At 71.7% G+C, this 114,581-nt stretch carries 96 protein-coding genes, 3 pseudogenes and 1 riboswitch (2 of these 100 only partly in view); of the genes and pseudogenes, 52 read left to right on the top strand and 47 right to left on the bottom strand.

Features of this window, described 5'->3' with window-relative positions; all coding sequences use genetic code 11:
• Nucleotides 1-758: the 5' portion of a GNAT family N-acetyltransferase gene (locus H293_RS0107485; RefSeq protein ID WP_020117261.1), read on the bottom strand. Its footprint begins 139 nt before the window's first position; only the first 758 of its 897 coding nucleotides appear in the window; it begins with the start codon at nt 756-758; its stop codon lies off the left edge, out of view.
• Between the two features lie 331 nt (nt 759-1,089).
• Here H293_RS0107485 and H293_RS0107480 point away from each other — a divergent pair, with 331 nt between their 5' ends.
• Nucleotides 1,090-2,280 carry a glycoside hydrolase family 64 protein gene (locus tag H293_RS0107480; protein WP_020117260.1) on the top strand — a complete coding sequence of 397 codons (1,191 nt, stop codon included), beginning with the start codon at nt 1,090-1,092 and terminating at the stop codon, nt 2,278-2,280.
• Nucleotides 2,281-2,336: 56 nt separating this feature from the next.
• Nucleotides 2,337-3,416: a PP2C family protein-serine/threonine phosphatase gene (locus H293_RS0107475; RefSeq protein WP_020117259.1), complete on the top strand. Its 1,080-nt coding sequence runs from the start codon at nt 2,337-2,339 to the stop codon at nt 3,414-3,416.
• Here H293_RS0107475 and H293_RS0107470 read toward each other — a convergent pair.
• The gene (locus H293_RS0107470; protein WP_020117258.1) at nt 3,373-5,616 is read right to left on the bottom strand and encodes an MMPL family transporter; all 2,244 of its coding nucleotides are present in this window, start codon (nt 5,614-5,616) and stop codon (nt 3,373-3,375) included. The two genes, H293_RS0107475 and H293_RS0107470, sit on opposite strands and share 44 nt — an antisense overlap.
• 171 nt (nt 5,617-5,787) lie before the next feature.
• Between H293_RS0107470 and H293_RS0107465 the strand changes: the two genes are divergently transcribed.
• Entirely contained in the window at nt 5,788-5,994 is a 207-nt protein-coding gene (locus tag H293_RS0107465; protein WP_020117257.1) for a hypothetical protein, read from the top strand.
• 95 nt (nt 5,995-6,089) lie between these two features.
• On the opposite strand, the gene H293_RS0107460 is transcribed toward H293_RS0107465, so the two are convergent.
• Complete coding sequence (locus H293_RS0107460) at nt 6,090-7,229, bottom strand: sulfite oxidase (RefSeq protein ID WP_020117256.1); 1,140 nt, start codon at nt 7,227-7,229, stop codon at nt 6,090-6,092.
• Between the two features lie 170 nt (nt 7,230-7,399).
• On the opposite strand from H293_RS0107460, the gene sthA reads away from it, so the two are divergent.
• On the top strand, nt 7,400-8,803 hold the full coding sequence (gene sthA / locus H293_RS0107455) for a Si-specific NAD(P)(+) transhydrogenase (RefSeq protein WP_020117255.1): 1,404 nt from the start codon (nt 7,400-7,402) through the stop codon (nt 8,801-8,803).
• A 6-nt stretch (nt 8,804-8,809) separates the two neighbouring features.
• Here sthA and H293_RS0107450 read toward each other — a convergent pair whose 3' ends face one another.
• The gene (locus tag H293_RS0107450; protein WP_020117254.1) at nt 8,810-9,295 is read right to left on the bottom strand and encodes a DUF5709 domain-containing protein; all 486 of its coding nucleotides are present in this window, start codon (nt 9,293-9,295) and stop codon (nt 8,810-8,812) included.
• 354 nt (nt 9,296-9,649) lie between these two features.
• Between H293_RS0107450 and H293_RS0107445 the strand changes: the two genes are divergently transcribed.
• Entirely contained in the window at nt 9,650-11,122 is a 1,473-nt protein-coding gene (locus tag H293_RS0107445) for an APC family permease (protein WP_020117253.1), read from the top strand.
• An 11-nt stretch (nt 11,123-11,133) separates the two neighbouring features.
• On the top strand, nt 11,134-12,093 hold the full coding sequence (locus tag H293_RS0107440; protein WP_020117252.1) for a hypothetical protein: 960 nt from the start codon (nt 11,134-11,136) through the stop codon (nt 12,091-12,093).
• Between the two features lie 55 nt (nt 12,094-12,148).
• Here H293_RS0107440 and nicT read toward each other — a convergent pair whose 3' ends face one another.
• The 5 genes from nicT to H293_RS0107410 form a co-directional block, all read right to left on the bottom strand.
• Nucleotides 12,149-13,321, bottom strand: a complete 1,173-nt coding sequence (gene nicT / locus H293_RS0107435) for a Nickel transporter NicT (RefSeq protein WP_028807638.1) — start codon at nt 13,319-13,321, stop codon at nt 12,149-12,151.
• A gap of 222 nt (nt 13,322-13,543) precedes the next feature.
• Complete coding sequence (locus H293_RS0107425; protein WP_028807637.1) at nt 13,544-15,031, bottom strand: membrane protein; 1,488 nt, start codon at nt 15,029-15,031, stop codon at nt 13,544-13,546.
• Between the two features lie 132 nt (nt 15,032-15,163).
• Nucleotides 15,164-17,518 (bottom strand): glycoside hydrolase family 65 protein, encoded by a 2,355-nt coding sequence (locus H293_RS0107420; RefSeq protein WP_020117248.1) that lies wholly within the window; start codon nt 17,516-17,518, stop codon nt 15,164-15,166.
• Nucleotides 17,515-18,252, bottom strand: coding sequence for a beta-phosphoglucomutase family hydrolase (locus tag H293_RS0107415; RefSeq protein WP_020117247.1), 738 nt, complete (start codon nt 18,250-18,252; stop codon nt 17,515-17,517). The genes H293_RS0107420 and H293_RS0107415 overlap by 4 nt, the downstream gene beginning before the upstream one ends.
• A 43-nt stretch (nt 18,253-18,295) precedes the next feature.
• Nucleotides 18,296-18,700 carry a YybH family protein gene (locus H293_RS0107410; RefSeq protein WP_020117246.1) on the bottom strand — a complete coding sequence of 135 codons (405 nt, stop codon included), beginning with the start codon at nt 18,698-18,700 and terminating at the stop codon, nt 18,296-18,298.
• Between the two features lie 76 nt (nt 18,701-18,776).
• Between H293_RS0107410 and H293_RS0107405 the strand changes: the two genes are divergently transcribed.
• Complete coding sequence (locus tag H293_RS0107405; protein ID WP_020117245.1) at nt 18,777-19,433, top strand: nucleoside/nucleotide kinase family protein; 657 nt, start codon at nt 18,777-18,779, stop codon at nt 19,431-19,433.
• A gap of 39 nt (nt 19,434-19,472) precedes the next feature.
• Here the strand turns inward: H293_RS0107405 and H293_RS0107400 are convergent, their stop codons facing one another.
• From H293_RS0107400 to H293_RS0107375, 6 genes are all read right to left on the bottom strand, one after another.
• A complete protein-coding gene (locus H293_RS0107400; protein ID WP_020117244.1) occupies nt 19,473-21,305 on the bottom strand; it encodes a hypothetical protein in 1,833 nt (610 codons plus the stop codon).
• Nucleotides 21,306-21,318: 13 nt separating this feature from the next.
• Nucleotides 21,319-23,025, bottom strand: coding sequence for a hypothetical protein (locus tag H293_RS0107395; protein ID WP_020117243.1), 1,707 nt, complete (start codon nt 23,023-23,025; stop codon nt 21,319-21,321).
• Nucleotides 23,026-23,027: 2 nt separating this feature from the next.
• Nucleotides 23,028-23,930 carry a carbohydrate ABC transporter permease gene (locus tag H293_RS0107390; protein WP_020117242.1) on the bottom strand — a complete coding sequence of 301 codons (903 nt, stop codon included), beginning with the start codon at nt 23,928-23,930 and terminating at the stop codon, nt 23,028-23,030.
• The gene (locus tag H293_RS0107385) at nt 23,927-24,847 is read right to left on the bottom strand and encodes a carbohydrate ABC transporter permease (protein ID WP_028807636.1); all 921 of its coding nucleotides are present in this window, start codon (nt 24,845-24,847) and stop codon (nt 23,927-23,929) included. Before H293_RS0107385 ends, H293_RS0107390 begins: the two co-directional genes overlap by 4 nt.
• Nucleotides 24,848-24,972: 125 nt before the next feature.
• The gene (locus tag H293_RS0107380; RefSeq protein ID WP_020117240.1) at nt 24,973-26,295 is read right to left on the bottom strand and encodes an ABC transporter substrate-binding protein; all 1,323 of its coding nucleotides are present in this window, start codon (nt 26,293-26,295) and stop codon (nt 24,973-24,975) included.
• A 276-nt stretch (nt 26,296-26,571) separates the two neighbouring features.
• Nucleotides 26,572-27,693 carry an ROK family protein gene (locus H293_RS0107375; protein WP_106968277.1) on the bottom strand — a complete coding sequence of 374 codons (1,122 nt, stop codon included), beginning with the start codon at nt 27,691-27,693 and terminating at the stop codon, nt 26,572-26,574.
• Nucleotides 27,694-28,002: 309 nt separating this feature from the next.
• On the opposite strand from H293_RS0107375, the gene H293_RS0107370 reads away from it, so the two are divergent.
• From H293_RS0107370 to H293_RS0107360, 3 genes are all read left to right on the top strand, one after another.
• Entirely contained in the window at nt 28,003-28,902 is a 900-nt protein-coding gene (locus H293_RS0107370; RefSeq protein ID WP_020117238.1) for an N-acetylglucosamine kinase, read from the top strand.
• A 167-nt stretch (nt 28,903-29,069) separates the two neighbouring features.
• The gene (locus H293_RS0107365; RefSeq protein ID WP_020117237.1) at nt 29,070-31,001 is read left to right on the top strand and encodes a phosphatase PAP2 family protein; all 1,932 of its coding nucleotides are present in this window, start codon (nt 29,070-29,072) and stop codon (nt 30,999-31,001) included.
• A gap of 93 nt (nt 31,002-31,094) precedes the next feature.
• Nucleotides 31,095-32,774 (top strand): phospholipid carrier-dependent glycosyltransferase, encoded by a 1,680-nt coding sequence (locus tag H293_RS0107360; protein ID WP_397895338.1) that lies wholly within the window; start codon nt 31,095-31,097, stop codon nt 32,772-32,774.
• Nucleotides 32,775-32,803: 29 nt separating this feature from the next.
• Here H293_RS0107360 and H293_RS0107355 read toward each other — a convergent pair whose 3' ends face one another.
• Complete coding sequence (locus H293_RS0107355) at nt 32,804-33,205, bottom strand: DUF3662 domain-containing protein (RefSeq protein WP_020117235.1); 402 nt, start codon at nt 33,203-33,205, stop codon at nt 32,804-32,806.
• A 40-nt stretch (nt 33,206-33,245) separates the two neighbouring features.
• Nucleotides 33,246-33,410: a hypothetical protein gene (locus H293_RS59110; RefSeq protein WP_020117234.1), complete on the bottom strand. Its 165-nt coding sequence runs from the start codon at nt 33,408-33,410 to the stop codon at nt 33,246-33,248.
• 168 nt (nt 33,411-33,578) lie between these two features.
• Between H293_RS59110 and H293_RS0107345 the strand changes: the two genes are divergently transcribed.
• The 4 genes from H293_RS0107345 (at nt 33,579) to H293_RS0107330 (ending at nt 38,417) form a co-directional block, all read left to right on the top strand.
• Nucleotides 33,579-34,502: a MurR/RpiR family transcriptional regulator gene (locus H293_RS0107345; RefSeq protein WP_020117233.1), complete on the top strand. Its 924-nt coding sequence runs from the start codon at nt 33,579-33,581 to the stop codon at nt 34,500-34,502.
• Between the two features lie 366 nt (nt 34,503-34,868).
• Nucleotides 34,869-35,249: a hypothetical protein gene (locus tag H293_RS0107340; RefSeq protein ID WP_028807635.1), complete on the top strand. Its 381-nt coding sequence runs from the start codon at nt 34,869-34,871 to the stop codon at nt 35,247-35,249.
• A 48-nt stretch (nt 35,250-35,297) separates the two neighbouring features.
• A complete protein-coding gene (locus tag H293_RS0107335) occupies nt 35,298-35,864 on the top strand; it encodes an antibiotic biosynthesis monooxygenase (RefSeq protein WP_033415301.1) in 567 nt (188 codons plus the stop codon).
• 162 nt (nt 35,865-36,026) lie between these two features.
• Nucleotides 36,027-38,417, top strand: a complete 2,391-nt coding sequence (locus tag H293_RS0107330; protein ID WP_028807634.1) for a SpoIIE family protein phosphatase — start codon at nt 36,027-36,029, stop codon at nt 38,415-38,417.
• A 35-nt stretch (nt 38,418-38,452) separates the two neighbouring features.
• On the opposite strand, the gene H293_RS0107325 is transcribed toward H293_RS0107330, so the two are convergent.
• Nucleotides 38,453-38,944, bottom strand: coding sequence for a flavin reductase family protein (locus H293_RS0107325; protein WP_028807633.1), 492 nt, complete (start codon nt 38,942-38,944; stop codon nt 38,453-38,455).
• Between the two features lie 9 nt (nt 38,945-38,953).
• Complete coding sequence (locus H293_RS0107320; RefSeq protein ID WP_020117228.1) at nt 38,954-39,622, bottom strand: peptidoglycan-binding domain-containing protein; 669 nt, start codon at nt 39,620-39,622, stop codon at nt 38,954-38,956.
• A gap of 159 nt (nt 39,623-39,781) precedes the next feature.
• Here H293_RS0107320 and H293_RS0107315 point away from each other — a divergent pair, with 159 nt between their 5' ends.
• Entirely contained in the window at nt 39,782-40,471 is a 690-nt protein-coding gene (locus tag H293_RS0107315) for a TetR family transcriptional regulator (protein ID WP_020117227.1), read from the top strand.
• A gap of 186 nt (nt 40,472-40,657) precedes the next feature.
• Nucleotides 40,658-41,071 (top strand): Zn-ribbon domain-containing OB-fold protein, encoded by a 414-nt coding sequence (locus H293_RS0107310; protein WP_028807632.1) that lies wholly within the window; start codon nt 40,658-40,660, stop codon nt 41,069-41,071.
• Between the two features lie 41 nt (nt 41,072-41,112).
• Here H293_RS0107310 and H293_RS0107305 read toward each other — a convergent pair whose 3' ends face one another.
• On the bottom strand, nt 41,113-42,465 hold the full coding sequence (locus H293_RS0107305; RefSeq protein ID WP_020117225.1) for a Gfo/Idh/MocA family oxidoreductase: 1,353 nt from the start codon (nt 42,463-42,465) through the stop codon (nt 41,113-41,115).
• Between the two features lie 209 nt (nt 42,466-42,674).
• On the opposite strand from H293_RS0107305, the gene H293_RS0107300 reads away from it, so the two are divergent.
• Nucleotides 42,675-45,419, top strand: a complete 2,745-nt coding sequence (locus H293_RS0107300; RefSeq protein WP_020117224.1) for an alpha/beta hydrolase — start codon at nt 42,675-42,677, stop codon at nt 45,417-45,419.
• 75 nt (nt 45,420-45,494) lie between these two features.
• Here H293_RS0107300 and H293_RS0107295 read toward each other — a convergent pair whose 3' ends face one another.
• Nucleotides 45,495-45,875 carry a PPOX class F420-dependent oxidoreductase gene (locus H293_RS0107295; protein ID WP_020117223.1) on the bottom strand — a complete coding sequence of 127 codons (381 nt, stop codon included), beginning with the start codon at nt 45,873-45,875 and terminating at the stop codon, nt 45,495-45,497.
• A 468-nt stretch (nt 45,876-46,343) separates the two neighbouring features.
• On the opposite strand from H293_RS0107295, the gene H293_RS0107290 reads away from it, so the two are divergent.
• Complete coding sequence (locus H293_RS0107290) at nt 46,344-47,714, top strand: S1 family peptidase (RefSeq protein WP_033415245.1); 1,371 nt, start codon at nt 46,344-46,346, stop codon at nt 47,712-47,714.
• Nucleotides 47,715-47,740: 26 nt separating this feature from the next.
• Here the strand turns inward: H293_RS0107290 and H293_RS0107285 are convergent, their stop codons facing one another.
• The 3 genes from H293_RS0107285 to H293_RS0107275 form a co-directional block, all read right to left on the bottom strand.
• The gene (locus H293_RS0107285; protein WP_020117221.1) at nt 47,741-48,562 is read right to left on the bottom strand and encodes an EamA family transporter; all 822 of its coding nucleotides are present in this window, start codon (nt 48,560-48,562) and stop codon (nt 47,741-47,743) included.
• Between the two features lie 54 nt (nt 48,563-48,616).
• Nucleotides 48,617-48,802, bottom strand: coding sequence for a hypothetical protein (locus H293_RS0107280; protein ID WP_007386663.1), 186 nt, complete (start codon nt 48,800-48,802; stop codon nt 48,617-48,619).
• Nucleotides 48,803-48,916: 114 nt separating this feature from the next.
• A complete protein-coding gene (locus H293_RS0107275) occupies nt 48,917-50,077 on the bottom strand; it encodes an ROK family transcriptional regulator (RefSeq protein ID WP_028807631.1) in 1,161 nt (386 codons plus the stop codon).
• 166 nt (nt 50,078-50,243) lie between these two features.
• On the opposite strand from H293_RS0107275, the gene H293_RS0107270 reads away from it, so the two are divergent.
• Genes H293_RS0107270 through H293_RS0107255 form a run of 4 tightly spaced genes read left to right on the top strand, consistent with a single transcriptional unit; the run spans nt 50,244 to nt 54,741 of the window.
• Nucleotides 50,244-51,209, top strand: coding sequence for a carbohydrate ABC transporter permease (locus tag H293_RS0107270; protein ID WP_020117219.1), 966 nt, complete (start codon nt 50,244-50,246; stop codon nt 51,207-51,209).
• Nucleotides 51,210-51,225: 16 nt separating this feature from the next.
• Nucleotides 51,226-52,158, top strand: coding sequence for a carbohydrate ABC transporter permease (locus H293_RS0107265; RefSeq protein WP_020117218.1), 933 nt, complete (start codon nt 51,226-51,228; stop codon nt 52,156-52,158).
• A 10-nt stretch (nt 52,159-52,168) separates the two neighbouring features.
• Complete coding sequence (locus tag H293_RS0107260; RefSeq protein WP_020117217.1) at nt 52,169-53,509, top strand: ABC transporter substrate-binding protein; 1,341 nt, start codon at nt 52,169-52,171, stop codon at nt 53,507-53,509.
• A 29-nt stretch (nt 53,510-53,538) separates the two neighbouring features.
• Complete coding sequence (locus tag H293_RS0107255) at nt 53,539-54,741, top strand: Gfo/Idh/MocA family protein (RefSeq protein WP_020117216.1); 1,203 nt, start codon at nt 53,539-53,541, stop codon at nt 54,739-54,741.
• Nucleotides 54,742-54,770: 29 nt separating this feature from the next.
• On the opposite strand, the gene H293_RS0107250 is transcribed toward H293_RS0107255, so the two are convergent.
• From H293_RS0107250 to H293_RS0107225, 6 genes are all read right to left on the bottom strand, one after another.
• Nucleotides 54,771-55,466, bottom strand: a complete 696-nt coding sequence (locus tag H293_RS0107250) for a L,D-transpeptidase family protein (RefSeq protein ID WP_020117215.1) — start codon at nt 55,464-55,466, stop codon at nt 54,771-54,773.
• Between the two features lie 103 nt (nt 55,467-55,569).
• Entirely contained in the window at nt 55,570-56,373 is an 804-nt protein-coding gene (locus H293_RS0107245; protein ID WP_020117214.1) for an SDR family NAD(P)-dependent oxidoreductase, read from the bottom strand.
• A 249-nt stretch (nt 56,374-56,622) separates the two neighbouring features.
• On the bottom strand, nt 56,623-57,537 hold the full coding sequence (locus H293_RS0107240) for an SDR family oxidoreductase (protein ID WP_020117213.1): 915 nt from the start codon (nt 57,535-57,537) through the stop codon (nt 56,623-56,625).
• A gap of 79 nt (nt 57,538-57,616) precedes the next feature.
• Nucleotides 57,617-57,991: a DUF4180 domain-containing protein gene (locus H293_RS0107235; protein WP_020117212.1), complete on the bottom strand. Its 375-nt coding sequence runs from the start codon at nt 57,989-57,991 to the stop codon at nt 57,617-57,619.
• Nucleotides 57,981-58,610, bottom strand: coding sequence for an MBL fold metallo-hydrolase (locus tag H293_RS0107230; protein WP_020117211.1), 630 nt, complete (start codon nt 58,608-58,610; stop codon nt 57,981-57,983). Before H293_RS0107230 ends, H293_RS0107235 begins: the two co-directional genes overlap by 11 nt.
• The gene (locus tag H293_RS0107225) at nt 58,610-59,695 is read right to left on the bottom strand and encodes an S-(hydroxymethyl)mycothiol dehydrogenase (protein ID WP_020117210.1); all 1,086 of its coding nucleotides are present in this window, start codon (nt 59,693-59,695) and stop codon (nt 58,610-58,612) included. Before H293_RS0107225 ends, H293_RS0107230 begins: the two co-directional genes overlap by 1 nt.
• 174 nt (nt 59,696-59,869) lie before the next feature.
• Here H293_RS0107225 and H293_RS0107220 point away from each other — a divergent pair, with 174 nt between their 5' ends.
• Both H293_RS0107220 and H293_RS0107215 read left to right on the top strand, forming a co-directional pair.
• Complete coding sequence (locus tag H293_RS0107220) at nt 59,870-61,714, top strand: rhodanese-like domain-containing protein (RefSeq protein WP_020117209.1); 1,845 nt, start codon at nt 59,870-59,872, stop codon at nt 61,712-61,714.
• Nucleotides 61,711-62,460 (top strand): sulfite exporter TauE/SafE family protein, encoded by a 750-nt coding sequence (locus tag H293_RS0107215; protein WP_020117208.1) that lies wholly within the window; start codon nt 61,711-61,713, stop codon nt 62,458-62,460. The genes H293_RS0107220 and H293_RS0107215 overlap by 4 nt, the downstream gene beginning before the upstream one ends.
• Before the next feature lie 28 nt (nt 62,461-62,488).
• On the opposite strand, the gene H293_RS0107210 is transcribed toward H293_RS0107215, so the two are convergent.
• On the bottom strand, nt 62,489-62,776 hold the full coding sequence (locus H293_RS0107210) for a metal-sensitive transcriptional regulator (protein WP_028807630.1): 288 nt from the start codon (nt 62,774-62,776) through the stop codon (nt 62,489-62,491).
• Between the two features lie 90 nt (nt 62,777-62,866).
• Here H293_RS0107210 and H293_RS0107205 point away from each other — a divergent pair, with 90 nt between their 5' ends.
• Nucleotides 62,867-63,439, top strand: coding sequence for a rhodanese-like domain-containing protein (locus H293_RS0107205; RefSeq protein WP_020117206.1), 573 nt, complete (start codon nt 62,867-62,869; stop codon nt 63,437-63,439).
• Between the two features lie 89 nt (nt 63,440-63,528).
• The gene (locus H293_RS0107200) at nt 63,529-65,283 is read left to right on the top strand and encodes an ABC transporter ATP-binding protein (protein WP_020117205.1); all 1,755 of its coding nucleotides are present in this window, start codon (nt 63,529-63,531) and stop codon (nt 65,281-65,283) included.
• Nucleotides 65,284-65,513: 230 nt separating this feature from the next.
• On the opposite strand, the gene H293_RS0107195 is transcribed toward H293_RS0107200, so the two are convergent.
• Entirely contained in the window at nt 65,514-66,347 is an 834-nt protein-coding gene (locus tag H293_RS0107195; RefSeq protein WP_020117204.1) for a (2Fe-2S)-binding protein, read from the bottom strand.
• Between the two features lie 201 nt (nt 66,348-66,548).
• Here H293_RS0107195 and H293_RS0107190 point away from each other — a divergent pair, with 201 nt between their 5' ends.
• From H293_RS0107190 to H293_RS0107150, 9 genes are all read left to right on the top strand, one after another.
• Nucleotides 66,549-67,541 (top strand): FecCD family ABC transporter permease, encoded by a 993-nt coding sequence (locus tag H293_RS0107190; protein ID WP_020117203.1) that lies wholly within the window; start codon nt 66,549-66,551, stop codon nt 67,539-67,541.
• A complete protein-coding gene (locus H293_RS0107185) occupies nt 67,538-68,536 on the top strand; it encodes a FecCD family ABC transporter permease (protein WP_020117202.1) in 999 nt (332 codons plus the stop codon). The genes H293_RS0107190 and H293_RS0107185 overlap by 4 nt, the downstream gene beginning before the upstream one ends.
• The gene (locus H293_RS0107180; RefSeq protein WP_020117201.1) at nt 68,533-69,378 is read left to right on the top strand and encodes an ABC transporter ATP-binding protein; all 846 of its coding nucleotides are present in this window, start codon (nt 68,533-68,535) and stop codon (nt 69,376-69,378) included. Before H293_RS0107185 ends, H293_RS0107180 begins: the two co-directional genes overlap by 4 nt.
• Nucleotides 69,379-69,409: 31 nt before the next feature.
• The gene (locus H293_RS0107175) at nt 69,410-70,438 is read left to right on the top strand and encodes an ABC transporter substrate-binding protein (RefSeq protein ID WP_020117200.1); all 1,029 of its coding nucleotides are present in this window, start codon (nt 69,410-69,412) and stop codon (nt 70,436-70,438) included.
• An 84-nt stretch (nt 70,439-70,522) separates the two neighbouring features.
• Nucleotides 70,523-71,695, top strand: coding sequence for an ATP-grasp domain-containing protein (locus tag H293_RS0107170; RefSeq protein WP_020117199.1), 1,173 nt, complete (start codon nt 70,523-70,525; stop codon nt 71,693-71,695).
• Nucleotides 71,692-73,410 (top strand): IucA/IucC family protein, encoded by a 1,719-nt coding sequence (locus tag H293_RS0107165; protein ID WP_020117198.1) that lies wholly within the window; start codon nt 71,692-71,694, stop codon nt 73,408-73,410. Before H293_RS0107170 ends, H293_RS0107165 begins: the two co-directional genes overlap by 4 nt.
• Nucleotides 73,407-74,615, top strand: coding sequence for an MFS transporter (locus tag H293_RS0107160; protein WP_020117197.1), 1,209 nt, complete (start codon nt 73,407-73,409; stop codon nt 74,613-74,615). The genes H293_RS0107165 and H293_RS0107160 overlap by 4 nt, the downstream gene beginning before the upstream one ends.
• A complete protein-coding gene (locus tag H293_RS0107155) occupies nt 74,603-76,336 on the top strand; it encodes an IucA/IucC family protein (RefSeq protein ID WP_020117196.1) in 1,734 nt (577 codons plus the stop codon). Before H293_RS0107160 ends, H293_RS0107155 begins: the two co-directional genes overlap by 13 nt.
• A complete protein-coding gene (locus tag H293_RS0107150; RefSeq protein ID WP_020117195.1) occupies nt 76,333-77,514 on the top strand; it encodes a type III PLP-dependent enzyme in 1,182 nt (393 codons plus the stop codon). The genes H293_RS0107155 and H293_RS0107150 overlap by 4 nt, the downstream gene beginning before the upstream one ends.
• 61 nt (nt 77,515-77,575) lie before the next feature.
• On the opposite strand, the gene H293_RS0107145 is transcribed toward H293_RS0107150, so the two are convergent.
• Nucleotides 77,576-77,869: a hypothetical protein gene (locus H293_RS0107145; RefSeq protein ID WP_020117194.1), complete on the bottom strand. Its 294-nt coding sequence runs from the start codon at nt 77,867-77,869 to the stop codon at nt 77,576-77,578.
• 172 nt (nt 77,870-78,041) lie between these two features.
• On the opposite strand from H293_RS0107145, the gene H293_RS0107140 reads away from it, so the two are divergent.
• Both H293_RS0107140 and H293_RS0107135 read left to right on the top strand, forming a co-directional pair.
• A complete protein-coding gene (locus tag H293_RS0107140; RefSeq protein ID WP_020117193.1) occupies nt 78,042-78,407 on the top strand; it encodes a nuclear transport factor 2 family protein in 366 nt (121 codons plus the stop codon).
• Between the two features lie 204 nt (nt 78,408-78,611).
• Nucleotides 78,612-78,694, top strand: a riboswitch (ZMP/ZTP riboswitch).
• 22 nt (nt 78,695-78,716) lie between these two features.
• Nucleotides 78,717-79,568, top strand: coding sequence for a bifunctional 5,10-methylenetetrahydrofolate dehydrogenase/5,10-methenyltetrahydrofolate cyclohydrolase (locus H293_RS0107135; protein ID WP_020117192.1), 852 nt, complete (start codon nt 78,717-78,719; stop codon nt 79,566-79,568).
• Nucleotide 79,569: 1 nt separating this feature from the next.
• Here H293_RS0107135 and H293_RS0107130 read toward each other — a convergent pair whose 3' ends face one another.
• Nucleotides 79,570-81,537, bottom strand: a complete 1,968-nt coding sequence (locus H293_RS0107130; RefSeq protein WP_020117191.1) for a ricin-type beta-trefoil lectin domain protein — start codon at nt 81,535-81,537, stop codon at nt 79,570-79,572.
• Between the two features lie 204 nt (nt 81,538-81,741).
• Between H293_RS0107130 and H293_RS0107120 the strand changes: the two genes are divergently transcribed.
• On the top strand, nt 81,742-82,971 hold the full coding sequence (locus H293_RS0107120) for a glycosyltransferase (protein ID WP_020117190.1): 1,230 nt from the start codon (nt 81,742-81,744) through the stop codon (nt 82,969-82,971).
• Between the two features lie 58 nt (nt 82,972-83,029).
• Here H293_RS0107120 and H293_RS0107115 read toward each other — a convergent pair whose 3' ends face one another.
• Nucleotides 83,030-83,692: a TetR family transcriptional regulator gene (locus tag H293_RS0107115; RefSeq protein ID WP_028807628.1), complete on the bottom strand. Its 663-nt coding sequence runs from the start codon at nt 83,690-83,692 to the stop codon at nt 83,030-83,032.
• Nucleotides 83,693-83,876: 184 nt separating this feature from the next.
• Here H293_RS0107115 and H293_RS0107110 point away from each other — a divergent pair, with 184 nt between their 5' ends.
• Nucleotides 83,877-85,121, top strand: coding sequence for a YncE family protein (locus tag H293_RS0107110; RefSeq protein ID WP_028807627.1), 1,245 nt, complete (start codon nt 83,877-83,879; stop codon nt 85,119-85,121).
• Between the two features lie 74 nt (nt 85,122-85,195).
• Here the strand turns inward: H293_RS0107110 and H293_RS49205 are convergent, their stop codons facing one another.
• The 4 genes and pseudogenes from H293_RS49205 to H293_RS0107090 all read right to left on the bottom strand — a co-directional run bounded on the left by H293_RS49205 (nt 85,196) and on the right by H293_RS0107090 (nt 89,353).
• Nucleotides 85,196-85,603 carry a hypothetical protein gene (locus H293_RS49205; protein WP_020117187.1) on the bottom strand — a complete coding sequence of 136 codons (408 nt, stop codon included), beginning with the start codon at nt 85,601-85,603 and terminating at the stop codon, nt 85,196-85,198.
• A 75-nt stretch (nt 85,604-85,678) separates the two neighbouring features.
• The gene (locus H293_RS0107100) at nt 85,679-87,538 is read right to left on the bottom strand and encodes a cellulase family glycosylhydrolase (protein ID WP_020117186.1); all 1,860 of its coding nucleotides are present in this window, start codon (nt 87,536-87,538) and stop codon (nt 85,679-85,681) included.
• A 76-nt stretch (nt 87,539-87,614) separates the two neighbouring features.
• Nucleotides 87,615-88,064: pseudogene (locus H293_RS0107095) on the bottom strand (GTP-binding protein); the annotation flags it as partial.
• A 65-nt stretch (nt 88,065-88,129) separates the two neighbouring features.
• Nucleotides 88,130-89,353 (bottom strand): RNA-guided endonuclease InsQ/TnpB family protein, encoded by a 1,224-nt coding sequence (locus H293_RS0107090; protein ID WP_028807625.1) that lies wholly within the window; start codon nt 89,351-89,353, stop codon nt 88,130-88,132.
• A 599-nt stretch (nt 89,354-89,952) separates the two neighbouring features.
• Here H293_RS0107090 and H293_RS59105 point away from each other — a divergent pair.
• From H293_RS59105 to H293_RS52575, 3 genes and pseudogenes are all read left to right on the top strand, one after another.
• Complete coding sequence (locus H293_RS59105; protein ID WP_020117185.1) at nt 89,953-90,204, top strand: VWA domain-containing protein; 252 nt, start codon at nt 89,953-89,955, stop codon at nt 90,202-90,204.
• On the top strand, nt 90,197-91,297 hold the full coding sequence (locus H293_RS0107075; RefSeq protein ID WP_020117184.1) for an XdhC family protein: 1,101 nt from the start codon (nt 90,197-90,199) through the stop codon (nt 91,295-91,297). Before H293_RS59105 ends, H293_RS0107075 begins: the two co-directional genes overlap by 8 nt.
• 20 nt (nt 91,298-91,317) lie before the next feature.
• A pseudogene (locus tag H293_RS52575) lies at nt 91,318-91,871 on the top strand (SRPBCC family protein); the annotation flags it as partial.
• Between the two features lie 276 nt (nt 91,872-92,147).
• On the opposite strand, the gene H293_RS0107060 reads toward H293_RS52575, so the two are convergent.
• On the bottom strand, nt 92,148-92,663 hold the full coding sequence (locus H293_RS0107060) for a metallophosphoesterase family protein (protein ID WP_020117181.1): 516 nt from the start codon (nt 92,661-92,663) through the stop codon (nt 92,148-92,150).
• Between the two features lie 311 nt (nt 92,664-92,974).
• Here H293_RS0107060 and H293_RS0107055 point away from each other — a divergent pair, with 311 nt between their 5' ends.
• Entirely contained in the window at nt 92,975-94,930 is a 1,956-nt protein-coding gene (locus tag H293_RS0107055) for a glycosyltransferase family A protein (protein WP_020117180.1), read from the top strand.
• 71 nt (nt 94,931-95,001) lie between these two features.
• Here H293_RS0107055 and H293_RS0107050 read toward each other — a convergent pair whose 3' ends face one another.
• The 5 genes from H293_RS0107050 to H293_RS0107030 all read right to left on the bottom strand — a co-directional run bounded on the left by H293_RS0107050 (nt 95,002) and on the right by H293_RS0107030 (nt 99,839).
• Complete coding sequence (locus H293_RS0107050) at nt 95,002-95,805, bottom strand: class I SAM-dependent methyltransferase (RefSeq protein WP_020117179.1); 804 nt, start codon at nt 95,803-95,805, stop codon at nt 95,002-95,004.
• Nucleotides 95,806-96,205: 400 nt separating this feature from the next.
• The gene (locus tag H293_RS0107045; protein ID WP_020117178.1) at nt 96,206-96,517 is read right to left on the bottom strand and encodes a hypothetical protein; all 312 of its coding nucleotides are present in this window, start codon (nt 96,515-96,517) and stop codon (nt 96,206-96,208) included.
• 76 nt (nt 96,518-96,593) lie between these two features.
• Nucleotides 96,594-96,770 carry a hypothetical protein gene (locus H293_RS59100; protein WP_020117177.1) on the bottom strand — a complete coding sequence of 59 codons (177 nt, stop codon included), beginning with the start codon at nt 96,768-96,770 and terminating at the stop codon, nt 96,594-96,596.
• A 154-nt stretch (nt 96,771-96,924) separates the two neighbouring features.
• Nucleotides 96,925-97,344, bottom strand: coding sequence for a CBS domain-containing protein (locus H293_RS0107035; protein ID WP_020117176.1), 420 nt, complete (start codon nt 97,342-97,344; stop codon nt 96,925-96,927).
• Between the two features lie 47 nt (nt 97,345-97,391).
• Entirely contained in the window at nt 97,392-99,839 is a 2,448-nt protein-coding gene (locus H293_RS0107030; protein ID WP_020117175.1) for a SpoIIE family protein phosphatase, read from the bottom strand.
• Nucleotides 99,840-100,035: 196 nt separating this feature from the next.
• On the opposite strand from H293_RS0107030, the gene lanKC reads away from it, so the two are divergent.
• The 4 genes from lanKC (at nt 100,036) to H293_RS61340 (ending at nt 106,772) form a co-directional block, all read left to right on the top strand.
• Complete coding sequence (gene lanKC, locus H293_RS0107025) at nt 100,036-102,663, top strand: class III lanthionine synthetase LanKC (protein WP_020117174.1); 2,628 nt, start codon at nt 100,036-100,038, stop codon at nt 102,661-102,663.
• A 59-nt stretch (nt 102,664-102,722) separates the two neighbouring features.
• On the top strand, nt 102,723-102,839 hold the full coding sequence (locus H293_RS0107020; RefSeq protein ID WP_020117173.1) for a SapB/AmfS family lanthipeptide: 117 nt from the start codon (nt 102,723-102,725) through the stop codon (nt 102,837-102,839).
• A gap of 88 nt (nt 102,840-102,927) precedes the next feature.
• Entirely contained in the window at nt 102,928-104,640 is a 1,713-nt protein-coding gene (locus H293_RS0107015) for an ABC transporter ATP-binding protein (RefSeq protein WP_020117172.1), read from the top strand.
• A 23-nt stretch (nt 104,641-104,663) separates the two neighbouring features.
• Entirely contained in the window at nt 104,664-106,772 is a 2,109-nt protein-coding gene (locus H293_RS61340; protein ID WP_033415297.1) for an ATP-binding cassette domain-containing protein, read from the top strand.
• Here H293_RS61340 and H293_RS61335 read toward each other — a convergent pair.
• A pseudogene (locus H293_RS61335) lies at nt 106,695-106,979 on the bottom strand (LuxR C-terminal-related transcriptional regulator); the annotation flags it as partial. The gene H293_RS61340 and the pseudogene H293_RS61335 sit on opposite strands and share 78 nt — an antisense overlap.
• Before the next feature lie 590 nt (nt 106,980-107,569).
• On the opposite strand from H293_RS61335, the gene H293_RS0107000 reads away from it, so the two are divergent.
• Nucleotides 107,570-109,714: a SpoIIE family protein phosphatase gene (locus H293_RS0107000; RefSeq protein WP_020117170.1), complete on the top strand. Its 2,145-nt coding sequence runs from the start codon at nt 107,570-107,572 to the stop codon at nt 109,712-109,714.
• A gap of 202 nt (nt 109,715-109,916) precedes the next feature.
• On the opposite strand, the gene H293_RS0106995 is transcribed toward H293_RS0107000, so the two are convergent.
• The gene (locus H293_RS0106995) at nt 109,917-111,299 is read right to left on the bottom strand and encodes a S1 family peptidase (RefSeq protein WP_020117169.1); all 1,383 of its coding nucleotides are present in this window, start codon (nt 111,297-111,299) and stop codon (nt 109,917-109,919) included.
• Nucleotides 111,300-111,489: 190 nt separating this feature from the next.
• Between H293_RS0106995 and H293_RS0106990 the strand changes: the two genes are divergently transcribed.
• The 4 genes from H293_RS0106990 to H293_RS0106975 all read left to right on the top strand — a co-directional run.
• The gene (locus tag H293_RS0106990) at nt 111,490-111,903 is read left to right on the top strand and encodes a PaaI family thioesterase (RefSeq protein ID WP_020117168.1); all 414 of its coding nucleotides are present in this window, start codon (nt 111,490-111,492) and stop codon (nt 111,901-111,903) included.
• 449 nt (nt 111,904-112,352) lie between these two features.
• Nucleotides 112,353-112,568, top strand: a complete 216-nt coding sequence (locus H293_RS0106985; protein ID WP_020117167.1) for a hypothetical protein — start codon at nt 112,353-112,355, stop codon at nt 112,566-112,568.
• Between the two features lie 170 nt (nt 112,569-112,738).
• A complete protein-coding gene (locus H293_RS0106980) occupies nt 112,739-113,545 on the top strand; it encodes an HlyD family efflux transporter periplasmic adaptor subunit (protein WP_020117166.1) in 807 nt (268 codons plus the stop codon).
• Nucleotides 113,542-114,581, top strand: the start of a protein-coding gene (locus H293_RS0106975; protein ID WP_020117165.1) for an NHLP family bacteriocin export ABC transporter peptidase/permease/ATPase subunit. Its footprint extends 1,183 nt past the window's final position; 1,040 of the gene's 2,223 nt are visible here — the first part of the coding sequence; its start codon is at nt 113,542-113,544; its stop codon lies off the right edge, out of view. Before H293_RS0106980 ends, H293_RS0106975 begins: the two co-directional genes overlap by 4 nt.

Here is a 114,581-nt window from a genome sequence, read left to right as displayed (position 1 = left end):
TGGGTGCACTCGGCGAGCAGGTCGTAGGCGTAGCCGTGTCCGCGATGTTCCGGCACGACCCCGATGAACCCGACGCAGGGCCCCGACGGGTTGTGCAGCGGAATGTGGACCCCGGCCGGCTCCCCCTGCGGGGTGTACCCGATCTGCCACCACTCGCGGGGCGAGGGGCACCAGTGGAAGAAGTCGAGTTCCTCCTGGGCGGCCCGGTCGAGTCCGCCCTCCTCAATGGCCTTGAGGGAGTGCGCGTCGAGCGTGGCGGAGTGGATGCTGCGCAGCAGGTCGAAGAAGACCGCGTCATCCGGTTCGGGCCGGAACTCCAGGCGTCCGGGCCGCTCGGGCAGCCCGTGTTCCGGCGTCCACCGGTACAGGTACCGCTCGGCCAGAAGTTCGTGTCCGGCCTTCTGGACGGCGGTGAAGCGGGCCTGGGCGGCGGCCCGCAGCCGGGGGGCATCGCGCCAGCCCGCGGGCAGGTTCATCTCCAGCTCGACCTGCCAGGGCGCGGAGCGCAGGAGTTCGGCGCCGGCCTCCTCCTCCCCTTCGGCCACGTCGAACCAGTTGATGTTGAGGGGTGCGGTGTCGTCGGGGCCGCCCCACCAGGCGCCGCGTGCCACGACCTCGCCGTCGCGCAGGGCGACGCGCTTCCAGTCGGGGCGGTGCCGGGTGAGCCGGTGGGACTCGCGGGCGCCGAGAGGGTCGGGAAGGGCGTCGAAGAGATGGGCTGTGCGCTCGTCGAGCGCGCGGATGACCAGATCGGTCATGGGTGGATTCCTCCGGGATGCGTACTGCGGGGAGCGCTCCCGGTCACACGAGGCACGCCGGGACGACGGAGAGGGAGCGCGGGACGGTCGTGAACTGCATGGCACTCGCCTCCTTCCGCTGGTCTCGGGGCGTGGCGGCTCACGCTACGGGATCCCCGGGGCCGCGTCCACCGACTTTCCGCGGCCAACTTCGGTGCCTCTGGCGCCACTTAACCGACCCTTAAGGCCGGATTAAACGCTGTCCGAGGTATGGGCCGCGGCACCCATGATCCGTACCATCAGGCCTCACCCCCACATGAGAGCGCTCTCAAGAATCCGAGGAGACCCCCACATGACCCCTCGTCACCCTCGCCGACTCGGCCGCCGCAAGGTCCTCTTCGCGCTCGGCGGCGCGATGGCGGCCGCCCCCGCCGTCGCCGCGCTGGCCCCCCACGCCCTCGCCGACAGCAACCGCACCACGGCGGCCGGGTCGCTGCCGCTGACGGTCGTCAACGACACCGGCGCCTTCGACAACGCGAACGTCCACGTCTACATCGTGGGCAACCAGGACGGCAGGCAGGTCCGTGTCACCCCGGACGGCACCCTCGCCCCGGTCGCCCTCTCGGACAACGGCGCCGACGGGTACACCGACTACGCGATAGGCCTGGCCGCGAGCGGCGAGACCAGCCTGTCCCTCCCCCACCTGTCCGGCCGGATCTACGTCTCCCTGGGCGCGAAGCTCAAGTTCAAGGTCGTGACCGACGGCAACGGCAACCCCGCCCTCCAGTACCCGGCCGGCTGGGTGGCCTCGGATCCCAACTACCCGGTGCTGCACGACTGCGCCGAGTTCACGTACAACTCGGCGGGCATGTTCTGCAACACGACCATGGTGGACATGTTCAGCGTGCCGCTGAGCATCCGGCTGACCGGTGCCCAGGACCAGACGACGGGCACCCTGCGCGCCGCCGGGCGGGCCGGTGTCTTCGCCGCCGTACGCCAGGTGGAGGAGTTCGCGCCCCTTCTCGTGGACGACACACGGGTCATCGCGCCCGGTCACGGTCTGGACGCGGGCCTCTTCCCGGCGGACTACTACGCGCCGTACATCGACGAGGTGTGGAGCGCGTACACGGGCAAGGACCTGACCGTCACCACGAACGCGGGCGCCTTCACCGGCCGGGTGCGCGGCGGGCAGTTCGTGTTCACCGGGCCCGCGCAGGTCTCCTTCGCGCGGCCCTCGACTCGGGACGTGCTCTTCTGCGACGGCGCGCTGGCCGCCCCCAACGACGGCACGACCGGGCCGGTCGCCGCGGTGCTCGGTGCCGGGTTCAACCGGTCGACGCTGGTGAGCACCTCCGCGCAGCCCACCACCGACCCCGCCTCCTTCTACCGGAACCCGCTCACCAACCACTACGCCAAGGCCGTGCACGCGGCCACGGCCGACGGCAAGGCGTACGGCTTCGCCTTCGACGACGTGGCCGACTTCGCCTCCTACGTCCAGGACACGGCACCGACGGGGATCCGGTTGACGCTCACCCCGTTCTAGCCACGGTTCGGCGTGCGGGGCCGGGCGGGTCGTAGCAGCGTGGTGGTGTGAGCGGAGTGCGCGACCGGGACCGGCGGAGCTGGCTGCGGGGCGCACCGCCGCCGGGCTGGGTACGGGTGCTGCCCGTCGCGCTGCTGGCGGGGGTGTGCGCGGCAGCCCTCGCGAGCCCGGAGCCGCTCGACATCGGGTTCCTGCTGGGAGCCATCCCGCCGCTGGCCGTGCTGTCGTACCGACCGCTGGCGACCGCCGTGCTCGGTGTGCTCGTCCTGGTCGTGCTGCACGTACCGGCGTTCCGGCTGAACGATCCGGGCAGCACCGACGCACTGACCCTCGGTTTCGTCGCGGCGCTCAGTGTGGTCGTGTCGTTCGTCCGGAGCCGGCGGGACGCCCAACTGGTGACCGAACGCGCGATCGCGGAGGCCGTGCAGCGGGCCGTGGTGCCGCCGCTGCCCGAGCGGGTGGCGGGCGTGCGGTGCGCGGGGCTGTACCGGGCCGCGCAGCGCGGGACGCTGGTCGGGGGCGACTTCTTCGATGTGCGGGAGGGGCCCTGCGGAGTGCGGGTGGTGATGGGCGATGTGCAGGGGCACGGGCTGTCGGCCGTCGCCACCGTCGCCTCCCTGCTGGGGGCCTTCCGGGAGGCGGTGCTTGACCTGCTGGATCCCGAGTCGGTGGCCGTGCGGCTGGACCGCCGGCTGGTGGTGGACTCGGCGGCCGTACGGCACTCGGAGCTGTTCGCGACGGCGGTGGTGCTGGAGTTCGGCGCCGACGCGAGGGCCGTACGGATCGTGGCGTGCGGGCAGGCCGGTCCGGTCCTGCTGCGCGACGGGCGGGCCGTGGCACTCGACGTCCCGGTGGGCACCCCGCTCGGCCTGGGCCTGTCCGACGTCTCGCCGCCGACCGGGGTCACGGTCCGGCTGCGGCCAGGCGACCGGCTCTTCCTGGCCTCGGACGGCGTCTGGGAGGCACGCGACGCCTCGGGGGCCTTCTATCCGCTGCTCGACCGGATCACCGGGTTCGCGGGGGACCTCCCGGATCTCGCCGAGCGGGTCTGGGCCGACCTCGTCCGCTACGCCCCGGCACTCCAGGACGACGTCACGATGCTCGTTCTCGAGCCCGCCGCCCCGGAGGTCCGCTGACCGCTCCGTCCTGCTCCCCCTCGGCGTCGATGTGCGGCAGGATCCGGTCGAGCCAGCGCGGTGTCCACCAGGCGCGCGGGCCCAGCAGGGTCATGACGGCCGGGACCATGAGCAGCCGTACGACGGTCGCGTCGATCAGCACGCTCACCGCGAGGCCCAGTCCGAGCATCTTGACCACGATGTTGTCGCTGACGATGAAGGCGGCGAAGACGCTCACCATGATCAGGGCCGCGCAGGTGATGACCCGGGCGGTGATCTCCAGGGCGTGGGCCACGGATGCCTTGGCGTCCCCGGTGCGCAGCCAGGCCTCGTGCACCCGGGAGAGCAGGAAGATCTCGTAGTCCATGCTCAGTCCGAAGATGATCGCGAACATCATCATCGGCACATAGCTCTCGATGGGCACCTTGCCGGAGACGCCGAGCGCGGGACCGCCCCAGCCCCACTGGAAGACGGCGACGACGACGCCGTAGGAGGCGGCGATCGACAGGACGTTGAGGACGGCCGCCTTCACGGCGACGAGCAGTCCGCGGAAGACCGCGAGGATGATCAGGAAGGCCAGGGCGACGACCACACCGATGATCAGGGGCAGCCGGCTGGCGACGATGTCGCGGAAGTCGACCTGGGCGGCGGTGGTGCCGGTGACGTACCCCTTGGCGTCGGTGCCCTTGACCGCGGTCGGCAGGGTGGTGTCGACCAGGCGGTTGGTGAGGTCCGTGGTGTCGGCGCTCTGCGGGGACTGCTTGGAGTAGACGGTGCCGAGCAGGACGTCCCCGTCCTTGGTGGGGGTCAGCGAGGTGACGGCGGCGGCGCCGGACACGCCGGAGAGGGTCTTCTGTGCCTGGGAGGACAGGGCCGAGCGCTGGGAGGACGGTACGGACGTCTGATCGATGACGACGGTGAGCGGGCCGTTGGAGCCGGGGCCGAAGGCGTCGGTCATCAGGTCGTAGGCCCGCCGGTCGGTGAAGGAGGTCGGGTCGGCGCCGTCACCGATGTGGCCCAGTTGCAGGGAGAAGACCGGGATGGCGAGGACGACGACGGCCGTCACGCCCGCGGCCAGGTAGCGCCACGGCCGCCGCTCGACGCGCTGGGCGTACCGGTGCCAGGTCCCGTGCGCCGTCTCGCCCTCGGCGGCGTCGGTCTCGGCGACCGGCTTGCGCACCCGGTAGCGGTCGATCCGGTTGCCGATCAGGCCCAGCAGGGCCGGGACCAGGGTGAGGGCGCCCAGGACGGCGGAGACGACCGTGACGGCGGCGGCGAGTCCGAGCAGCCCGATGAAGGACACCCCGGACGCGGACAACCCGGCCAGGGCGATGATCACCGTGCAGCCGGAGACGAGTACGGCACGTCCGCTGGTGGCGGTGGCCCGGCCCGCCGAGTGGACCGGATCCTTGCCGTCCATGAGGCTCTGCCGGTGGCGGGTGAGCTGGAAGAGCGCGTAGTCGATCCCGACGCCGAGTCCGATCATCGTGGCGAGGGTGGGCGAGACGGTGGCGAAGGTGAACGCCGAGGCCAGCAGCCCCAGGCAGGCGAGCCCCCCGATGACGCTGATCAACGCGGTCACCAGGGGGATTCCGGCGGCGATGACACTGCCGAAGCCCACCAGCAGGACGACGATCGCCACGCCGAACCCGATCAGTTCGCTCACTCTGTCGTCGGCTGCGGGCCGCGCGAGTTCGCCGAGCGGACCGCCGTACTCGACGTCCGCGCCTGCCGCCCGCAAAGGCTGTACGGCCTTGTCGACCCCGTGCAGGTAGCCGTCGCCCAGGGTCGAGGGCTGGACGTCGAAGCGGACGGTGATGTAGGCCGTCTTCCCGTCCGAGGACAGCGGGCCGACCTTCGAGGCGGGCGTGGACAACGGGTTCTGCGCCGACAGGACGTGCGGCAGTTTCTGCAGGTCGGTGACCGTCGTGGACATCTGCGAGCTGAGCGAGGAGAGGGCCTTGTCACCGTCGTGCAGCACGATCTGGCTGCCGTAGCCGCCGGCCGCCGGGTCGTGCTTTTTCAGCACGTCGAGGCCCTTCTGCGACTGGACGCCCGGCAGGGAGAAGTTGTCGGAGTAGTCTCCGCCGAAGGACCGGTTCAGAGCCTGGAGGGCGACCAGTGCCACCAGCCAGGCCACCAGGACGATCACGAAGTGCCGGGCGCACCACTCCCCCAGTCTGCGCAGGCCGCCCTTGGAGCTGTTTCTCGTTCTGGCCATGGCATCGTCTTCCCTGCGTACCGGGAAAGCAGTACTCCCATTACACGCCTTTACGATCATCCGGGCATCCCGGGCGCTTCCGGATGCAGGGTCGGCCCGGGCGTTGAATGGTGATACCAGACCCGTTGACACCACCGGGCCCGCACAGCGATCCGGATCCGAGGAGCACTCATGCCGACGTCACAGCCCGACGTGTCCGGGCCGTCCGAGGACCGCGCCACCCCGGACGACCTGCTCCACGCCCGTACCGGCACCGAAGTGTCGCCGGAGGACGTCGTCCTTGCCTCGGGCAAGGACATCACCCCGCAGAGTCTCGAATGGGCCCGTCGCAAGCTGGCGGCGGAGGGCCCGGCAGCGCTCGACAAGCTGCTGCCCTGACCACGACCGGGTGTCGGCTGTCCCAGGGCGGCCGAGCACGCACAGCACACGCCGCCCACCCTCATGACACGGCGACCACGGCGTCGTGCGGCTCCTCAGCGCCCCGGCTCCGTGAACTCCTCGTCCAGGCAGACCACGTCGACGCGCTGCACGAGGTTGTTGGCGAATCCGCCCCGGTTCCAGGGCTGTTCCAGCGGCTGGGTGTGTCCCTCGGCGTCGGTGGCCCGTGCGCTGAGCACGAACTCCCCGGGTTCCGCACGCCAGTTGAAGTGCCAGCGCCGCCATGCCCAGCGGTGACCGGTGTCCGGTTCGAGGTCCGCCTCGTGCCAGGAGTGCCCCCCGTCGGTGCTCACCTCGGCCCGGGTCACCGGCGCCCGCCCCGACCAGGCCCGCCCTTCCAGCGTCACCGTGCCGGGCCGGACCACGCGGGCCCGGGACATGAAGTCCGGGAATCCGGGCGGGACGAGCAGGGCGCGCGGCGCGATCCGGGTGACCGGCTCGCCCTCGTCCCCCGGGTCCTGCCGGAGCCGGTAGGCGACGGTCTGCTGGAACCCGGTGAACGGCGTGTCGGTGACGGTGAGCTCGCGCAGCCATTTCACATGGGCCATGCCGTACCAGCCGGGCACGACGATCCTCAGCGGATGGCCGTGCTGCGGCGGCAGCGGGGCGCCGTTCATCTCGTAGGCCACCAGCACCTCGGGTTCGGTGCCGGTGGCCACGTCGAGCGGCAGGGCCCGCTGGTAGTCCTGTTCGACACCGCGCTCCACGCCGTGGTCGGCGCCGGTGCACACCACGTCGACGGCGCCGGTCTCCACCCCGGCCGCGGCGAGGAGCAGTCGCAGCGGTACGCCGGTCCACTCGGCGGTGCCGACGGCCTCGACCAGCCAGGGCTGGCTGACCGGGCGGGGCGTGAGCAGGGCCCGGCCGTTGCCCGCACATTCCAGCGTGACCCGTGTGGTGACCTGCGGAAGGGCCCGCAGGTCGGCCAGGGCCAGAGTGAGCGGACGGCGGACCCGGCCGCCGACGGAGAGTTGCCAGGGGGTGTCCTCGGGGACGTACGGGATGTCGTAGTGCGTGAGGACGTAGTGCAGGCCCGGCGGGGTGAGGTCGTGGCGCATCGCTTCGAGCGGGAGGCCGTGGTTGCGGGCGGCGAGCGCCAGTTCGTCCCGGCCGATGCCCTCGTCGGGGGCGGCGAGCCGGGCCGGGGTGCTCGTGTCGGCGAGTCGGTGACCCATGGCCGTATTGTCCCGCGGGCCGCCGAGGCTGTCGCGGTCTGCGGCACATTTCCGGCGGTCCGCTTCCGGCGGCCCGGCGGCAACTGGCCGCGCTCCGAGCCGCTGCGGAGTTCGAACGGTTTGCCGCCCGCCCTATCGAAAGAGGCCCCGCGACTGCCAGACTTCCGAGGGTGCCCGACTTCGACATGCTTGTCATCGGATCAGGTCCGGGTGGCCAGAAGGCCGCCATCGCCGCGGCCAAGCTCGGCCGCCGGGTCGCCGTCGTCGACCGCCCCGACATGGTCGGCGGGGTCTCCATCCACACCGGCACCATCCCCTCCAAGACCCTGCGCGAGGCGGTGCTGTACCTGACCGGCCTCACCCAGCGCGACCTGTACGGCCAGAGCTACCGGCTCAAGGAGGACATCACCGTCTCCGATCTGACCGCGCGCACCCAGCACGTGGTCGGCCGCGAGGTCGACGTGATCCGCAGCCAGCTCTCCCGCAACCACATCTCCCTCCACGCCGGCACCGGCCGTTTCGTCGATCCGCACACCGTCGCCCTGCGCGAGGTCACCGGTCACGAACGGCTGCTCAGCGCGGAGAACATCGTCATCGCCACCGGCACCCGCCCGGCGCGGCCGGACAGTGTGGAGTTCGACGGCCGTACGATCATGGACTCCGACAACGTCCTCGCCCTCGAACGCGTCCCGCGCTCCATGGTCATCGTCGGCGCCGGGGTCATCGGGATGGAGTACGCCTCCATGTTCGCCGCGCTCGGCAGCAAGGTGACGGTCGTCGAGAAGCGGCCCGGGATGCTCGACATCTGCGACGTCGAGGTCATCGAAGCTCTGAAGTACCACCTGCGCGACCTCGCGGTGACGTTCCGGTTCGGTGAGATCGTTGCCGCGGTCGAGCGCCATCCCCGGGGCACGCTGACGATCCTGGAGAGCGGCAAGAAGATCCCGGCCGACGCCGTGATGTACTCGGCGGGCCGGCAGGGCCTGACCGACGAACTCGACCTGGACAAGGCCGGGTTGACCGCCGACCGGCGCGGCCGGATCACGGTCGACGAGCACTACCGCACCGAGGTGCCGCACATCTACGCCGTGGGAGACGTCATCGGCTTCCCGGCGCTGGCGGCGACCGCCATGGAACAGGGCAGGTCGGCCGCCTACCACGCCTTCGGCGAGCCGGTCGGGCAGATGCACCACCTGCAGCCCATCGGCATCTACACCATCCCGGAGATCAGCTTCGTCGGACGCACCGAGGACCAACTCACCGAGGACAGCGTGCCCTTCGAGGTCGGCATCTCCCGGTACCGCGAGCTGGCCCGCGGCCAGATCATCGGAGACTCCCACGGCATGCTGAAACTGCTGGTCTCCCCCGAGGACCGCACCCTCCTCGGGGTGCACTGCTTCGGCACCGGGGCCACCGAACTGATCCACATCGGGCAGACCGTGATGGGCTGCGGCGGCACGGTCGACTACCTGGTCGACGCGGTGTTCAACTACCCGACGCTCGCGGAGTCCTACAAGGTCGCGGCCCTGGACGCCACCAACAAACTCCGCCAGATCGACCGGATCGGGGACTGACCGCCGTCAGGGTGCCTCGGAGTGGTCCTCGATCACGTGCACGGCGGCCTCCTCCGCGCCGGCCGCGCCCGCGTCGATGCCCACGTCGGTGGCGACCTCTTCCTTCGTGGTGTCGGGGTGGGCTCCCTCGTCGGGGGCGACGAGGCGTCCGGCGCGGTCGGTGCCGGCCTGCGGATCGACGGGCTCGCCCTCGCCGCCCGGCAGGTCGCCCACCTCGTCGCCGACGGGCGCGTCCGGCTCGGGGACCTCCTGGGCGAGGCGCTGGTCGAGGCTCTCGCCCTCGTGCTGTTCGGCGGCGGTGGTGCCGTACTTGGTGACGCCGAGCGGCTTCTCCGGTGGCGAGTAGCCCTCGTCGAGCATGTCGTCGTAGGTCCGTTCGTCGAGGGCGTCCTGGAGGTCCAGCGGGGCCGCGTCCTCCTGCTCCTCGTTGGTTCCGGTGGGCTGGTAGGCGTCGTCGGCCATCGGCTCGGCAGGTGTCGGTTCGGTGCCCATGGGCTGCCTCCCTCGCGCGTCGCGTACGGTTCCGTGCGGTGTCCTGATCCGCGTTTCCCCGTATGCGCTCCCCAACCTCAAAAGGCTGCCGGAGTAAGACATTCCACAGCCGGAAGGTTACCCCCCAGTTAATCTTGAAGGATCAAGGAATCCGGCTATCATCACTCGCACACGCGGAGTGACCGGTCGTCCACGCAGCGGCCGCACGGTCCTCCGTACCTCCTTGATCCCTCCCTTCACCGCCCGTGCCCGAGGCCACCCCTCTCGCGGTCCGGAGCGGAGCCACCCCCCACCCCCTTTGCGCCGTACGGTCCCCTCCGCCGTCCGTCGTGCCCTACGGAAAGCAGCACAACCATGAGCATCAGCAGGGGCAGAGGGCTGCAGGCCAACGCCCTCGGTACCTTCGACACGGTGGTGATGGCCGTCGCGGGCAGTGCGCCGGCGTACTCGATCGCCGCGACCACCGCGGTCCTGGTGGGCTCGGTGGGCCTGGCCAGTCCGGCGGCTCTGCTGTACTGCGCGATACCCATGCTGGGCATCGCACTCGCATTCAGCTATCTCAGCCGGATCGACGTGAACGCGGGCGCCAGCTACTCCTGGGTGGGCCGTACGCTCCACCCCTTTCTCGGCTTCGTCTCCGGCTGGGCCCTGGTGATCTCGGCGACCATCTTCATGGTGGCCGGTTCGCTGCCCGCCGGTTCGATGACGCTGGCCCTCTTCGACGAGGGCCTCGCGGACAACACCGCGCTGTCGACGGTCGTGGGGGCGGCCTGGTTCGTGCTGATGCTGCTCGTGGTGCTCGGCGGCGCCCGGCTCACCGTGCGCGCCCAGCTCGTCATGTCGGGTGTGGAGCTGGCGATACTGGCCCTGTTCGCGGTGCTCGCCCTCTTCCACACGGGCAACGCCCGCGCCTTCGAGTGGTCCTGGCTGGGCTTCGGCCACTTCGACGGCATGCAGGGCTTCGCCTCGGGCGCGCTGATCGCCGCGTTCTACTACTGGGGCTGGGACGTCACCAGCAATCTGAGCGAGGAGACCCGCAACAGCCGCCGTACGACGGGACTCGCGGGCCTCATCGGCGTCGGCATCGTCTTCCTGCTCTTCGAGGTGTTCACCATCGCGGTGAACGTCATCCTGACCTCGCGGCAGATCGAGGACAACGACGCCAACGTGCTGGCCGTCCTCGGTGAGGAGGTCTGGCCGGGCTGGGGCGGCAAGCTGCTGATCGTCGCGGTGATGCTGTCGACCATCGCCACGCTGGAGACCACGCTGATCCAGGTCACGCGCTCGCTGTTCGCGATGGGCCGGGACCGTACGATGCCGTCCGCGCTGGGCAAGGTGCACCGCCGCTGGAACACCCCGTGGGTGGCGATCGTGGTGGTCGGCGCGGTGGCGCTGATGATGTTCATCGCCTCCAACGCCCTGGGCTCGGTGGGCGACATCCTCTCCGACGCGATCTCGGCGATCGGTCTGCAGATCGCCGTCTACTACGGCCTCAGCGGGCTCGCGGTCGTCGTGGCGTACCGCAGGATGCTGCTGAAGTCCCCCACCGACTTCCTGCTCGGCGGCCTGTGGCCGCTGCTGGGCGCCCTGTTCATGTTCTGGATCTTCGTCGAGTCGCTGGGCGAGCTGAACACCGCCGCGATCGCGATCGGCGTGGGCGGGCTGGCCGTGGGACTGGTTCCGATGCTCTGGTACTGGAGGCAGGGCAGCGACTACTACCGGCCGGCGCGGCTTGACGCGAGCCGTACCGTCGAGACGGACTACCTGCCCGACGGCGCGACAGCCGGGCCCTCGCTCGTCCACGAGGGTCTCCCCACCGACTTCTGAGGGGTTGTGCGATGGCGAGAGACCGTTTCGCCCCCGAATTCGATCCCGACTGCGGGGACGTCCCGCTCACCAGCGCCCGCCAGGACATCGTCATCGGCCGCTGGCAGGGCCTGCGTGAACTGCTGCGGGCCACCGGGCCCGACTGGCTCTCGCGGGGCCACCGGGTGCGGATGCTCGCCCAGGCCTGCGCGGGCAGTTCGACGGTCGAGTCATGGCTGGCGGCCGAGCCGCACAACGGGGACGCCCTCGTGCTGCGGGCGGCCACCGAGACCGCCAGGGCGTTCAACATGGCCATCGCCGCGGGCCGGGGTGCGCCGATCGACCAGCGGCGCGTCGACGCCGCGGTGATGGCCTGTCTCCAGGCGTCGGAGGCGTTCGTGGACGACCCCACGCCCTGGATCTCCCTGATCTCGGTGGCACGGCTGTACCCGGCCGGGGTGCGGCGGCAGGAACTGGGGCGCTGGTGGGACGAGTTGCACGGGCGCGATCCGTACAGCGTCGAGGGCCACCTCCAGGTGCTGCACTACTACTCGGCCCGCTGGCACGGCTCGAACGGCCTGATGTACGACTTCGCCCGGGACGCGGCCGGAGTGGCCCCGCCGGGTTCCGCACTGCCGGTGCTGGTGCAGTACGCGCGGGTCGAGGAGTACCGGACGGCGACGGACGCGGCCGAGGACCGCCGCACGTCCGTGGGGCTCGGGCAGCACTGGAAGAACGACGGGGCCATCAGTGACGTACGGCGCACCTGGCAGCGCTGGATCGTCGGCCGCGCCGACCAGACGGTGGCCCCCGGCGAGCTCCGCGACCTCAACTACCTGACCCATGCGGCCTGCCACGCGGGCCTCGCGGAGGTCGCCGTGCCCCTCCTGCGGTTGCTGGACCGCCGGGGCACCCGTACGCCGTGGTCCTACACCGGGGAACCGGAGCAGGAGTTCAGCAAATGGCGCAAGGAGTTCAGGGTGCGGGTGTGAGCCGGCGGGCACGGGCACGGCGGGGCGTAGTTGTCGCGGTGACACTTTGGAATGGTCAAGGCGTGCTTGCCTGTTCCGTCGATGTCCGGGCCGCCATCCCCGCCGTCCACTTCTCCTCGATCCGGCCGACCTTCCACACCACCAGGGCGACGATCCACGTGGCGAAGAACAGGCCCACGATGACGAAGCCCAGGAGGTTGAGGTCGAGGCCGCTGATCCAGTCCCAGAAGGGGCCGCGGAGGCCGAGCCTGTCGGCGAGCAGGCCCAGGAGTTCGGCCGTGCCGATCAGGAGGGCCACCGCGACCGACAGGCCGGTGATCGTGAGGTTGTAGTAGACCTTGCGGACCGGCTTGGAGAACGCCCAGCCGTAGGCGAAGTTCATGAAGGAGCCGTCGATCGTGTCGAGCAGGGACATGCCGGCGGCGAAGAGGACGGGCAGGGTGAGGATCGCGTACCAGGGCAGTCCCGAGGCCGCGCCCGACCCGGCCAGGACCAGCAACGCGATCTCCGTCGCCGTGTCGAAGCCCAGGCCGAACAACAGACCCAGCGGGTACATCTGCCAGGGCTTGGTGATCGACTTCATGACACGGCCGAGCAGGCGGTTCATGAACCCGCGGTTGTTCAGCTGCTCCTCCAGCGCGGCCTCGTCGTAGCGGCCGGAGCGCATCCGCCGGAACACCTTCCAGATGCCCACCAGGACGACCAGGTTGACCGCGGCGATCAGATAGAGGAACGCGCCCGAGACGGTCGTACCGATCAACGCGGTCACGTCATGGAGGCGGGAGTCGTCGTCGCGCACCGGTCCCGCGAGGGCCTTCACGCCGAGCGAGAGCAGCAGCGCCAGGACGAAGACCACGCTGGAGTGGCCGAGCGAGAACCAGAATCCCACCGACAGCGGCCGCTGCCCCTCCCCCATCAGCTTGCGCGTGGTGTTGTCGATGGCCGCGATGTGGTCGGCGTCGAAGGCGTGCCGCATCCCGAGCGTGTAGGCGGTCACGCCGATGCCGATTCCGAAGGACTTCTCGCCGACCCCGTAGTGGTGGGGGGCGACGATCGCGACGAGGACGAACCAGCCGATCACGTGCAGCGCCAGCACGACCGCGGCCATGCCGCCCGCCCTGACCCACTCCTGCCGCGTCATGGAGCCACGGACGCGGTGCCATACCGAGCCCCTCGCGGGGACGGTGGCGGGGAGGAGGGGCGGAGCGGGGTCAGGGGCGGCCGTCATCGGGCGGAGAATCCTTCTGCGGGGGCTACGGCCGCGATCAACAGCCTTGTGCCATCCTGCGGTACCTGCAAGTCATGTGCAGTAAAGGCAGTGGCAGGTCTTTCCCACGACTGGGGAAAGTGCCCTGTCAGCAGGACATCGGGCCGCCGGGAAGCAGGGCCAGCGACACGGTCGGCAGCCGCCGGCCGAGCACCGCGGAGGCGACGGCGGTCCGCTCGGCCGTCATCCCGGCCCGTGTGCGCTCACGTTCGGCGCCACGTGGAGGTCCATCCCGGCGGCCGGCACGGTGGGCCAGTCGCGGGCGTAGGCGGGCGGCGCACCGCCATGCCGGGTGAGGACGCCGACGGGCATACGGCGGGACGCCCCGACGATCCCGGACTCGGAGCTGTTGGTGTTGGGGCCCCGTGCCGCCGCGGAGGTGCACCCGGCGTAGTACGCGACGGGAACCGACAGATGGCCGGTGAGCAGACAGGGCGGGCGCACCCCGAGGCGGTGCAGCTCGGCCGCGGTGCGGGCCCAGTCGCGGTGGTGGCCCGTGGTGCGGTTCACCGTGCGCTCCAGCACGGCGAACTGCACCGCCAGGTGGCCCGTCAACCCGATCGCGAGCAGCACCGCGGCGACCGGGCGCCACCGCCCGGCGGGGGTGGTCGCGAGGTGGAACAGCGCGTCGGCGACCGGGATCGCGAGCAGGGCGTAGGCGGGCAGCAGGAAGCGTGGGGCCGCGTACCCGATGAGGAAGAGATAGGGCACGGCGGCCGTGGCGGCGCAGGCCAGCGGGACGAGGCTGGCCCGGGTGCGCCCGGCGCGGACGGCGACCACCAGTCCGACGGCGGCCAGCAGCGGGAGGACCGCCCACCAGGCCATGACGGCGGGGTCCGGCAGCGGCCCGGTGCAGGGTCGGCACAGGGCGCGGCCGGCCAGGCTGCGCAGCTGGTCGTCGACGGCGAACTGCGGGCCGAGGCCGCCCTGGATACGGGAGCCCTCGTGCAGGCGTTCGACCAGACCGCCGTAGCTGACGTACGCCTCGATCACCCACTGCGCGCCGCCCGCCACGAGTCCCGAGACGAGAGCGAGGGCGAATCGTGGGCGGCGGCGGACGGCGGAGGCCACGAGCAGCGGGAGGGTGACCCACACGGCGTCGGTGGGCCGCATCCACGCCATGAGCGCGGCACCCGCCACGACTCCCCACAGGGCCCTCGGGTTCTCGCGGGCCCGTAAGAAGCAGCCGACCGCGGCCAGCCCGCCGACGGCCACCCAGTAGTTGGGCATGGCCTGCGGGCCGTAGAAGAGAGTGATCCACAGGGACGCGAACAGGGCGCCGCCGACGGCGAGGACGCGGGCCGGGAAGAGACCGCGCCAGGCGCGCAGGGCCAGGTGGAGGCCGAGGCCGGACAGCACGGCGAGATAGACGCGCAGGAGTTCCGTCGAGGTCGACCAGCTCGCGATCGGCGCCACCAGAAGGGACACACCGCGGGCGCGCGGCGCGCTGAAGAAGGCGGCCGGAGCCTGCGCACCGACCTGGCTGACGTACACGGTCTCGTCCCAGCCGAGGCCCATGCCGGGGCGGACGAGGACGAGTTGGGCCAGGGTGAAGGCGGCGGCCACCGCCGCCGAGGGCCAGTGGCCCCGAACTCGCCGGGCACGGTCGGAGGCAACCGGCGGTGTTCGCCGGTTGCCTCCTACGAGCAGGGCACTGTCGCCGCGGGCCATCGTCCACCCCTCACCCCGTGTGCCACGGGGACTTGGTCCGATCCACAAAGGCTCGGACAACGTAACCCGCGGCAGGAGGGAGTGAGGGGCGGAGTTCGGCCAAGCGGCGCCTGTCCGGGTCGCCCGTCCGGGTCAGCGGGCGTGCGGGGCCCGGTGCGGGGGCTGGCTCGGGGCCGGGCGGTCCCTTGGTGCCGGGACGGGGCGGACGACGGGACCGTCCCCGTTCACGGTGAGCGCGGTGCCGTGGTGGCGGATCGTCAGAGGCTCACCGGCCATCAGGGTGTACGTCGCCTTGTCCGGACCGATCTCCACGCGCAGACAGCGGCCCATGAGCTGGAGGTTGAAGGCGAGGCGGCTGAACCGCTCGGGCAGACGGGGCGCGAAGCGGAGGGATTCGCCGTCGCGGCGCAGACCGCCGAACCCGGCGACGAGAGCCGTCCAGGTGCCCGCGAGGGAGGCGATGTGGAGCCCGTCGCGGGTGTTGTTCTCCAGGTCGGCGAGGTCCATCAGGGCCGCCTCGGCGGTGTAGGCGTAGGCGAGGGACAGGTGTCCCGCGCGGGCGGCGACGACCGCCTGGACGCAGGCCGACAGGGAGGAGTCCCGTACGGTCAGGGGCTCGTAGTAGGCGAAGTTGCGGGCGATCTGCTCCTCGTCGTGGAACTCCTCGAACCAGCCGCTGCACAGGTACATCGCCAGCACCAGGTCCGCCTGCTTGACGACCTGCTTGCGGTAGATGTCGAAGTAGGGGAAGTGCAGCATCAGCGGGTACTGGTCGGCGCGGGTGGCGGCGAAGTCCCACCGCTGGTAGCGGGTGAAGCCCGCGTGCTGTTCGTGCACGCCGAGTTCGTCGTTGTAGGGGATGTGCACGGCCTCGGCGGCGTCCCGCCAGGCGGCGCTCTCCTCGTCGTCGACGCCGAGCGCGGCGGCCCGCTCCGGATGCCGGGCGCAGACGTCGGCGGCCGCGAGGAGGTTCGCGCGGGCCATGAGGTTGGTGTACGTGTTGTCGTCGGCGACCGCGCTGTACTCGTCGGGGCCGGTGACGCCGTCGATGTGGAAGACGCCGTGGTGGTCGTGGTGGCCGAGCGAGCGCCACAACCGGGCCGTCTCCACGAGGAGTTCGACGCCGGTGTCCCGTTCGAAGTCCGTGTCGCCGGTGGCCTCGGTGTAGCGCACCACGGCGTCCGCGACGGCGGCGTTGACGTGGAAGGCGGCCGTGCCGGCGGGCCAGTACGCCGAGCCCTCCGAGCCCTCGATGGTCCGCCACGGAAACGCGGCACCGCTCAGGCCGAGTTGTACGGCCCGCTCGCGGGCGGCGGGCAGTGTCTTCTGCCGCCAGCGCAGGGCCTCGGCCACGGCCCGGGGCTCGGTGTAGGTGAGCAGGGGCAGCACGAAGGTCTCCGTGTCCCAGAAGGCGTGCCCGTCATAACCGGAACCGGTAAGTCCCTTGGCCGGAATGGCTCGTTGCTCCGCGCGGGCGCCCGCCTGGAGCACGTGGAAGAGGGCGAAGCGGACCGCCTGCTGGATCTCCTCGTCGCCGTCGACCTCGACATCGGCGCGGGCCCAGAAGTCGTCGAGGTAGCCGCGCTGTTCGTCCAGGAGGCCGTCCCAGCCGCTGTGGGCGGCGGCCGCCAGGGCCGCGTCGACCTGGTCGCTCATCGCGGGCCGGGAGCGCGCCCCGGACCAGCCGTGGGCGACCAGCTTCTCCACGCGCAGCCGCTGCCCGGGCTCCAGGACGGAGGTGACGGTCAGCCGGGCGAGGTCCACGGTCTCCTCGCTGCTCGTGGTGGTGCGTTCGGGCCCTTCGATCACATGGTCGGCGGCCACGGCGACCCGCAGTCCGCTCTGCCGGGTGCGGTGCACCAGGCGCAGCCGGGTACCGTCGGCGAAGCCCTCCTCGTGCTCCAGCGGCGACTTGAGGGCCTTGGAGGCGCGCGGGTCGCCGTTCGGTCCGGGCAGGCTCTCGTTGGTGACGAGTTCGGACTGGATCACCACCCGGATACGGCTGTCGACGGGCTCGACCTCGTAGGCCACGGCGGCGACCGCCCGCTGGGTGAGCGAGACGAGCCGGGTCGAGCGCACCCTTATCCGCGAGCCGGCCGGCGAGATCCACTCGCAGCACCGCTCCAGGACGCCCCGGCGCAGGTCCAGGGTGCGTTCATGGGCCACCAGAGTGCCGTAGCGCAGGTCGAAGGGCTCGTCGTCGACGAGGAGCCGCAGGATCTTGCCGTTGGTGACGTCGATGACGCTCTGGCCGGACTCCGGATAGCCGTAACCGGCCTCGGCGTACGGCAGCGGGTGCAGTTCGTGGACGCCGTTGAGGTAGGAGCCGGGCAGGCCGTGCGGTTCGCCCTCGTCGAGGTTGCCGCGCCAGCCGACATGGCCGTTGGACAGGGCGAACACGGACTCGCTCTGGGCCAGGACGTCGAGGTTCAGGGAGGTCTCGCGGACGGCCCAGGGCTCGACGGTGTAGGAGCGGTGGGTGATCACGCCTGTCCCCCCAGCTCGGCGAGGCCCTTCACGACGATGTCCGCGCCGTGCTCGTACAGGGCGTCGGTCTGTCCGACGCGGTCGAGGCCGACGACGTATCCGAAGCCTCCGGCACGGCCCGCGTCCATGCCGGCGAGGGCGTCCTCGAAGACCGCGGACCGCGCTGCGTCGAGGCCCAGGTCGTGGGCGGCGGCGAGGAACGTGTCGGGGTGCGGCTTGCCGGGCAGCCCGCGCTCGGCCGCGACCACACCGTCGACGCGTACGTCGAAGAGGTCCTCGGCGTCGATCGCGCGCAGTACGTCACGGCAGTTGGCGCTGGAGGAGACGATCGCGGTGCGCAGACCCCGGGCGCGGGCCGCGCGGATGTAGGTCAGGGTGTCGTCGTATGCCTCGACGCCGTCCGTGCGGATCTTCTCCAGGACGAGGGCGTTCTTGCGGTTGCCGAGGCCGTGGACCGTCTCCGCGCCAGGTGGATCGTCCGGGTCCCCGTCCGGCAGGTCGATGCCGCGGGAGGCGAGGAAGGCGCGCACACCGTCGGCCCGCGGCAGGCCGTCGACGTACTCGTCGTAGTCGTGGTCGTCGAAGGGCCGGAAGTGTCCGCCCTCGCGTTCGCGCAGGAACGCGTCGAACATCTCCTTCCACGCGGCCGCGTGTACGACGGCCGTCCTGGTGACGACCCCGTCGAGGTCGAACAGGCAGGCCTTGATCTCTTCTGGCAGACCGAGCTCCGTCATACAGAACCCCGTTCCCTGCCAGGCGCCGTGTCAACAGACGGATTCAGTCGTGCGGAAAGGAGTGGTGCTCGTGAGACACCAGCCAGCGGCCGCGCTCCTTGCGCAGACCGAAGGTGAGCCTGAGCCGGAAACCGGGGTGGGCGGCGAGTTCCTGCGGGGTGGCGCAGCGCACCAGGGCGTGCGCGTAGGCGACATCGGTGCCCGCGGTGATGTGCAGGGACTCGATGTCGAAGCAGGCGCCCTGGGCCTGCCACGCGAAGAGCGGCGGCCAGGCCGCACGGTACGCGGCGAGGCCCCGGATGCCGTGATGGGGCGACGCCACGTCGAACATCACGATGTCCTGGGCGTGGTCCGCGCTCACGCCGGCGAGGTCGCCGCGGTGGACGGCCGCGGCCCACGCGGTGACGAGGGCGCGGATCCGCGCCTCGTCGTCGGAGTCATGGGGCACGGCTGCCCTCCTTTCTCCCCCTTCCTCATCCAGGGTGCCTGGCCGACCCGCCGTCGCCGAATGGCAGACTCGGCGTGTGCCGCTGACCTTCGACGACCTCGTGACCCGCGCTCGCTCCCTCGCCCAGCACGAGGGACGGGCCATCCTGGGTATTTCCGGCAGCCCCGGCGCGGGCAAGACGACCCTCGCCGAGCATCTGGTGCGGGTCCTGAACGGTCCGGGCGAGCCCTGGGTGGCGCACGTCCCCATGGACGGCTTCCACCTCGCCGACGCGGAACTGGACCGGCTCGGTCTGCGCGACCGCAAAGGGGCGCCCGAGACCTTCGACGCGGCGGGGTACGCGGCCCTGCTGCGGCGGCTGCGCGAGGAGACGGACGAGGACACCGTGTACGCGCCCGGGTTCGAGCGGGTCCTGGAGCAGCCGGTCGCCGGGGCGATCCCGGTGCCGCCGACGGCCCGTCTGGTAGTCACCGAGGGGAACTACCTGCTGTTCGACACCGGCGCGTGGAGGCGGGTCCGTTCGGCCCTGGACGAGGTGTGGTTCTGCGCAATCGACGAGGACGCGCGGGTGCGCAGACTGGTCGCCCGGCACGAGGAGTTCGGAAAGACCCACGAGGAGGCGGTGGCGTGGGTGCTGCGCTCGGACCAGCGCAACGCGGAGTTGGTGGCGGCGACCCGGGACCGGGCCGACCTCGTGGTGCCGGTGTCGGCACTGCCGCGCGTGGACGTGTGAGGCAGGAGGGCGCCCCCCTCGCGCCCCCTCCCTCCTGCGTCAGCGGGCGGACAACGTCAGTTCCGGCTCGCCGTGGGCGTCGCCCGCCAGGTCGCCGATCCTCGCCGTGAACGCCTCGGTGCGTACCGTCAGTCCGGCGCCGTCGCGCGCGAAGGCCGCTGTCAGGACCGCTCCGGGGCCGTAGCGGACGGCGAAGGCGTGCAGGTCGCCCGGTGCGTCCGGGACGGGGCCCGCCTCCAGGGCCGTGGAACTGACCAGGTGGCGCCAGCCTTCGTCGGGGTTGCCGTAGCCCCGCGGGTCGGCGGCCAGGGCGAAGGCGGCCTGCTCCTGGGTCGTCTCCGAGCGGGCGTCGAAGTGGTCGACGCCCTCCGCCTCGGGGTGCGTCAGCCGCAGGGCGCCCACGGAGGTCACCTCGCCCTCGGCCGTGCGGCGCACCCGGTCGCCGTCGTCCTCGGCGTAGGGCAGGCCGGCCAGCAGGTAGGGCGTGCCGGGGAGGCGTTCCACGGTCACCGTGGTCCACAGGCTGGTGCCGTCGGTGACGTACAGTGACTGGAGGTGGCGCAGGACGTGGTCACGGCCGACGACGGGCTTGGTGACGAGCTTGGCCGTGAGGCCGTCGGAGCGCACGTCACGGACCCGGACCTCGCCCATGGGGCGGCACAGCAGGAAGCCGTCGACGACGGGGCCGAAGCCGTGCTGGCGGTTGACGGCCGCCGGCAGGTAGTAGGTGCCCGCCGCCTCGACGACCGCGGGAGTCATCTTCGAGTCGAAGGCCACCGAGACCTTGCCCGCGCGCAGTTGGTGGCGGGCGGTGGCCGTGGACGGCTCCCGGTGCCAGCGCGAGGTGTCCTGGCTCTGCCAGACCAGCATCCAGGCGAAGTGACCGTCCACCCCGCCGTCCTCCTTGACCGCGTGCCGGGCCCAGCGGCTGTCGGCCCGGTAGCGGCCGAGGTCGGCGCCGATCCGGGCGCCGAAGTAGCGCAGGCCGAGGACCGACTCGAAGGCGGAGTGCTGCTCGCTGTAGCGCGGGCCGCCGTTGTCGAAGCCGCCGTTGGTCAGCCGGGCGTCGAGGTAGCGGGCCAGCGTGTCGCCGTCCTCGGCGAACATCTCCTCACCGCTGATCCGGTGGGCCTGGGCGAGGAAGGACAGGGAGATCGGGCCGTAGTTGTTGTCGTACGCCCCGCCGTGCTCGGGCGGCAGCAGCGCGCCCCGGTCGCGGACCCGGTGGGCGCGGATCTCCTCGGTGTACAGCCGGAGCGCCCGCTCGCGGACCGACTCCCCTTCCCCGTCCGGCAGATGGTTCGCCAGCATCAGGCCGCCGACCACACAGCCGATCGCCTGGTTGCCGGCTTCCTGCGGGTTGAAGAAGGTGGCCTCGGTCAGCCAGCGCCAGTAACCGCGGGCCACGTCGAGGAGTTCGGCCCGCTGGTCGTCGTCGACGAGTCCCTCCGCCGCGTCCAGCACGTTGACCGCCTGGAGCAGCGCCCACACCGTGCTGGGCCAGTCGCCGATGGGGTGGGCGCCGGGGGCCAGGGTGTAACGGGCGTACGGCAGACCGGAGTCGCGCACCCTCAGGTTCGGATAGCCCGGGTTGTCGTCGGTGTACACCCGCTCGCGCAGGTGGAAGGCGAGGCTGCGGGCGACGGCCTCCGGCAGCCTCGGGTCCTTGCCGCGCTGCCAGGCGTGGGCGAGCAGCGAGGTGATGCCGAGGGAGGTGTCGCCGATGTCGTCGTCGCAGTCGGGGTGTTCGAGGTTGCCCTCGGGGGTGAGGCGGGCGAGGGCCTGCTCGGTGACGTCGGCGAGGACGGCGTCGTAGGCCTCCGGGGTGTCCGGCAGGTCGTGCAGCGGCGCGAGCTGGCGTGGGAGGTGCAAGGAGATCAGCCCTTCATGCCTGGGAGGTGGCACGCAGTGTGAGGGTCAGTGTCTGCGGCCCGTGCCCACCTAGGTAGACGCGGTTTCCGGTCGTAGCGTCGGTGCCGCCGACCACGGTGTAGTCCTGCCCGGGGTCGTAGCGCAGTACGTCGCTCCGGTCCGGTCCGGCGAGCGGTTCGCCCGTCTCGACGGCGGCCTCGACCCGGATCTCGTCGTCGCCGACGCGGTAGGTCAACGGCTCGGACGTCAGACACCAGCTTCCGTCGCCGAGCGGTACGGCGCCCTGCGGCTCGCCGCCCGGCCGGAAGGTCAGTTCGAGGGCCCAGGGCACCGGCGGGCCGCTGATGTCGATCCGAAGGTCGGCCCCGTCCTCCCGCAGATCGACCTCGACCCGGGTCGTGTGGGAGATCTCGTCCTGAGGGCGGTCGGGGAAGGCCATCGCCGCGGAGAAGCGGCCCTCGTCCACCAGAGGGTAGGCGCCGTCGTCACGCCTCCGGTCCTTCGGGAGCGGCTGGTAGTAGGCGGTGGTGAGGGTCTGGGTGAGCCGGTACCGGTTGTCGGCGAGCTGTTCCATGTCTGCGGCACGGAACGGGCCCAGGTCGAAGAACACCCGCGAGAGGCGGACCGCGTCGAGGACGGCGGCACCGGCGAATAGGCGCAGGAAGGTGGGGTTGCAGGCGAGGCCCGAGCGGATGCGCCGGTGTTCGGGCACGTCGGAGCCGCCGTACACCACGGTGTGCGCGGTGGCCGAGACGTGTGCGGCGAGACGTGCGGTGGGGAGGTACCGGTGGCGGGGGAGCTGCTCCGCGTCCGGGGCCGGCAGGGCGCGGCACAGATCCGGGGTGAGGAGGGTCTGGGCGAGCAGGTCGGGGTCGTCGATGCCGTCGGCGGCCGCCAGGCGGGCCGCGCGGGCGAAGTCGCCCCGGCCGGTGCGGATCGCGAGCAGCCGGTAGTGCGGCAGGTAGGGCCAGAGCGCGAACGAGAGCCTCTGGTCCTGGCGGCGCGAGTGGACGGTCTCCACCGTGCCGTCCGGCCTGATGAGGTCCAGCGTCGCGGCGAGGTTCCGTTCGACGACGTCCCGCAGATCGGCACGGTCGAGTACGTCGGCGAGGAGCAGCAGCGACGGATTGGCCACGATGGACGCGTAGACGGCGCTGCGTTCGGAGTAGAGGCCCTCCGCGTCGATGTCGACGCCCTCGGCGAGCCACTCCTCGGCGCGGGCGAGCAGCCGGTCGTCGGGGAAGGACCGGTGTAGCCGGGCCAGGGCCGCGCTCAGCTCCCAGCGGTGGTTCGGGGTGTGCACCCCGCCGGTCAGGAGCGGGACGGTGGCGGCGCCCGCGATGTCGGCGAGCGCCGCCGTGACGTCAGCCAGTTCCGGCCCCGCGCCCGCGGCGAGGACGTGCGTGTCGCACACGTCGTTGACGGTGAACGCGGAGTCCGGCGGCGACTGCGCGTTGTCGCCGCCCGCGAAGAGGCCGGAGGCCGTCTGCAGGGACCGCAGGGCACGGAGATGGGTCAGCGCGGCGGCGACGGCCCGCTCGCTGCCGTGCAGGGCCGACTCCGGCGAGAGGTACGCCGCGACCAGGGTCTTCACCCGCCGGGCCAGGGCACGGTGCGGCCCGATGAATTCCGTCGACGGGTCGGCCGCGAGCAGGGTTGCCGACCTGTCGGCGGCGAGCGCCGCTGCGCGGACGAACGCGTGGTCGAGCGGGGAGGGCAAGGTCAGTCCTTCAGTCCGGCGTTGATGTCGGCGCCCATCACATAGCGCTGGAAGACCAGGAAGATCGCGATCAGCGGGATCATGGAGATGACCGACGCGCCCAGCAGGACCGACCAGTTGATGTTCTGCGCGCCGACGATGCTCTGGATGCCGATCTGCACGGTGAACTTGTTGGGGTCGTTGAGCATCAGCAGCGGCCAGATGTAGTCGTTCCACCGCCACTGGAAGGACAGGATGGCGAGGGTCAGCATGATGGGCCGGGAGAGCGGCACCATGATCCGCAGGAAGATCGACAGCTCCTTGGCGCCGTCGATGCGTGCGGCTTCCACGAGTTCGTCGGGAACCGTCAGGAAGAACTGGCGGAACATGAAGCATCCGGTCGCGGTGAGCACGGCCGGGAGGATGATGCCGGCGAAGGAGTTGTAGAGGCCGAGGTTGCGGACCACCAGGAACTCGGGGGCGAGCATGACCTCGCCCGGCAGCATCGTGGTGGCCAGCATGCAGAGGAAGAACGCCTTGAGCCATCTGTTGTCGTACTTGGCCAGCGCGTACCCGGTGCAGCAGCTGACTCCCACCGTGAGGATCGTCGTGATCACGCACACGAGGGCCGTGTTGATGAAGTACTGGGAGAAGTTGGCGCTGTCCCACGCTGCCCTGAATCCGGACAGGGTGGGGTTGTGCGGGACCAGCGTCAGCGGATAGGAGAACAGGTCGCTGGCCGGCTTGAAGGAGCTGAGGACGAACCACAGCACCGGGAACCCGTACAGGCACGCCATGATCCACAGCAGTGTCGTCGCGGACACCGCCTGCCGGAGCCCTCCGGTGGCCGTTTTGCGGGGCCGCTTCTTGGACACGCTCCGTCCGGAGCCGACGTCGGCCGGGCGCGGGATGTCTGTGGTTGTCATCGGTTCTCCACCCGCCGGTTGACCATCAGCTGGACGACCGCGACGGCCATCAGGATGAGCATGAGCACGAACGACGCGGCACTCGCGTAGCCGATCTGGCCCCGCTTGAAGCCGGTCTCGTAGATGTACTGGACGAGCAGGTTGTTCGAGGTGCCGGGTCCGCCGTTGTTGAGGGCGACGAACACCGGGTACTCCTTCATCGAGTTGATCGTGTTGAGCAGGATGACGATGAACGAGGTGGGCGCGATGCTCGGCAGGGTGATGCTGAAGAACTGGCGCCAGGGACCGGCGCCGTCGAGCGAGGCGGCCTCGTAGTACGACACGGGGACGTTCTTGATCGCAGCGATGAACAGCAGCATCGTGAAACCGGTCCAGGCCCAGGCCGCCGCCATCACCACCACGAGCAACGAGAGGTCCGCGTTCGACTGCCACGGAACGGCGTCTCCGCCGAACTTCTCGATGACGTAGTTGACCAGTCCGAAGTTCTCGCCGAACATCCACCGCCACAGGACACCGACGACGATGGGCGACAGCAGCCACGGGATGAAGAAGACGACACGGGCGACCGACCCGCCCTTGGCGTGCTTGCTCACCACCAGGTTGGCGGCGAGCAGCGAGACCACGAAGTTCAGCGGGACGAAGAGGACGGTGTACAGCAGGGTCCGGGTCAGCGCGTCGTAGAACGTGGAGTCCCCGAACAGGTTCTGGTAGTTGTCCAGCCCGACCCACTGGAACACCCCCACGCCCGTGTAGTTCGTGAAGGAGTAGACGAGCCCGATCACCGCCGGCCAGACGAAGAACAGCGCGAAGAGCACGACGTTGGCCGCGATGAGGACGAGCGGCGCAAGGGTGTACTTACTGCGTCTCCTGGGCGGACTCGGCGGGCTCACAGACACGTCCGAGGCGCGTTTTGTCATCTTCCTGACTCCGTGCTGGTGGAAGGGATTGCGGTGGGCTCAGGCCGTGAGCCCGGCATCACGTGGTCGGCCGGGGCCGGGCGGCGGGGTCGGGACGCCGCCGCCCGGGCGCTTGGGGCCTGTGATCAGCCGCCGACCTGCTGGTTGTAGCCGTCCACGATGTTCTGCAGGGCCTTGTCGGCCGACTGCTGGCCGTTGATCGCCTTGCCGAGCTCCGTCTTGGTCGGGTCCTCGGTGATGCTCTTGCCCTTCAGCACCCACTCCGTCTGCGCGTTGTTGAAGTAGCCGGAGATCGGGGCGTAGAGCGGGATCTCCTGGTTGTAGAGCTTGAACGCCGCCTGCGCCGCATCGGACTTGAAGGGGTACGTCGGGTTCAGACCGCTCTCGACCGGCAGGAACCCGGACGCCTCGCACAGGGCCTTGTAGTGGGCCGGCTCGTACAGCCAGGACAGGAACTTCGTCGCGGCCTTGGACGCGTCGCCGTTGTTGTTGAAGCCCACCACCATGCCGCCGCTGTTGACGTCACTGGCCTGCACCGGCTGGGCGGGGGTCGGGACGCTCGCCCACTCGAACTTCTTGATGCTGTCCGCGAAGGAGGCGACCTGCCACACGCCGGACCAGTAGGCGACCACGTCACCGCTCTGGAACATGGCGGACGGGTCGGCGCCGCTCGTCCACACCGACTTCGGCATGGTCTTGTCGTCGTTCCATCCGACGAAGGTGTTCACGGCCTTCTTGGTCGCCGCGTCCACGGAGAACTTGCCGGAGTCGTCGGCGTGGACGTACTTGCCGCCCATCTCGTACACCATGGCGCGCAGTCGGGAAGGCGACTGGTCGAAGGTCAGGGAGTACTTGGCGCCGGTCTTCTCACGGACCTTGTTGGCCGCGGCGATGAAGTCGGTCCAGGTCCAGGTCTTCGACGGCTCGGTCGGGAAGGAGACACCGGCCTTCTCGAACAGCGACTTGTTGATGAACAGACCGGACGCCGTGACGTCCGAGGGGATGGACAGCACCTTCCCGGACGAGTCCTTCGCCAGGAAGTTGGCGTTGATGTTGTTGCTCTTCTTGTTGGCGATGGAGCCGAGGTCGAGCAGCTTGCTCGACCAGATCGGGTCCAGCGCCGGCACGGCCGCCACGTCGGGCAGGGAGTTCGCCTGCGCCGCGTTGTGCAGCTTCGTGGTGTAGCCGTCGTAGGGGATGTTGACGAGCTTGAGGTTGACGCCGGTTTCCTTCTTGTACTGCGCCACCATCTTCTTCCAGCCCGCGTCCTGCCCCGGAACCGTGGAGATCCAGAACGTCAGGGACTTGGAGGTCCCGCCGGAGCCGCCGTCCCCGCCGCAGGCGGTGAGCGTCAGAGCACCTGCCGTGAGAGCGGCAGCGAGGGAAACCAGGCGGCGCGTGCCGCCGCGGCCGAGACGGCGAGAGCGCCGCACACCCACAGTGGTCATCTTCGATCCCTTTTTTTCGTCGTAGGGGACGGAGCACGGCGCCGATCTTGGCGGCACTGGTGCAGTTTGCAGGAGGTTTGCTTTCCGAGGGCGCGGCCTCGCCCGGCCGCGTCATCCTGGCGGGCAAGGGTCCCCGGCCGCTGTGGCCGCCACCACACGGGCACGCCCTCGTGTGGTTGCCGTACGTCGAGTACGGGCGGGACGCTCGCCCAAGCCGGCGTCCCGGCCGACTTAGAAAGCGCTTGTCCGGACATTGGCAGACCGAGTCCGAACCCGTCAATCCTTCGTCCGCGCCGCCTCGGTCACGGTTTGGACTCCTCTCGCCACCGCGAGGCGGGCGGCGCCCACGACGGTACCGAGATCACCGACCTGGCTGCTGACCACCTCGGTGGGCCAGCTGAGCCGCTCCAGCTCGGCCCGCACACCGGGCAGGAGCTGCGGATACGCGCCGGTACTGCCGCCCAGCACGAGGAGTCCCGGGTCCAGTACCGCGGTCACGGCGGCGGCCAGCCGGCCCACGTCCACGGCGTGTCTGGCGACGACCGCGTCGGCCGCGGCGCTGCCCTGTCCGGCGAGGGTGAAGAGCTGCTCGGCGGTACGAGGGCGGGCGCCGTCGGATTCCGGCCAGGCCTCGGCGGCCCGGCGCAGCAGGGAGCGGGACCCGATGTACTCCTCCAGGGCCTCGTGCCGGGGCTCCAGGTCGTCGTCCCAGGGGTAGGGCAGTCTGGCGAGCTCTCCGGCGGCGCCGTTGGCCCCGGCCAGCACCTGTCCTCCCACGACGATGCCGAGACCGATACCGACGCCGATCCGCAGGTAGCCGAAGGTGTGACGGCCGCGGGCCGCGCCCTCGTGCAGTTCGGCGAGGGCTGCGCAGTTGACGTTGTTCTCCAGGTGGACGGGGACTCCGGGTGGCAGCGCGACGGTCACCGCGTCGAAGACGGGTCCGGCCTTGGCCGTGGCGGGGCGCATGCGCTGCGGCGGGGTGACGTCACCGACGGCCACCACGATGGTGCGCAGCGGGGCGTCGGCGGGCAGCGCGGACAGGGCGTCGCGCACCACGTCGGCGGCGTCGTCCCGGGGTCCGGTGGCCTCGGCGAGCAGGGTGCCGTCGAGGGCGCAGCCGCGCACCCGGGTGAGGGCGGGGCCGAGATCGACGGCGAGCACGGCGCCCGCGGCCGGGCCGAGGCGGTACACGGCGGCGCTGCGGCCCGTACCGCCGGAGGAGGTGCCCGAGTGGGCCGCGAGATGGACGCCCTCCAGTTCGGCGACGGCGGAGGAGACGGTCGGCTTGGACAGGCGCGCGAGGCTCGCCAGCTGCGGCCGGGTCGCGGTGCCGGCCTGGGCCAGCACCGCGAACACCGCGCTGGCGCTCTCGGTCAGACGGGGGGCTCTTGCCACGTCGTGTTCCACACTTCCCCCAGGTCACAGGCCGCTCTCCCGGGCCGAGCGGCTCGGCGGGAGGCGGCGTCGGGTTGCTCCGGCGTCCTGCGTTCCCGCCCGGGACGGGGAGCCCGGGAAGTCAGGTGCGGGACGCCTATTGACAGGCACTGTACTTCGTTAGTTAACTTCCTAACGAACGTCACGGTACTCGCCTGCCGTGGTCCGTCAGAGGCCCGTCCCGGGGCTTCGCTAATGCTTCAACTGCCTTGCCCTCAGACACGGTTCGCCCACCGTCGCAGCACACAGCGCAACGACGAAAGAGGTTCCGTGCAGGACACCGCACCCCTGGTTGTCGGCATCGACGTGGGCGGCACCAAGACGCAGCTGCGCGCGGTCGCGGGCGACACCCCAGTCGCCGATCACGTCCGGTCCAGCAGCGGCTGGCGGCCCCACGACCCGGTGGCCGCCGCCGGCTGGCTGGCCGCGCTGGCCGCCGACGCGCTTCCGGCGGGCGCCCGCCCGTCCGCCCTCGCCGTCGGCGGCCACGCCTGCGAGACCCCGCGCCAGTGTGCGCAGATCCGCACCGCTCTCCAACCGCACTTCGACGCGCCCGCACTGGTCGTGGGCGACGCCGAACTGCTCGTTCCCGCGGCGGGACTGGACAAGGGGGTCGGCCTGGTCGCCGGCACCGGTTCGGTCGCCGTGGGCCGGTTCGCCGACGGCACACCGGTCCAGGTCGGCGGCTGGGGCGCGCTCCTCGGCGACGAGGGCGGCGCCGCGGGCCTGGTCCGCGAGGCCGTCCGAGCCGTATGGGCGGCGCACGACCGCGGCGAGGAGCCCGACGCGCTGGCGCTCGGTCTGCTGTCCGGGTTCGACGTCCCGGACGTACCCGCGCTCGGCGCCGCGCTGGAGTACGCCACGGCCGCCTCCGCCGACTGGGGCCGGCACGCCCCGGCCGTGTTCACCGCCGCCGAGGCCGGATCCCCGCTCGCCCGCACCGTGATCGCCGAGGCGGGCCGCGCCCTGGCCGCGCTCGTCGAACGGCTCGCCGCCCGCGGGGTGGTGGTCGACGACGTCGTGGTCGCGGGCAGTACCGTCCTCGCCCAGCCTTCGCTGTACGACGCGTTCGTGTCGGCGCTCGCGGACGGCGTACCGACGGCACGACCGCGTCCCCTGCGGGCGCCTCCGGTGGACGGCGCGGTGGCGATGGCCCGTTCACTTCTGTGACATCCGCCGGCCGCCGAGTCTCCTCCGGTCCGACATGACTCGCCAGTAGATCTACGCTCACGACTTTCAGAAAGCGCATTCGACCCACGCGTCGTCCCGCGCATCATGAGTCACACCCGCACCAGCTCCCCGGCCGTACGGCCGCAGAACTCAAGAGAGGCCCACCCATGCCGTCTTCCGCCGGGCAGCACTCCCCCGCGCCGGTCACCGAACGTGCCATGCGACGCAGGGGATTCCTCAAGACGTCCCTGGGCGCCTCGGCCGGGGTCCTGGCCGCGCCGACCCTGGTCAGCTGGCTGGCGGCCGCGGACGCGAAGGCCGCCGCCGCGACCCTCGCGTTCGTCGACGACTACAAGACCAACCTGTCGGCGAACCGCACCCCCGAGACCAACGCGGTCGTCCGGGCCCTGGACGGCTTCGCGCAGATATGGAAGACCGGCGACGCCTGGAACACCGGCATCCCGCTGCGTCCCGACATCCTGCGCGCCAACGTGCGGTACTGCATCGACGTCACGACCCGGCGCACCCCGGCCGAGGCGAAGCTGGCGTTCCTCTACGACCGTATGCACCAGAGCTACTCGACGATCGACGGCCTCGGCCCGCTCTCCGCCCTGTACAAGGCGGGCGCCAAGGCGGTCACGTCGATCACCAGCGCGCCCGACGGCACGCCCCCGACCACGATCGACGACGCCGTGCCCGCGAACGCCCCGGCCGGCTCCGCGCTCGGCGCGGGCTCCCACGACTCGGCACTCGGCAAGGTCGCCGAACTGGTGGACACCCTGCGCGGCAACTGGGCGTCCGGCAACCCGTCGAAGTACGCCTATCTGTATCCGCGCCCGTGGCGCATGAACGAGGACAGCCAGGTCGTCGACACCGGCAAGAAGGACGACCTCGGCTACCCGGTGTACGACTCGAAGGTGGTCGTCGCGCCCCAGCTGCTGCGCCAGCGCAGCAGCTCGCCGGCGGACGACGGCGGCTTCCCCAGCGGCCACACCAACGCCTACCACCTGGCCTCGCTGGCCTACGCCTACGCCGTGCCCGAGCGGTTCCAGGAGCTGGTCACGCGCGCGATGGAGCTCAGCCACACCCGGATCCTGGCGGGCATGCACTCGACGGTCGACGTCATGGGCGGCCGGATCATGGCGACCGCCCTGGCCGCCGCCACGCTGGCGGACCCGGCGAACGCGGAACTCAAGGCAGCGGCCCGCGCCCAGGCACTCGCGTACTTCACCCAGCAGACCGGCACCACGGCCGACACCCTGTTCGCCTACGCCCACTCGGACCCGGCCGACGCCTACGCCGACCGGGAGGCGAACCAGCGCGCCGTCACACCCCGCTTGACCTACGTGCTCAGGCGGGAGGGCCACGGCAAGCCCCTCACGGTGCCCAAGGGCGCCGAGGTGCTGCTGGAGACCCGGCAGCCGTACCTGGACGCCGCCCAGCGCCGTGCGGTGCTGCGGACCACCGCGCTGCCCTCCGGGTATGTCCTCCTCGACGGCTTCGAGCAGTGGGGCCGGCTCAACCTGTTCGCCGCGGCCGACGGTTACGGCTCCTTCGAATCCGACGTCACCGTCACCCTGGACGCGGCCAAGGGCGGCTTCCACGCGGCCGACTCCTGGCGCAACGACATCGACGGCTGTGGCTCGCTGACCAAGCGGGGCAGCGGCACGCTCACCGTGACGGGGCACAACCGGTACACCGGCGGGACCGTGCTGAAGGAGGGCGTGCTGGTCGCGGGTTCGGCCCACGCGCTCGGTCACGGCGATGTGCGGGTGCAGGGCGGAAAGCTGGCGCTGGGCGGCGGATCGCTCCAGGTCCACGGCACGTACGCGCAGGAGTCCGGCGCGCTGGAACTGACCCTGCGCTCGGGCCAGGAGCCGGTCCTGGAGGTGACCCGGCGCGCGGTGCTCGGCGCGGGCAGCGTGCTCTCGCTGAAGCTTGACGCGAAGAACCCTCCGAAGGCGGGGCGCACGGTCCGCGTTCTCGGCTGCCACGGCCTGCGCGGACAGTTCGACCGCGTCGAACTGAACTCCGACACCCTGCGGGCCGTACCCGTCTACACGACGGAAGGTCTGTCGGTACGACTCCTGAAGCGGTGACGCCCGCGGGGCGGGAGCTGATGCGAGAGTGGCCCTCATGAGGTGCCTCCGGATCGCTCCCGCCACGGCCAGGCCGGTCTCACCGCGGGGCGGATGATGGCGAGCGAGCAGCAGACGGTCCTGGACGCGGTTCCCGAGTCCGGGGCCCACGACGACGAGGTACGGCGGCCGCGACCGGTCCGGCGGTGGCTGGTGCCGCTCCTCGTCGTCGTGCTGCTCGCGCAGATGGCGGCCGCCATGGTGACGACCGCCGTGCAGCAGACGCCCACGATCGACGAACCCGTCTATGTGGCCACGGCCGCCGAGTACCTGCACGGTCAGGGCATCCGCTACAACCCCGAGCACCCGCCGCTCGGCAAGCTGGTGATCACCGTCGGGGTGGCCATCGCCGACCCGCACGTGGACACGGCGTTCGACGGGCCCCAGATCGGCCTGGGCCCCCATCTGCTGTACGAGTCGGGCAACGACCCCTGGCGGCTGATGTTCTGGGCCCGGCTCCCGGTGATCGTGCTGACGCTGCTGTTCGGCCTTGTCGTGTTCGCCTTCGCCCGGGAACTCGCCGGAAGGGCGGCAGGGCTCGCCGCGCTCGCCCTGTACACCTTCTCCCCCGACGTCGTCGCCCACGGTTCGCTCGCCACGCTTGACGTGCCGATGGCGGGCTTCCTGCTCACCTCGGTGTGGCTGCTCTGGCGGGCCCGCGTACGCCCACGGCTGTACGTGCCCCTCGCCGGTCTGGCGCTCGGCGCGGCCCTGGCGACCAAGATGAGCGCGCTGTCGGCCGTGCCGGTCCTGCTGGGGCTGGCCGCTCTCTCGGTGTGGACCGCGCGTCGCGGTGACGAGAAGCGCCGACGGCTGCTCCACGTGCTCGCCGGGGCCGCGGTCCTGACCCTGGCCGCCGTAGCCGTCGTATGGGCCTCGTATCTCGTCGTCGATCCCCGGCTGCGGTGGACGTCCCAGGACCAGGTGCCGGTGGTGCACGGGCTGCGTGGGCTCCTCGTCGAGCTGCTGCCGTTCCCCCAGGCCTACGCGGACGGGATGCGGATCCAGTTCCACTTCGAGAACTACCCGTGGGAGGGCTTCCTGTTCGGGCGGGTGTACACCGGGCACCTCTGGTACTACCTGCCCGCCGCCCTCCTGGTGAAGACGCCGCTGGGCCTGCTCGCGCTGTGGGCGGCGGGTGCCGTCGTGCTGGTGGCGGTACGGCGGCTGCGGCCCGCCGCGCCGTATCTGCTGGTGCCCGCCGCGGTGCTGCTCGCCTCGGCCATGACGGGCTCACGCGACTTCGGCACCCGGTACGCGCTCTTCCTGCCGATGTTCCTGACGGTGGCCGCGGGCTGTGTCCTCGCGGTGCGCCGACGCTGGGCGACGATCGCGACCGGGGCACTGGTGCTGTTCGTCGCGGTCAGTTCGCTGCTGACCTTTCCCTTCTATCTGCCGTACTCCAACGAGGCGTTCGGCGGACCGGCCCGCACCCATCTGCGGTTGCACGACGCCAACGTCGACTGGGGCCAGGACCTCGGCCGGCTCGCCGACCGGCTGCGCGAGCGCTACCCGGGCGAGCGGATCTGGCTCGTCTACAAGGGCAGCGGGGTGCCCTCCGCCTACGGCATCGAGGCCTCCGACCCGCGCGAGGCACCGGTGGGCGAGGTGCGCGGACTCCTGGTCGTGTCGGACTCCTCGGTCGCCAAGGCGAGGGGCCGGCTGGCCGAGTTGATCGACAGCAGCCGTCCGGTCGACGAGGTCGGTCACTCGATCACCATCTACCGCCGATGACCCCCGCGCCGCGCGTGCCCCGCCCCCGCTCAGTGGACCGCCTGCTGGAACCCCTCGGCGCTCACGTGCGGCATCGCCCCGCTCGTCACGCGGTAACGGCCGTTGGGCACCCGGTCGGAACGGGAGATGTGCACGGTGAGCGGCCCCGCCCACTCGTAGCCCTGCCGCTCGCCGTGCCGGGCCAGGCTGTCCGTCAGCTCCTGGCCCACATCGCTGCCCCGGCGCACCAGTTCGTCGTAGGCGAAGTCCGCGAGCTCGACGTCGTACGCGTTCGGGACCACCACCCTGCTCTCACTGCACACCACCACGTTGCTGTCGCACTCGCGGCGCAGCGCGTCGAGGAGTTCGACGGGTTCCCGGCCGACGACCCGCGCCCACAGCGCCTCCCACCCGTGCTCCATTGCCTGTTCCAGCGCGCTCAGCGCACCCATTGCGTCTCACCTGCCGAAAGCTCTGGTTTCCCGTCCGGTGTCATTCCTGGGCGAAGTCGTCGGGTTCCACCCGCGCTTCCTCGAACGCCTCGCGCAGGGTGCGTCCGCTGCCACCGGGGGCGGGGGCCTCGCTCTCCTCGCGGTGGTCTGCCAAGAGGCCGTCGGTGGTGCCGGTCTCGCGCCGGTTCTCCTCGGGGACTGCCATGCGGGGCTGCTCCTCAGGTGTCGTCGAAGGTCTTGCCCAGCGGCGGGTTCCCGTTCGGGCGCCGCGTACCCGTCCCGATCCACGCTCGCCGGACGCCTTGTACAAGCGCTGGTCATCGAGGTGTGTGAGCTATGTTGACTCCCCGTGGCAGACAAAGGAGGCGCCCCGGTGTCATCGCCGCAGCAGGCACGCGCCCAGGCATCCGCGATCACCTCGGGAAAGACCGCACCGGAGGCCGAGGCCGCCCCGGCCTCCCAGCTCAGGACACTCTTCGACCGGCCCCGCCTCTCCCCCGGGCAGCGGCGCATCGCGCAGTACCTGATCGAGCACATCACCGAAGCGGCGTTCCTCTCCATCACCGATCTCGCGGATCGCGTGGGCGTGAGCCAGCCCTCGGTGACACGGTTCGCCGCGGCCGTGGGCTTCAGCGGCTACCCCGCCCTGCGGGAGAAGCTCCAGGCCATCGCGCTCGGCACGCTCGCCGGCGGACCGGTCGCCGACGACGAGTCACGGGGCAACGAACTCCAGGCCGCGGTCGACGCGGAGATCGAGAACCTGGAGAACCTGCGCCGCGACTTCGCCGACCCCGACCGGATGATCGAACTCGGCCGCAAGCTGTCCGAGTCGACCCCGCTGACCATCCTGGGCCTGCGCATCTCGGCGTCCCTGGCCGAGTACTTCGCCTACGCGGCACGCCGTATCCATCCCGACGTACGGCTCGTCACCCGCGGCGGCAGCGTCGCCTACGACGCTCTCCTTCAGTCACGCGAGGCGGGCGGCACCTGGGTGCTCGCGTTCTCGATGCCCCGGCACGCCCAGGAGACCCTCACCGCCCTGCGGGTCGCCCGCAGTGCCGGACTGAAGATCGCCCTCGTCACGGACCTGGCGCTCGGGGACGTGGCCGACGAGGCGGACGTCCTGTTCTCCACCGGCACGGGCTCCCGGCTGGTCTTCGACTCCTACGCCGCACCCGGTGTGATCGCCGCCGCCCTGCTCCAGGCCATGACCGACGCCGACCCCGAGCGCACCCAGGCGCGGCTGGAGGAGTACGAGCAGATCTCCGACCAGCACCAGTTCTTCCTCAGGGACTGACCCCCTCCCACCCCCGCCATACGCCTCACACCAGGCCTATCCGCAATAAATCGAGCATGAATGTTTTCATACGCCTTGCCAAGCGCTCGGCATATATAAATACTGCTCACGGATCACCCCCGGACCACTCCGGGACCGTCCGCACCCCTGTCCCCGTCCCCACCCCCACACCGCCCGAGAGGGCTCCTGTTACGGACATCCCGGGCCGTCGTCACCTACCCGCGTCGGCGCTTCGGGGTGTTCGGTAGGGCCTCGCCTGCACGCGAGCCCGTGGCGGCCCCGGTCATCCCCTAGACCGGGGCCGCCCAACCACGTCGGACCACCCGCCACGACGCCGCACACCCGGAAGCGAACACCATGGCTCTGATGACGACCACGCGCACCACCACCCGTCCTGGCCCGGACTGGCCCTGCCAGGTCAAGACGCCCGGCAGCTACGACTGGGAGCGCTCCGCGGTCAAGTGGCTGCGCGAGCTGGTACCGGCGCGGTACGCGAGCTATCCGGCCCTGATGCGGCACACCGTCCTCCTCGCCCGGCACGCGCAGATCCAGGTCCAGCACGAGATCCGGGTCGCCCGCACCGCGCTGCAGACCGCCCGCGCGGACCTGCCGGCGCTCGGGCTGCCGGAGTCGGTCATCGAGCACACGATCAAGCTGTACGCGGCCGAGGTCCTCCAGCTCCAGCACATCGCCCGCAGCATCCGGGCGGTCACCCAGGCCCTGGTCGACCACCAACACGGGCGCTGACCCTCCCGCAGGGCATGACCCACGCCGTACGTGGGACCCGTGGTGAACATGAGCACCACCGACGTACGACGCGGCGATCCCGTCACCACGGTCCTCACCTGGCAGGTGCGCCCTGGCCGGGAGCAGGAGTTCGAGCGCTGGACGCTCGGGATCACCCGCTGTGCCCGGCGGTTCCCCGGCAACGAGGGCGTCTCCTGGCTGCGTCCCGAGGACGGCCACCGCTTCCACGCGGTACTGCGCTGGTCCGACTCCAGCCGGCTCGGCGCCTGGCTGGAGTCGGACGAGCGGGCGGCCTGGCACGCGCGGATCGACGGCATCGCCACGGAGCTCGGCAGCGAACGGCAGTCGACGACGGGGCTCGAGACCTGGTTCAGTCTGCCCGGCACCACCGTGCGGCCCCCGGTCCGCTGGAAGATGGTGCTGACCACGTTCCTCGGCGCCTTCCCGAGCACACTGCTGATCCAGTGGCTGGTGGCGCCCCACACCGCCGCCTGGCCCCTGCCGCTGCGGGCCGCGGTGTTCCCGGTGGTGCTGCTGCCGGTGCTCACGTATCTGGTGATGCCCCTGCTGAGCCGGGTGCTGCGACGGTGGCTCTACCCGCCGCCCGACCACTGACCCGTGACGAACCGGGGGCCCGGCCGGTTTCGTCAACCGCCGGTGTCACCGGTGTGTGGGATGCGTGTTCACAACTGTGCGATCGGCACCTGGCCCATGTGCAATGCTCAACACGTGACGAGCGAGTCAACCGGCCCTACGCACGCCGGCACCGCGCCCGACATGGCCGCGCTGGCCAAGGTCGTGGCCAGACAACGTGCCGAAATGGACCGATTGCGGGACCAGGCCGTCACCTCGGCGGTGATGGAGCGTGCCAAGGGCGCGATCATGGCGCTGACCGGGTGCACTCCGGACGCGGCCGGCGAGGATCTGCTGCAGCGCGCCAAGGCCGGCGACCGCACGCTGCTGGAGGAGTGCTGGATCACCCTCGGCTCCCTGCCCCCACTCGGCACCACGACGGAATCCCGCGTCGGCGGCGACGCTCCCGGCGCGACCCCGCCCGCGATCCCCGCGCCGACGCATCCCCCGTCCGTCCGGCCGAATACCGCCGTTCCCGCCGGACGGGACACCTGTGACCTGGACGACGGCTTCACCGCGCTCGGCCGCCTCGGCAAGGCCCTCGTCCATGTGGCCACCGCCCAGGACCTGGCCGGCTGTCTCCTGGAGGAGCTCAGGGCGGACGTCGACGCGGACGCGCTGCTGCTCTTCCGTTCGCTGCGGACCGGAGGGCTCGAACTGATCGGCCATGCCGGCATCGACGCCACGCTGGCCGCGCAGTGGGCGCGGGTTCCCCCGCTGAGCGGCGTCGCGGCGCTCGAAGCGCTCCGGGCTCGGGAGCCCCGCTGGCTGGAGGACTTCGCGACGGACCGGGACCGGCACCTGCTGATAGGGAACCCGCCCGAGCGCTGGCTGTCCCGCGCCTGGCTGCCGGTGCCGACCGGCGACGAGGCCGAGGTCTGCATCGGGATCCTGCGCGCGCGAAGCGGGCCGTTCTCCGCGCAGGACCGACAGCTCCTGCGGGCCGTCGTCCGGCTGTGCGCGGGCTGGCTGCGGTCCTTCGGCGCCCGGTCGGAGCACAGCACCGCCGCGGCGGCCGCCGCCGTCCAGCCCGTGTTCGACTCGCTGCCGGGCTCGGCGATGCTCCTCACGCCGCTGCGCGGCCCCGCCGGAGAGGTCGAGGACTACCGCATCGACGCCGCCACCGAGCAGGCCGTCGACGTCGTGGGCCGCACCGGCAGGCAGCTGCTCGGCCGACGCATCCTCGAGTGCTTCCCGAGCATCGCGGACGATGCGGTGTGGCACGGCTGTCTGCGCACCCTGACCACCGGCGAGCCGTTCGAGGGCGAGCCGTTCGCCTACCAGGAGGTCGTGGACGGCGCCGCCGAACTGTCCACCTACGCCCTGCACGCGGCCCGCCTCGGCGGCGCCCTGGTCGTCACCTGGGTCCGCCACGACTCCTCCGACCGGCAGGAACAGCGCCTGGCGGACGTGCAGCGGCTGGGGAACCTGGGCTGGGCGAACTGGAACCTGGTCACCGGCGAGGGCAGCTGGTCCTCCCAGACCTTCCTCGTCATGAGCCGGGACCCCGTGCTCGGACCGGTCCGGCTGGCCGACCTTCCGGGGCTCGCACTGCCCGAGGACGCTCCGGTGCTGGCCCACGCCGTGCGGGAACTCCTGCGCTCGGGGCGCCAGTTCGACGTCCCGTTCCGGATCCGGGCCGGGGACGAGGTCCGCCATCTGCGGATGGTCGCCGAAGTGGTGACGGACACCGAGAACGAACCCGTGGAGGTGCACGGGTTCGTCCAGGACCTCACCGCGCAGCGCAGCGCCGAACTCGCCCTCGTCGAGAGCGAGCAGGAGATCGTGACGCAGCACGGGGTGCTGCACGCCGAGCGGACCCTGGCCGCCCGCCTCCAGCACGCGCTGCTGCCCCTGCCCACCCGGCCGGTCCGTCTCGCCGGCCTGCGGGTCGAAGTGGCCTATCTGCCCGCCCATTCGGGGATCCACGTCAGTGGCGACTGGTTCAGCAGCATCGAACTGCCCGACGGCGACGCCCTGTTCGTGGTCGGGGACGTCGCCGGACACGGCATCGACGCCGTGGCCACGATGGCGCAACTGCGCTTCACCGCCAAGGGCATGGTCATCACGGGCTCGTCGCTGACCGGGGCGCTCGCCCGTCTCAACACCCTGCTGCTGCACTCGCGCGACTCCCACGGCACCGCGACCATGGTCCTGGCCCGCTACGACCCCGGCGAGCGTTGCCTGGTGTGGGCCCAGGCCGGTCATCCGCCACCGCTGCTGGTACGCGGTGGAGAGGTGCGCTATCTGGACCGCCCGCTCGGCATACTGCTGGGGGCGTGCTCCGATCCGGACTTCCAGGAGGCACGCTGCGTCCTGGAGCCGGGTGACCGCGTGCTGTTCTACACCGACGGCCTGGTCGAGCGGCCCTCGGAGGGCATCGACCTCGGTCTGGACCGGCTCGCCGCGGCCGTCGCGGTCCACCACACGGACGAGCCCGGCTCCCTCGCCCCGCTGCTGGCCTCGGTGCTGGAGGGCGAGCGGCGCGACGACGTCTGCGTGGTGGACATCCGGGTGCCGTCCGGGCCGGAGTGAGCCGCCGGAACCACGCGCGGTACGGGCGTCCTGGCTCAGTCCGCCGGGTGGCCGGGCGAGATGGAGGTCGCGTCCGACAGCCGCAGCAGCCTCGCGCCCTCGGTGTCCTCGCCTCCGCCCCACGTCTCCGGTTCCAGGACGAACCCCACGTGGTCGCCGCCCTCGACGCGCAGCACGACCGTGCCGACGAACCAGGCCGCGGCCTCGTCCAGCACGACCGCCCCGCCGGCCTCCTCCCGCCAGCGGACCCGGGCGAACTTGTCCGTGCGGTCCCCCGTCTCCCCGCCGAACAGCTCGGCGAGGCCACGCTGTTCGCGGGTGAGCAGATGGACGGCGAGGCGGGGCGCGGTCCGGGCCACCCGGTAGGTGCGGTTGGCCTTCGACAGCCACACCGCGTACCGCACGGGCTCGATCGAGCACTGTGAGGCGAATCCGACGAGACAGCCCGCGCGGTCGCCGTCCGCAGCGGCGGTCACCACACACATGTCGGGGTCGAGCCGGTCGATGAACGCGTCCATGCCCGCCATCCTCCCCGATCAGCCTCCCGTGCGGGACTCCAGGTCACGCCGTGTGTCGTCGCCGTACACGCCGTCCTCGTCGCCGCGGATGCCGTACCAGAGCTGGAAACGGGCCACGGCTTCGGTCAGGGTCGTGTCGTAGGTGCCGTCGGTGGAGCCGTTGTCGTACACGTTCGGGATGTGCCGCAGACGTTCCTGGAGGTCGCTCACCTCGGGGCCGCTGTCTCCCTGGCGGAGCGTGCCGGAGCCGTCGGGGTCGGTGGCGCCGGAGGCCGTCGGGGTGGGTGTGGGGGCTGCGGACGGGGTCGCGGTCGGCCGCGGGGCCGCCGCGGCGGTGGTCTCCCCCCGGTCCGCGAGCAGGAGCGCGCAGCCGAAGCCGATCACCGCGGCCGCGGTCACGGCCATCGCGATCGCCGTACGGCGCAGTCCCGGCACCCGGCCGCGGGGGATGTCGCGGGAGCGTCGCGTGCGGTCGTGGTCGTCCCTGACGGGCGGCAGTTCCTGGGTCGACTCCTCGGTTCCCGACGGCGGCCCGGGCAGGGCGAAGGAGTCGTATCCGACCGGGGAGCGGGGCGGCATGTCCTTCATCAGCTCCGCGAGCGCGTCGGTACGGCGCGGACGCAGCACCCTGATGGGTTCGAGGGGCGTCCGGTCCGGCGGCGCCCCTCGGTCGGACGGTGTCGGCATCCTGGTCTCCTTCCGTCCCGCGCACACGGGTCTGAACCGGCCCCCGGCAAGTGATACGGCGCCGCGGGTCCGGGAGTTCAGCGCACGGAGAACAGCACTCAGTTCCCTGGGGGACTGCACCCAGTGCCATATGGCGGTTCAGGTGCTACGTTCGCGACCATGAGCTCCACCAAGCCCGCCATGCGGGACGCGCTGGTCGCGGCCGCCTTCCAGTTGTTCCTGGAACGGGGTTACGAGCAGACCACCGTCGATGACATCGTCACGCTCGCCGGGGTCGGGCGCCGCTCGTTCTTTCGGTACTTCCCGTCCAAGGAGGACGTGGTCTTCCCCGACCACGAGCGGTGCCTCACCGACATGACGGCCTTCCTGGCCGCGAGCGACCCCGGGTGCGACCCGCTGGAACGGGTCTGCGAGGCGGTGCGGCTGGTGCTGCGCATGTACACCGAGAACCCGACCTTCTCGGTCCAGCGCTACCGCCTCACCAAGCAGGTGCCGGGGCTGCGCGCCTATGAGCTGTCCGTGGTGTGGCGCTACGAGCGCTCCTTCGCCGAGTATCTGCGCGGGCGCCTGAAGGGGCTGCACGACGGGACGCTGCGGGCCGACGTGATCGCCGCCGCCGTGGCCGCGGCCCACAACAACGCCCTGCGCTCCTGGCTGCGCTCGGACGGGCAGGGCGACGCCGAGGAGGCGGTGGAGCACGCGCTCGGCTATGTCCAGGCCGCTTTCGGGGCGGCCGGAGCGCCCGCCGCCGACGCGCCGCCCGAGGACGTGGTGGTGATCGTCTCCCGCCGCGGCGCCCCCATGTGGCGCGTGGTCCAGGAGATCGAGTCCACGCTCGACCGGGACTGAGCCGCGCCGGAACCGGCCGGAGGAGCCCGCGAGCCGCCCGCCCAAAAAGAGGGTACGCAGTACCTTTACGGCCGACACTCAGTGCCATACGCTGACGATGTGCACGGCGGCACGAGGAGCCGCGCACGTCCGTGCACGGTTACCCGAGCACGTGGGATTCCGGCCGAGCGCAGGGAGTTGACCAGCGTGTACCACCACTCAGGAAGCATGGCTCGTCAGGCAGCCGGATCCGCGACGGGCTTGCTCGAGCCCGCCGCCCCGGCCACGGACGCGATCCTCTTCCAGCGCTGCACCTGGTGCGGCACGGCGATGTACCACCGGCTGCTGTGTCCGGTCTGCCAGGGCGGAGACCTGCGCACGGAGCGCAGCGAGGGGGTGGGCACGGTCCGCCACTCCACGGTGGTCCACCGCAACACCCCCGCCGCCCGCAATGTGTCGCTGATCGAGCTGGCCGAGGGCTTCGTCGTCCGGGGCCGGGTCATGGGCCCGCCCGCCGCGATCCACAGCGGTGACCGGGTGCGGATGTCGACGGCCAAGGACCCGGTCCGCGGCGAGCCGGTCTTCCAGCTCCTCGACGAGCCTTACCGCGCCTGGAGCTGACGCGCCGTCGGTTCCCGCGCGGGCGAACGGAACCGCACGTCTCACCATGCCCCGGGGATCAGATCGCGCACCCGCACCGGCTGACCCGTCTCGAAGCACCGGTTGGCGGCGATGCCCACGCCCAGCGCCAGGGCACCGTCCCGTTCGGTGGCCGTCGGATGCGTCGCGGCACCGGTGTCCTCGCTCGCGGGCCCCGCACCGGTGTCCACCGGCCCGAAGAGGGCGTCGAGCATGCGCGGGTCTCCCCCGCCGTGCGCTTCGTGGGCGGTGACGAGCGGCACGTCGACCGGGGGCTGCCACAGGGGCCGCAGGGTGAGCCGCGCACCGCCCGCGTGGTCGGCCGCGGTGTCCCCGTGCAGCGCGCCGCTCGCCGAGGTGATTCTGGTCCGGGGCGCCTGCCGGCGGCTCTCCTCGACCTCCAGTTCCAGCCGTCCCGCGCTGCCGTTGAACATGACCCGGTAGCCCTCCCAGGGGGAGTAGGCGGTGAGGTGGTACGTCATCGTCGCGCCCCGGGCGTGGCGGACCACGAGCGCCATGTCGTCCTCGATGGTGATCGGCCCGTCGAAGACATTGCGGTCGCGCAGGTATCCGTCGTCCTGCTCCGCATCCAGATACAGGGCGCGCAGGGTGTCGTCGGCCCCGAGATCGAGGGCGAAGGGGTCGTCGGCGGCCGGGGCGGCCCCGTGGGCCCGGGTGTAGTCGCGGCGCAGGCCGTGGCGTGCGCCCGCCTCAGGGCCGTAGAAACCGAGCCGCCCGTAGCCGAAGACCTCCTGCGGCTCGTCGGCGAGCCACCAGTTGACCAGGTCGAAGTGGTGGCTCGCCTTGTGGACCATCAGACCGCCGCTGTACCGCTTCTCGCGGTGCCAGCGGCGGAAGTAGTCGGCTCCGTGGCGGGTGTCGAGGAGCCATTCGAAGTGCACGGAGAGGATCTCGCCGATCGCGCCGTCGGCGAGCAGGGTACGCACCTTCTCGTGCACGGGGTTGAAGCGGTAGTTGAAGGCGACGGTGAGGGAGTTGCCGGTGGCCTTGACCGTGTCCAGGATGCGGGCGCAGCGGTCGGCGTCCACCGTCATCGGCTTCTCGGTGACCACCCGGCAGCCCGCCTGGAGCGCGGGGACGATGTAGCGGTCGTGCTCGGCGTCGACGGTGGTGACGACGACCTCGTCGATGCCCTCCTCGGCCAGCAGGCGGGCGAAGCCTTCGGGTTCCCCCTGGGCGGCGGCCGGTTCGCCGGCCTCGGCGAGCAGACGGTTGTGGAAGGCCATACGGGTGGGACTGGGATCGCACAGGGCGGCGACGCGGTGGCCGGGGCGTGCGGCGAGGGCCCGGGTGAACAGCTGGGCGCGGTGGCCGGTGCCGACGACGGCCGCGCGGAGGTGGGGAGTTCGGCTCATGGACAGCGCCTCCCCCGACCGGTGATCCGCTAGTCCCCGCGACGTCGTTGGCTTGTTCGCGTCGTCGGCCCGCGATCCACGGTTGCGCAGAGACAACCCACAGACCCCCCTCCCCCGTCCTATGTGACGCGAGAGGCGCCCGGGACCGACGGGACGTCTGCGCACGGGGTTTTGGGAGAGAACCATTGAACCCTGCCCGGCGAATATGCGTGACCGCCGTGGCTGTGCTGGCGGCCCTGGCGGGCTCGCCCGGACTGGCACAGGCTCAACAGCCCTCCCAGACACGGTTGTTGAGTACTACGGACGACAACAGACTTCCGCGGGGATGGCGGATCGACGGGGAGCACGGGGCGCGTGAGCTGGTCTGGCGCGCGTCGAAGTCCGTGCCCACGGGGGACGCGCGGGTCGAGTTCCGCGCAGGCGACCGGCTGCTCGGTGTACCGAAGCCGGCGAAGGACGGGCGGACCTTCCGGCTCGCCCTCGACGAAGCCGGATCCACCGCACTGACCGACCTGCAAGTCACCGCCGCGGGACGCCGGTTGGACGCGGCGGCCGACCAGCCGCGCGAGTCCGACGCACAAGGGGTGCGGCTCCCCGCGCGGGCACCGGCGAACGGTGTGGACCCCGGGAAGCCCGGCTCGTACCGCACGGTCAGCGGCTCGTACGACCTCGCCCCCGTGCGCCTGCCGGGGTTCGCCACCCCGGTCGAGATGCGGGCCCAGGTGGTGGCGCCCAAGGGTGCCACCGGCAGCCGGCCCCTCGCCCTGTTCCTGCACGGCCGCCACTCCACCTGCTACAAGCCGGGCAGCGAGGACGACACGACCATCGACTGGCCCTGCGCGGACGGCTACAAGCCGATCCCCAGCGACAAGGGCTATCTGCGCGACCAGAAGCTTCTGGCCTCCCAGGGCTATGTGACCGTGTCGATCTCGGCCAACGGCATCAACGCCCAGGACTGGCAGGCCGAGGACGCCGGCGCACAGGCGCGCTCCTCGCTGGTACGGCAGCATCTCGCCCGCTGGGCCGACTGGGCCGCCCACCGCTCCACCGCCCCGGCCGTCGTACGCCAGGCGCCGAAGGCCGACCTCTCCCGGGTCCTGCTCGTCGGCCACTCGCGGGGCGGCGAGGGCGTCAACCGGGCCGCCATGGACAGCCTCTACCCGCCGCCGGCCGCCGAGGACGGTTACCGGGGGCCGGTGCGCTGGAAGATCCGCGGGACCGTGCTGATCGGACCGACGATCTTCGGCCAGAATCCGGTCGCCGACGTGCCGTCCGTGACCCTGCTGCCGGGCTGCGACGGCGATGTCGCCGACCTCCAGGGCGAGGACTTCGTCGACGGCACCCGTGGCGTCAGCCGGGGCACCGCGCTGCACAGCGCGGTCTACGTGGTCGGCGCCAACCACAACTACTTCAACAGCGAGTGGACTCCGGGCGAGGCCGAGGCCCCGGCCGAGGACGACTTCGGGACCGACCCGGACCAGGCCGACCCGGTGTGCACACCGGGCGCCCCGACCCGGCTGACCGCCGCCGAGCAGCACAAGGCGGGATCCACCTACATCGCCGCGGCGGCCCGGCTCTTCGTCGCCGGGGACGACCGGGTGCGTCCGCTCCTCGACGGTTCCGGCAGGCGGGCCCCGTCCGCCGACCCGGCCCGGGTGCTGACCCACGCCGTCGGCGGCCGCCGCAGCGGCGGCTTCCTGCCCGACGCCGGGGTCAAGGTGACCGGTGCCCGGCTGTGCTCGGCGATCGACCCCGATCCGGCTGTGGCCTGTCTGGGTCCGGAGACCCCCGGCTCGTCCCCCCACTTCGCGTGGTGGGAGACGGAGAAGGAGACCGGCCGCGGCGCGGTGGACGTGAAGTGGTCCGCACCGGGCACGGCCGCACGCGTCACCCCCGCCAAGCCGCTCTCCCTGCACGGCTCCCAGAAGCTCGCGCTGCGGGTCTTCGTTCCGCCGAACACGACCGGTACGAAGTTCGACGTGTCCGTCACCGACTCCGCGGGCCGTCGGGTGACGCTGGGCCGGGCCGAGGTGGCGGGCCTGCCGGGCTCCGCGAGGACCGCGTCCTACTGGGCCCAGGAACTGCGGGTCCCGCTGACGGCGGCGACCCGGGCCGGGCTCGATCTCCGGCACGTGAAGTCCCTTGAGCTGACGCCCCGTTCGCGGTCCGGGCGGGCCTGGCTGATGGACGCCTGGGGCTGGGCGCCGGGCACTCCCGCGGTCAAGGCGGCCGCGCTGCCCCGCGTCGACGTGGGCCGCACGATCGTCAAGGAGGGCGACTCGGGCACCCGCACCTACCGGATCCCGGTCAAGATCTCCGGGCACGGCAGCGGCCAGGTCCGGGTGTACGTCCTCGAACCGGGCAGCGGCCGGGCCCAGAGCAAGCTGGTGACGGTGCGGCCCGGCAGCAACGCGATCGACGTACCCGTCGAGGTGAAGGGCGACACGGTCTACGGCGAGAACGTGCAGCACGCCATCGCGGTCAAGGCCGTCCACAACTCCGTCGTCGGCAGTCACCGGGGCGGGCTCACGGTCGAGAACGACGATCCCGAGCCGGTGATCACCCTGTCGCCGGTCGCGGACCGGGTGACCGAGGGAGAGACGCTGACCTGGCGGCTGTCCATCGACGCGCCCGTGATGGCGGACATCTGGCAGCCGGTGCGGGTGGTTCCGGTCACCGAGGGCACCGAGCTGTCCACCCAGGACGTGGACCCGCAGTGGCTCAAGGACTGGTCCGGTGACGTGCCCGACCCCGAGCGCCGGCTGTCCGACGCGAACCTGTGGGTGTGGCTGTACATCCCGCCCGGCAGCACCAGCGTGGACTTCATCACGCCGACCGTCCGGGACCAGGTGGCCGAGCCGGCCGAGTCGATGCGCCTGGCGCTGACCGACCGCAACGCCAACCCGCTGCCCGACCCGCCGGCGCTGACGGGGACGGTGCTCGACCGACCGTGAGGCCGTGAGCACGCTGCCGTCCGGCAGCACGCGCTGACCCTCTGAGCGGGGCCCGGTCCGACCGGGCCCCGCTCGTCACAAGGTCACGCGGATTCCGACCGTCCCGTCGGCCCCCCGGCGCAGCCTGCTGCCGAGGAGCGTGAGCCGGCCGAGGATGCCGTACTTCCGGGCCAGGAGCTGCCGGTAGCGGGCGGTGGTCGCCGCGTCACAGATCTCCGCCGTGGCCGGGATCTGGTCGCCGGTCGGGTTGCCCCGCACGTCACAGGGGCCGACGAGGACGTCCGCGCGCGCCCTGATCCGCTTCACCTTCCAGGCGCCGGCGGCCGACCACGCGCCGAGCGCGTCCCCGTCGCGGACCACCCAGACGGGGGTGGCGACCGGCGTGCCGTTCTTCCGGAAGCTGGTGAGCAGCAGGTACTTGCCGTTACCGAGCCGCTCCAGCGGCGTGTCGTCCATGCTGGAAGTCTAGGCAAACATGTTCGATCGGCGCAGGGTGCGCGCCAGTGCGGGTCGCGGGGCACGGGCGACCCTCGAGTCACGGCACACGCGGACCGGCGACGCCCTTTCGGCTCACGTGGACGTGTACGGGCGGGCCGCGCCCTGCCGACCGGAGCGCATGGACCGCGCCTAGGAGTCGACCGGTCGGCCGGAGAAGTCCGTGGCGGGGTGTGGCTTCCGGGGGCCCGGCTCGACGTGCGGGTGCAGTGGACCGAAGTCCCTGCCCGAAGCGGGACCCGTATGCGCGGAGATCCGGCCAACACGGTTCTGGGCGTGGCTGGTTGAAGCGCCCCCGCAGGCCCCCGCCGCACAGGATCACGCCCTGTCGTGAACGCGCCCGGCCCGGGGCGCGTATGCAAGGAGGGTGCTCAACGACCGGAGGGCCCCGCGGTGCAGACACCGCTTGTTCTGGTTCGGGAGCCATGCATGAGGCACGCACGACGACGGGTCGTCCGGCGAGTGACACGGCTGGCGGCAGTCGGCGGACTCCTCCTGGGGGGTGCGATGGTCACGCGGGCCGTCGCGAGCGAGCCTCCCGCGACCACCACCGCCGTACCGCACACCTACTCGACGAAGGCCGGGCAGACGGGTACGGATCTGGTGGCACGGCTCGGCAGCTCCCGTACCGCCGGCACCTGGATCGGCGCCGACGGGAGGCCGGTCGTCGCGGTCACCGACGAGCAGGCGGCCACCGAGGTACGCGAGGCGGGTGCCAGGCCGAAGGTCGTCGGGCACAGCATGGACGAGCTCAAGTCGGCTGCCAAGACGCTGCGTTCCGCGCCCCGGGTCGCCGGGACCGCCTGGTCCATGGACTACCGGACCAACGAGGTGGTGGTGCAGGGCGACAGCACCGTCTCGGCGTCCGACTGGGCCGCGATGACGAACGTCGCCCACGGCATCGGCGGCTTCGTCCGCATGGAGCGCACCGGGGGCAGCTTCACGCCCCGCCTGAACGGGGCGCAGCCGATCCTGTCGACCGGCGGACGCTGTTCGGCCGGCTTCAACGTGACCAACGGCCAGAGCGACTTCATCCTCACGGCCGGGCACTGCGGCCCCACCGGTTCGACCTGGTTCGCGGACACCGGGGGCACCAACCAGCTCGGCAAGACGGTCACCCAGAGCTTCCCGGGCGACGACTTCTCGCTGGTGCAGTACGCCGACGGGAAGGCGGGCGACGGCGCCGGTGTCGTCTTCATCGGCAACGGCAAGGGCGTGCAGATCACCGGCGCGGGCGATCCGTCCATCGGGCAGCGGGTGTTCCGCAGCGGCAGCACCAGCGGGCTGCGCGACGGTCAGGTGACGGGGGTCAACTCGACGGTGAACTACCCGGAGGGCACGGTCACCGGGCTCATCGAGACGAATGTGTGCGCCGAGCCCGGGGACAGCGGCGGTCCGATGTTCTCCGAGGGGATCGCGCTCGGCATCACCTCGGGCGGCAGCGGTGACTGCACCCAGGGCGGGACGACGTTCTTCCAGCCGGTGACGAAGGCGCTGACGGCACTGGGCATGCAGTTGATCGTGTCGAACCCGACGGCCGCAGGCGGGGCCTCCCCCGCACCGTCGGCCACCTCCGCACAGGGCTCGATCGCTCCCGGTGCCGCCTCTCCCGGTTCCTCGGCCGCGGTGCAGGGGGCCCAGGGCACGCCCCTGCTGAGCCGGCTCACGGACACCCGGAACGTGGGGCCCGGTCTGCTGGTCCTCGGCGGGAGCCTGATCGCGCTGGTGGCGACGCGGTACATCCGCTCGGAACAGGACCGCAGGGCGTATCAGCGGTATTACGGGGCGACTTGGGGCTGAGCGCCGGGCTTGCGAGCCCGGGCTTCTCATCCCAGGCTGAGCAGGACCGTGGCGATCCCCGCCCCCAGCAGGCCCACCGTCTGCTTGGGGCTCAGGCGCTCGTGCAGCAGGGCGACGCCGAGGATCACGGGAAGGGCCGGGTAGAGGGAGGCCAGGACCACCGCGACGGCCAGCAACTGCCGCTGGGCGGCCAGCAGATAGAGGATGAGCGCGAGGGCGGCCCCCGCCCCGACGAGCACCGCCTGGAGGGCGGGCACGGGCGGCAGGCGCAGGCGCCGGGGGTGACGTGCCGCCGAGGGCAGCAGCACGAGTACCGCGGCCACCCGCCCGGCGGCCACCGGCCACAGTCCGCCTGCGGCACCGGCCTGGGCGAGGGCGATGTACTGGAGGGCGACGCCGGCACTGGCCAGCAGCCCGTCGGGGACGCCCCCGCCGCCGTCGGTACCGCCGTCGCAGACCATCCAGAGCGCGGGCACGGTGAGGACGATCCCCAGCCAGGCCACGGCGCTCGGCCGGTCCCCCAGCAGCACCCCGCACACCACGGAGAGGCCGACCCCGGTGACGGCGCTCACAGGTACGACCACGCTCATCGCGCCGTGGCTGAGGCCCCGGTTGAGAAAGTGCATGGCGGCGCCGCTTCCGACGCCGGAGAGCGCGCCCCACAGGAGGTCGACGGGCCGTACGGAGTCGGCGGGAAGGAGCAGCGCGGCGGTGGTCGCGAGCAGCAGGCCGCCGACCTGGCCGAGGAAGGTGACGGCGGCGAAGTGCGCGCGACGGGACAGCAGACCGCCGGTGAAGTCGACGATGCCGTAGCAGACCGCCGAGGTCAGTGCGAGGAGTGGGCCCATCCCGTCAGGGGTGCCCAGGGACGGGGCGGTGATGCCCCGGGGAGGTCCTCGGGGTCAGGCCGCCCGGACCGGCTGCGGAGCGGCGGCGGCCCACTCCAGGACGAGCCGCTGATATTCCTCGCGCTGCTCGCCGCTCAGTGTCCCGCCCGCCCGGCGCCACAGGGCCCGGATCTCCTCGTTGACCTCGTCGGCCGATCGATCGGTCACGGGTTCAACAGTGGTGGACATGGTGTGAAGCATACGGCTCCGGAAGTGAAGGCGCCGTGAGTAATCACACCAGAAACGGTCATATCGGACCGTGTTGCTGATCACGTCCCTGTGCTTGCGCCTCCCTGTCAAGACCTGTGGCCCGCTTCACACTTCGGCCACACCGAGGACCAGTACCTGGATCGCCAGTACGGCGGCTCCGCGGGCCCAGTCGTGAAAGTCGGACACTCTCGTCTCCAGGTCGATCGGGGCGGCCAGGGGGTGGCGGTGGGAGCGGATCGCGTCCTCGACGGCCTTGCCGGCCACGTCCATCAGCCCGACGCCCTCTCCGGCGAGCATGATCTTCTGCGGCATGGCGAAGTTGGCGATCTGGGCGACGAGGACACCGAGGGCGCGCCCGGCCTCGTCGATGACACGGGCGGGCATGGGGTCCCCCGCCGCGGCGAGGGCGAGGATCTCCTCGTAGCCGTGGTCGCGGCCGGTGGCGGCCTGCACCTGGTAGCGGATGTTGGGGATGGTGAGCAGGGAGACGGCGCTGCCGCGGTTGCCGTCGGGCGTGAGAGGGCCGTTGGGGTCGATGATCCAGTGCCGCCCGAAGCCCCGGTCCTCCTCGGCGTAGGGGACGCGCCGGCCGCCGAGGACCAGGCCGTAGCCGATGCCGGCGCCGATGGTGAGGACGACGAAGCGGTCGAGACCGCGTCCCGCGCCGAACCACGTCTCGGCCTCGACGAGGGCGGCGACGTCGTTCTCGACGACCACCGGCAACCCCGTGCGCTCCTCGACGAGTTCTCCGAGGGGGACGTCCCGCCAGTGCAGGAACGGGGACTCGCCGACCACGGCTCGCTCCTGGACGAAGCCGCCGACCCCGATGCCGATGCCGGCGAGCCGCGGGTACGCGCGGGCCAGCTCGCGGGTCATCTCCGCGAGCAGGTCGGCGACTTCGGCGGGGTCGTGGCTGACGAGGGGCCGGTCGTGGCGGGCGACGATCTCGCTCCGGAGGGTGGTGACGACGCCGTAGACCATGTCCTCGGTGATCTTGAAGCCGATGAAGGACCGGGACTCGGCGACGACGTCGAGGGGCTGCGAGGGGCGCCCCTGACGCACCTCGGCCGGGGTGCCCGCCTCGGGGACCTCGATCAGCAGACCCGACTCGATGAGCGGTTTGGTCAGCCGGGTGAGGCTGCCCGCGGAGAGGTCGAGGCGGCGGGCGAGTTCGGTGCGCGACAGCGGACCGTGGACGAGCACCTCGATCGCCACCGAGCGCTCACCGGCGCTCAGGGGTAGCCAGCTGGCGGCAACTGCGGTCATGAAGGTCAGACTCCCACATGATTTCTTTCACCATAAAAGCAATGTGCCCAGATTAAGGCCACGAAGGCTGTCCAGAAAAGACCCGACCCACCTCTTGACGGTTGGATTCTTTCGCGACAAAAGTAAGTGGCCGAGGACGAGCCACCGCAGACGAGGGAGTCTCCCGATGACCATCGCCTCCAGCAGCCCTCCGTCGCGTCTGCCGCTCGGCGGCGCCGAGGGGGCACGGACCGAACCGGGCACGGGCCGGGTCCCCGGCGGGTCGAGCGGGGGTGACGGGCGTCTGGCCGCGGTGTTCATCGCCCCGGCCCTGGTGGGCTTCGTGGTCTTCCTGCTCTGGCCGACGCTGCGGGGCATCTATCTGAGCTTCACCCGCTTCAATCTGCTGACCCCGGCGGAGTGGGTGGGGTTCGCCAACTACGACCGGATGATCCACGACCCCATCTTCTGGGAGTCGCTGAAGGTCACCGTGGAGTACGTGGTCATCAACATCGGCGTCCAGACGGTGTCCGCCCTGGCCATCGCCGTGCTCCTGCAGCGCCTCACGCAGTCCCCGCTGCTGCGCGGGATCGTGCTGACGCCGTATCTGATGTCGAACGTCGTCGCGGGTCTGGTCTGGCTGTGGATCCTCGACAACCAGCTCGGCATCGGCAACGAGATCATCGCCGGGCTCGGCTTCGACCGCGTCCCCTTCCTCGCCGACGAGACCTGGGCGATCCCGACAATCGCCCTGATCAACGTGTGGCGGCATGTCGGCTACACCGCGCTGCTGCTGTTCGCGGGGCTCATGGCCATCCCGAACGACATGTACGAGGCGGCGAAGGTGGACGGCGCGAGCGAGTGGCGGATGTTCTGGCGGATCACGATGCCGCTGCTGCGTCCGGTCCTTGCGGTCGTCCTGATCATGACGGTGATCGGTTCGTTCCAGGTGTTCGACACGGTCGCCGTGACCACCGCGGGCGGCCCGGCGAACGCGACCAACGTGCTCCAGTTCTACATCTACCAATCGGCCTTCGGCCGCTTCCAGTTCGGCTACGCGTCCGCGATGTCCGTCGCCCTGCTTGTCGTGCTGAGCGCGATCACCGTCCTTCAGTACCGGCTCACCCGGGCCGGCCAGACCGATCTCGGCTGACCCGGAAGGAGTCGACATGGCTGCCGTGACCACCACCACGACCACGACGACACGTGTACGGCCCTCCGGGCGCCGCCCCCTCACCCCCGGCCGGGTCCTGGCCTGGACGGCGATGGGCGCGATCGTGCTCGTGACCCTGCTGCCCTTCTACTGGATCCTGCGCACCGCGCTGTCCACCAACTCCGGCCTCGCCGCCCACGCCTCCGACCCGCTGCCGGTGGACCCGACCGGCACCGGATTCGCCCGCGCCCTGGGCCTGGAGTCCACGAAGGAGGCGATCGCGCAGGGCGGTGCGGGCGGCGGGCTGAAGTTCTGGCGCTATCTGCTCAACTCGGTGATCGTCTCGACCCTGGTGACCGTCTGCCAGATCTTCTTCTCCGCGATGGCCGCCTACGCCTTCGCCCGGCTGCGCTGGCGGGGCCGCGACCAGATGTTCGCGCTGTTCCTGGCCGGACTGATGGTGCCGACCATCTTCACGCTGCTGCCGAACTTCGTGCTCATCAAGGAACTCGGCCTCATCGACAACCTGTTGGGCATCGCGCTGCCGACGATGTTCATGACGCCGTTCGCGGTGTTCTTCCTGAGGCAGTTCTTCATGAACGTGCCCCACGAGGTCGAGGAGGCGGCCCTGCTGGACGGCGCCGGGAAGGTACGGATCTTCTTCCGGGTGCTGCTGCCGATGGCGTCCGCGCCGGTCCTCACCCTGGCCGTGCTGACGTACATCACGTCCTGGAACGACTACTTCTGGCCGCTGATGGTGTCCTACAGCGACAGCTCCCGCGTCCTGACCGTCGCGCTGGCCATCTTCCGGGCCCAGACCCCGCAGACGGGCGTCGACTGGTCGGGCCTCATGGCGGCGACGCTCATCGCCGCGCTGCCGATGCTGCTGCTGTTCGGGTTCTTCGCGCGCCGCATCGTGTCCACCATCAGCTTCACCGGGATCAAGTGAGGGACTCCTGATGCGACTTCGCACGCTGACCGCACTGGCCGGCGCACTGGCCCTCTGTCTGACGGGGTGCGCGGAGGGCGGCTCCGCCGGGTCCTCCTCGAAGACGGTGACGTACTGGCTGTGGGACTCCAACCAGCAGCCCGCCTACCAGGCGTGCGCCAAGGACTTCGAGCGGCGGAACCCCGGACTGCACGTGAAGATCACCCAGTTGGGCTGGGACGACTACTGGACCAAGCTCACCGCGAGTTTTATCGCGGGCACCGAACCGGACGTGTTCACCGACCACATCCAGAAGTTCGGCCAGTTCGCCGACCTGAAGGTCCTGGAACCGCTCGACGACCTGGGCATCGACGAGTCTGCTTACCAGCCCGGCCTTGCCGCCAACTGGATGGGGCAGGACGGCCACCGCTACGGCGCCCCCAAGGACTGGGACACCGTCGCCCTCTTCTACAACAAGAAGATGACCGACGCGGCCGGGCTCACGGCCGGCCGGCTCAACGACCTCTCCTGGAATCCCCGGGACGGCGGCAGCTTCGAGAAGGCCATCGCCCACCTCACCGTCGACAAGAACGGCAAGCGCGGCGACGAACCGGGCTTCGACAGGCACCACGTCAAGGTGTACGGCCTCGCCACCAACGGCGGCGGTGACGGCGACGGCCAGACCCAGTGGAGCACCTTCACCGCCTCCGCCGGCTGGAGCTACACCGACAAGAAGCGGTGGGGCACGACGTACCGGTACGACAGCCCCGCCTTCCAGTCCGCCGTCAAGTGGTACTTCGGACTGGCGAAGAAGGGCTACATGGCACCCTTCACCGACTACAACTCCCAGTCCAACCAGGCCAACACCCAGATCGCGGCGGGCAAGGCGGCGACCGCCTTCGACGGGGCCTGGATGATCTCGACCTACGCCGGGTTCAAGGGCCTCGACATGCGCACCGCCGTCACCCCCGAGGGCCCCACCGGCAAGCGGGCCACCATGATGAACGGACTGGCCGACTCCATCACCAAGAACGCCCGCAACAAGGAGGGCGCCCGCAAGTGGGTGAAGTACCTGGCGTCCGACGAGTGCCAGAAGACGGTCGGCGGTTACGGCATCGTCTTCCCCGCCACCCCTGACGGCACCGCGGCCGCCGTGGCCGCCTACAAGAAGAAGGGGATCGACGTCACGGCCTTCACCGAGCCGGTCGCCGGCAAGAAGGACTTCACGACCTTCTCCTACCCCATCACCAACTACGCGGCGGACGTGTACGCGTTGATGCATCCCGCCATGCAGGACATCTTCGGCAACGGCCGGTCCGTGGCCGGCCTCGACGAGACCAACGACCAGATCAACCTGATCCTCTCGCAGTGATCCCGCGACCAGTGAAGGGCACGCACCCCATGACGTTCTCCCTCGGCATCGTCGGCGCCGGCCAGTTCTCCGGCCAGTTCGCCACGCTGTTCCAGGCCCACCCCGGTGTCGGCGACGTGTACGTCACCGATCTGCTGCCCGAACGGGCCGAGCAGCTCGCCTCGGCGCAGGGCCTGGCCGGCACCTTCCCCACGTACGAGGCCATGCTGGAGTCGAAGGAGGTCGACGCGGTCGCGATCTTCACTCAGCGCTGGACGCACGGGCCCCTCGTGCTCCAGGGCCTGAACGCCGGCAAGCACGTGTACTCCGCGGTCCCGATGGCCGTCACCACCGAGGAGATCTCGGCGATCATCGACGCGGTCCGGGTCACCGGGCTGACGTACATGATGGGCGAGACCAGCCAGTACAACCCGGCGACCGTGCACGCCCGCAACCAGATCGCCGAGGGCGCTTTCGGGCGGCTCTTCTACGCCGAGGGCGACTACGTCCACGACATGGACCTGGGGTTCTACGAGGCGTACCAGTACAGCGGCGGCGAGAAGTGGAAGGAGACCGCCAGCTATCCCCCGCTGCTCTACCCCACGCACTCGGTGGGCGGGGTGCTGGGCGCCTGGCAGACGCACGCGGTGAGCGTGTCGGCGATCGGGGTGGTCGACGACCGCGGGGACGGCGTGTTCGACAGGGAGGTCAGCCAGTTCGGCAACGACTTCTCCAACGCGACGGCCCTGTTCGAGGTGGCGGGCGGCGGCTCGTTCCGCACGAACGAGTTCCGGCGGGTGGGCTACCCCTCCCATATCCGGGAGTCGCGTTTCCGGTTCTTCGGCACCGAGGCGAGCATGGAGCAGCTCGCCACGGTCGCCCTGTGGCAGGACAAGAAGGGCGTGAAGGACATCAGCGAGCTCCTGGAACCCAAGCCCACCATGGCTCCTGACGATCCGTCACTCCAGCACATCGCGCCGGACCTGCGGGCCGCGTTCACGTCCGGGTCGGCCCCGGTGCACGACCGGGCGCGGCTGCCGCGGGAGTTCGACCACCTGCACAACGGCCACGAGGGCAGCCACCACTTCCTGGTGGACGACTTCGTGACCGCGGTGAACAGCCGTACCCTGCCGACGGTGAACGCCTGGGTGGCGGCCCGCTACACCCTGCCGGGCATCGTCGCGCACGACTCGGCGCGGCAGGGTGGGGCCAGGCTGGAGATCCCGGACTTCGGGGACGCGCCCGCGGCGTGACCGAGGCTTCGCGCCGGGCGCCTGGTGTCTCAGGTGCCCGGCTTGCGGCCGTACACGAAGACGTCGTCGCCCGTCTTGAGGAGGGACCAGTACTTCTTGGCGTCCTTGGGCGTCATGTTGGTGCAGCCGTGCGAGCCGGGCGGGTTCCACATGCTGAGATTCACCGAGTGGAAGGCCTGGCCGCCGTCGAAGAACTGGCTGTAGGGCATCGGCACGTTGTAGATGTTCGACACGTGATCGATGTCACGCCAGTAGATCTTCTTCAGGCCGGTGCGGGTCTCGTAGCCGTTGCGGCCCGTGCGGACCGGGACGGGGCCGTAGACGAGCCGGCTGCCGTCCTGGATCCAGCTCAGCTGGAGGGTGAGGTTCACGCAGGCGATGCGGCCCTTGTTCGTCGGGCACTTGCCGTCCCTGTTGGGGTTGCTGCCGACGGCCTTCTGCTTGTTCATGAGGTCCATCACGCCCCAGGTGACGGAGCCCGCGTACCCGATGTTCGGGGTGATGCCGTGCTTGGTCTGGAAGGCCCTGATCGCCGTGCAGTCGGCGGCGGACTGCCTGCCGTCGACCGGACGGCCGAGGAACTTCTCGACCTTCTTCTGGTACGGCCCCGCCTGCGTGGTGCAGCTGGCCGCCTGCGCGGGCGCGGCACCCAGCGCGATGGTCAGCGGTGCGACGAGTCCGGTGATCCCGAGTGCGACGGCACCCCGTCTGCGTATGTCCCCCATGGCCCTGTCCCCTTCATAGGTCCTGCGATCTCTTACCCCTAGACAGGTCTTCGAGCCACTTCGTTGTACCCCAGGGCGTGCTGGGACGGAACGGTGACAAATCTCATGACGAGGCCCCCCGGCCCGGATGGACCGTCGCGTGGAAGCCGGTGTTGACCGCGGTGAGGCCACCGTCGACTACCAGCGCGGTGCCGGTGATCCACGCCGCGTCACGGGAGGCGAGGAAGGCCACCGCGGCGGCGATGTCCTCGGGCTCGCCGACCCGGCCGAGGGGATACAGGCGCCGCATCTCGGTGAGCTCGCTCTCCCGCCCTTCCCAGGCGGAGGTGCGGACCGTGCCCGGGACGACCAGGTTGACGCGTACCCCGCGGGCGGCCGCGTGCCCGGCGAGGGTGCGGGTCAGGGAGCCGAGGCCCGCCTTGGCGGCGCTGTAGGCGTGGTTGCCGAAGTCCTGGAGGCCGTTGACTGAGCCGATGTTGACGATCGCGCCGCGACCGGAGGCGACCAGGTGCGGCAGCGCGGCCCGCGCGCAGCGGTACGGCCCGCCCAGGGTGATGTCCAGGTCACGCGCCCACTCCTCGTCCAGGTCGTCCTCGAAGAGCGGGGTCTCCGGGGTGCACCGGGCGGCGCAGTTGACCAGGATGTCCAGCGAGCCGAAAGCGTCGACGGTGTGGGCGACCGCAGCCTCGACGGCCGTACGGTCCGCCACGTCGCACTCCAACGCCCTTGCGGCGAAGCCCTGTTCACGCAGGCGCGCGGCCGTGTCCTCGACCGCCCGCCCGTCGCGGTCGGTCAGCACGACCCGCGCCCCCTCCTCGGCGAGCCTGCGGGCCGCCGCCGCGCCGATCCCGCGGGCGGCGCCCGTGACCAGTGCCGTGTATCCCTCGAAGCGCTCGGTGTGGGTCATGGGCCGAAGATAGCTGCTCGGTGATCAACGGGGCAGATGGCGGGAGCAGGCGGCCCACTGGGAGGACCGCAAGTTCGCGGTGTACGCCGAATACGCACGGGCGTTGAAGAGGGACCCGGCCGCGTGGCAGGCACTGATGTACCGGCAGCGCGCCGGACGCGAGGGGTACCACCGCGGCGCACGGGAGGATCTCGCGTTGCCGCCGGGCCACTCGTCACGCTGGGCGCTGACGTCGAGCGGCCCGCCGCCTCAGCGATAGCCGGTCACGTCCGCCGGCTTGTCCGCGTCCTGGACCTCGACCAGGTAGCGCCAGGCGTCGGGGCGGCTGCCGTCGAGGTCCGTGAAACCGTACGTCCGGGCGAGCGAGCCGCTGTCGAGGGACTGCCCGTTCCAGCGGGCCACGTCGGGGTCGGCGGCCAGCGCGGCGACCGCGCGGCCCACGTAGTTCGGGGTCTCCGAGATGGCGAAGTGGGGGACGCGGTCGAGGGCGTCGCGCCAGTTGTCCTCCCGTACGCCGAAGGTGTCGAGCATCATCTCCGAGCGCAGCCAGCCCGGGGTGAGCGCGACGGCGGTGGCACCGCGCGGGCCGAGCTCGTGGCCGAGGGCGAAGGCCATGCGGATGACGGAGGTCTTGGCGAGGTCGTAGAAGAAGGAGTTGCGGTAGTTCTGGCGGTTGTAGGTGTCGGTTCCGTCGGTCATCTCGACGACCAGGCCGCCGGGGCGGCGCAGCAGCAGGGGCAGGGCGTGGTGGCTGGTGATGGCGTGGGTGTCGATCGCGAGCCTGAGCAGCCGCAGGCCGTTGTCGAGGTCGTGCTCCCATACGGGGCTGTCCCACTCGAAGAGGTGTTCGCCGCCCCAGATGTCGTTGACGAGCACGTCGAGGCGGCCCTGCTCGTCGGCGACGCGCTCGACGAGCGCGCGAACCTGCGCGGGGTCCAGGTGGTCGGTGGGTACGGCGATACCGTGGCCGCCGGCCGCGGTGACGAGGTCGGCGGTGTCCTCGACGGTCCCGGGGCGGTCGTAGTCGGAGCGGCGGGCGCGGGTGCTGCGCCCGGTGACGTAGACGGTGGCGCCCGCCGCCCCCAGTTCCACGGCGATCCCTCGTCCGGCTCCGCGTGTGGCCCCGGCGACCAGCGCGACCCTGTCTGCCAGCGGTTGTGACATGTCCGACCTCCCGTTGTGTGCGATGTGGAGTCGAGCATCGCCGGGAAGTCGGACAACCTCTGTCGTGATTACTGGAGAGTCACCCGGCCGCGCGCAGTTTCTCGTCCAGGGTGTCCCGATCGGGCAGGAACCAGATGTGGCCGCCCTGGTTGGTCTCGTGGACGAAGTCCCTGAGGGCCGTGCTGTCGTCGAGGTGGCGGGTGACGTCACCGACGACCGCCAGCCGGACCCGGTAGGTCGCGAACTTCTGCATCACCGCGCCCGCGACCCCCGACCGCAGCCGGAAGAACTCCTCGGCGACCCGTGCCACGGGTACGGCGACCACCTGGGCGTCGCGGCCCATCGCGTCGCCGATCAGGTCGAGGGCGGCCCGCTCGCCGTCCAGCGGCGGTCCGTCGGGGGCGCAGTGCAGGACGTTCAGACCGTTCAGGTGCACGACGTCGTCAGTGGCCACGGTCGATCCATTCCTGCAGGTGCGGGGCCTCGGCGCCGATCGTCGTCGGGTCGCCGTGGCCGGTGAGGACCTTTGTCTCGGGCGGCAGGGCCAGCAGCCGCTCGCGGATCGAGCCGATGATCGTCGGGAAGTCGGAGTACGAGCGGCCGGTGGCGCCCGGGCCGCCCTGGAAGAGGGTGTCGCCGGTGAAGACGGTGCCGAGGCCGGGGTCGTAGAGGCAGACCGCGCCCGGCGCGTGGCCGGGGGTGTGCAGCACCTGGAGGTCGATGCCGGCGGCCTCGATGACCTGGCCGTCGCGCAGATGGGCGTCGGGGTCGCGATCGGGGTGGGTCTGCTTCCACAGCGGCAGGTCGTCGGGGTGCAGCCAGATCGTGGCGCCGGTGCGGTCCGCGAGGGCGGGCGCGGCGTCGATGTGGTCGTTGTGGGCGTGGGTGCAGACGATCGCGGTCAGCCTGCGGTCGCCCACGGCCTCCAGGATGGCGTCGGCGTCGTGGGCGGCGTCGATGACGATGGCCTCGTGGTCGTCACCGACGATCCAGACGTTGTTGTCGACGTCCCAGGTGCCGCCGTCGAGGCTGAACTGCCCTGAGGTGACGAGGCGTTCGATGCGGGCGGCCATCAGAGCACCACCACCGAGCGCAGGACGTCGCCGTGGTGCATGCGCTCGAACGCCTTCTCCACCTCGTCGAGTTGGATGGTCTCGGTCACGAACGCCTCCAGGTCCAGGCGGCCTTGCAGATGCAGGTCGATCAGCATGGGGAAGTCACGGGAGGGCAGACAGTCGCCGTACCAGGACGACTTGAGCGAGCCACCGCGGCCGAAGACGTCGAGGAGCGGCAGCTCCAGCTTCATCTCGGGGGTGGGCACGCCGACGAGGACGACCGTGCCGGCGAGGTCGCGGGCGTAGAAGGCCTGTTTGTACGTCTCGGGGCGGCCGACCGCCTCGATGACGACGTCGGCGCCGAAGCCGCCGGTCAGTTCGCGGATCGCCTCGACCGGGTCGGCGTCCTTCGAGTTCACGGTGTGGGTCGCGCCCATCGTGCGGGCCTTCTCCAGCTTCCGGTCGTCGATGTCCACGGCGATGATCTTCGCCGCGCCCGCGAGGTTCGATCCCGCGATCGCCGCGTCACCGACGCCACCGCAGCCGATGACGGCGACGGTGTCGCCCCGGCCGACGTTCCCCGTGTTGATCGCGGCGCCGATGCCGGCCATCACGCCACAGCCCAGGAGCCCCGCGACCGCGGGCGAGACCGAGGGGTCGACCTTGGTGCACTGTCCGGCGGCGACCAGCGTCTTCTCGGCGAAGGCACCGATACCCAGGGCGGGTGAGAGCTCGGTACCGTCGGTGAGGGTCATCTTCTGGCTCGCGTTGTGCGTGTTGAAGCAGTACCAGGGCCGACCGCGCAGACAGGCGCGGCAATTGCCGCACACGGCACGCCAGTTGAGGATCACGAAGTCGCCGGGCGCGACCTCGGTCACCCCCTCGCCGACCGCCTCGACGACACCGGCGGCCTCGTGGCCGAGCAGGAAGGGGAAGTCGTCGTTGATCCCGCCCTGCTTGTAGTGCAGGTCGGTGTGACAGACCCCGCAGGCCTGCACCTGTACGACGGCCTCCCCCGGTCCGGGATCGGGCACGACGATCGTCTCCACCCGCACCGGCTCGTCCTTGCCGGGTGCGATCACCCCGCGTACCTCCTGCGCCATGGCCCTGACCCCTTCTGTCGCCCGGTGTACGTCCCTTCGACCCTACGCGTGACTGATCAGTAACGGCACCGGTTCCAGGACGGAAAAATACCCCCGGGGGTACCTCTGCTACGGTGGGATACATACCCCCAGGGGTACCTCACCCCGGGTTTTCACGAGGAGAGGAGTGCTGTCGTGTACTTCGTCGACACCGTCGAGGTGCCGGGGCTGGGCAACCGCGGCTACCTGGCGGGCGGTGCCCGCAGCGCCGTGGTGGTGGATCCGCCGCGGGACGTGGACCGGGTGATCGCGGCCGCGGCCCGGCGCGGGGTGCGGATCACCCACGTCGTCGAGACGCACGTCCACAACGACTATGTGAGCGGTGGCCTGGAGCTGGCCCGGATCACGGGTGCCGCCTATCTGGTGCCGGCCTCGGCGCGGGTCGCGTTCGAGCGGACTCCGGTGGCCGACGGGGACGTGGCGGAGATCGAGGACGGACTAGGGCTGCGGGCCCTGGCCACACCGGGCCACACCCCGCACCACACGTCCTATGTCCTGGAGGAAGCCGGGCGGGCGGCGGCCGTCTTCACCGGCGGCTCGCTGCTGATCGGCACGGTGGGGCGGCCCGACCTCGTGGAACCGGGGCTCACCGGGCGGCTGGCCCGGGAGCAGTACGACTCGGCGCACCGGCTGGCCGCGGAGCTGCCCGACGAGGCCGAGGTGCTGCCCACGCACGGGTTCGGCAGCTTCTGTTCGGCCGGGAGGGCGGAGGGCGGGGCGACGACGACCATCGGGCGCGAGCGCGGCTCGAACGAGGCGCTGGTGAAGGACGTCGACACGTTCGTCGCCGACCTGCTCGCGGGGCTGGACGACGTGCCCGCGTACTACGCGCACATGGGGCCGGTGAACGCGCAGGGCCCCGGTCCGGTGGATCTGACCCCGCCCTGCCCGGCGGACGCCGAGGAGATCGCGGCGCGGCTGGCGGCCGGCGAGTGGGTGGTGGACCTGCGGGACCGGCGCGCGTTCGCGGAGGGGCATGTCGCCGGGACGTTCAACTTCGAGGCCGAAGGGCAGCTCGCGACCTATCTGGCCTGGCTGGTGCCGTGGGGCAGGCCGGTCACCCTGCTGGCCGCCACGCCGGCCCAACTCGCCGACGCCCAGCGGGAACTGGTCCGCGTCGGTATCGACCGGCCCGCCGCGGCGGCGACCGGTTCGCCGGCCGAGTGGGTACGGGAGGGGGACGCGCCGCGCTCGTTCCCGCGGGCCACGTTCGCCGAGCTGGCCGCCCAGGGGTCCCACGGGGTCGTCGTGCTGGACGTGCGGCGGGATTCGGAGCGGTCGGGCGGACACATCAGGGGCTCGGTGCACATTCCGTTGCACCGGCTGCGGGAACGGCTGTCGGAGATACCGGACGGCACGGTGTGGGTGCACTGCGCGGGCGGGATGCGTGCGGCCGTGGGCGCCTCGATCCTCGACGCGGCGGGGTGTGACGTCGTCGCCGTGGACGACGGGTTCGCCGCGGCGGCCCCGGCCGGGCTCCCGATGGCGAGGATCACGGCGACGGAGGCTCACGAGCGGACAGGGGCCGGGGCGGAAGCCCTACTCCTGGACGTCCGCGAGCGGGAGGAATGGGCTGCGGGGCACGCGCCCGGGGCCGAGCACGCTCCGCTGTCGGCGCTGACGGCGGGCGGCCGACTCCCCGAGGCCGCGGAGGGCCGCCAGGTCATCACGATCTGCCGCTCGGGCAAGCGGTCCCGGCAGGCGGCCGAACTGCTCACCGCGCGAGGAGTGGACGCCGTGGATGTCCTGGGCGGAATGGGGGCATGGGTCGGGGCGGGGCTTGCGGTCGAGGGGGGCGCCACCTCGGGGGCCGGGCCTGCGGCGCAGGGTGAGCCCGGGGCCGACGTGCGGTCGTCGACAGCGGACACCTCCGCGCACGGCTCCTCGGGCATCGAGGGCGCCTCCTCGGCGACACACCCGGTGGCACACGGCACCCCAACCACCGAAGCCGCGGTCGACACCGCCCCCGGCCTCGCGTGAGCGCCCTCGTCCTCGCTCTGCTCGCGGGCGGTCTCACCGGCCTGGCGCTCGGCGCGCTCGGCGGTGGGGGGAGCATGCTCGCCGTGCCCGCGTTGATCTATCTGCTCGGCTTCAGTCCGGCCGCGGCCACCACCGCCGGGCTCGTCGTGGTCACCCTCACCTCCGTGACCGCGCTGGTCACCCACGCCCGGGGGGGCGCGGTGCGCTGGCGTGAGGGCGCCCTGTTCGCGGCGGCGGGACTGTTGCCCGCGGCGCTCGGCGGGGCGGTGTCCGGGCGACTGCCGTCCGGTGTGCTCACGGGAGCGTTCGCCGTGGTCGCCGCCCTTGCCGCCGTCCGTATGCTCCGGCCCTCCGCATCCGTACGGCCGGACGGGGTGCCGGTGCGCGCGAGTCGCGTCGCCCGGACCGGGGCGGGGCTCGGCGCGGTGACCGGTGTCCTGGGCGTGGGTGGCGGATTTCTCGCCGTGCCGGCCCTGGTGAATGTCGTCGGCCTGCGCATGAGGGCAGCCGTCGGCACCAGCCTCCTGGTCATCACCGTCAATTCCCTGGCCGCACTGGCGGCCCGGGCGGGCACGACCGTGGACGTCGACTGGGGTGCCGTCGCCCCCTTCGCGGGGACCGCGGTGCTCGGCGCGTGGGACGGCAGGCGCCTGGCCGCCAAAGTGTCGGCCGGCGCACTCCAGCGGACGTTCGCCGTGGCGCTCCTGGCCGTGGCCGCGTTCATGCTGGCGGACGCCGTCCTGTGACGGTCACTCCCGGGACATCCAGTGACGGTCACGCCAGGGACAGGAACAGCTTCTCCAGCCGGGCCTTCATCTGCTCCGTCGTCTCGCCGTCGACCCGGTTCCCCTCGGGATCGGTCAGACACTGCTGAAGCCCCGTCGCGATGATCGCGAAACCGGCCCGGTCGAGGGCGCGGGAGGCCGCGGCGAGCTGCGTGACCACGTCCTCGCAGTCCCGGCCCTCCTCGATCATCTTGATCACTCCGGAGATCTGCCCCTGCGCCCGGCGCAGCCGGTTCAGCACGGACTTGAGCTCATCGCCCTCGAACTGAAGCTCCACCATCACTCCTCTGTATACCCTTGGGGGTATTTTACCTCCTCGGGGTCAGCTCCAGCTGTCACCAGCCTCTCGGGAAGGTTCACGTACGCCATGACCCCCATGACTCCCACCGCTCTCGGCGCCTCGCAGGCAGCCGCCCGCCTGGACGAGCTGACGGTCGTCGACGTCCGGACCCCGGGCGAGTACGCCTCCGGACATCTGCCCGGCGCGTTCAACATCCCCCTGGACCAGCTCGGTCGGGCCGTGCCCGCACTGCGGGAGCTCCGCGGCGGGCTTCTCGTCGTCTGCGCCTCCGGCGTGCGTTCACTCAACGCGTGCGGGGTCCTCGCCGAGCACGGCGTACCGGCCCTCACCCTGACGGGCGGCACCCAGGGCTGGGCGGCGGCCGGGCAGCGGCTCGACCGGCCCGCCGCGGGCGCCCGTACCGTCTGGGCCATGGAACGCCAGGTCCGCCTCACCGCGGGCACCGTGGTCCTGGCCGGGCTCGGGCTCGGACTCCTGCACCCTGCCTGGCAGTTGCTCTCCGCGGCGATCGCGGGCGGACTGGTCTTCTCCGCTCTGACCAACACCTGCGGCATGGCCGCCCTGTTGGGCAGGCTGCCGCTCAACCGGTCACGGGCCACCGCCCTCGACACGGCCCTGGCCGCGCTCTCCCACCGCTGACCCCGACGGCGCCCGGAACCGGCGAGCCCCGCGGGAGAGCGCCGACGTAGCCTGGAGGCTTCGCACACCGCCGGGACCCGAGGAGCACTGTGAGCAGCACCGAGACGGAGACCGGGCCGCCGACCTGGCGGCTGCTCCTCGGATACGTACGGCCGCACCGGTGGACCCTCCTCCTGGGTGCCGCGCTCTCGCTCCTGACGGGGGCCACCGGCCTGCTGCTGCCGCTGGTGGCACGGGAGTTGATCGACGATCTGTCCCACGACCGCACGATCACCGGCGCGTTGTTCGTGATGTCGGGGCTGGTCGTCGCCAACGCGGCGGTGGGCGCGCTGGGTTCGTACGTGCTGCGGCGCACCGCGGAGTCGGTGGTGCTCGGCGCGCGGCGCGCGCTGTCGTCGTATCTGCTGCGCCTGCGCATCACGGCTGTGGACCGCACCGAACCCGGCGACCTGATGGCCCGGATCACCTCGGACACCACCCTGCTGCGCGAGGTCACCACCGACTCGCTCGTGGGTCTCGGGACCGGCGGGCTCACGCTGGTGGCGACCGTGGTGATGATGGGCCTGGTCGACCCGGTGCTGCTGGGCGTCACGCTGGCGGTGATCCTGGTCGCGGGCACGGTCCTCGGGGTGATCGTGCCGCGCATCAACCGGGCGAGCCGGCAGGCCCAGGACGCCGTCGGCGTGATGGGTGCCGCGCTGGAACGCATCCTCGGGGCGCTGCGCACGGTCAAGGCGTCCGGCGCCGAGCACCGCGAGGAGCGTTCGCTGCACGCGGCGGCCGAGGAGTCGTGGCGGCAGAGCGTGCGGGCCGCCAAGTGGTCGGCGGCCGCGGGCAACACGGCGGGGCTCGCGATGCAGATCGCGTTCATCACGGTGCTCGCGGTGGGCGGCGCGCGGGTCGCCACCGGGGCCATCGAGGTCGGCACGCTGGTCGCGTTCCTGCTGTACGTCTTCTATCTCATGTCGCCGATCCAGCAGGTGGTCGGGGCGATCACGCAGTACCAGACCGGGTCCGCGGCGCTCGCCCGTATCCAGGAGGCGCTGCGACTGCCCGCCGAACCGGCCGCGCTGCCCGCGCCGTTGCCCGCCGACGGGGCCGCACCGGCGTCCGTCGCCTTCACGGACGTACGGTTCCGCTATGCCGGCGATCTGCCGTACGTCCATCACGGGGTGACCTTCGACGTCCCCGCGCGGGGGATGACGGCGTTCGTCGGGCCGTCGGGGGCCGGGAAGACGACGGTGTTCTCGCTGATCGAGCGGTTCTACGATCCCGAGGCCGGGGTCGTGACGGTGGACGGGCGGGACCTCGCGGAGTGGGATCTGCCGCAACTCCGGTCCGCGATCGGGTATGTGGAGCAGGACGCTCCGGTCCTGTCGGGGTCGCTGCGGGAGAATCTGCTGCTCGGCAATCCGGAGGCGGACGAGGCCGCGGTGACGCGCGTCCTGAAGACGACCCGGCTCGATGGCCTGGTGGCCAAACTGCCCAGTGGGTTGGAGACGCTGGTCGGGCACCGTGGGACCAAGCTGTCGGGCGGGGAGCGCCAGCGGGTGGCGATCGCCCGGGCGTTGCTGCGTCGGCCCCGGCTGTTGCTCCTTGACGAGGCCACGTCCCAGCTGGACGCGGTTAACGAGTCGGCCCTGCGGGACACGGTGGCGGATGTCGCGCGGACGACCACGGTGCTGGTCGTCGCGCACCGGCTGTCCACGGTGACGATGGCCGACCGGATCGTGGTCATGGACGCGGGACGAGTGCGGGCGGTGGGCACGCATCGGGAGCTGGTCGCCGGGGACCCCTTGTACGCGGAGCTCGCGGCGACGCAATTCCTGGCCACCGCGGGGTGAGTGCGGTTCTGGACCGTGCCGGTCGGCCCTCACCGGGTCGGTCACCGAAGACCTCTTGTACGCGGAGCTCCCGACAACGCAACTCCTCGCCACCGCGGGGTGCGTACGGCTCCGGACCGTGCCAGTCGGCCCCCACCGGGTCGGTCACCGAAGACCTCTTGTACGCGGAGCTCCCGACAACGCAACTCCTCGCCACCGGGCAGGATGAGCGCACTACCGGACCCTCCCCCTCAGCACCCCAGCCTGCGAGCCCGCTCCTCGTCGCCCGTGCGCGGACAGGTCACGCAGGCCTCGGCGGGACGGATCCTGTAGAACATGCAGCAGCCGGTGCGGGTGCGGGTCGTGTGACGGCGGCCGTCCTCCGCCACCAGCTCGCGGAAGTCGGCACCGTTCGTGTACGGGGGCACGGCGACCGGAAGCACGTCGGCGGCCGCGCGGACCGCCGCCGCCTCTTCTCCGAGCATGCGGCCCAGGTGCCAGATGCCGGACACCAGATCGTCGCCGACCATGCCCCACAGCGCCCGTGAGCCGCGGCGGGCGACCGGGGCGATCGCGGCGAGGAGCGGACGCATGTGCTCGGCGACCTCGATGCGCAACCGGGCCCGCAGCTGCGCCTCCTGAGGGAGTGTCAGCACACCGGGGAGCAGGGCCAGTCGGTCGCCGGTCAGGCAGAAGAGGTCGGAGCCCGGGGTGATGGCGTACGTCCCCTCCGCGAGGTCCAGCCGCAGGTCCTCGGGGCGGATGCGGGGCACCCGGCGGTCGAGGTACCAGGCGCCGCCGATCAGTACGCCGATGGTCCAGGCGTAGTCGTGCAGAGCCCGCGACGCGGCGACCTCCGGACGTACACGCACGCCATAGCGACCGTGAATCCTTGCCGCCTCCGCGGCGACAAGGGCGTGGAGCGCGTCCGTGTCCGTCATCAGCTCCGCCGCCGTCACGCCCGCACCCGGCGTCTCCTCCACCCGGACCGTCAGCGCCTCACAGATTCCGGCCAGCCTTCGGTAGGCATCGCCGAGTGCCCGCGCGACCGCGCTGTCCGGTGATGTCTTCAGGCCAAGGGACATCGGCACTTCCCCCACAGAGGATTCAGAGCAACGTGGACAGGGAAGGCTTACCTTACCTCTATGATCACGCAGGGGTGGCCGGGATAGCGGCCGGGATATTCGCACGTCAAAGCCTTCGCACAGGCAGTTGAAAAGTAAAGCAAGGCTAACCTAAGCTCACTGCTTGTGACTGCGACCCCACGGGGCGCACCTGCCACAGGTGTGCCCTTCCGTGCCTTCAGGCACATACCCCTGTTCCTCGTCGGCCTCGCCGCCCTCGCGCTCTGCGCCGCGCTGAGCCTCGCGCTCGGCGCGCGCCCGGTGCCCCTGTCGACGGTGGTCGGCGCCCTGTTCGGCGACGCCCAGGGGAGAGAGGCGCTCGTGGTGACCGGACTGCGGCTGCCGCGGACGGTCATCGGCCTCGCCGTCGGCGCGGCACTCGGCGTGGCCGGGGCCGTTGCGCAGGCAATCACCCGCAATCCCCTCGCCTCGCCGACCACCCTCGGGATCAACGCGGGCGCGGGTTTCGCGGTGGTCGTCGCGATCTTCGCGCTGAAGCTCGACAGCCCCGTCCAGTACGTATGGTTCGCGTTCGCCGGCGCGGCGGCCGCCGCCCTCTTCGCCCAGGCGCTGGCACGCAGAGCCGGGGACATCGATCCCGTACGGCTCGCGCTCGGCGGGACCGTGCTCCAACTGGTCCTGCTGTCCTGGACGTCGGCCGTGATGCTGCTGAACCAGCGCACCCTCGACGAGGCCCGCTTCTGGCTCGCCGGGTCGCTGGCTGGCCGGGACCTCGACGTCCTGTGGCCGGTCCTGCCGACACTCGTGCTGGGTCTGCTCCTCTCCCTGGCCCTCTCCCCCGCGCTCAACGCCCTTGCCCTGGGCGACGATTCGGCGCAGTCCCTCGGCGTTCCGGTGGCCCGGATCCGGCTGGCGGGCGGCATCGCGGTCGTCCTGCTCGCCGGGTCCGCGGTCGCCGTGGCCGGACCGGTCGCCTTCATCGGGCTCGCCGCGCCCCATCTCGTACGGCCGTTGCTCGGCGGCGACCACCGGCTGCTGATCCCCGGCTGTCTGATCGCGGGTCCGCTGCTGCTGCTCTCGGCCGACGTCATCGGCAGGTTGGTGATCCGCCCCTCGGAGCTGGAGGCCGGCATCGTGACCGCCTTCCTCGGCGCCCCCCTGCTGGCGCTGCTGGCCCGGAAGGTGGCCCGATGAGCCGCAGGTCCCCGGTGTACGCCGGCATCGGTCTCGTGACGCTCTTCGTGCTGCTCACCCTCTCCCTGACCACGGGCGAGCTGCGCATCCCCGCGACCACCGCGCTGCGGGCCCTGGCCGGCTTCGGGGACGCGTCGGACGTGCTGGTGGTCCAGCAGTTCCGGGCGCCCCGCACGGTGGCGGCCATCCTCGCCGGGGCCGGACTGGGCGCGGCGGGCTGTGTCCTGCAACGGCTGTTCCGGAATCCACTCGCGTCCCCCGACGTCATGGGCGTGACGGGCGGCGCCTCCCTGGGCGCGGTCGCGCTGATCGCGGCCGGTGCCTCGCAGACCCTGATCCCCGTCGGCGCGCTGGGCGGCGGGCTGCTCGCCGCGCTGCTGCTCGGCGTGTTCGCGTGGCGCTCCGGGCTGGCCGTGGCCCGGCTGGTGCTGACCGGGCTCGCCGTCCAGGCGGGTCTCGCGGCCTCCGTGAACCTGATGATCGTGCGCTTCCCCGCCGAACTCGCGGGCTCCGCCCTGCAGTGGACCACCGGTTCGGTCTACGGCCGCACCTGGACGCAGGTGTGGGGCGCGGGCGGCGCCCTGGTGCTCGCGTTCGCCGTCGCCCTCGTCCTGCACCGCAGGCTCGCGGTGCTCGACCTCGGGGACGACTCGGCGGGCGCCCTCGGCCTCAACACCTCCGCCGCCAGGCTCCAACTCCTGCTGATCGCGGTCACGTTGGCGTCGCTGGCCGCCGCGCTCGCCGGGCCGGTGACCTTCGTGGCGCTCGCCGTCCCGCACGTCGTGCGGTTCGTGACCGGGCCGCCGACCGCCGTGTCCCTGGCGCTCGCCTCGCTCACCGGGGCGGTGCTGCTGCTCGCCTCCGACCTGGTGGTCCAGCACCTGCTGCCGGTGGAGGGGCTGCCGGTCGGCGCGGTCACCGCCACGCTCGGCGCGCCCTGGCTGCTGGTGCTGATGTTCCGCCAGAGCTCGCCCGTCCGCAGGAGTCACGCATGACCACGACACAGAAGCCGGAGCCGAGGGTGTCCACGTCCAACCAGCTGTCCACCCGGTCCCTCGACCTGCGGTACGGCGACCGGCTCGTCGTCGGCGGGCTCGACCTGACGCTGCCCGGCGGCGCGGTCACCGCGATCGTCGGCCCCAACGCCTGCGGGAAGTCGACCCTGTTGCGCGGGCTGAGCCGGCTGCTCGCCCCGGCCGCCGGCCGTGTCACGCTCGACGGCGCCGACATCCACCGCATGTCCGCCCGCGCGCTGGCCCTGAGGATGGGGCTGCTGCCGCAGCAGCCGGTCACACCCGAGGCGATCACCGTCGAGGCGCTGGTACGGCTCGGCCGGTATCCGCACCAGCGGCTGCTGAGCCCGTGGTCGGCGGCCGACCAGAAGGCCGTGGACGAGGCCCTGGAGCGGACCGGTACCACCGCGCTGCGCGACCAGCCGGTCGACCGGCTCTCCGGCGGACAGCGCCAACGCGCCTGGATCGCCCTGGCGTTGGCGCAGGACACCGAGCTGCTCCTGCTCGACGAGCCGACCACCTTCCTCGACCTGCGCCACCAGCTCGACGTCCTCGACCTGGTGGCCGCCCTGCACGCCGAGGCGGGCCGCACCGTGGTGATGGTGCTGCACGACCTCGGCCAGGCCGCCCGGTACGCGGACCACATGGTGGTCCTCAAGGACGGCCGGCTGGCCGCCGCCGGCGCCCCGGCCGACATCCTCGACGCGGACCTGGTCAGGTCGGTGTTCGACGTGGAGTGCCGGGTGATCCCCGACCCGGAGACCGGCACCCCGCTGGTCGTCCCGAAAAGCAGTGCGGTGCGGCGACCGGCCGCGTCCGCCTGATCCGTTCCCTACCGAGAAGGACCGACCCCCCATGCCCAAGCGCTCATCCCTGCCCGGAATCAGCGGCATCGGCCGACTGCTCGCCGTGCTGCTCTCCGTCCTGCTCGGCACGGCCGTCCTGGCCGCCTGCGGCAGCGAGGACTCCTCCGACGACTCGACCTCGGCGAAGGCCGCCGCCGCGTCCTCCGGCTTCCCCCGCACGCTCAAGACCGCGATGGGCGACGTGAAAATCCCGTCCCAGCCCAAGCGGATCGTCGTGCTCGACACCGGCGAGCTGGACGATGTCACCCTGCTCGGCATCGACCCGGTCGGCGCGGTCGCCCCGCACTTCAAGACCGAGGGCGGCTTCCCCACGTACCTGAAGGGCGAACTCGACGGCACCGCCGACGTCGGCCCGCTCCTGGAGCCCAACCTGGAGAAGATCGCCTCGCTCAGGCCGGACCTGATCCTGTCGTCCAAGGTCCGCCACGAGGCGGTCTACGACAAGCTCAGCGCGATCGCCCCGACCGTCTTCACCGAGACGACCGGCGGTGTATGGAAGCAGAACCTGAAGGTGCACGCCGAGGCGCTCGGGCTGGAGAAGGAGGCCGCGGCCGAGCTCAAGGAGTACGAGACGCGGGCCAAGGCGCTGGGTGAGGTCATCAGGAAGAAGGACGGCGGCACCATGCCGACCGCTTCCGTGGTCCGTTTCATCGCCGGTCCGACCCGGCTGTACCAGTCCAACTCCTACAGCGGTGTGGTCCTGAACGACATCGGCCTCAAGCGGCCCACGTCCCAGGTGTCGAACGACCCCGAGGTCACGATGAAGGACGTCAGCCCCGAGCAGATCGACCAGGCCGACGCCGATCTGGTCTTCGTCACCACCGCCGACACCCCGGACAAGACCCAGCAGAAGCAGGTCACCTCCAACCCGGTGTGGAAGTCCCTCCCGGCCGTCAAGGACGGCAAGGTCTTCGAGGTCCCGGACGAGACCTGGATGTCCGGCATCGGGGTCCAGGCCGCCGAGCAGATGCTCGCGGACGTGGCGAAGGCCACCGGCGTGCCCCTGCCGAAGAAGTAGCTCCCGCTGACCGGGGCGGGCCGCGATCACGAGGGCGGCCCGCCCCCGAACCCCCCACCCCCTAGCGGAAGTCGTCCTTCACCGATGCGCCTGTACCTGCTCGCCCTCAACCCCACCGACTCCGTCACCGAGGGCTTCCTGCCCGCGGCCGCCCGGCTCGGCCTGGACGTCACCGTCCTCACCGACCGGCCCGAGGCCCACCGCCGCACGTATCCGGAGACCGAGATCCTGGAGTGCGACGTCCGGGACTTCCGGGCCGTGCTCACCCGGATCTCCACCCACCACCGCCCCGACGCCGTCTTCACCAACAGCGACCACCTCCAGACCCAGGCCGCCCTCGCCGCCGCCTACTTCGGCCTGCCCGGCAAGGACTGGCGGGCGACTCTTCGGACCAAGGACAAGGCGGAGATGCGCAGACAGCTCGCCGCCTCGGGCGTGGACGTCGTCCGGTCCGCCGAGATCACCGAGCCCGTGGCGCCCGACACCCCCTACCCCTGCGTCCTCAAGCCCCGCGAGGGCGTGGCCAGCGAGGACGTCGTCCTCGTCGACAGCCCGGAAGACCTCGTCACCCGCTCCAAGGAGATCCTCGACCGCCGCCCCGGAACCGTCCTGGTCGTCGAGGAGTACCTCCCGGGCGAGCTGTACACCCTGGAGACGATCGGCGACGGCCGGCTCCGCCACGTCCTGGGCGGCTTCCACACCGAGCTGTCGCCACCGCCGTACTTCATCGAGGAGCGGATGGTCTTCGTCCCCGCCCACCCCGAGGCGGTCCAGGAACAGGTTCTCACCCAACTCGACGCCCTGGGCGTGGGGTTCGGCGCCTGCCACACCGAGTTCGTGGTGCACGAGGGGCGGGCGCGGATCATCGAGGTCAACTACCGTGCCATCGGCGACCAGTGCGACCTGCTGCTGGCCCGGCTCCTGGACGTCCCGCTCTTCGAGCACATCCTGCGCACCCACCTCGGCGAGCCCCTCCCGGCCGACCTGGGTGTCCGCCGCGACGGCGCCGCCCGGCTGGAGTACCCCTGCGCGGACCGCGCCGGAACCCTCACCGAGGCCCCCGCCGCCACCGAACTCACCGTGGACGGAGTGCAGCTGACATACCGTCCGCTGCGGGAGACGGGCGAACGGCACGACCTGTACCGCACCAACCGCGACTACCTGGGCGTGCTGCGGGCCGTCGGCACCGACCAGCCCACCGTGGACCGGGTCTCGGCGGAGTTCCTGGCCGCACAGCGCTGGGAGATCCGGCCGTGACCGCGCCGACCAGGACGGACACCTGCGAGGCCGAGCTGCTCACCCGCGTCCTGAGCGCCCTGCTGCGTGAGGACGTGGCCGGCCTGCGCACCCGCAGCGCCCTGGTGCGGCGCGAGGACGGCGCGTGGCTACGGCTGGCCGGTCCCGAGGGGGCGGCCCTGCTGCTGCCCGTCGCCGAGGACGGCTTCCAGTGCGACTACGCCGCCCGGCTGCCGCTCCTCGTGCGCGAGCCGGAGGGCACCGAGCTGACCTCCCACACCGCCGTGCTCGACGCACTGCGGGCGCTCGCCGAGCCCGAGGACCGGGACGGTTTCGACGCGTTCGCCGAGGAGTGCCGGCAGACCCTGGAGACGATGCGGCTGCACGCCGAGACCCGGACGGAGACCGCCGGACACCTCACCGCACGGTACGGCCCCGACCCGGCCCGCTGGACGGGCCTCGCCGGCTCTCTGGCGTACGACACGCTCGCCGCCCGCATCGACCACCCCGTCTACCCCACGGCCCGCGGCCGCTCAGGACTGGCCCCGGACCAACTCCGCTCCTACGCCCCCGAGTTCCACCCCACCTTCACTCTGCGCTGGCTCGCCGTACCGCGTGCGGCGGTCACCCTGACCGGTCCGCTCCCCGGGTTCTGGCCGACTCCGGAAGAGCTCGGACTGCCCGAGCTGCAGGGCACCCATGTCGCCCTGCCGGTCCATCCGTTGACCGTCGGCGCCCCGCTCGGAGAGGCCCTGCGCTCCACCGGCCTGGCGAACAGCGCGCTGCTCGCCGAGCGGCCGTACCTGGACGTCGTACCGACGCTGTCGATGCGGACGGTGGCGACCCTCGCGGACCCGGCCGTCCATCTCAAACTGCCCCTGGCCACCGCCACGTTGGGCCTGCGCAACAAGCGCTCCATCAAGCCCGGCACCCTGGTCGACGGTGCGGCGGGACAGCGGCTGCTGGAGCAGGCGGCGGCCCGTGAGCCCCGGTTCCGGGCCATGGTCCTGCACGCCGACGAGACGACGTACGCCCACGCGGGCCACGAACTGCTCGCCGTCCTGTGCCGCCGCTACCCGTCCGGTCTCGACGGGGCGGTCGTCGTGCCGGCGGCCGCGCTGCTCGCCCCGGCCCCCGGTGGACGACTGGTCGTCGACCATCTGGCCGACCGGTTCTTCGGCGGCGATCCGCTCGCCCTGCTGGACGCTTTCCTGACGCTGCTCTTCGACTGGCAGACCACTCTGTTCGGTCTGGGCATCGCGCTGGAGTCGCACCAGCAGAACCTCTCGCTGGTGCTGCGTCCCAGAAGTCTGAGGCTGCTGTTCAAGGACAACGACGGACCGCGCATCAACACCGAGCGCCTGGCAGCCGTACTGCCCGGTCCCTGGGGCTTCGACGACACGCGCACGTTCACCACCCGGGACGGCCCGGTCGCCGACCTGTTCACCACCATCACCGTCCATCTGTGCGCGGGGGCCTACGCGTTCGGGCTCACCGAGCACCGCCCGGAACTGCTGCGCCTCGTCCGCGACCGGCTGACGGAGGCCGTGAACCGGCTCGGCGGGGACGCGGGCGACGTCCTGCGGGCCCGGGTGCTGGAGGCTCCGCGGCTGCCGGTGAAGGCGATGGTCTCGGCCGGGACGCTGCTGTCCAAGGAGCGCTCCGGGGCCGCCGACATCAACAAGCACTACACGACCGGCCCCAACTACCTTCTGCGTGAGGGGACCACGGCATGAGCGGCGCCGCACTGCGGATACCCCGCCCGGTGTCAGGCCGCGGCCAGGTGCAGGCCGTGGCGGGCTGCTACTTCGTCGCGTCCTTCGCGGCGCTCGGGCTGCCGCCGTATCTCACCGAGATCCTCCCGGAGCTGGGCGACCGGCATGCCCGCTGGGCGGGGGTCCTGTATGTCGTCCCCACGGTGTTCGGCGCCCTGTTCGCCCCGCTGTGGGGGCGGCTCGCCGACCGCTTCGGCCGCAAACGGCTGCTGCTGCGGGCCCAGTTGGGGCTGACGCTGTCCTTCCTGCTCGCGGGCTGGGCGGACTCGCTGGTCACCTTCACCCTGGCACTGGTCCTCCAGGGCATCCTGGGCGGCACGTTCGCGGCGTCCAACGGCTATCTGGGGGCCGCCCTCGAAGGCCCGGCACTGTCCAGGGCACTCACCTTGATGCAGGGCAGTGCCCGGGCCGCGCTGGTGTTCGCGCCGATCGTGGTGGGCTCGCTGTCCGGCTGGCTGTCGCCGCACCGCCAGTACGCGCTGCTCGCCGTGCTCCCGCTCACGGCCGCCCTGCTGCTGGCGGCCCTGCCCGAACCGACGGCCACCCAGGCACCGGTGAGCAGGCTCGAACGGGCCGCCGCGGCCGGGCCGACGGTGTCACTGAAAGCCCTGTACGGCCTGGAGTTCGCCTTCGTGTTCTCCACCGTCGTGTCCTTCCCGTATCTGATCGCCCTCGTCGAAGAGCGGCTGCCCGGCACGTCACCGCTGCTGTCCGGCGTCCTGTTCGCCCTGCCCCACCTGGTCTACCTGGTGGCGGCGCTCACGGTGCACTCCGCGTTCCAGGACCGGCCGCGCACCGGGATCGCCCTCGGCTTCCTCTGTATCGCGCTCGGTCTCGCCGGTCACGGGGTGGCCGGTTCCCTCGCCACCCTCGTCGCCGTCCGGCTGCTGCTCGGCGTGGGGCTCACCCTCGGCCTGGTGTGCCTCCAGGTGCTGGCCGCCGAGTGCGTGAAGGGCCGGGCGCCCGGCGGTCTGTTCGGTTCGCTGGAGTTCTTCTCCAAGGCCGGCGCGGTCGCCGCCGGCGTCGCCGCGGCCGTGGGCACCGCCCGCTTCGGCCCGGCCGCACCCGTGGTGACGGGCAGCGCCGCCGCCACCGCCACCGCCCTCGCCGCCCTGCTTCCCCCACTGAACCACCGCATCCGCTGGAGCCGTCGATGCCCTCACTGACCCGCCCCGGGACCTCCTCCGCGGGGACCCCCCTCTCACTTCGCGCGCCCGCGAGCACCCTGCCCACTCCCGACGACGCGGTGGCCCACACGCTCCTGAACTGCCTGCTGCGCGAGGTGTCCGGCCCCGAACGCCAGACCGTCGTCGCCGGAGACCACCTGCTGCTGCGGCTCCCCCGCCGTGGAGTCCTGCTGCGCGTGGCCCTGCGCCGCACCTCGCTCCTCGGCGCCCACCGCTTCACCGGCCCGGTGGGCGAACAGCGGGACACCGGCTGGTCGGAGGTCGACTGGCGGCGGCTGGCCGAGTACACGCACGACGAGCTGTCCCTGCGCACGGGAGTACGCAACGAGGAGTTCCTGGAGCAGATCGCGTCCAGCCACGAGGCGATCTCCACCGCCCTGGCCGCCAGGGGTGCGGGCGCTCAGGACGCCTACCTGGCCTCGGAGCAGTCCCTGCTCTTCGGTCACCGCTTCCACCCCACGCCCAAGGCCCGCACCGGTGATCCGCGGTCCTGGTCGGCGTACGCCCCGGAGGCCGGGGCGGCCTTCCCGCTGCGGCACCTCGCGGTGCGGGCCCACCTGATCGCCGAGGAGTCCGCGGCCCCCTGGGCAACGGCCGTGCTGGACGGACAGCGCGCGGACGTACCGGACGGCCACCGCCTGCTGCCCGTCCACCCCTGGCAGTACGAGTCACTGAGTGAGCACCCGGCGCTGCGCGCAGCCCTCGACCGCGGTGACGTGATCGACCTCGGCCCGGGCGGGCTGCCCTTCGCGGCCACCGCGTCGGTGCGGACCCTGTACGACGGCGAGACCTTCCTGAAGTTCAGCCTCAACGTGCGGATCACCAACTGCGTCCGCAAGAACAGCAGTTACGAGCTCTCCGGCGCGGTCGCCCTCACCCGTGCCCTCGCTCCGGCGCTCGCCGACCTCGCCGAGCGCTTCCCCGGCAGCGCGGTGCTCCGTGAGCCCGCCTACCGCACGCTCGCCCTGCCGGGCCCGGACGGCGCCCCGGACCGCGCCCTGTTCGAGGGCTTCGGCGTCATCGTCCGCGAAGGCCTGCCCCGGCGGCTCGCACCGGCGGTCACTCCCCTGCTGGCGGCCGCGGTCGCCGACGAGTACCCGACCGGCACCGCCCACATCTCGCGCCTCCTCAAGGACACGGACCCCCTCGCCTGGTGGTCGGCCTACCTCGACCTGCTGCTGCCGCCCGTCCTGGCCGCCTACTTCGACCACGGCATCGTCCTCGAACCGCATCTCCAGAACGTTCTCGTGTGCGTGGACTCCGACGGCATGCCCGCCCAGGTCCTCTTCCGCGACCTGGAGGGCACCAAGCTGCTCCCCGAGCACCACGAGCACGCCCTCGCCGCGCTGCCGCCCGAGGTCGCGGGCCCGATGACCTACGACGGCCGGCGCGGCTGGGACCGGGTCGTGTACTGCCTGCTCGTCAACCACGTCGCCGAACTGCTCGCGGCCCTCGCCGACCTGCACCCGCACCGGGAGGCCGAGCTGTGGGGCCGGGTGCGGGACACCCTCCAGGCGTACGCCGACCGGCACGGCTGCCCGCCCCGGCTGGCCGCCCTGCTCGCCGGGGTGCCCTGGCCGGCCAAGGCCAACCTGCTCACCCGCTGGGAGCGCAAGGCCGACCGTGAGGCCGGTTACGTCCGGCTGGCGTCCCCCCTGGCCGAGGACATCCTGCGCGACACGACCGGGAGCACCCGATGACCGAGCTCACCGACCACGTCAGCTCCCTGCGCTCCACCGAACTGCCCGCCTACGTCTATGACTTGAGGGCTCTGCGCGCCCACGTTGCCGCCGTGCGACATGCGTTGCCCGACCGGGTCGAGGTGTACTACGCCGCCAAGGCCAACCCGGAGCCGGAGATCCTCGCCGCGCTCGCGCCGTACGTCGACGGGTACGAGGTCTCCTCGGGCGGTGAACTCGCCCATGTCGCCAAGGCGGTGCCGGGCCGGCCGCTCGCCTTCGGCGGTCCGGGCAAGACGCCGGACGAGGTGACGGCCGCCCTGGAACGGGGAGTCGAGCGGTTCCACGTCGAGAGCGCGTACTTGCTGCGTGTGCTGGCCGAGTCGGCCCGGCGCGTCACCCCGGGGCGTCGGGTGGCGGTGCTGCCCAGGGTCAACCTCCCCGTGCCGGAGGGGTCGTTGGAGGGGAGTTCGCTGGCGATGGGCGGCCGTCCGGCACCCTTCGGAATGGACCCCGGCCAGGCGCGCGAGGTCGTCGCGGCGCTCACGGACGGCACCTACCCGCAGCTCGAACTCCGTGGTGTGCACGCCCACTTGGCCAGTGGTCTGGAGGCCGCGCGGCAGTTGAGGGTGGCCGAGGCCGTCGTCTTGTGGGCCACCTCGCTCGGCGTACCGCTCGCCGAGGTGAACGTCGGCGGCGGCATGGGCGTCGACTACGCCGACCCGGAGCGCCGCTTCGACTGGGCGGCGTACGGCGAGGGACTGGCCCGGCTGACCGACACTCACCCCGGGCTGACGTTGCGGATCGAGCCGGGGCGGGCGCTGACGGCGTACTGCGGCTGGTACGTGACCGAGGTGCTGGACGTGAAGCGCAGTCACGGCGAGGAGTTCGCCGTCGTCCGGGGCGGCACCCATCATCTGCGGACCCCGGCGGCCAAGGGCCACGACCAGCCCTGCTCGGTGCTGGCCGTGGACGACTGGCCGCATCCCTGGCCCCGGCCGGCCGCCGCGGGTGAGCGGGTCACGCTGGTCGGGCAGCTGTGCACCCCGAAGGACGTGCTGGCCCGCCGGGTGCCCGCGCCCGGACTGCGGGCGGGTGACCGGGTGCTGTTCTCGCTGGCCGGCGCCTACGCGTGGAACATCTCGCACCACGACTTCCTGATGCACCCCCGGCCCGGGCTCCACTTCCTGGACGCGTGAGACGACATGCGTCGAGGGCCGCCCGGTGATCCGGGCGGCCCTCGGTTCTTGTGCGGGAGGGTCAGTGGACGGCCGGCACCAGCCCGGTGACGGGGGCGACGAGGCCGGTGACCTGGCCCAGCTGGTTCAGGTCGTTGACCCGGTTGAGGCCGGCCAGCTGCCGGGAGACCGGCGGGATCTCGTCCTTGTGCTCCGCGGGGATGTCACTCATCGCGAGCGAGTCGATCACCGCGATCGGGTTGAGCTGCCCGGCGTTCGGGGCGGCCGCGTCGGCCGCGTTCGCGAGGGGGGCGGTGATGCCGGTGACGCCGACGGCGAGACCGACGGCGGCGACGATACGTCGAGTTGAGATCATGCTCTCAGCAACGCGGTCGGGCCCCTCGCGGTCACGGCCGCCCGCTGCCCCTCACCCGTCAGGCGGAGCGCCCGCTCTGCGCTTGCCGTGGCCGCCGGGGCGGAGGAGTCTCGAAGAAACAGGGCCTGCGCGGTCCGCTCCTCGTCGGGCCGGGCCCTCGAAGGAGGTCACCATGGGCACCGCGGCAAGCTCGGGCTTCGACACCGACACCCTGCGCCGGGGCATCGAAGGGCACACCCCCGAGACGCTTCTGTCTCTGTACGCGGACGACGCGGAGATACGCCTCGTCAACCGGAACGCCACACCCAGCCACCCCAAGGTCCTGCACGGCCGTGACGAGATCGGCGAGATGCTGAGCGACGTCTACAGCCGCGACATGACCCACAAGCTGGAAGGGTGCGTGGTCCAGGGCGACCGCGCGGCCTACAGCGAGTCCTGCCAGTACTCGGACGGAATGCGCGTCCTGTCGGAGTCGATGGTCACCCTGCGCGACGGCAAGATCTCCGAGCAGATCATGGTCGAGGCGTGGGACGAGTAGGAAACCCGAACCGAGGAGGCCCGTCGTGTCACGACTGTGACCTGGGCCTTCTCGGTCCGTCCGGGGCGGACTCGGCGGCACGATCAGTTTCCGCAGCAGCCGCGCGAAGCCGGCAGCCGCTGCTGCTGCGGTCCTGGCCCGGGAGATCGCCCGCTGGCTCCCGGGGCCGCCCGGACGGCTCCACCGCAGGAGAGGTTAATGTGAGCGCCGGACCGTGACTGGCGCTGAGGTGGAGCACCACCGTGGAGCGGTCCGCACACTCGATGCCGTGCGCCTGGGCGATTCCTTCGATCGGCTCAGGAGTGGATCATGGTCCAGGCACGGCTCATGGATGGCAACACGCTCGCCCGGCGCATCGTCGAGGACACCGCGAAGCGGGCGGCCGACCTCACCGCGCGCACCGGACGGGCGCCCTGTCTCGCGACGGTGCTGGTCGGCGAGGACCCCGCCTCCGTCACCTACGTCCGGATGAAGCGCAACCGCTGCCGCACGGCCGGCATCGAGTCGCGGCACGTGGAGCTGCCCGCGGCCACCACCACCGAGGAACTGGTCGCCGCGCTGCGCGCCCTCTCCGCCGACCCCACCGTGCACGGCATCCTGCTCCAGCACCCGATGGGCCCGCACATCGACGAGCGGGCCGCGTTCGAGGCGATCGCGCCGGAGAAGGACGTCGACGGGGTCACCTTCGCCTCCTTCGCGACGATGAGTTTCGGGCTGCCGGGCTTCGTGTCGTGCACGCCCGGCGGGATCATGCGGCTGCTCGACGAGTACGGTGTCGACCCGGCCGGAAAGCGGGCCGTGGTCGTGGGCCGCAGCGCGATCCTCGGCAAGCCGGCCGGGATGCTGCTGCTCGCCCGGGACGCCACGGTGACCTACTGCCACTCCCGTACGGCGGACCTGTCGGCGGCCGTACGGGAGGCGGACATCGTGGTCGCGGCGGTGGGCCGGCCCCGGCTGATCCGGGGCCAGGACATCAAGCCCGGCGCGGTCGTGGTCGACGCCGGCTACAACGAGGGGAACGTCGGTGACGTCGACTTCGACTCCGCGGTGGAGCGGGCCTCGCTGATCACGCCGGTGCCGGGCGGGGTCGGTCCGATGACCATCGCCACGCTGCTGGAACAGACCGTTCGAGCAGCGGAGGCGGCCGCCCGGCAGGGCTAGCTCAGCTCAGCGTCCACTTCTGGTTGGCCTGGCCGTTGCACGACCAGAGCACCGTCTGGGTGCCGTTGGCGGTGCCCGCGTTGTAGGCGTCCAGGCAGAGACCGGCGTTGACGTTGGTGATCGTGCCGTCGCTGTTGACGTTCCACTTCTGGTTGTTCTGGCCGTTGCAGTCCCAGATCACGACCTGTGTGCCGTTGGTCGTGCCGAGGTTGTAGGCGTCCAGGCACTTGTTGCCGTACACCACGAGTTCCTTGCGGGAGGTGTACGTCCACTGCTGGTTCTGGCCGCCGTTGCAGTCCCACAGCTCGGCCTGGGTGCCGTTGCCGATGGTGTTGTCGTAGAGGTCGAGGCAGCGGCCCGACTGGGTGCCCACGGCGAGGGTGCTGTCGGTGCCGGGCAGCGGGCGGACCGTGATGTCGGCGAGTGTCGGGGCGCCCGTGAAGGTGAGTGTGTTGGTGGAGCCCTTGGACAGGCCGACCTGGACCGAGACGGTCCCCTGGGAGGAGCCGGTGGGCGGGAAGGAGACCGTGGTCGCGCCCTGGCCGTTGACCTTGAGGGTCGCGGTGCGGGGCGCCGAGGTGTTGTTGGTGTAGGCGATGTCGACGGTCTTGATCCCGGTGTTCCCGGCGACGACTCCGGAGAAGCTCGACGTGCCGGTGTAGGTGCTGCTCGCGGCCTCGGTGCCGCCGGTGACCGTGAGCATCACCGAGCCGCCCGCCGGCACGCCGGTGGTGTAATCCGTGCCGTACGAGCCGACGTTGGCGCGCGCCCACAGATCGCGGACGGTGGCGTTCGCGTTGGTGAGGCCCAGGTCGGACCAGCGGACGGTGATGTTCTGGGCGGCGGAGGTGCGGTTGAGGAGGACGACGGCACGGTTGCCGGTGCCGGACAGGACCTTGCCGTAGACCTGGAGTCCGGTGGTGTCCTCGGCGACCTTGACGCCCTGGAGGCCGCGCGGGTCCTGGTCGACGGCGACGACCTCGGGGTTCCCCAGGATGTTCGCGGTCTCGGTGGTCATGGTGGCCAGGTTGTTGCCGGCCAGGAGCGGGGCGCCGGAGACGGCCCATAGGTTCATGTGGGTGCGGTTCTGGGCGGCGGTGAAGCCGTCCATGCCGACCATCAGCATGTCCGGGTCGTTGTAGTAGCCGGTGTGCTGGGCGGTGGGGTGAAGGTTGCGGTCGTAGTTGGTCAGCAGGTTCGTCATCGACGGCTTGTTGCCGTAGAAGATGATGTCGTCGTTGGTCCGCCACATCGCGCCTTGCCCCGGGGCCCAGTTCCACGGGTTCTGGCGGCCCCAGTTGCACAGTGACAGGGTCATCGGCCGCCCCGTGGTGGCGGTGGCCCTGGTGATCGCGTCACTGATCGACTGGTACGTCGTCTTCGCGTCGAGTCCTTCCGCGTCACCGCCGCACCAGTCGACCTTCACGAAGTCGAAGCCCCACCGGGAGAACTGGAGCATGTCCTGGTCGTAGTGGCCCTCGCTGCCGGAGCCGGGGGCGGCGGGGCGGCCTGTCGGGTAGTAGTAGCCGCAGCCGTCCTTGCCCGCGTCTGTGTAGATACCGGCCTTGAGGCCCATGCCGTGGATGTAGTCGGCGATGGCCTTCATGCCGCCGGGCCACTCGGACTCGTCGACGGTGATGTTCCCGGCGCTGTCGCGCGTGCCCTGCCACCAGCCCTCGTCGATGTTGATGTACTTGTATCCCGCCGCCGGGAGACCGGACGCGACGAACGCGTCGACCTGCGCCTTGATCACGCTGTAGTCGATCTTCGCGGCGAAGCTGTTCCACGACACCCAGCCCATCGGGGCCGAGGGCACCGGTATCTGCCGGGAGGTGGCGGCCTGTGCCGGGGCCGGCTGGGCGAAGAGCAGGGCGGCGCAGGCGGTCAGGGCGAGGGCGAGTGCGCGGACGGCCGCGGCTCGGAAGCATCCTGCGAGACCTCTGCGGGTCGTTCGCGGCGGGGGGTACATGCGGCTCCTTCAGCGGGGGGACACCAGCATTTGATCGATATTTCGAACCAAGGCCGGTGATTCGAACATCGTGCGCGCTGAAGCTAGAGCCAGGGGAGGGTGAAGTCAACGGCCGCGACAACGGTGAACTGGCCTGAGAGCATGGGTCCTTCGCGCGGAACGGCCGCCCGCGGCGCCATACTGTCCGGCGTGCGAGTAGCGATCATGACAGCGGGTTCCCGGGGCGACGTCGCCCCGTTCACGGGGTTGGGGCACCGCCTGGCGCGGGCCGGCCACGAGGTCACCCTGGTCACCCACGAGCGCTTCGAGCCACTGGCCACGCGGGCCGGCATTCGCTTCCACGCGCTGCCGGTCGATCCCCGGGCGGAGCTGGAGTCGTCGCGCGGGCAGGCGCTGCACCGCAGCACGACCGGCGTGGGCAAGCTGGTGCGGGTGGTCGCGATGGCCCGGTCCCTGGCCGGGCGGATGGCGGACGACCTGGTGACGGCCGCCCTGGCCAGTGACGCACTGCTCCTGTCCGGATCGGTGGCCCCGCTGGGCCATGCCGTCGCCGAGGGCCTGAGACTGCCCAGCCTCGGGCTCAACCTCCAACCCCTCGCGGCCACCCGGGAGTTCGCACCACCCATGCTGGGCGTCGGCTCCTGGGGGCCGTTCGGCAACCGGGTCGCCGGACTGGGCCTGAACCTGGCGGTGGAGCAGGTCTTCGGTGCGGCCCTCCCGCCGGTCCGGGCCCGGCTCGGTCTGCCCCCGCTGGGCACGGCCGCGGCACTGCGCATCCGCGAGCGGCAGGGCTGGCCGGTCCTGCACGGCTTCAGCCCCCGGGTGGTCGCCCGGCCCCGCGACTGGCGGTCCGGACTCGACGTGGCGGGCTACTGGTGGCCATACGACGGCGACGCCCCGCTCCCCCACGACCTGCGGGCATTCGTCGAGGCCGGCCCTCCCCCGGTCTTCGTGGGCCTGGGCAGCGCGACCGTACCCGATCCCGCGCGCCTCAGCGCCGAGATCGTACGGGCGCTGCGCCGGGCCGGGCTGCGCGGTGTGATCCAGCGCGGCTGGGCGGGTCTGACGGCGACGGGGGACGACATGCTGACCATCGACGAGGTACCGCACTCCGCGCTGTTCCCCCACATGGCGGCGCTCGTGCACCACGCGGGCGCGGGCACGACGGCCGCGGGCCTGCGCGCGGGAGTTCCGGCGGTGCCGGTGCCGATCCAGTTCGACGAGGGCTTCTGGGCCGCACGGCTGGTCGCCCTGGGCGTGGCCCCGCGCGCCCTGCCTTTGCGGCAGTTGACCGCCGAGGCGCTGGGGGAGGCACTGGTCCGGGCGACGAAGGACGCGGGACGTCGGGAGCGGGCGCGGACGCTGGGCGCACACATCCGGGCGGAGGACGGCGTGACCCCCGTGGTGGACGCGGTGAACCGACTGGAAGGCTGACTACGACATCGCCTCAGGCCGACGGCCACGACGGCACCGCAGCCGAGCAGCGCCACTCTCACCCCCCGGCAGGCGCCCACCCCGCCGGCCGGAGAATCCCCAACAGCTGCCGCACCAGTTCCTCCACGACCTCGTCCAGCGTCGCGTCCACCCACCCCGCGCTCCAGTCGTGCAGCAGCCCGTTCACGCTGCCGATGAACCCGGTCGCCGCGAGCCGGTAGTCCCGCGGGGCCGCCTCCCCCCGCCCGACGGCCCGGTTCGCCTCGGCGCACACCAGGTCGACCCAGTGCGACCGGCGGGCCAGCCGTTGCTGCTCCAGACGCGGGCTGACGCCGATGATCTCCACGAAGGTGATCCGCACACGGCGGGGATCGGACGTGACGTTCGCCGCGTAGGCGCGGAAGATCGCGGCCGCGCGCTCGGCGAGCGGCAGGTGGTCGGCGTCGGCCACCGCGGCCACCACGGCCGCCGTCGCCCAGTCGTTGACCTCCAGGTGAAGCGCGGCCAGGACGTCCTCAAGGGTGCGGAACTCCTCGTAGAACTGGCGGGTGGAAAGGGCCGCGGCCTCGCTGAGGGCCGCGACGGTCGTGCCGCGGTAGCCGGGAGCGTCCCCGAAGAGCTGGAGGGCCGCGTCCAGGAAACGGCGGCGCCGCTCGGCCTGCCGCTCCGCGGCCGTCTTGCCGCCGTAGCGACCGGTCGGGGCCTTGAGCCTGCCCGTCACCGCACCTCCCACCCGGGCCGGCACGTCCGGCCTTCCGTATGAGCGCCAAGTTTGTCGCGTACGCAGTCTTGTGGAGAAGGGCCCCCCTTCCTTACTTTTCAGTAAGTTGACTCTGAAAGCACGCGTCTTCAGTTTCGCCGTCTTGGCATGCCCCCGTCACGAGCCGCCCAGAGGGAGACCCGTCATGCCTGTTCTCAACCCCAGACACCTGTGTGCCATGGCCGCAGCCGTCGTCCTGACCGTCACCGCCCCCGCGACCGTGGCCTCCGCCGCGGACACCGCCGCCCTGCGCGAGGTGCTGTTCGTGGGCAACAACTGGGACGGCACCGCCGACGTCATCAAGTCCTCCGGTGACCTGGCCAAGATCGGCCGGATCAACGTCGTCCCCGACAAGGACGCGCGGATGGCGGAGATCAACGCCGACCCGATCAAGTGGATCTACTTCATGGCGATCCGCAACAGCGTCGGCGAGGGCCACGACCAGTTCGTCGACGACATGTACTCCACGCCGGACGGCAGGTCGGTGGTCGTCTCACGGCCGAGCTTCGCGGACGTGGTCTCGATCGACCTCGCCACCGGGAAGATCAACTGGCGCTTCAAGGTCTCGGGTTACCGCGCCGACCACATGGCGGTCTCCCCCGACGGCACCCGGGTCGCGGTGTCGGCCTCCACCGCCAACACCGTGCACGTGCTGAACATCAACACCGGACAGCAGCTCGGTTCGTTCGCCACCGGCGACAAGCCGCACGAGAACATCTTCACCAGGGACGGCAAGTACATCTGGAACATGGCTATCGGTGACGTGAACACCGACTCGGACGCGCCCTGGCTGGACTGGACGAAGGGCGACCGGCACATCACGGTGGTGGACGCGACCACCTACAAGCAGGTCAAGACCATCGACATGCGGGACAAGCTGAACGCGATCGGCCTCACGGACTACTCCGACGCCGTCCGGCCCGCCGTGTTCTCGCCGGACGAGTCCAAGCTCTACTTCCAGGTGTCGTTCTTCAACGGCTTCTTCGAGTACGACCTCGCCACCGACAAGATCACCCGAACGAAGACCCTGCCGAAGAACCCGGCGACCAGCGACGACCGCACCACCATGGTCAACGACTCACGCCACCACGGCCTGTCGATGAGCCCGGACGGCAGCAAGCTCTGCGTCGCGGGCACGATGGACGACTACGCGACCGTCGTGAACCGGACCACCCTCCAGGAGGGCCCCCTCGTCCCCGCCTCCAAGCCCTACTGGGCGACCGTCAGCGGCGACGGCAAGAGCTGTGTCGTGTCCGAGAGCGGTGCCGACCAGGTCACCGCGATCGACTTCGCGACCGGGCAGAAGACGGCGTCCGTGCCGGTGGGCGACCATCCGCAGCGGGTGCGCCTCGGGCATGTGGCCGAGAACTGGGCCGGCCCGGCTTCCTGAGGCCCTCGGTCCCGCCCCTGCGATCGACTTCGCGCCCGGTCGTGACGCCTCGTGCGCCGACCGGGCGCGGGCATTCACTTCGCGTCTTCGAGGTCTTCGGGGTCTTCGGGGTCTTCGACGTCGTCGATGCGCTGGAGGATCTGAGAGAAGTCCCCGCTGTCCAGCAGGCCGCTGAGCACCTGGGTCATGTTGTCGATGCCGGGATCGCGGACGATCAGGCCGTCGGAGCACCAGAAGTAGCGGCCGCCCTGTTCCTCCCCCGTCTGCGCCCACCTCTCCATCAGTCGCTGCACCTCGGCGAGCGTGAACACGGTCGCGCTCCAGCGGGACCCGTCGGCCGTCAGTTGGACGAACACGTCCACGTTGCAGACCTCGTCCAGATCCTCGCCGTCACCGGGCAGGAACGACGCCACGAACCGGTCGGTCCGCACGCGGTACCAGGGCTCGTCCCAACTCCGTTCGTACACCTCGCTGTTGACCACCCGGTGAGTGTGCCGACCCGCCTCGGCACACTCAACCGAGTTCTTCCGCGACCCGGATCGTCCCCTTGCCCCGGGTCAGCCGATCTTCGAGGTCACCCAGGCCGCCAGCTCGGCCTTGGCCGCGCTCAGCACGGACGCCGAGGGCGAGGTCGCCCCGTTGGTCACCAGGGCGTAGTGCAGGACGCCCGAGTCCGTGTCGGTGAGCAGGAGTCGGCGACTGCCCGTGCCGCCCGGTTCGACCGCCGCGCCGACCGGGGTGGACGAGGTGTAGGCCGGCGGGCCGTACACCGTGCCCAGGTCGGAGACGACGGTGGTGGCCGCGGTCGGGAAGGAGGCGGGCAGATGGAGTTCGGTGGGCGCCGAACCGCTTCCCGAGCGCCACACGAGCACCGAGTACTGGCCGGAACCGACCAGCGACGAGACGTTGGGCAGGCCGCTCGGCACCGGGTTCCAGGTCAGGGTCGTGGAACCGTCGCGTGAACGGTCCTCGTAGGTGAAGGCGACCGTGGAGCCGGAGGTGGCGCTCGGGTAGATCCGGTCGAGGAGCCGGGCGTCCTGGCGCAGTACCGCCGTACCCGAGTCGTTCAGCTTCACGGCGGACAGGTCCTCGTCGTTCCAGGCGTCGCCCGAGGTCATGACCTTGTCGGTGTTGTCGTTCATCAGCTCGTGGTGACGGCCGTTGTAGAGGTCCCACTGCCACTGCGTACCGGAGAGGACCGGTCCCGAACCGGCGGGCGCGGACCACCAGTTGGCGCCCTTCACCCGGGAGTCGAGGGCCTGGTACATGGCCTTGAGGACGGTGGGCGCCTTGCCCGCGGTCGAGCCGTTGAGCGGGTGCCCGAACTCGCTGACCACGGCCGTCGTCCCGGCCGCCGCCGCACGGTCGCGGACCGTGCCGAAGTCGCCGGCGTACTGGCCGTCGGAGGCGTTTCCCCACATCAGGATGCCGGAGATGGCCTTCTGGTCGTAGAAGTGGGTGTTGAAGACGTACCGGGAGCCGAGCGTGCCGGCGTCGAGGAGGCCGCCCTCCTCCTTGCTGACGTTGCCGTTCCAGAAGAGGTTCGGCTCGACCAGGGCGGGCTTGTCCGTCCAGCCCGCCGCGTCCATCCGGGCCCGGAACTTCACGTAGAAGGGCCACAGCAGGTCGCGTTCCCAGGTGCGGCTGTTCTGCCCGGAGTCGTAGCTGCCGGCGTAGGGCTCGTTGTAGGGGTCGAAGCCGACCACGCCGGCGAACTCCTCCGTCGCGAGGTTCGCCTTGAGGTAGGCCATGGTCTTCTGGGCGGTGGCGAGGAAGGAGTCCTGGAGGCCGTACCTGTTGTGCCAGAAGTCGTACTGGCCGGCCTTCACCGCGCCGTTCTGGGTGATGTTCTGGCCCCAGGTGAAGCAGATGCCGCAGGACTCGGCGGAGTAGTTGCCGAGCGCCACGGCCCACGCGGGAGCACCGTCGCCGGTGTACCAGCTCCCCGAGTTGAACAGCCAGCGGGAGTACAGGTCCTGGTGGAAGTCGGGGTAGACGCGGATGCCCGCGTCGAGGAAGGCCCGCATCTGCGCGGTGGCGTTCGCCAGGTACGTGGTGTCGACCTGGCCCTTCACCGGTTCCGCGTAGGCCCAGGAGAGCAGGAAGCGCACGGAGTTGCCGCCACCGAGGGCTCTGAGCGCGGTGGCCGACTTCCTGGCGTCGGCGACCGTCGCGAAGGGCAGGCCCTTGTTCTCGGCGAGCTTGGTCTCGCCGGAGACGTTGTAGCCACGCAGCACGACCTCGCGGCCGTTGCCGTCGACAAACCGTCCGTTCTGGACGGTGAGGGGGGTGTCGTCGAACGAGAGGGAGTCGGTGAGGGCGTCGGCGGGCGCGGGCCGGGCGCCCGCGACCGTCAGGAATCCACAGAGGACAACCAGAACAACGAGCAGACGTGCGCGTTTATTCGGCATGTCCATTACAGTCCGACCATTTCAGTACAACGTCAACACATCTGACTGATGAGTAAGTTTCACCTTCGTCGCATCTGACACCTCATCCGCCGACTCGACGTGTCACGTTCAACAGATACTCCTGCCGGTTGAGGGGGTTGTGATCACTGCGTGGGCGTCGCGGAACGGTTCCGTGCGAGACCAGCGCATAGTGGTCGAAGCCGGTCTCCAACTCCCCCTCCCCGCGCGTCAGTCCGGGCAGCCGCTGCTCCAGTCCGTGCACCCGGGCGGCCGGCACCGTCCCCTCCAGGACGCACCGGTCGCCCCGGGTCCGCGCCGTCTGCGGTACGGCCCGCAGCGCGGCCAGCACCGGCAGCAGGGCGCCGAGGGTGTCGGCCGGGGCCTCGACGCGGAACCGGTGCATCGGCTCGTACACCCGGGTGCCCGCCCGGCGCAGCGCCTCGACGAGGACCAGCGGGGTCAGGCCCCGGAAGTCGGCTCCGGTGCTGGACATGCTCTTGTCGAAGCCCTGGTGGGCGTGGCTCTGCCGGGGACATTGACATGCTCCTCGCCCTGAAGGGCGAGGATTCTGGCCTTCCCTGACTGGCTACTGTGACGCTACGTGGCACAGTTTCCGGTCGGGAATCCGTGGCTTCCTGTTTCTTCGCGCTGTGCCAGAACGGGTTCTGGTCTTACCGGCGCTCCGCAGGCTGATACCGCCAGTCCGGCGGCCGTTTTGACGTTGATCGCGGCGTTGGTGTCCCGGTCGTGGACAGTGCCGCAGGCGCTGCATGTCCATTCCCGGACGCCGAGGGGTTTGGGCCCGTCCTTGACTCCACAAGTGGAGCAGGTCTGCGAGGTCGGTGTGAACCGGCCGATCTTGACCAGGGTGCGGCCGTACCGTTCCGCTTTGTATGCCAACATGCCGATGAACGAGGACCATCCGGCGTCGTGCACGGACTTGGCCAGCCTGGTGCGAGCCAGTCCCGCCACCGAGAGGTCCTCCACGACGATCCCTTGGTTCTCGGAGATCAGCCGCGTGGAGAGCTGGTGGTGGAACTCACGGCGGGCGTCAGCGACTCCGGCGTGGGCGCGGGCGACCTTCAGGCGGGCCTTGGCCCGATTCTTGGATCCCTTCTGTCTGCGGGACAGCTCCTTTTGGGCCTTCTTCAGTTTCTTCTCCGCGCGCCGCAAAAAGCGCGGGGAGTCGATCTTCGTGCCGTCGGACAGGACCGCGAAGTGGATCAGGCCGAGATCGATGCCGATGATGCGGTCGCTCTCCGGCATGCGCATCGCGTCGGCGGCGGGGTCGGTGTCAATGACGAAGGAGGCGAAGAATCTGCCGGCCGCGTCCTTGATGACGGTGACGGAGGTGGGGGTGCTGGGCAGCGTGCGGGACCACTTCACCTTCACCGCGCCGATCTTCGGCAGCTTCAGACGGCCACTGCCGGTGATGCTCCAGCGAGCGTTGGCAGTGAACCGGATCGACTGCCGGACATCCTTACGGGACTTGAACCGTGGTGCTCCCGCCTTCCGTCCCTTGCGCTTGCCTTTGAGGGACTCGAAGAAGTTGCGGTACGCGCTCTCGGCGTCCCGCAGGGACTGCTGGAGCACCACCGCGGAGACCTCAGCCAGCCAGGACCGCGCGGCAGTCCGTTTCGCCTCCGTGATCAGCCGCATAGACAGCTGACCGGCCGTCGGGAAAGGCTGCCCGGCCTTACGGGCGTCCTCACGGGCACGCACCGCGTCGTTGAACACGACACGGGCGCACCCGAACGCCCGGGCCAGCGCGGCCTGTTGCGTGGCATCGGGGTACATGCGGAAGCTGTACCGGAGCTGCATGACGATCACACTAGGCACGTCGAACCCATGTCGTCACCGGGAACGTGTGAACGATCCGTCACCGTCGCGAGCAGGGTCTGGCTCCGCCGGAACGAGACCGCGACACGGCGTCGCAACCACAAGATTCGTTTCACCCCGGCCTGAAGGACTCTGCTGAGAATTCCGCGAATCGGGCTGTCAGGCCGCGAGTGTGAGGGCTTCGAGGTGGGAGGTGCGGGTGGCGCCGAGTGGGTGCCGGTCAGCCATCGGTCGATGCGGATGCTGTTGATCGCGGTGCCGGCGAAGGCGTGACCGAGGCGGGTCGCCAGCAGGTTGCGGTAGCGGGTGCAGCGGAAGGTCGGTGACTTGGACGGCCTGGGAGATCGTGCCTTCGACCCCGGCCGCACCAGCTCCCCGCCGGTCGATCTTGTTGACGAAGACCAGGGTCGGGATGCGCAGCCGCTCCAGGGTCCGCATCAGGACCCGGGTCTGCGCCCCAGGGGTTCACCGTCGCCACCCGGCTGACCGCGTCACCCGCGAGCTCTCGCACCGCGATCCGGACCGGGCGATGGCGGCGCTCGCCGCCGCGGTGCCCGACTGGCGCGTGGGTACCCGGCTCGGTGAGCTACGTGCGCGGGTTCCTGGACCGCTGGGAGCAGCGGGGGACGGCTCGCGGGGCGGTCGTGGTGGTGCTCTCGGACGGCTGGGAGCGTGGCGAGCCGGGGCTCCTGGCGGACCGGATGCGACGCTTGCACCGGCTGGCGCACCGGGTGACCTGGGTCAATCCGCCCAAGGCGCGCCCCGGACCCGCGCCCCTGGCCGCACCGGAGCGTCCGGCGGCGGCGGTGGTGAAAGGAGCCGACGATGCGTGACATCCTCCCGGTGCTGAACGGCTGGTACACGGCAGGGCTGCCGTTCGGACTGGCCACGGTCGTCTCCACGAGCCGCAGCGCGCCTCGCGATCCGGGCGCGGCCATGGCTGTCGGCCCGGACGACGAGGTCGTCGGCAGTGTGTCCGGCGGCTGCGTGGAGGGGGCCGTCTTCGAACTGGCCCAGGAGGTCGTGGCGAGCGGCGAGGCCCGCCTGGAGACCTTCGGCTACAGCGACGAGGACGCGTTCGCGGTCGGGCTCACCTGCGGTGGGGAGATCACCCTGCTCGTCCGGTCCGTGACGGCCACCGGCGATCCCGCGTTCGCCGAGGTCGCGGAGTCGGTCGCCGCGGGCCGCCCGGTGACCGTGGCGACGGTGGTGGACGGCCCGGCGCCCCGCGGTGCCACGCTCGCCGTGTGGCCGGACCGCGTCGCGGGCACCCTCGGCACCACCGGCCTCGACGTGGCGGTCACCGCCGACGCGCGCGGGGAACTCGCCCTGGGCGCCACGGGGTTGAGGCACTACGGCCCGCACGGGGAGCGGCGCGAGGACGCGGTGGGCGTCTTCCTGCACTCCTTCGCCCCGCCGCCGCGCATGCTCGTCTTCGGTGCGATCGACTACGCCGCCGCGGTCGCCCGGATCGGCGCCTTCCTCGGCTACCGGGTCACGGTCTGCGACGCCCGCCCGGTCTTCGCGACGCCGAAGCGCTTCCCGGAGGGCGTGGAGGTCGTCGTGGACTGGCCGCACCGCTACCTCGGCGGCACCGCCACCGACGATCGCACGGTGATCTGCGTCCTGACCCACGACCCGAAGTTCGACGTGCCCCTGCTGGAGGAGGCGCTGCGCCGGCCGGCGGCGTACATCGGGGCGATGGGCAGCCGCCGTACGCACGACGACCGGATGAAGCGGCTCACCGCTTCGGGGCTCACCGAGGCCGAACTGTCACGGCTGCGCTCGCCGGTCGGCCTGGACCTCGGGGCCCGCACGCCGGAGGAGGTCGCCGTGTCCGTGGCCGCCGAGATCGTCGCCCTGCGCTGGGGCGGCAGCGGTGCCCCGCTGACCGCGACGGCGGGGGCGATCCATCCGTCCTCGTGAAGCCTGGCTGTTCGTGAAGCCTCGACATCGAGCGGGTCGCGCCCTGTATGCCCGGGGCGGTGGTCGAGGACTACGACGGCAAGACCGTGACCGGCTCCGTGAAGGTCAGGTCGGGCCGATCACCGTGACGTACAAGGGGACCGCCGTCTTCGAGGAACAGGACGAGGACGCGCACCGCATGGTGCTGATCGCGAGCGGCCGGGAGATCCGCGGCCAGGGCACCGCGCGAGCCACCGTGACCGGCACGCTCACCGGACAGGACGGCGGTACGGCCGTGTCGGTGCGGACGGATCTGGCGGTGACCGGGCGGTCGGCGCAGTTCGGGCGGGGTGTGCCGGCGGAGGTCGGTGACCGGCTGGTCGGCCGGTTCGCCGCGTGTCCGGCGGAGCGGCTGGGCGAGCGCGAGGCCGTCCCGGAGGCGGCCCGGCCGGCCCTGGAAGCCGACGGCGAACCGCTCGACCTGCAGCGCGCGATCGGCGTACCGGTCGCCAAGCGGGCGGCGGGCGCGCCGGCGGCCACCGCCGTCGTGGTGGTCGCGGTCACGCGGATACGACGACGGATGCGAAAAGTGTGAGGCGCAAAAGTGTGAGGCGCGCTCGAAGGGGTAGTCGCCGAGTACGGGAGAGGGCGTCCGAGCCCTCACCCCGCCTCCGATCGGGAAGGAGGTCCGTGAAAGCGCACACTCGCAGCGTCCGGGCCGCTTTCTTGTACACGGAGCGGCCCGGATCTCATGAGCGCCGGTGGGCCGGGGCGAGCGCGCCCGGCAGCAGAGTCAGCGCAAGCACGGCGGCGGCCGCGTAGAAGCAGGCCGAGCCGAGGGCCACGGCGTGGCCGGCATGTATCCGTCGTATCAGCCGGCACTGACAGTGCGGGCCGGCAGGCGGTGCAGCGTCACGTCCGTGAGCCGGCCGTCGGACACGGTGGCCGTCATGTAGGTGCAGTGGGGCTGGCGGCGGCGGTCGGTCGGCGAGCCGGGGTTGAGCAGCCGCAGTCCGCCGGGGGCGGTGGTGTCCCAGGGAATGTGGCTGTGGCCGAAGACCAGGACGTCTGCGTCGGGGAACCGGGCGGCGCAGCGGGCCTCGCGCCCCTGGGCGGCACCGGTCTCGTGGACGACGGCGAAGCGCAGGCCGCTCAGCTCGACGTACGCCACCTCGGGCAACCTGGCGCGCAGCTCGGGCCCGTCGTTGTTGCCGTGGACGCCGACCAGCCGTGCGCTGCGGCTCTCCAGCAGGTCCAAGGTGGCGATGTCCACCCAGTCTCCGGCGTGGAACACGACGTCGGCGTGCGGGAGTTCGGCGAGCAGCGGGGCCGGGAGCTGCTTGGCACGCTTGGGAAGGTGGGTGTCGGACATCAGCAACAGGTGCACGGCGTCACCCTAGAGGGGTGCTAGGCCGGCCCCGGTCATCTGCGGGGCGCGCCTGTGCCTGCCTCGAAGTCCGTGTCGAAGTCGCGGAACCGGCGACGCCTGTCCGCCATCTTCATCAACGCGGTACCGCGATCGCGGCGTCGGCCGTCGCCGCCTCGCTGCCGCGGGTCCGCCGCACGTCGCGCCCTCGCCAGTGTGCCGCCGGTCAAGGCAGCCTGCTGCCACGGTACTTGCTCGGCAGCGTTAACATCGGCACACAACGCGTCAATCCGTGACGCAAGCCACAAGCCACCCAAGGAGTCCGGACACCGATGCCGGTCAAGGTCAGCGTCGTCATCCCCGTCTACAACCCGGGGAACTACATCGAGGACTGCGTCGCCTCGCTGCGCAGGCAGTCCCTGCCCCCGGACGAGTTCGAGGCGATCTTCGTCGACGACGGTTCGACCGACGACACGCCGGCCCGGCTCGACGCGCTCGCCGCCGAGGTCGAGAACATGACGGTCATCCACCAGGAGGCCTCCGGCTGGTCGGGCAAGCCCCGCAACGTCGGGATCGAGGCCTCCCAGGGCGAGTTCGTCATGTTCGTCGACAACGACGACTACCTCGGCGACGAGGCCCTTGAGCGGATGTACGACTACGCGGTCGCCAACGGCGCCGACGTGGTCGTGGGCAAGATGGCCGGCCAGGGCCGGGGCGTCCCGGTGGAGCTGTTCCGCCGCAACCACCCCCGTGCCACCGTCGACAACGCCCCGCTGATCGACAGCCTGACCCCGCACAAGATGTTCCGGCGGGCCTTCCTCGACCGGATCGGTCTGCGCTTCCCCGAGGGCAGGCGCCGGCTGGAGGACCACGTCTTCGTCACGGAGGCGTATCTGCGCGCGGACAACGTCTCCGTGCTCAGCGACTACGTCTGCTACTACCACCTCAAGCGCGACGACGCCTCCAACGCGGGCTTCCAGCGCTTCGACCCGGTGGGGTACTTCGCGAACCTGCGCGAGGCGCTCGACGTCGTCGAGAAGTACACCGAGCCGGGGCCGACCCGCGACCGGTTGTTCCGTCGCTGGCTGCGCAACGAGATGGTCGAGCGGATGCGCGGCAGGCGGCTGCTCGCCGCGCCCGAGGACTACCGCAAGGAGCTTTTCACCGAGATCCGCGGCGTGGTCGTCGAGCGCTTCGGACCCGGGGTCGCGGCCGGTCTCCAGCCCACCCAGCAGGTCGTCGCCGCGCTGATCGCCGACGGCCGGCTCGACGACCTGGTCGCCTTCGCCGAGTGGGAGGCCTCCGTCGCGTCCGTCGTCGAGCCGGACGGCGTCGAGTGGGACGGGGGTGTGCTGCGGGTCGGCCTGTCCGCCGAGCTCGCCTCCGGCGGTACGCCGATGACGTTCCCCGCCGAGGGCAGCTCCGCCCCGCTCACCGAGCCGCCGGCCTCCGTGGCGGAGGCCGTGGACCGGGTCGGCGCCCACAGCGTGGCCGGTTTCAAGCGCGCCACGGTGGACCTGCTGCTGCGGGAACGATCCAGCTCCGCCCAGTACTTCCAGCCTGTGGAGTTCACCCGGGAGACCGTTCCGGCGCAGGACGGCCGGGTGCGGCTGGTGCTGCGGGGCACGGCAGCCCTGGATCCGGCCACCGCGGCCGACGGCGGCCCCCTCGGCGCCGGGCTGTGGGACGTGTTCGTCCGCGTCAAGCTGGGCGGCTGGACCAAGCAGTCCCGGCTGGGCCCGGTCTCCCTGAGGGGACGTACGGCCGCGGACGCCGGTGTGGCGGGCGGCCGGGTCGTGCTGCCGTACTGGACCGCGAAGCAGGGCACCCTCGCCCTGGACGTCGACATGGCGGGCGAGCGTCTGAAGCTCGGGCGGGTCACGCCCGGGGAGGTCACGGTCACCGGTGACCGCGTCGAGGTGCCGGTGCCCTTCCACGTGCCCGGTGACACGCCGGTGCTGCTCAAGCTCACCGGTGGTTCCGGCGCCGCGCCCGCGAAGGAGGTGCCCGGCACCCTGCGTCCCCAGGGTTCCGCGGCCCTCCTGGAGGCGGTGCTGCCGGTGGGCGACCTGACCGGAGGGGCCTGGCGGGTCGCGCTGAGCCCGGCGCCCGGCGCCGAGGAGCCCCGCTTCCATCCGCTGCCGTTCACGCTGCGGGTGAAGGGGGGCAGCGTCCAGGTCGTGGCCGTGCGCTCGCCCCGGAGGCCCGCCGCCGGACAGCCGCTGGTCCGCAGGGCGAGGCGGCTGGCCGGAAAGTTGGTCCGCCGACTCAGGGCACGCGCCGGGTAGCGGCCGGGCCGCAGGGCGAAACAGAGCCGGGGAGGACGCGGACGCGTCCTCCCCGGCTCACCGCGCTCGGCTCAGCCGGCGTCGCTGAGCTGCTGCAGGCTGGTGCGCAGGTGCTCCCAGCTGCGGTCCCGCTTGCTGCCGCGGTTGCGGGCGTTCACCAGCGCCTTCCAGAAGGCGGCGTCGATCAGCGTCTCCGGCTTGATCGCCACGGTCCGCTCCAGAACCGCCTCCGGCACCTTCTGCGGGTCGGGGACCACGTACTCCGCGATGATCTCGTCGTACTTGTCCTTGAGCACCGTGTTGGTCGGGTCCGCGCCGAAGACCACGAGCTGCCCGGTGGGCTCGGTGTCGACCAGGACCGTCACCAGGTCGGGCCGGTAGCGGTTCAGGACCTCGATGACCTTGTAGACGTCACCGGTCCAGGCGTTGGTGTGCCGGTCGCGGGCCGCCTCGTCCACGTTGCGCGGGAGCATGTCGTCGAAGACGATCACGCTGGCCCAGTCCGCGTACTTCTCGACGTTGATGAAGTCGCGCAGCGCGTACTCGAACAGGTGCATGCCGTCGATGAACGCCAGGTCGAGCGTGACGTCCTTCCAGTAGCCGAACGGGCTGCGGTTGCGGACGATGTTGCGCAGCGGGTGGCGGCCGCCCTTGAGGTGCTGCAGCGGGTTCTCGCGCGCGAAGAAGTCGTCGCTGGTGGCCTTCGCCAGATGGACGTCGCAGCGGATCTCCGAGACCACCTTGAACGCCGGGTCGATCGCGATGCTCGGTACCCGGGAGAACGTCAGGCTGCGGCCGTCGTTGACGCCGATCTCCAGGTAGTTCCGGTTCGCGCTGGCTTTGTGGAGCCCCCGCAGGAACTCGTGACGTTTCACTGGGAATTCTCCTTGCGGATGTGTGGCAGTGCTTCGTGCAGGGCGGACCGCCGGTCCCGGTGCGAGGCCGGCGCGACCTCCGTCCACCGTCGTGCCCTAGGGCGCTGTAGGCGGGGCGTGGTGCGGGCCCGCTCACGGCCCCGCTGCTGATGGGGCCGTCCCGGTCCGGGTCGGCCGAGGTGCCGGGACAGACCCCGCCCCGGTCCGTACCGGCTGCCCGGGCCGGAACCGGTTTCCGTGGAACATACCTGCTGTGAGCTTCCCATGACAGGACTTCGCGCCGAGGAGCGTGATCCGGAGGGAAAAGACGGGCAAAGTACGGAAAGACGGAGGGTGGCGCTCCGGGTGGGGGGCGCGGTGCCGGGCTCGTCGGCGCAGACGGGTGCGGCGGCAAGGAGACTCATGAAGAGATCCGCACCTCGCCGCGGTCTCCACGGACAGGGACGGGACGGTGACGCAGGGGCACGCCCGCCAGGTGCCGGCGGGCGTAGGGGATGTCCAACTCGCCTCGCCGGGAAGGCTCGATGGCCCGCACGGCGTCAGGGCCGACGGGCGTGAACAGGGGTACGCCACCGTGGGCGTGGTCGTTCCCGGGCCGCTCCGGCTCTTCCTCCGGGCCGAACCCGGGTCTGTCGCCGACGATCACCTGAACCTGGGTGGCCCTCACATCGGTGAGGGAATCCAGGCCGCCGGACAGCGCGAGAGCCTTCATCTGCGCCACCCTAGCCCGGATCAGGAAGCACCAGCCATGGCAGGGGGGCGACTTAGGAGTGGCGCGGGGTGGACGCTCAGTCCTCGCCGCGGAAGATGTTGTCCTCTCCCGTGTGCGACGTGGTGGGTCCGACCCGGTCCGCCACCGCGGGCAGGCAGGTCCGCAGGTCTCCCTTGCCGTGCAGGCGGCGGGCCCTGGACCAGCCCGTCTCGGACCGGCGTACGACGGATTTCTGAACGGTCTGCGGGGTCACGGCGGTTCACCGTCCTTCCATGCTGCCCTCCGGGTCCCCAGGAGGGCGCGGGACAAACGGACCGGGAGGCCCGTCAGCCCCTCGCCCCGCACACACATTCGCCGAGGAACCAGGGCGCCGGAACTTGACGGCCCGCCGAACCGGCCTGCCCGGCTCAGGTGTTGGGCCGTGCCACGCTGATGTCGCCCAGGGCCGATCCGGGATCGCGTTCCATGGCCGTGTCGCCGAGGGAGACGATGCCGACGGCGTGGCCGTGGTCGACGACCGGGAGGCGGCGCACGTCATGCTCGCGCATGAGCTCGATCGCGTGGTCCAGGTCGTCCTCGGGCGTGACGGTCACCAGGTCGTCGCTGCGCGCGCCGGCCACGGTGGTCTGTTCCGGGTCACCGCCCTCGGCCAGGGAGCTCACGACGAGGTCGCGGTCGGTGACCAGGCCGCGCGGCTCGTCGCCGTCGGTGACCAGGACGGCGCCGAGGTCCTGGTCGCGCGTGATCCTGGCGACGGCCGTCACGGAGGTCTGCGGTTCCACGGTGACCGGGGCGCTGGTCATGATGTCGCTGACGTGCTGAGTCATGACGTACCTCGCTGTCTGCGGGGATGGTCCGCGCCGGGTACCCCTCCTCAGCCGTCGAGTGCGATCTCGCTCCACACCTGTTTGCCGCCGCTGACGGGGACGCTGCCCCAGGCCGCCGAAACGGCCTCTACGAGCATGATGCCGCGGCCCCCGGTGGCCTCCCAGCCGATGTTGGTGGGCTTGACGGGGGTGCGCGGCGAGGTGTCGGCGACGGAGACGCGCAGCCGCCTCCCGATGAGGGTGAGGTCGAGGCGGACCTGGCCGCCGGTGTGCACGAGAGCGTTGGTGACGAGTTCGGACACGACGAGCAGGGCGGTGTCCACGGCGTCCTCGGGGACGCCCCAGACGCGCAGGGTGCGACGGGTGAAGCGGCGGGCGTGCCGGGCGGCCTCGGGGACCCGCCAGACCGTCCAGGTCTCCCGGAGCGGGTGGGTGGCCATGCCGTCGTAGCGCAGCAGGAGCAGGGCGACGTCGTCGCTGCGGCGGGCGCCGCCGAGCAGGACGTCGGCCACGAGGCCGAGGTGGCCCGGGTCGGAGACGGCCAGCCCGTGCGCGAAGCGGTCCATGCCCACGTCGATGTCCGCCTCGGTGGACTCGACGAGGCCGTCGGTGGTCAGGGCGACCACGGTGCCGGGCCGCAGCCGGAGCGGGGTCATCGGGAAGTCGGCCTGGGCCACCACGCCGAGCGGGGGGCCGCCGTCGCTCTCGGCGATCTCGGTGCTGCCGTCGGGGTGGCGCAGCACCGGCGGCAGGTGTCCGGCGCGGACGCACCAGGCGGTGCCCTCCTCCATGTCGAGGTCCACATAGGTGCAGGTGGCGAAGAGGTCGGTCTCCAGGTCCATGAGGAGGCGGTTGGCGTGGGCGACGACGACGTCCGGGGGGTGTCCCTCCACGGCGTAGGCGCGCAGGGCGGTGCGCATCTGGCCCATGAGGGTGGCGGCGGCGGCGCTGTGGCCCTGGACGTCGCCGATGACGAGGGCGACGTGGTTGTCGGGCAGCGGGATCACGTCGTACCAGTCGCCGCCGAGTTCCAGGCCCGCGGTGCTGGGCAGATAGCGGGCGACGGCGACCGCCCCGGGCAGTTTGGGCAGCCGGCGCGGCAGCAGCTGGCGCTGGAGCATGCCGACGAGTTCGTGCTCGGCGTCCAGGGCGTGGGCGCGCATCAGTGCCTGTCCCGCGAGACCGGAGGAGGCGGTGAGCAGGGCGCGTTCGTCGGCGTCGAAGTGGTGCGGGGTGTCCCAGCCGATGAGGCAGGCTCCGGCCATGCGGCCCGCGGCGGGCAGTGGCAGGACGGCGAGGCCGCCGGGGCCGACGTCCGCGAGAGCGGGTTCGAGGACGGTGCCGGCCGGCCAGATCTGGGCGCGGCCCTCCCGCAGGGCGGTGGCCAGGGTGGGCATGGCCTGTACGGGCGCCTCGGGCCACTCGCTGCGCCACTCCAGGCGCCACAGCTCGGGCCAGGACTCCGGTTCGGGCGGGTCGAGGACGGTCACGACGAGCCGTTCGTTCTCCAGCTCGGCGAGGGCGATGCGGTCCGCCCTGAGCGGGGCGCGGAGGGCGGAGACGACGGCCTGGCTGACGTCGCGGACGGTGCCGGCCATGGAAAGGGCGGCGGCCAGGCGCTGGACGCGGGCCACGTCGGTGACGTCGGAGCGCAGGGTGGAGGCGTCGGCGACGGTGCCCACGAGCCGGGCGGGGCGGCCGTCACCGTTGGCCGGAATGCGACCGCGCAGTCTGAGCCACTTGGGCGGCCCCGAGGGCTGGAGGATGCGGAACTCCAGTTCACGGTCGCCCACGGACAGGTGACCGGCCTCGAACAAGGACATCAGCGAGGGCAGGTCCTCGGGCACGGTCAGGCCGAGCAGGGTCTCGATCCTGCCGTCGAAGGCGGCCCGGCTCAGGCCGAACAGCTCCAGGATCGCGTCGCCGACCTCGACCCGGCCGGTGTCGAGGGCGAGGCTGAACGCGTGGGAGCCCAGTTCCGCGCCTTCCGGGGCGGGGGCGGGCACGGGGCAGACGACCGCGCCGGCGATCTGTTCGAGGCACTTGCGGTCCTCGTCGTCGAAACCGTGCGGGTCCTCGCTGACGGCGACGAGACAGGCCCTGCTGTCGTCACCGTGCGCGGGCAGCACGGCCAGGTGGAAGTCCCGCCGGGCCACCCTGCGGGACTCGGCGCAGCCGGCGAGTTCCTCCGGGCCGAGGAAGACCGGCCGGCCCGAGCGGTACGCGTCGGCGGGCGCGGAGTCGCCGGAGCCCGCATAGCTGTCGCGCAGCCCGTAGACCGTCCGGGGGACGCCGGCCGACTCGACGAGGTACAGCTGGTCGCCGTCCTCACCGGGCCGGTACACGGCGGCGAGGGTCGCCCCGGTGAAGACGAGCGCCTGTTCCAGGACGCGGCGCAGCCTTTCCGGCGATTCGGGACCGTCCGTGAGCGAGGTCAGGGCGTTTTCGGCACGCAGCGTTCTCGTTCTGCGTCCCGTAGCGCCCTCACTCACCACTTGGCCATTACAGCGCTAATACGGCATGGGCGCAGCCCCTGTGAGCGTTCGGTGGAGCGACCGCGGCCCCCCGCGCTCGAAACCCCTCGAACAAATCTTGACGCATGCGTTTCGCACGGTGATCTCGTGACAGCCGTGACTGTCCGTGGCCACCGCCTCGCTGGAAGGCTCTGTGGCGGGCCAAGAAGGGGGACGCATGGACAAGCGCTACGAGGTGTACGCGCTCGCCGACAGACACTTCTACGAGACGCCCGACCGGATCTCCGCCGGTGAGGCGCCCGTCTATGAGACGGCGCGCCGCGCGGTGCCGGCCGGCTGGGACGCGGCACGCATCGGTGACTGGCTGACGCTGACTCCGCTCGGTGCGGACGGGAAGCCGGCGCCGGGCCCCTCGCAGGGCTGGAAGATCCACGCCTCGGCCACCCGGGCGAACGCGGAGCGGATCGCCGCGATCGTGTGGGACTACTGCGTGCCCCGGCGCATCTCGTTCAAGTTCGTGCCGGGCCCGCATCTGCTGCACCTGCGCAACACCAAGTACGCGGCCCGCGACACCAGCGGCAAGTTCGTCACGATCTACCCGGCCGACGAGGAGCAGCTGCACGAGGTGCTCCGTGAGCTGGGCAAGCTCCTGGAGGGCTTCGAGGGGCCGTACATCCTCACCGATCTGCGCTGGGACGAGGGTCCGCTCTATGTCCGCTACGGCGCGTTCGCGCGCATGTTCGTCGTCGACGACCGGGGCTCGCTGGTGCCGGCGGTGCGGGACGGCCAGGGCAAGCTGGTGCCGGACCGGCGCGAGCCGTCCTTCCAGGTGCCCGGGTGGGTGACGCTGCCGGATTTCCTGGAGCCGCATCTGGAGGCGCGCAACACCACGACGGTCGGCGAGCTGCCGTACAAGATCGAGAAGGCGCTGCACTTCTCCAACGGCGGCGGTGTCTACACGGGCACCGACACCCGCGACGGGCGAAAGGTCGTCCTGAAGGAGGGCCGGCCGCACGCCGGCCTGGCCGCCGACGGGGCGGACGCGATCGCCCGGCTGGAGCGGGAGAAGGACGCCCTGGAGCAGGTGGCGGGAACGGGCGTGGTGCCCGAGGTGCGGGACTGGTTCACCCTCGGCGACCACCGGTTCCTCGTCATGGACTTCCTGGAGGGGCGCCCGCTGAACTCGTTCTTCGCGGAGCGGCATCCGCTGCTGACCCCGGACCCCGATCCGCAGGCCGTCGCCGACTACACGGCGTGGGCGGTACGCGTCCACGGGGCGGTGGAGCGGGCCGTGGAGGCGGTGCACGCGCGCGGGATCGTCTTCAACGACCTGCACGTCTTCAACATCATGGTCGGCCCCGACGAGGAGTCCGTCTCCCTGCTCGACTTCGAGGCGGCGGCCCCGGTCGAGGAGAACGGCCGCCAGGTGGTCGCCCACCCCGGCTTCTTCGCCCCGCCGGACCGCAAGGGCATCGACGTCGACCGCTACGCCCTGGCCTGTCTGCGGATCGCCCTGTTCCTGCCGGTGACCACGCTGTTCGTGGTCGACCGCGGGAAGGCGGCCCATCTGGCCGAGGTGATCCTGCGTCAGTTCCCGGACGTGCCGAAGGAGTTCCTCGACGAGGCGGTCACGGAGATCACCCGGGACATCGCCACCGACACCGGCGGCGAGCGTACGACCCCGAGGGCGGCACCGTCCTTCGTCGAACCCGGCGACTGGCCCTACAGCCGCGACTCCATGGTCAAGGCGCTCCTCGCCTCGGCCACCCCGGAGCGCGAGGACCGGCTCTTCCCCGGTGACATCACGCAGTTCAACGACGGCGGCGGCCTCGGGCTCGCCCACGGCGCGGCCGGGGTGCTGTACGCGCTGGACGCGGTCGGCGCGGAGCGGTACGAGGAGGGCGAGCGCTGGCTCCTGGCCCGCACCGCACCCCCGCCCACGGGCACACCGCTCGGTCTCTACGACGGTCTCGCGGGCGTCGCCCACGTCCTGGACCGGCTCGGACACCGGCAGCGCGCCCTCGACCTGGTCGAGCGCGTCCTCGCGGAACGCTGGCAGAACCTCGCCTCCGACCTGCACGGCGGCCTGGCCGGGCTCGGCCTGGTCCTCGGCGAACTGGCCCGCACGACCGGCGAGTCGGAGCTGCGGGAGCGGGCCGCCGAGGCCGCCGACGTCCTCGTACGGCGGCTCGCGCAGCCCCTCGCGGACACCCCCAGGCGGCGCCGGGCCGGCCTGCTGCGCGGGTGGACCGGGCCCGCGCTGTTCCTGCTGCGGCAGTACGAACACACCCATGAGCCTCTCCTGCTGAGGGCGGCCGAGGTGGCGTTGCGCAGGGATCTGGAGTGCTGCGTGACGCACCCGAGCGGCTCCCTGGAGGTGGACGAGGGCTGGCGGACACTGCCCTACCTCGGCGAGGGAAGCGCCGGCATCGGGATGGTCCTGGACGACTACCTCGCCCAGGGCGCCGACACCGAGGGCGAGTTCGAGCGGGCGCGCGCCGGGGTGCTGACCGCCGCCACCAGCCGCTTCTACGTCCAGCCCGGTCTCTTCCAGGGCCGTGCCGGGATGATCCTGCACCTCGCCCGCACGGACACCCCCGGCGCGACCCGCGAGCGGCTCGCCGAACAGATCGACGGGCTCGGCTGGTTCTCCATGGACTACCAGGGCCAACTGGCCTTCCCGGGCCACCAGATGATGCGGCTGTCGATGGACCTGGGCACCGGAACGGCAGGGTGCCTGCTCGCGCTCGGCGCGGCCCACGCGGCCCCCGGCGCCCCGGCCACCGCACACCTGCCGTTCCTGCCGCCGCTCCGGCGGCCCACCGAACGCGGTTCCGCGATGTGACGGAGCCGTGACCCAACCCTGTCCCCACGGGTGGACGACACCGAGGAAAGGAAACCGAGATGGCACTTCTCGACCTGCAGACGATGGAGTCCGACGAGCACACCGGCGGTGGCGGCAACAGCACCCTGAGCCTGCTGTCCTGCGTCAGCGCCGCGAGCGTCACGCTCTGTCTCTGACAGGCATCGTGCGCCCATGACTCCGGGCGGTCCATTCCCGCGAGGGAGGGACCGCCCGGGGTTCTGCACACCTCCGGAAGGCCGCCGTATGACGACTCGCACCTCGCCTCCGGCCCCGCACGGCCTCCTGGGTCCGGCCCCCGCCCGCTGTGTGCTCCTGTGTCTGGCGAGCACGGCGGCGACCGGCGCCGGACTGCTGCTGCCCGCGGCCCTCGGCCGCACCCTGGACCTGCTGCTGGCGCAGGCGCCGGCGACCCGCTGGGTCCTGTGGTGCGCCGGACTGGTTCTGCTGCTCGCGCTGCTCGACGCCGCGGAGACCGTCCTCGGCGGCACCCTCGACGCCCGCACCACCGCCTGGCTGCGCCGCCGCCTCACCGCTCACGTCCTGGCCGTCGGCCCGCGCGCCACCGCCCGCTTCGGGCCCGGAGACCTCGTCGCCCGCCTGGTCGGCAACGCCGCACAGGCCGGCACGGCACCGACCGCCCGCGCCGCCCTGCTCGCCGCGCTCGCCGGACCGGTGGGCGCCGTGGTGGCCCTCGGTCTCGTCTCCCCCTGGCTCGCGGCCGTGTTCCTGGCCGGAGCACCGGTGCTCGCCCTGCTGCTGCGCGCCTTCGCCCGGGACACCCGGGAATGCGTGACGCGCTACCAGGAGGTGCAGGGGCGGATCGCGCAGGCCCTCTCGGAGGCCGTCGGCGGACACCGCACCATCCGGGCCGCGGGGACGGAGGACCGGGAGACGGCCCGCATCCTGCGCCCGCTGCCCGAGCTGTCCGAGGCCGGTCACCGCATGTGGCGGGTGCAGGGCCGGGCCTCGGGCCAGTCCGTCGCCGTGGCCCCGCTGCTCCAGCTCGGGGTCCTCGCCGTGGCCGGGGTCCTGCTCGCCCGGCACCGCATCACCGTGGGCGAGGTCCTCGCCGCCTCCCGGTACGCGGTCCTCGCCACCGGCGTCGGCGTCCTGGTGGGACAGCTGTCCGGCCTGGCCCGGGCCCGGGCGGCGGCCGGCCGGCTGGACGAGGTCCTCGCGGAACCGGCCGTCCGGCACGGCGAGCGCGGGCTGCCGCCCGGGCCCGGGCGCCTCGAACTGCGGGGCGTCACCGCCCTGCGCGGCGCGCGTGCGGTGCTCGACGGGGTCGACCTCGTCGTACCGGGCGGGACGACCCTCGCGGTGGTGGGCCGCTCGGGGGCGGGCAAGTCGCTGCTCGCCGCGGTCGCCGGGCGACTCGTCGAACCGGATGCCGGGGAGGTCCTGCTCGACGGGGTGCCGCTGCGCGAGCTCGCCCACGACGAGCTGCGCCGCTCGATCGGCTACGCCTTCGAACGCCCCGCCCTGCTCGGTGGCACCGTCGAGGAGGAGATCGGCCTCGCCCTCCCTTCCCCCGCCCCCGCCCGCGTCCGGGAGGCCGCCCGCACGGCCCGTGCGGACGACTTCGTGCGCCGCCTGCCCAGCGGTTACGACACCCTCGTCGCCGACGCCCCGCGCTCCGGCGGGGAGTCCCAACGGCTCGGTCTCGCCCGGGCGTTCGCCCACGGCGGCCGGCTGCTCATCCTCGACGACGCCCTCTCCAGCCTCGACACGGTCACGGAGGCGCGCATCGCCGACGCCCTGGTGAGCGGCGGGGCGGGCGGCACCCGCCTGCTCGTCGCCCACCGCACCGCCACGGCGGCCCGCGCGGACGCGGTGGCCTGGCTGGACGGGGGGCGGGTGCGGGCGGTGGGACCGCACGAGGAGCTGTGGCGGCTGCCCGAGTACCGGGCGGTGTTCGGGGGCGGGGAGGACGCCGCGGACGGGGGGCCGGCGTGAGCGACGGCTCGGCACACGGCGGGATGTACGGGCGCGGTCTGCGCTACCTGCGGGCCCGGTGGCGGGTCCTCGTCCGCCTCGGCGGGTGGTCCGTGCTGGAGACCGGACAGACCTTCCTCACCGGGTACGCGCCCGCCCGTGCCCTGGACGAGGGGTTCCTTGCCGGGCGGCCCGGCGTCGGACTCGGGTGGCTCGGGGTGGCCGGGATCGGCGTGCTGGTGGGCGCGTTCGGAACGGTGCGGGTGTACGCCGGCGTCGCCGCGTTGGTCGAGCCGCTCCGGGACGTCCTGGTCGGGCGGGTCGTGGAGCGCGGGGTGCGGGAGGCGGACGCGGGGGCGCTGTCCGGGCTGACCCAGCAGGTGGAGATCGCCCGGGACACGTTCGCCGGGCTGGTGATGGTGTCGCGCTCGTTCGTGTTCACGGCCGTCGGCGCGGTGGTCGGACTGGCCTCGCTCGACCCGCGGCTCCTGCTGGTCGTGCTGCCGCCGCTCGCCGCCGGACTGGGCCTGTTCGCGGCCACGTTGCGTCCGCTGGCCCGCCGCCAGGAGGAGTTCCTCGTCGCCGACGAGGCGCTGGCGGACGGTCTCGGCAGGGTCTGCCCGGGGCTGCGGGACATCACGGCGGCCGGTGCGGAGGCCCGGGTCGCCGGCGACACGGGCCGACTAGTCGACACCGAACAGCGGGCGGCGTACTCCCTCGCCCGCTGGTCCGTCCTGCGCGTGGCCTCCCTCGCCCTCGGCGGCCAGCTCCCGATCGTCCTCCTCCTCGCCTGCGCTCCCTGGCTCCTGGCCCGCGGGGTCACCACGGGCGCCCTGGTCGGCGCCCTCGCCTACGTCACCCAGTCCCTCCTCCCCGCCCTGCGCAACCTCGTCCACGGCCTGGGCACGAGCGGCTCCCGGCTGGTGGTGGTGCTGCGGCGACTGGTCCGCGAGCCCGCAACCGCTCCGGCCGCGGGCGGGCAGGTCGTACGGAGGGAACCCCATGGTGCCCCTCCCCTGCCCAGCCGCACGGGCACTCCCGGCCCGGACGACGACGGCACCTACCCGGCGGCCCCCGGCATGGCCGCCCACCCGCCGGCTCCCGCGCTGCCCGGCGACCGCACGGACGCGCAGCCCGCTGACCGGCACGCCGGGGCAGCAGGCCACCGCCTCACCCCCCACACCCCCGCGGGGCCGACGGACCACGGCCCCGGCACCCGCCCCGCCGGTGCCGACGCCCGGCCCGGCACCGCCCCCCGCCCGGCAGACCGAGCCCCCGCCCTCTCCCTCACCGCCGTCTCCTTCGCCTACGGCCCCGCCGCCACCCCCGTCGTCGACCACCTCGACCTCGCCCTGCCGGCCGGCGCCCACCTTGCCGTCGTAGGCCCCAGCGGCATCGGGAAGTCCACGCTCACCGCTCTGGTCGCCGGTCTCCTTCGGCCCACCGGCGGAAGCATCCGGCTGTGCGGACACCCCGTGCCCTCCCCCGACGCGGCCGCCCTGCGCGTGCTCATTCCGCAGGAGGCGTACGTCCACACCGGCACCCTCGCCGAGAACCTCGGGCACCTGCGCATGGACCCGGTGCCCGAGCCGGAGCTGCTCGCGGCGGCGGAGGCCGTCGGGCTGGCCCCGCTCCTCGAAGCGCTCGGCGGGCCGCAGGCGAGCGTCGACCCGGCCGCCCTGTCCGCCGGTGAGCGGCAGCTCGTGGCGCTGACCCGGGCCTATCTGTCGTACGCCCCACTCGTCCTGCTCGACGAGGCCACCTGTCATCTGGACCCCCCGGCCGAGGAGCGCGCCGAGCGGGCCTTCGCCAACCGGCCCGGCACCACGCTGGTGGTCGTCGCCCACCGGATCAGCTCGGCCCGCCGTGCCGGCCGCGTGCTGCTGATGGACGGCTCGCGCACGGCGTACGGCACCCACGACGAGCTGGTGCGCGACTCGCCCGCCTACCGCGAACTCGTGGGCGGCTGGAGCGCCGTACCCCCGAAGCGGTCAGAGCCAGCCCTGCCCCTGGGAGATCCGGATCGCGTCGATGCGGTTGCGGGCCCCGGTCTTGCGGGTGATCGCGGCCATGTAGTTGCGCACGGTCCCGTGCGACAGGCACAGGTTCCGGGCGATCTCCGCGATGGAGGCCCCCTCGGCCGCGAGGGATAACACGCTCAGCTCCCGTCTGGTCAGCGGCATCTCCGCGGCCTGGAGGAAGCCGAAGCCCAGCGAGTCGTCGACGAAACGTTTCCCCTCGGCGACCCGACGGATTCCGCGCACCAGCCGCTCCGGCGCCGCCCCCTCCTTGTCCACGTACCCGAGCGCCCCCGCCTCGACGGCCCGCTTCAGCAGACCCGGCCGGTTGGCGCTGGCCATCACGAGCAGGCGCGGCGTACCGCGGTCCGACTCGCGCACGGCTAACTCCCCCAGCGGCGGGACGCCGTACGCGTCCGAGCATTCGAGGTCCGCCGCGCACACGTCGGGCCGCACGGTCCGCAGACGGCCGGGTGCGCTGTGCCACGGGGTGTCGAACACCCCGAGATCGGGTTCCCGGCGGAGCCACTCCGCCAGGGCCGATCTCACCAGACACGCGTCGTGCACCAGAAGCACCCGGATCACTGTTCGTCCCCCTTGATTCGCCGTACTCGGCTCGCTCGGTTCCGTGGGCATGAAACGCGTGCCCCATTGTTCGGGTCCCGGACCGACCTCGGGCGCGAAGAATTGGCCAACAGGGTGCGCGGGGGCGCACAAGCGGCGCCCATGTGCCGTGGCGCGCTTCGACTGTGGGGGCATGGTCCGGGGCCGAGGGGGTACACGCCCGTCCTCGCCGTCGCGTGGGTACCCGTGTGCCCGCACCCGGGAACGCTCGCCGTGCGGGACGCGCCGTAAGGGAGGAGATTTGATCCCTGGGGGCCCGGCACGCGACAGCGGCCCGCGCTCCTTCCGCGCCGCGCCCGTGCGAGGAGGTGGTCGGCGTGTCCGACGGGCATACGTCCCCGGCGCCGGCGAGTGCCCGCACCCGGGTGGGGCGGCCGCTGCTCTCCCTCGCCCTGGCGTCGATGATGGACGAGGTGCACGCCCACTCCGGAGCCGTGTATCTCATGGCCGCCGACGAACCCGTACTGGAGATGGCGGTGATGGCGGGCCTGCCGCGGGCGTTCGCGGCGCCCTGGGAGCGGGTGGGGCTGAGCGCGCCGATCCCGGTGGCGGAGGCGGTGCGGGAGCGGCGGCTGGTGTGGGTGGGCGGCGAGCACGAGATGGCGCGCCGCTATCCGCGGATCGCCGTGGTGCTGCCCTACCCCTTCGCGCTGGCCGCGGTGCCGGTGGCGACCTCGTCCAAGGTGTACGGCGCGGTCTTCGTGACCTGGCCCGGTTCGCACCCCCCGGAGCTGACCGACCGGGAGAGGGAACATCTGACGGCCGCCTGCGGGCGGCTCGCGGTGCGGCTGGAACGGGCGGTGGAGGACAGCTTGTCGCCGCACGCCGAACCCGATCTGCTGGCCTCGGCCCAGGTCGGCGGCGCGGCCGGGACGCTGGGCACGGTCGAGGCGGCGCGGATGGTGGCGCGGCTGCCGTACGGGCTGTGCTCGCTCGATCTGCACGGGCGGATCTCCTTCGCCAACGCCGCGGCGGCCGAGCTGATCGGCATCCCGGTCTCCCAGTTGCTGGGCTCGCAGCTGTGGGCGGCGGCGCCCTGGCTCAACGACCCGGTGTACGAGGACCGTTACCGGGCCGCGCTGCTCAGCCAGCACAGCACGTCGTTCGTGGCGCTGCGGCCGCCCGGGGACTGGTTGTCGTTCCGGCTGTACCCGAGCACCACCGGGCTGAGCGTCCGGGTCAGCCGGGCGCGGGCGGTGGCGGAGATGAGCCGGGCGGGTCCGCGGTCCGGGGACGCGCCGTCCCGGCTGGTCACGATCTCGCAGGTGCTGAGCCTGGCGGGGGCGCTGACCGAGGCGGTGGGCGTGCAGGACGTGGTGCAGCTGGTGGCGGACGAGGTCGTCCCGGCGGTGGGGAGCCAGGCGGTGGTGATGCTCGGTTCGCGGTCCGGACGGCTGCACGTGCTCGGGCACCGCGGGTATCCGGACGCGCAGGTCGTGGAGCGGTTCGACGGGCTGCCGCTGACCGAACCGACGCCGGGAACCCATGCGCTGAACACCGGGGTGCCGGCGTTCTTCGACTCCAGGGAAGAGCTGGAGCGTCTGTATCCGCTGCGGCACGCCAGCCCGGACGGGTTCGCGGCCTGGGCCTATCTGCCGTTGATCGCCTCCGGTCGCCCGGTGGGCACCTGTGTGCTGGCCTACGCGGAGCCGCATCCCTTCCCCACGGACGAGCGGGCGGTGCTCACGAGTCTGGGCGGACTGATCGCGCAGGCCCTGGAGCGGGCCGTCCTGTACGACGTGAAGCACCAGTTGGCGCACGGTCTCCAGGCGGCCCTCCTGCCGAACACCCTGCCGTCGCTGCCCGGCATCGACGCGGCGGCCCGCTATCTGCCGGCCACTCAGGGCATGGACATCGGCGGCGACTTCTACGACCTGGTGCCGGTCGCCGGGCTGGCGGCCGCCGTGATCGGGGACGTACAGGGCCACAACGTGACGGCGGCCGGGCTGATGGGGCAGATCCGGACGGCGGTACGGGCGTACACGACCGTCGGCCAGAGTCCGGAGGAGGTCATGCGCTCGACCAACCGGCTGCTGATCGACCTCGGTGCCGAGCTGTTCGCCAGCTGCCTGTATCTGCGGCTCGATCCGGAGCGGGGGCGGGCGGTCATGGCCCGGGCGGGGCATCCGCCGCCGCTGCTCCGGCGGCCGGACGGCCGGGTGCGGGTGCTGGACCTGGCCGGAGGCCCGCTGCTGGGCATCGACGGCTCGGCCGTCTACCCGACGACGGAGGTGGAACTCGCGCCCGGGTCCGTCCTCGTCCTCTACACGGACGGCCTGATCGAGTCTCCCGGCGTCGACATCGAGGACGCGCTCGCCGAGCTGGGACGGCAGCTCGCCGAGGCCGGTGACCGTCCGCTCGACGAACTGGCCGACGAGCTCGTCCGCCGCAGCGCTGCCGCGCGGGAGCGGATCGACGACGTGGCGCTGCTGTTGCTGCGGGCGGACGGCTGACACGGCGGTCCCCCACACACCGCCCGGCCTGCCGGAGAACGCGCCGGTCCGGCCCTCCCGCCGGAGGGCCGGACCGTTGCACCTCCCGGGCCGGAACCGCGGGGTGGCCGGGAGGTGGTCTTATGGCCTGCGTCGGCAGCGGAGGGCGTGGGGGGCCGCTGCCGACGCGGCCGGTTCACGGTGTGGTGCCGGACCCGAGCGGTCAGTTGTGCGACTGGCCCGCGGCGTCGCCCGTGGCATCGCCGGCGCCGTTTCCGGCCTCCTCGCCGCCGATCACGTCACCGCCGGCCTGGTCGCCGCCGACTTCCTGACCCGCGCCGGCCTCGTCACCGGGGCTCGCACTGGCGTCGCCACCGGCACCGGCCTGATCGCCCGCACCGGCCCCGGCGTCGCCACCGGCGCCCGCCTCGTCACCGGCACCGGCACCGGCACCGGCCTGGTCGCCCGCGCCGCCTGCCGCGTCACCCGCGCCGAGCGTGGCGCCGACCGCCTGGAGGGCGGTGGTGACCGGCTGGAAGAAGGTCTCGCCGCCGACCGTGCAGTCGCCGCTGCCACCGGAGGTCAGGCCGATCGCCGAGCCGTCCTGCGTGAACAGCGAGCCGCCGCTGTCACCGGGCTCGGCGCAGACGTCGGTCTGGATGAGGCCGGTGACGGTGCCCTCGGGGTAGTTCACGGTGGCGTCGAGTCCGAGGACCTGGCCGTCGGCGAGGCCCGTGGTGCTGCCCATCCGGAAGACCTGGAGGCCGACCTCGGCGTCCGCCGCCTGGCTGATCGCGACCGTCTGGCCGCCGCCGACGTTGACCTCACTCGGTGCCTGGGTCGCCGGGTCGTCGTACTTGACCAGGGCGAAGTCGCCGTCGCCGGGGAAGGTGGCCTGGTCGACGGTGGCGATCGGCTGGCCGTCCTGGGTGTCCGACCACTGCTCGGCCGCGACCCCGCAGTGACCGGCGGTCAGGAAGGCGGGGCTGCCGTCGCCCGCGGTGACGTTGAAGCCGAGCGAGCAGCGGGCGCCGCCGCCGAAGATGGCGTCACCGCCGGACACGAAGGTCTTGAAGGTGCCGGCCGACTTCTTCACGGTCGCCATGCCGGAGCCGAGGCTCTTCACGGTCGACTCGAGGGTGTTCCACCTGTCGCCGGTGACCGTGCTGTCGGCGGTCACCAGGATCTTGTTGGTGCGCGGGTCCACGGCCCAGGCGGTGCCCGGGATGGTGGCCTCTTCTTTCAGGGTCTTCGCCCCGGCCGCCAGTTCGGTGAGGCTGTTGTCGACCTCGCGGACCTTGGCGCCGGCCTTCTTCGCCTGGACGACGACGTTGCTGTCGCCGGATATGACGTTCACGACGAGCTGCCGGCTGTCGGCGTCGTAGTAGGAGCCGGCGAAGGCGTCACCCAGCGCCTTCTGGAGCTGCGAGGCGAGGTCCGAGGCGTCCGTCGCCTTCAGAGTCTTCGGCGCGATGGCCGCCGCGTCGTTCGACGAGCCGTCCTGGGACGCGTTGGCGTTGGGCAGCAGAATCGCGGCGGCGCCGAGCGCCACCACGGTGCCTGCCGCGAATGCGGCCTTGCGCTTCGGAATTCGCTTGTGACTCAAACTTCTCGACCTCCTGGGGGACCGGAGTCTGTAACCGCCGTACGGCAGTCGGTTGTTCGGGGCGCCTGGATGGCCATGGGTACGCACGGTGTGCGCGGGGCGTTCAATGCCGTTTCTTTACGCGCCGATTGCCACACCGATTCGGCCACCGGATGTGCCGGGCCGGCGGCGGGCGGGAACAATCCCCCATATGACGATGACGCCCGCCGAAGCCGACAAGATCCTCGCCGACAGCTTCGCCCCTTGGGTCCTCGACCTCGGCCTGACGGTCGAGACGCTCGGCGACGACCATGTGGTGCTGCGTCTGCCCTGGTCGCAGCGGTTGGCGCGGGAGGGCGGCGGGTTGTCGGGCCAGGCTCTGATGGCCGCCGCCGACACCGCCACCGTGATCGCCGTCTCGGCGGTCCGGGGCGCCTACGGACCGATGACGACGGTGCAGCAGTCCACGAGCTTCCAGCGGGCGGTGACCGGTTCGGATGTCCTGATCAGGGCGGTCGTCACCAAGCTGGGCCGCCGCATGGCGTTCGCCGACATCACGATGACCGACTCCGCGACGGGCGACCTCGCGGCCCGCGCGAGCACGGTCTACGCACTTCTGGGCTGACACGCTCAGCAATCGGTCGACAGCGGTCCGTTGCGAACACCGCCTCGAATCCCCCCTTCAGTGAATCTGCACATCGAATGCGCAACCAAGTCACCGCGAGCGGGAGTTCTGCACATGCGCGGATCCGCACCCATGCCATTGGCGAGGTGTGTCGCATTCGCCACGACGACAACAAGGGCCGCTTCACGCCGCCGTAACGCCACATGTGAAGAAGTCGGCACCAAGGCGTGCACACGCCTGCACGGATGGAGGCTTCTATGACTCAAGTGCCCTGGTGAGACCGCTGGTTAATTGGAAGGGCGGAGCCGCAGCGTGCTTTGATCCATCGCACCGCAGGGCCGTTGGGTTTCCCGGAAACGGGATCCGGCGCCATGCGATTGCGGCCGTCCCTGTCCCCAGAGGGGGCCGCTCCCCCCTTGTGAAATACCCATACGAAGGGAAGTTCCATCATGAACTCCACCCCCCAGGTTGAGACCGTCGAGATCTCGGACGCCGACCTCGACAACGTCTCCGGCGGCCTGCAGCTGAACGCCCTCGGCACCGTCACCGGCCTGGTGGACGGCGTTGCCCCGGTTTCCGGCCTGGTCAACACGGTCGTCGGCACGGTCGAGGGTGTCACCGGCCTGAACACCGCCCCGGTCACCGGCCTGGTCGCCGGTCTCTGATCACATTCTTCGTGATCTGATCACTGTCTTGTGGTCGACCCGTCCCGGAGCCGCAAACCGGCGGTTCCGGGACTCTTGGGTGTCGTAGTCCGGCCGGCTTTCGCGAGCCGGTCCTTTGTCATTGGCAGCATGCGTAGCAATTCGCACGCTTTCGCAGGTGAGGGAAGACCGTGCAGTTCCGCCAACAGGCCCTCGCCAAGCTCCAGTCACCGGAGGAGCTCGACCTTCCGGTGCGCTTCGCCCGCCCGCAGGGCTGGCTCGTGATGTCCGTGACGGTGGTCGTGATGGCCGCCGCGTCCGTGTGGGCGGTGACCGGCTCGGTGGCCTCCACGGTGAGCGCGCCCGCCATCCTCACGCACGGGCAGGGCAGTTACATCCTGCAGAGCCCGGTCGCGGGCCAGGTCACCCAGGTGATCGCCAAGGAGGGTCAGCAGTTGCCCGCCGACTCCCCGGTGCTGAAGGTCCGTACGTCGCAGGGCGACACCGTCGTCCGAACGGTGGCGGCCGGCCGGGTCACCGCCCTCGCGGCCACCATCGGTCAGATCATCTCGACCGGAGCGAACGTCGCCGCGGTGGAGAAGGTCGCCCACGCCTCCGATCCGTTGTACGCCACGGTGTACGTGCCCGCCGAGAACGCGGCCTCCATACCGGACGACGCGGCCGTGGACCTCACCGTCTCCTCGGTGCCCACCCAGGAGTACGGGGTGCTGCGCGGCCATGTGAAGTCGGTGGACCGCTCGGCCCAGTCGGCCCAGCAGATCGCCGCCTTCCTCGGGGACAGCCAGCTCGGTGAGCAGTTCACCAAGGACGGCCGTCCCGTCGCGGTCCTGGTGAAGCTGGACAAGTCGAGGGGCACGAAGAGCGGTTACCGGTGGTCGTCCGCGGACGGTCCTCCCTTCGCCCTCACCTCCATGACCGTGGCCTCGGGTTCGATCCGGCTGGCCGATCAGCGCCCCGTCGATTGGCTGCTGCCGTGAGCACCGCACAGGACACCCGCGGCAGGCGCCGCTCCGCCCCGCCCAAACGGCCGGTCCCCACGGGGAAGGCGAAGACGGTCCGCACGCCCACCGTCCTCCAGATGGAGGCCGTGGAGTGCGGCGCCGCGTCCCTCGCGATGGTCCTCGGCCACTACGGCAAGCACGTCCCGCTGGAGGAGCTGCGCATCGCCTGCGGTGTCTCCCGGGACGGCTCGCGCGCCAGCAACCTCCTCAAGGCAGCCCGCAGTTACGGCCTGACGGCCAAGGGCATGCAGATGGACACGGCCGCGCTCGCCGAGGTGAAGACGCCGGCCGTGCTGTTCTGGGAGTTCAACCACTACGTCGTGTACGACGGCATGGGCCGCCGCTTCGGCCGCCGCGGGGTCTACATCAACGACCCCGGCAAGGGCCGCCGTTTCGTCCCCATGGAGGACTTCGACGGCAGCTTCACCGGTGTCGTCCTGGTGATGGAGCCCGGCGAGGGCTTCACCCGGGGCGGCCGCAAGCCGGGTGTCCTCGGTGCGATGCCGGCCCGGCTGCGCGGCACCGCGGGCACCATGCCGGCGGCTGTCCTCGCGAGCCTGCTGCTGGTGCTGGTCGGCGCGGCCACTCCCGCGCTGAGCCGCACCTACATCGACATGTTCCTGATCGGCGGGCAGACCTCGCTGCTCGGCGTGCTGTTCGCGTCGATGGGGGCCTGCGTGGCCCTCACCCTCGCCCTGACCTGGCTCCAGCAGGCGAACCTGCTGCACGGCCGCATCATCTCCTCGACGCTCTCCAGCGCCCGCTTCCTGCGCCACCTGCTGCGTCTGCCGGTGACGTTCTTCTCCCAGCGCAGCCCGGCCGACCTGGTCCAGCGCCTCCAGTCCAACGACCAGGTGGCCGAGACCCTGGCCCGCGACCTCGCGGCGGCGGGCGTCGACGCGGTGGTCGTCGTCCTGTACGCGATCCTGCTCTACACCTACGACCCGCAGCTCACCTACGTCGGCATCGGTGTGGCCCTGCTCAACGTGGTGGCCATGCGGGTCGTCATCCG

The organism is Streptomyces canus 299MFChir4.1 (assembly GCF_000383615.1).
Classification (GTDB): Bacteria; Actinomycetota; Actinomycetes; order Streptomycetales; family Streptomycetaceae; genus Streptomyces; species Streptomyces canus_C.
The sequence above is the reverse complement of the archived record's forward strand: the minus strand, read 5'-3'. Positions and strand labels throughout refer to the sequence as shown.

Excerpts from the sequence above, each read along its gene's own strand:
- H293_RS0107090 (WP_028807625.1), bottom strand. The coding sequence starts at position 89,353 with ATGCAGCTCCGGTACAGCTTCCGCATGTACCCCGATGCCACGCAACAG.
- H293_RS0107205 (WP_020117206.1), top strand. The coding sequence starts at position 62,867 with ATGACCCCCATGACTCCCACCGCTCTCGGCGCCTCGCAGGCAGCCGCC.
- H293_RS0107305 (WP_020117225.1), bottom strand. The coding sequence starts at position 42,465 with ATGAGCCGAACTCCCCACCTCCGCGCGGCCGTCGTCGGCACCGGCCAC.
- H293_RS0107020 (WP_020117173.1), top strand. The coding sequence starts at position 102,723 with ATGGCACTTCTCGACCTGCAGACGATGGAGTCCGACGAGCACACCGGC.
- H293_RS0107180 (WP_020117201.1), top strand. The coding sequence starts at position 68,533 with ATGACCACGACACAGAAGCCGGAGCCGAGGGTGTCCACGTCCAACCAG.
- H293_RS0107150 (WP_020117195.1), top strand. The coding sequence starts at position 76,333 with ATGACCGAGCTCACCGACCACGTCAGCTCCCTGCGCTCCACCGAACTG.
- H293_RS0107185 (WP_020117202.1), top strand. The coding sequence starts at position 67,538 with ATGAGCCGCAGGTCCCCGGTGTACGCCGGCATCGGTCTCGTGACGCTC.
- H293_RS0107425 (WP_028807637.1), bottom strand. The coding sequence starts at position 15,031 with ATGGCCCGCGGCGACAGTGCCCTGCTCGTAGGAGGCAACCGGCGAACA.
- H293_RS0107195 (WP_020117204.1), bottom strand. The coding sequence starts at position 66,347 with ATGTCCCTTGGCCTGAAGACATCACCGGACAGCGCGGTCGCGCGGGCA.
- H293_RS0107045 (WP_020117178.1), bottom strand. The coding sequence starts at position 96,517 with ATGAAGGCTCTCGCGCTGTCCGGCGGCCTGGATTCCCTCACCGATGTG.
- H293_RS0106985 (WP_020117167.1), top strand. The coding sequence starts at position 112,353 with ATGAACTCCACCCCCCAGGTTGAGACCGTCGAGATCTCGGACGCCGAC.
- H293_RS0107230 (WP_020117211.1), bottom strand. The coding sequence starts at position 58,610 with ATGGCCGCCCGCATCGAACGCCTCGTCACCTCAGGGCAGTTCAGCCTC.
- H293_RS0107155 (WP_020117196.1), top strand. The coding sequence starts at position 74,603 with ATGCCCTCACTGACCCGCCCCGGGACCTCCTCCGCGGGGACCCCCCTC.
- H293_RS0107445 (WP_020117253.1), top strand. The coding sequence starts at position 9,650 with ATGAGCATCAGCAGGGGCAGAGGGCTGCAGGCCAACGCCCTCGGTACC.
- lanKC (WP_020117174.1), top strand. The coding sequence starts at position 100,036 with ATGGACAAGCGCTACGAGGTGTACGCGCTCGCCGACAGACACTTCTAC.
- H293_RS0107260 (WP_020117217.1), top strand. The coding sequence starts at position 52,169 with ATGCGACTTCGCACGCTGACCGCACTGGCCGGCGCACTGGCCCTCTGT.
- H293_RS0107315 (WP_020117227.1), top strand. The coding sequence starts at position 39,782 with ATGAGCTCCACCAAGCCCGCCATGCGGGACGCGCTGGTCGCGGCCGCC.
- H293_RS0107250 (WP_020117215.1), bottom strand. The coding sequence starts at position 55,466 with ATGGGGGACATACGCAGACGGGGTGCCGTCGCACTCGGGATCACCGGA.
- H293_RS0107280 (WP_007386663.1), bottom strand. The coding sequence starts at position 48,802 with ATGCTTCACACCATGTCCACCACTGTTGAACCCGTGACCGATCGATCG.
- H293_RS0107480 (WP_020117260.1), top strand. The coding sequence starts at position 1,090 with ATGACCCCTCGTCACCCTCGCCGACTCGGCCGCCGCAAGGTCCTCTTC.
- H293_RS0107330 (WP_028807634.1), top strand. The coding sequence starts at position 36,027 with ATGGCCGCGCTGGCCAAGGTCGTGGCCAGACAACGTGCCGAAATGGAC.
- H293_RS0107100 (WP_020117186.1), bottom strand. The coding sequence starts at position 87,538 with ATGGACATGCCGAATAAACGCGCACGTCTGCTCGTTGTTCTGGTTGTC.
- H293_RS0107120 (WP_020117190.1), top strand. The coding sequence starts at position 81,742 with ATGACAGCGGGTTCCCGGGGCGACGTCGCCCCGTTCACGGGGTTGGGG.
- H293_RS0107320 (WP_020117228.1), bottom strand. The coding sequence starts at position 39,622 with ATGCCGACACCGTCCGACCGAGGGGCGCCGCCGGACCGGACGCCCCTC.
- H293_RS0107365 (WP_020117237.1), top strand. The coding sequence starts at position 29,070 with ATGCCGTCTTCCGCCGGGCAGCACTCCCCCGCGCCGGTCACCGAACGT.
- H293_RS0107255 (WP_020117216.1), top strand. The coding sequence starts at position 53,539 with ATGACGTTCTCCCTCGGCATCGTCGGCGCCGGCCAGTTCTCCGGCCAG.
- H293_RS0107380 (WP_020117240.1), bottom strand. The coding sequence starts at position 26,295 with ATGACCACTGTGGGTGTGCGGCGCTCTCGCCGTCTCGGCCGCGGCGGC.
- H293_RS0107265 (WP_020117218.1), top strand. The coding sequence starts at position 51,226 with ATGGCTGCCGTGACCACCACCACGACCACGACGACACGTGTACGGCCC.
- H293_RS0107270 (WP_020117219.1), top strand. The coding sequence starts at position 50,244 with ATGACCATCGCCTCCAGCAGCCCTCCGTCGCGTCTGCCGCTCGGCGGC.
- H293_RS0107390 (WP_020117242.1), bottom strand. The coding sequence starts at position 23,930 with ATGACAACCACAGACATCCCGCGCCCGGCCGACGTCGGCTCCGGACGG.
- H293_RS0107160 (WP_020117197.1), top strand. The coding sequence starts at position 73,407 with ATGAGCGGCGCCGCACTGCGGATACCCCGCCCGGTGTCAGGCCGCGGC.
- H293_RS0107275 (WP_028807631.1), bottom strand. The coding sequence starts at position 50,077 with ATGACCGCAGTTGCCGCCAGCTGGCTACCCCTGAGCGCCGGTGAGCGC.
- H293_RS0107035 (WP_020117176.1), bottom strand. The coding sequence starts at position 97,344 with ATGACTCAGCACGTCAGCGACATCATGACCAGCGCCCCGGTCACCGTG.
- H293_RS0107360 (WP_397895338.1), top strand. The coding sequence starts at position 31,095 with ATGATGGCGAGCGAGCAGCAGACGGTCCTGGACGCGGTTCCCGAGTCC.
- H293_RS0107055 (WP_020117180.1), top strand. The coding sequence starts at position 92,975 with ATGCCGGTCAAGGTCAGCGTCGTCATCCCCGTCTACAACCCGGGGAAC.
- H293_RS0107285 (WP_020117221.1), bottom strand. The coding sequence starts at position 48,562 with ATGGGCCCACTCCTCGCACTGACCTCGGCGGTCTGCTACGGCATCGTC.
- H293_RS0107385 (WP_028807636.1), bottom strand. The coding sequence starts at position 24,847 with ATGACAAAACGCGCCTCGGACGTGTCTGTGAGCCCGCCGAGTCCGCCC.
- H293_RS0107135 (WP_020117192.1), top strand. The coding sequence starts at position 78,717 with ATGGTCCAGGCACGGCTCATGGATGGCAACACGCTCGCCCGGCGCATC.
- H293_RS0107415 (WP_020117247.1), bottom strand. The coding sequence starts at position 18,252 with ATGACGGAGCTCGGTCTGCCAGAAGAGATCAAGGCCTGCCTGTTCGAC.
- H293_RS0107130 (WP_020117191.1), bottom strand. The coding sequence starts at position 81,537 with ATGTACCCCCCGCCGCGAACGACCCGCAGAGGTCTCGCAGGATGCTTC.
- H293_RS0107170 (WP_020117199.1), top strand. The coding sequence starts at position 70,523 with ATGCGCCTGTACCTGCTCGCCCTCAACCCCACCGACTCCGTCACCGAG.
- H293_RS0107470 (WP_020117258.1), bottom strand. The coding sequence starts at position 5,616 with ATGGCCAGAACGAGAAACAGCTCCAAGGGCGGCCTGCGCAGACTGGGG.
- H293_RS0107225 (WP_020117210.1), bottom strand. The coding sequence starts at position 59,695 with ATGGCGCAGGAGGTACGCGGGGTGATCGCACCCGGCAAGGACGAGCCG.
- H293_RS0107440 (WP_020117252.1), top strand. The coding sequence starts at position 11,134 with ATGGCGAGAGACCGTTTCGCCCCCGAATTCGATCCCGACTGCGGGGAC.
- H293_RS0107075 (WP_020117184.1), top strand. The coding sequence starts at position 90,197 with ATGCGTGACATCCTCCCGGTGCTGAACGGCTGGTACACGGCAGGGCTG.
- H293_RS0107175 (WP_020117200.1), top strand. The coding sequence starts at position 69,410 with ATGCCCAAGCGCTCATCCCTGCCCGGAATCAGCGGCATCGGCCGACTG.
- H293_RS0107290 (WP_033415245.1), top strand. The coding sequence starts at position 46,344 with ATGAGGCACGCACGACGACGGGTCGTCCGGCGAGTGACACGGCTGGCG.
- nicT (WP_028807638.1), bottom strand. The coding sequence starts at position 13,321 with ATGACGGCCGCCCCTGACCCCGCTCCGCCCCTCCTCCCCGCCACCGTC.
- H293_RS0107140 (WP_020117193.1), top strand. The coding sequence starts at position 78,042 with ATGGGCACCGCGGCAAGCTCGGGCTTCGACACCGACACCCTGCGCCGG.
- H293_RS0107335 (WP_033415301.1), top strand. The coding sequence starts at position 35,298 with ATGAGCACCACCGACGTACGACGCGGCGATCCCGTCACCACGGTCCTC.
- H293_RS0107110 (WP_028807627.1), top strand. The coding sequence starts at position 83,877 with ATGCCTGTTCTCAACCCCAGACACCTGTGTGCCATGGCCGCAGCCGTC.
- H293_RS0107245 (WP_020117214.1), bottom strand. The coding sequence starts at position 56,373 with ATGACCCACACCGAGCGCTTCGAGGGATACACGGCACTGGTCACGGGC.
- H293_RS0107460 (WP_020117256.1), bottom strand. The coding sequence starts at position 7,229 with ATGGGTCACCGACTCGCCGACACGAGCACCCCGGCCCGGCTCGCCGCC.
- H293_RS0107465 (WP_020117257.1), top strand. The coding sequence starts at position 5,788 with ATGCCGACGTCACAGCCCGACGTGTCCGGGCCGTCCGAGGACCGCGCC.
- H293_RS0106990 (WP_020117168.1), top strand. The coding sequence starts at position 111,490 with ATGACGATGACGCCCGCCGAAGCCGACAAGATCCTCGCCGACAGCTTC.
- H293_RS61340 (WP_033415297.1), top strand. The coding sequence starts at position 104,664 with ATGTACGGGCGCGGTCTGCGCTACCTGCGGGCCCGGTGGCGGGTCCTC.
- H293_RS0107240 (WP_020117213.1), bottom strand. The coding sequence starts at position 57,537 with ATGTCACAACCGCTGGCAGACAGGGTCGCGCTGGTCGCCGGGGCCACA.
- H293_RS0107015 (WP_020117172.1), top strand. The coding sequence starts at position 102,928 with ATGACGACTCGCACCTCGCCTCCGGCCCCGCACGGCCTCCTGGGTCCG.
- H293_RS59110 (WP_020117234.1), bottom strand. The coding sequence starts at position 33,410 with ATGGCAGTCCCCGAGGAGAACCGGCGCGAGACCGGCACCACCGACGGC.
- H293_RS0107295 (WP_020117223.1), bottom strand. The coding sequence starts at position 45,875 with ATGGACGACACGCCGCTGGAGCGGCTCGGTAACGGCAAGTACCTGCTG.
- H293_RS0107325 (WP_028807633.1), bottom strand. The coding sequence starts at position 38,944 with ATGGCGGGCATGGACGCGTTCATCGACCGGCTCGACCCCGACATGTGT.
- H293_RS0107145 (WP_020117194.1), bottom strand. The coding sequence starts at position 77,869 with ATGATCTCAACTCGACGTATCGTCGCCGCCGTCGGTCTCGCCGTCGGC.
- H293_RS0107340 (WP_028807635.1), top strand. The coding sequence starts at position 34,869 with ATGACGACCACGCGCACCACCACCCGTCCTGGCCCGGACTGGCCCTGC.
- H293_RS0107355 (WP_020117235.1), bottom strand. The coding sequence starts at position 33,205 with ATGGGTGCGCTGAGCGCGCTGGAACAGGCAATGGAGCACGGGTGGGAG.
- H293_RS0107450 (WP_020117254.1), bottom strand. The coding sequence starts at position 9,295 with ATGGGCACCGAACCGACACCTGCCGAGCCGATGGCCGACGACGCCTAC.